Below are 115,343 nucleotides of genomic sequence, written 5' to 3'. Positions count from 1 at the left end.
CCAACAGGCAGAAACCGCTGTAGTCAACACTGCTGGGTTTTTGCTCGTTGGCCGAATCGCCGATGCACAGCCAGCACAGCAACAGGGCCACGGCGCCGATGGGCACGTTGATCAGGAAGATCCAGTGCCATGACAAGGTGTCGATCAGATAGCCACCGACCGTCGGCCCAAGGGTCGGCCCCATCATTACGCCGACGCCGTACAGCGCCATGCCGCTGCTGACCTTTTCCTTGGGGAACACGTCGTAGATGATCGCCTGGGAAATCCCCAGCAAGCCGCCGCCCGCCAACCCCTGCAGCACGCGAAATGCCACCAGTTGCCACAGCTCAGCGGAGAACGCGCAGCCTACCGACGCCAGCACAAACACGGCCGTGGAGACCAGGTAATACCGGCGCCGCCCGAACCAGGCAGACAGCCAGCCGCTGACCGGCAGAATCACCACGTTGGCCACCACGTAGCCGGTGGAGACCCACGAGATTTCGTCGACCGACGCCCCGTAGGTGCCCATCAGGCTGGGAATCGCCACGTTGACGATGGTGACGTCCAGCAACTCCATCATCGACACCAGCGTCACGGTGAACGCAATCAGGTACGGCGACCTCATAGCGTTTGGCTGGCGTTGTGTGGCGTGGCGACTTCGACAAAGGCGCTCATGCCGGGGCTCAACACGGCCTTGTAGTCATCCGGCACGTCTTTGAGCGCGATCCGCACCTGGACGCGCTGCACCACCTTGGTGAAGTTGCCCGTGGCGTTTTCCTGGGGCAGCAGCGAGAACTTCGCCCCGGTCGCCGGTGCCAGGCTTTCGACCACGCCGTCGAAGGCGTGGCCGGGAAACGCATCCACCGTGACCTTGGCGTGTTGGCCGACGCGCACGCGGCCAACCTGGGTTTCCTTGAAGTTGGCGGTGATCCACAGCGGGTCGGTGGCAATCAGGCTCAAGAGCTTCTGGCCGGCAACCACGAACTGGCCGGGTTCGACCTCTTTTTTCGAGACAATACTGCGCACCGGCGCAGTCTGGCGGGCGTCATGCAATTTGATGCGGGCTTGCTCGAGTTCGGCTTGCGCCGCCGCGATCCGATAGTCCTGCACCTTGAGTTCGGCCTTGTTGGCCAGCGTGCTTTGCGCGGCGGCCTGGGCATTGCTGCGGGCCGCTTCCTGGGCATGGCTAAGCGCGTCGAAACGCGCCTTGGCCAGCTCCAGGTCCTGAGTGCTCAGCACCCCCTGGGCGCCCAGGCGCCGGGCACGTTGGTAGTCGTTGCGCGCCTGCTCCAGGTTGGCACTGGACTGCGCCAGCGCCGCTTGCGCGGCCTGGCGCATGGCGACTGCGCCGAGAATCTGACTGTCCAGCGCACCCGGGCTGCCGCTGCGTCCGGCGGCGGCGAGCAAGGCTTGCCACTGTGCTTCGCGCTGCTGCACCTGGTATTGATATTCGCTGTCGCGTATCTGAAACAGCAGGTCGCCGCTTTCCACGGTGACGTTATCCATCACCGGCACGCTCATCACCACACCCGAGAGCTTGGCCCGCACCGGGATGATCACGCCGTCGAGTTCGGCGTTGTCGGTGCTCACGTAGGCGCTGGAATACTGCCAGCGCTGCCAGCCGAGCAGCAGCAACCCACCCACCACGGCGACGCACAGTGTCATTTTTATAAGCTTGCCTTTGGTCATGTCCTACTCCCTGTGTTCATGCGAGGCTCAGACGCTGTGTTCAACCTGACGCACAGGGCGGTCCGTGGCGTGTTGCGCTTTTTCCTGGAGGAAGTGATACACGCCATCCCACAGGTCGATGCGCGAGTTGATCGCGGTCTTGGCGCTTTCGATCATGTGTTGGTGTTGCGCGGGCGTGGTGACGATTTCGGCGATGATGCGCTTGGCCGCCGGGCCGTGATCGTCGCCGTCCATTTCGATGTGGCGCTTGAGGTAATACGTGAGCATCGGCACATCGGTTTCACGCACCGACCATTGCGACAGCAGGCGGCCGAACATGTCGGGGATGATGTCTTCACGGCCAAAGAAGAAGTACGCCAGCACCGCTTCGGTCGAGCCGTGCTGCGCCACATCGAGGGTCTGGCACATGAACACTTTGGCGGCCAGCGGAATGTCGCGGTCGTTGAGGGCCCTGGCCAGCGGCACCTTGGCCTGGATGGCAGCGAGGAAGCGCCGGAACACCGAACTGTCGGCGCCGATTTCATCCATTGCCGTGAGGTACAGGTCCAGGTGGCTGATAAAGCCGCCGTCCGGGTGTTCGTCGGTTTCTTCGCCCACCACAATTTCATTGATCAAGCGCGCGGCGGTGATGTGCACCGGCGGCACCCACGGCAACTCGACGCAGGTCAGATCGCGCTGGATGCGCTTGAGCAAGGTCATGAAATCCCACACGGCGAACACGTGGAATTCCATCAGCGTGCGCACGTCTTCAACCGTGCGGATAGTGGCGAACAGCGGGTGGCTGAATAACTGCTTGCGTTCGGTTTCGATGTGGCTGTCGATATCAAAAGGCATACATGCTCCTGCAGCCTGAGTCTTCAGGCGGGAAATCCATTCGGAATGTTTGGGTGAGTGTTCAGTCGTTTACCGTGTCTCCACGGTAGGGATGGCGGCGGGTGGCGTACTTGAAGGACGCGACGAAGTGCTTTTCCAGTAAGTACTGCCGGTCTGTGTACCAGCCCGCGTCCAGCAGTTGGCGGTGCACTTTTGGCAGGCGCCAGCACGGCACCGCGGGATAAAAGTGATGCTCCAGGTGAAAGTTCGCGCCGGCGTGCAGCCAGGTGCACAGCCGCGAGGTGCGCGAGCGCGCTGGCGGTGCTTCATCGCCTTCGCTGAACGCATGTTCCTGATAGGCATTGAAGGCCGAGACCAGGAACGCCACCGCAAGGCTCGCGCAAAACCCCAGCAGCAACCCGTCGATCTGCCACAGCGCCACGGCGTACACGCACAACCAGCCCACCTGGCAGGCGATGTTGCAGCGCGCCAGCCGTTGCACCTGCGCCGCGCTCAAGGGCAGCAGCGAAGGACTGCTCAGTGGGCCGAACGCCAGGCGCACGGTGGCTTGCAGGTAGTTCGAGGTCGCGAGCAAACGCGACAGCGCGATGCGGCTTGCCAGCGTGCGATAGCGCGAGAAGTGCCGGTAGTCCGGGTCTTTGGCGCTGTTGCTGTAGCGATGATGTTGCCAATGGTCGACGAAGTAACCGGTCACGCAGAACCCCGGCAGCAGCGAACTGGTAAGAATGCCCAGGTAGCAGCTGTGCATCGGGTTACCGCTCAGGTTGAAGTGGAAGCCTTCATGCCCAAGGATCGCTTGCAGAAACAATCCGTACCCGGCCACGACCAGCAAGGGCGAACACAGCAGCACCCACACGGTGGGCGCCGTGTTTGCCACCCACACAAACAGGGCAAGGGGCAGCAGGTACAGGCACACGGCGTAAGCGATGATCAGCAGCGACTCGCCCGTGCGCGCCTTGAACAAGGCGCGGTCGAGACGGACCTGGGGCTTGGGGTGCAGTTGTCTGGCCATTGGCGAGGCGTTACTCGATCAGTTCAGGTTTGAGCGCCAGGTGCCCGCCGCGTGTGAGCGTGCGCAGGCGCAAGGCGATAAAGGCGTCGACCACACTTGGCGCGATGCGCGCGGTGTACATGGCCAGCGTGCCCATTAAGGTCAGCCCGCGATTGCGCAAGCCGTGTGTGCGGCAGGCGCGCACCAGGCCGTCAGAGGCTGCATCCAGCTTTTCTTCCAGAGACAGCAGCGTCTTGTCACCGCGCTTGAAGGTCACCAGGCGCTTGACCGACAGCCCCACCCGCTGGGCCGGCAAGTGGATCGCCGTATCGATGAACCCCGGGTACACCGTGACCACATCCAGCTGCCCGCGATACTGCATGCGCAGCACGTCCGAATAGGCGCTCAGCGCGCGTTTGCTGGCGGCGTACGCGGCCACATAAGGCGCATTCACCAGGGCGAAGAGGGAGGATACGTTGACCACTTTGCCGCGTTTGCGCAGCAGCCCCGGCAAGAACCCGGCCACCAATTGCCATGGTGCAAACAGGTTTACATCCACTGCGCGGATGACTTCGTCGGTGACGCCGGTTTCACCGCGTTCCAGGGTCAGCGTGCCGGCGTTATTGACCAGGATGTCGATGTCGCCGAAATCGGTTGAGATAGCGCCGATCACCGACGCCAGCGCGCTGCGGTCGCACAGGTCGACCTGATAAAACCCATCCAGCAGTTCCGGTTCCTGTGGCGCCAGAATGTCCAGGCCAATCACCGTGGCGCCTTGTTGCTTGAGTGTGCGGGCGGCGGCATGGCCCAGGCCACGCGCGCAGCCGCTGATGACGATGATTTTTCCGAGCAGGTTCATGGGTGCGCTCCGGCGATGCTGAAGGTTGAGTGGGACAAATAGGTGTCGAGGTTGCTCGCCATCGAGATCTTCGCCGGCGGGTGAAATTGCAGGCCGCGGCAGGCCATCAACCCGTTCGAACTCTGGTTGCTGGTGATAAATGCCATGCCGCCGAGCATCGCGTGGGCCTGGTCCGACAGCTCGGTCAGCAGCTGCTCGATGCCATAACGCACCAGCAGCAGACGGGCCAGCACGTTCGGCAGGTCCTGGGGATTGCGCTCGATATCCAGCGCCGCGCCTTCCAGCGCGCTGATTGCCAATTGCAGGTTGGCCGCCAGGTCCACGCGGTGATGCGCGGTCCAGCGGCCTGCGTCGGTCACCGTCTCGATCAGGCCGGCGCAGGCACCCACGTAGGACGCGCAAATCAACAGTTCGAACCAGATGAAACCGACGGTTTGCACGTCGCCCAACAGGTGCTTGTAGCCGGCGGAAAACAGCATGCGTTCGGGCACCAGCACTTCATTGAGGCGTACCTCGATGCTTTCGGCAGCGGCCAGCGCGTTGTTCTGCCAGAACGGCGCGCGGCTGATGCCTGGCGCGTTGGCGGGAATCAACGCCACCATCAGCTCTTCGCCCTGTGGGGTCTGGCGGGTATAGCTGGCGGTGAGCAGGTCCATCGACCGGCCGAGGCAGCAGGGTTTTTTGCTGCCACTGAGCAACACGCCTTCGGGGGTGTGCACGGCCTGCATGTTCGAGTCGAGGATGCCCGCGCCCGAGTTGCCCTCGGCAAACCCCGAGGACAGCAACAACCGATTCTGTGCAACGGCCGCCAGCAACAGACCTTCGGCGCCGCCCCCGTTTTGGGTGAGTGCCAACAGGCTCGCCACCGAAAACTGGTGCATGGTGCTGGCCACCGCCAGCGAGGGCGACCGCGCGCCCAGGGCGATCTGCACATGCACGGCATCGAGGATGCCTGCACCCAGCCCACCGGCGGCGCGGTTGACCAGCAGCCCGACCGGACCGTGTTGTTTGAACAGGGCGATGACGCTGCTCTCGGGGGCTTCGCGTTCGGCGAAGGCGAGGGCGGCCAGGCGCGCGTCAAACTCCGGGGCGTAGCGGTCAAGCAAGGCGCGCGAGCGGTTTAACAATGACAGTGACATGGCTCAGGCCTTCAGGTAGCTCGCCGGGAACAGGCCGGTGATGATCGAGTGGATGTTTTCGCGAATGGCCTTCTGCGCGACGGGGTCGAGCATGTCGGCGAGCATTGGCAGGCCCAGGTCAAAGCGCGAGGTGAAGGTGATAATCGCGTCCTTGCCATCGGGCAGGACTTGCCAGGTGCCCGAGAAGTGATCGACATCGCCGGCCATTTGCTCAAAGTGGATCTCGCGGGTCTGAACGTTGAATGTGTCGCGCTCCTGCCACTTGAGAATGCCGCTGTGAAAGTTGACCTCCCAGGAGGTGAACGACACGTCGTCGCTGACCTTGTTGATGGTGATATTGCGCACCGAGTCGCACAGCTCGACGTAGTGGCTGAAGTCGCTGATCACGGCGAAGACTTCATCAGCGCAGGCATGGGGGATATGTGCCTGGACATTGACTTCCTGCATGGGATAACTCCAAAGATCAAAGGGGTGAGACAGAGGTGGTGAGCGCCTGGGCGAATCCCTCGATCAACCAGTTGCAGTCCTGGGCGGTGAGCAGCGGCGACGGTGTAAGCCGCACGACGCGGTGGTCATTGAGCGAGTGGCACACGATGATGTGCTGCTCGATCAGGGCCATGACCATGTTCGCGGCGATCGAGGCGTCGCTGAACTCAAAGCCCAGCAGCAAGCCGGCACTGCGCAACGTGACGCGCTCGGCCAGGCCCATGCGCTGCAACAGCGCGCTGAAACGTGCGTGCAGGTCCTGGCCCATCAGCCGCGCCCGCGCCACCAGGTCCTCTTGCACCATCACCTGCAGCGTGGCCTGCACGGCCGCCATGGCCAGCGGGTTGGCGCCAAAGGTCGAGGTGTGCACCGTGGGGTTGCGGTTGAACGGCGCATAAATGGCCGCGCTGGCGACCATGGCGCTGACCGGCACGCAGCCGCCGGACAGGCTTTTGCCGACCAGCATGATGTCGGGCACCACCTGTTCCCGATCGCACGCCCACCAATGGCCGGTGCGGCCCAGGCCGGACTGGATTTCGTCGATGATCAGCACGGCGCCGTACTGGTCACACAGCTCGCGTACCCGCGTCAGGTAACCCGGTGGCGGCAGGATCACGCCGGCTTCGGCCTGGATCGGCTCAAGAATCACGCAGGCTTTTTCCGGCGAGGCGAGCAGTTGCTGTTCGAGTGCGGCGCTGTCGCCGAACGGCACGAATGCGCTTTCACTGAGCAGGCCACTGAACGGTTCGCGGTAGCTTTCGCGGCCGGTGACGGCCAGTGCGCCGAGGGTCTTGCCGTGGAAACCGCCGAGCGTCGACAGCGTGCGACGGCAGCCGTTAAGCCGGGCGAGTTTCAGGCCGGCTTCGGTGGCTTCGGCGCCCGAGTTGCAAAAGAACACATAGTCCAGGTTACCCGGGCAGCGTGCTGCCAACGCCTGCGCGGCCAACGCTTGTTGCGGGTTGAGCAACAGCTTGCTGGCCAGCGCGTTTTGCTGCAGTTGGCGGGTTACGGCCTCCACGACAACCGGATGGCCGTGGCCGAGGAAAAACACCCCATAGCCACCGGCATCCAGGTACTGGCGCCCTTGGCTGTCATAGATGTAGACGCCCCGGCTGGCGTGTTCGATCGGCAGGTTCATCAAGGACGCGAGGCGTGCATAGCCCGAGTTCACATGCTGGCGAAAATACTGGTCAATCTGTTCGGCGTCGGCGGCGGGTTCCAGTTCTGTCAGGTGCGAGTTCATGCAACGGATGCCTCTGCAACAGGTGGGACCGGCTGTTTAAGCATCCGCGTCAAGGCACCGAGCTTGGGGGCCAGGTGATTGAGTGACAGCAGCAATTCGCGGCTGACGTCGCGCGCACTGAAGGCCGGCTCGCCGAGCAACTCGGGCAACGAAGTGGGCAGCGGCGTGCGCAGGCAGGCATAGCGGCACAGTTGGTTGGCGCGGCCCAGTGCGGCCTGGACGGCGCCGGTCAGTGCAGGCAGAAACACCGGGCGGATCAGGCGCTCATAGATGTCCGGCGCCATGCAGCGAGGCCGTGTGAAGGGTTGCGCCTGGGCTTGCATGGACTCGCACATCAGGTCCAGCAGGCCGGTGAGGTCCAGCGCCTGTGGGCCACTGGTGAGGAAGTAGTCCGCGCCGATCAAGCGCCGGTGCAAGGCGTTGGCAATCGCCTGCGCCGCCACGTCGCGGGCAATCAGGTCGATGTAGCCGGCAGGCGGGCAGGGCACGATGGGCAGCACGCCGGACATCATCAGCCCCATGGTCATGTGAAAACCCTGGAAGTTGGGCATGTGCCCGGTGTCGGAATTGCCGATGATGATTGACGGGCGAAAAATCGACACGTCGATGCCGGAAGAACGCACCAGCGTCTCGGCCTGGCGCTTGGCGACTTCATACGGCGTCTCGGCCTGCACGCCTTCGTAGTAGTCGCACGGGTGGGTGAAAGCGGTGCTGATGTGGTAGAGCGGCACCTTGGCTTGCTGCACAAAGCGCACGACGTTCTCGGTACCCAGGTAATTGACCGAAAAGATCTGGTCGATGTCGCCATCCATGCGGGTAATCGCTGCGGCGTGAATGACCCAGTCGACGCGCTGCAGCAGCGCTTCATAATCCTCGGCGGCCAGCCCCAGCCGGGGGCGGCAGATATCACCGCTGAGCACTTGCACCTGCGGGTGGCGGATGCGGCTTTTGCGCGCCAGGCAGATCAGGTTGAAGTCCTCTGCCAGGCAGTCGATCAGTGACTCGCCGAGTACGCCCGAGCCTCCTGTGAGAAGGACGGTTAATTTTTGCTGTTCTGACATGTAGGACGCTTCCTGCGGACTCATCGAAAGAATTAACGGTGCGTTCCGCCGAATCCCAGGCACACGGGCCCCTGGCGATCACTCTTGTATTCACTTTCGGTGGCGCTGACGTGCTTTGGGGGAAGGCAGTCAGCGCTTAACGTTTTCGCGAATAAGATGCGATCGATATTGGCCTTTTGATATCACCGCGTCTTGAACGAAACGCTTGTCTTGCGCAAAACCTTGGCCGCCGTGCGCGGGGTCATGCCGATCATGCGGCGCATCATGCGCGCCAGGTGCGCCTGGTCGGAGAACCCGCCATCGGCGGCCGCGTCCGACAAGCTGGCGCCGCCGGCCAGGGATTTGGAGGCGCGCTCAAGTTTGTTCCAGATGATCCACTGGGACAGGGAAACGCCCATCTGATGCGTCGCCACACACCGCAGGCGCGGGCTGGACAGGCCGACCGCATTGGCGGCGCGGCTGACGGAACCGGGACCGTCGCGGTCCAGGCGCAGGATGTTCAAGGCTTTATAGAGGCGTTGGTCGATGGGCGGCGTAATCGCCAGCAAACGCGCGAGCGCGTCGACAAACTGGGGCAGGGACGTGGTACGGCGAAAGCACTCCAGCAGTTCGTCACTGGCCAGGGCGATGCCGTTGTCTTGCAGCAATGCGTTGAGTGCACGGCCCAGTGGTGTGTCCGGATTGACGTACACAAACGCCACCGGATGACTGTCGGCCACGGCGCGGTGTTCGACGTTGGGGCCGATGATCACCCCGGCCGCGCGGATCAACTGGCCGGGCAGTTCCAGGGTGACCGGTTGGTGCACGCCGATGCACAGCTGGATGGCGACATGGGAATGGGCAGAGTTCTGATCCGCGCGACCGATGTAACCGGCCCATGAATCGCCAAAAGTAACGCTGCCGTCCCACATGTAAGGTCTTCCTGACTCGGAGGGTGAGTTTTCCGTGTGCAGGGTAGGCCTGCACAGGTCTTGATTCAAGCACCGGGCGCGCAGTCAGCGCTGCAGCGCCGCACGCATGCCGGCCAGTTTGATGCAGGTTTCGTCGTATTCGCAGGCAGGGTCGGAGTGCGCCACGATCGCGCACTCTGCAAACAGGCGAGCCTGGTTGCCCTTCAACAGGGCGCCGCGCAGGCCGACGATGCCGTTACTGAGCCTGGTGTGCGTCGGCTGGTTGCACGTGGCCCCCGCCAGGGACACACAGCCGGACGTGGCGCATGCTTCGCTGTGGCGGTTTATCAAGCGGCCGAAGGCGCTGGCGCTGCTGGTGGCGTTGAACGTGTCGCGCCAGGGAAGGCGCGAAAGCGTTGCGGGATGAAGCTGTGGGTTGAGTGTTGGTCGCTACCGAATGGCCTGCACCGAAAACCCGAACCGATGCTTGAACCGCATCGAAAACCTCGACAGCGACCGATACCCGCACGCGTCGGCAATCTGCGACACGCCCAGGTGTGTGGTCTGTAACAGCATCATCGCGTGGTGCATGCGGATATCGGTCAGCAAGGTGCTGAAGTTGACGCCCTCATCCGCCAGCCGGCGGCGCAAGGTGGCTTCACTCACCGCCAATTCACGGCCGGCGAGCGCGGCGGTCCAGGCGTGCTCGGGGGCTTTGGTCAGCAGTTGCGTCAACCGTTCGGCCAGCCCGGCAGCCGCGGGGCGCGGGTAGACAATACCGCGCTCGTACAGGGCGAGCAGCAAGCCCAACGCGCGATGGCTTTGCTGCACGCCGCCGACCTGGGGCGACTCGATCCCGCGCAGGCAAAATTGCAGCGAGTCGTTCAGGTGTTCATCCAGCGCGGCCAGCGTGCAACTGCCGACGGTCTGGGTGGCGGCGAGTACGTGCCCATAGCGTTGATGGAATTCGGTGATCAGTGCCGGGCTGAAGGTCAGCAATAGCGCGGTATAAGGCGAGCCGTAGGCGGGCGGCGCCTTGCTGACATTGAGCTGGGTGTTCTTGGCCACGGCCATGAGGCTCGCGCTGTCGTCCAGTGCCCAACGACCGTGGGCATTCTCCATCAGCAGCGTGCCGGCAGTAACCAGCAGCAGCGTCGCTTCGAAAAAGCGAAAGTCGCGCGCATGGTGGCTGCGCGTCAGCTGAGGGCGGGCGACGCTGCAAACGCCTTGGGATGGCAGCCGTTCGCCCGATGGCAACAGCCATTGGGCGGGCAATGCAGTGAGCGGTTCAGTCAACGCGCAGCAGCTCTTTGGGGGCCAGGGTATAAGTGCCGGTCAGGCTGGCTTGGGCAAGGACATGGCCTTGCAGCGCAGCCAGCACAGCGGCGCCGTTCAGTGCACCTTGTACCTGCAGACGCGCAACGTCCAGTGCGTACAGGGTAAAAATGTAGTGGTGCAGGCGTTCATCATTCCACGGTGGGCAAGGGCCGTCATAGCCAAAGTAATCGCCGGCCATTTGTGGGTCGGCGGCGAACCACACGCTGTAGTCATTCAAGCCATGGCGCAGGCCGTCCGCGGCTTGCGGGCCGGTTTTGCCCTTGGCCGTGACGCCGTCACTGTGGCTGCCGGCGCTGATTTGGCGGGTGTCGGCAGGAATGTCGAGCAGCAACCAGTGATAAAAGTCCACGCGGGGCAAGTCCGCCGCCACGCGTTTGCCGGCCTGGTTGACGTCATCGCCGACGCTGGGCACATCCGGGTCGTGGCACACCAGGACGAAGGATTGGGTACCCGCCGGCGCATCCGTCCAGGCCAGGTGCGGGTTGCGGTTGCTGGACAGCGCATAGTGGTGGATCGGCTCGGGAATGGCGAAGGCGTATTCGCCGGGGATGGCGGTGTTGTCAGCGAAGGCATTGCTGGTCAGTTTCATGTTCAAGTCTGCCTGGGAAAGGAGCACTCATTCTAGGCAGACAGCCAGGACCGCTTTTGACCCAGCCGATCAAATAGTCTGCCCAGGCGCTCAATGTGCGCTCACGTCACCGCTTCAGGCTTTGCCTCAGCTGACAGGCGCACGCCTAAACCGTAGAGCACTGCGCCGGCGATGATGAAGAGCGCCAGCATGTAAAACATGTGGTGGGCCGGTTGCGTCGCCAGCATCACGCCACACAGCACCGGGCCTAACGCTGCGCCGATGTTGCTGAGGTTCTGCGCGGCGTAATACATGCCCCGCAGAGGGTCCGGCGCGATGGTGTCGATAAACATGTATTCAGCCGGGAATACGATGATTTCACCCACGGTGAAGATGGCCATGGCGATCACCCACACCGTCAGCGTGGTCGACAGCGCAAAACCGCCCAGCCCGACGATGAACAGGCTAAGCCCAGCGGCGAGCCACAGGTTCAGGTGTTTGTGGGTGATCCGTTTGCCGAGGCTGTATTGCAGGCAGATAACCATCAGGGCGTTGGTCGCGACAACGCTGCTGATAATGCGGTAGGCCGTCTGGGGGTTGCTGGTGACTATCAGGTACTGCGAGAGGTAAGCGGTGAACTGGCCGAACACCACCGCGCTCAGCACCCCGCCCAAGGTAAAGCACACCAGGCGGTAATCGCGCAGCAGCACTTTGCCGACGGCCAAAAATGGCGTGGTTTGCCGGTTTGCCTCGGCTGTTGCCAGGCCTGTGTCGCCCCACACGAAGTAGACAAAAAAATAGCCGGCTCCCAGTCCCGCCGACAGCAGGAACGGCAGGCTGGTGTCCAGCGCGGCCACGCCGGCACCGAGGAACGGCCCGACGGCGTAGCCAATATTGGTCAGCGTGTACTTGATCGAAAACACTTCACTGCGCTGGTCAAGGGGAAGCAGGCTGCCAAACCCGGCTTTCACCGCGATATCGATGACGGCATAGGCCAGGTTGATTGCCACCAGGCACGCATAAAACAGCCCGAGACCAGACGCGATGAAGGCGCCGAGAAAACCTGCCGTGAAGACGGCGCAGGCCGTAAGGATGAGCCGGTAACTGGAGAGGCTATCGACCAGGAAACCGCCATACAGGCTCAGCAGTGAGCCGATGATCAGCGTGCTGCCGATCACCAGGCCGACCTCGGCAATGCTCAAGCCAAAGTGGCCGGATACATAAATCACCAGGTAGGGCAGCGTGATGGCCCGGGCGAGGGTTAGCACCAATGAAGCGCAGAGCAGCAGATTGAGGGTGGCGGGATATTTTTTCAGCGTGGCGAGCATTCGAGCCTCATCGTCCATTTATAAGGTGCAAGCGTCGCAAGTCGCTCGTCCGGATCGACGCAGCTTACTGTTGATCTGAATTCTGATTTAGGATGCTTTTTATCAAAAGCCACGAACTGAATTCATGAATAAGGGCCGCGTATGTTTTCCTCCGAGCGCTTGAAGGGTATCGATGTGTTCGTCTGCGTCGCGCAGTACGGCAGCTTCACGGCGGCCGCCGAGAAAATGAACCTGACGGCGTCTGCCGTGAGTAAAGGCATCGCCAGGCTGGAAAAGCGACTGGGCGCGCGACTGTTCCAACGCACGACGCGCACGTTGGCGTTGACCGATGCCGGTGCCGCGTTTCTGCGTACCTGTACGGGGGTGCTGGCCGATCTGGAAGACGCCGAGCTGTCGCTGCAAGCCGAAAACACCGAGCCTCGCGGGCGCGTGCGCATCGACTTGCCAGGCCCATACGGGCGCGTGCAGGTGCTCCCGATTCTTCTGCCGTGGCTGCAGGCGCACCCGTTGGTGGTGCCGCATATTTCCTTCTCTGACGGCCATATCGACCCGTTCAAGGAGGGCGTGGACATTGCACTGCGCATTGGTGACGGTCACGCCTGGCCGCACACGGTGGAGCATCGGCGGCTGACACGTGAGTGGCATGTGTTTTGTGCATCGCCGGCATACCTGGCTCGCCATGGCACGCCGTTGTCCGACCGCGACCTGGAGCAGCACCAGTGCATTGCCTATGGCTGGGTGGATGGACGCATCAGCCCTTGGCGCTACACCGGCGAGGAGGGCACGACACTGCACAGGCCACTCACGCCGCAACTGGTGGTAGGCAATGGCGAAGGGCTGGTGATGGCCGCACTGGCGGGCTGCGGTATCGTCGAGTTGCCATCCTGGCTGGTCAAGCAACAGTTGCAGGACGGCGCGTTGGTCGAGGTACTGCCGCAACTGGCGACGCCGGGGTTTGAGGTCAACCTGGCCTGGGTCAAAAGCCGGCAAGACCAGCCCAGGGTTCGCGTGGTGCTGGAGGCGCTGATTGCCGGTTTGAGTTCACTCGAATAATCAGTGGCTTTGCGGCTGGCACGAATGCGCGATTGGCTGACACAAGATTGATCCTGATCAGGTGCCCTGCCTGGCAGCGCCTCTAACCTTATGCTTCCATCAAAGGCCAGGGAGGGCTCAATGAGTGCCTCGGGTCGCGTATCTCAAGGAAGAGTCAGCTATGCGGTCATTGAAGATCCTGTTGTTATCGTCGGCGTTCAACGGTTTGACCCAACGCGCCTGGCTGGACTTGCGCCAGGCAGGTCACGCGCCCAGCGTGGTGCTGTTCACCGATGCCGCCACGGTGTGCGAGCAGGTCGAGGCGTCAGGCGCCGATGTGGTGATTTGCCCGTTTCTGAAGGACCGTGTGCCACAGCAGCTGTGGACCAACCCGGAACGCCCGGTCGTGATCATCCATCCGGGAATCGTCGGCGACCGGGGCGCCAGCGCGCTGGACTGGGCCATCACCCGGCAGGTCGACCGCTGGGGCGTGACCGCCCTGCAGGCGGTGGAGGAAATGGACGCCGGGCCGATCTGGTCGACCCGTGAATTCGACATGCCGGCTGATGTGCGCAAATCCGAGCTGTACAACGGGCGGGTGAGTGACGCAGCCATCGATTGCATCCGCGACGTGGTGGCAAAATTCGCCCGGGGCTTCGTCCCGACGCCGCTTGATGACACGCAGCCCGATGTCATCGGGCGATTGCAGCCAAACATGACCCAGGCCGACCGCAGCTTCAGTTGGTTCGATTGCGCACGCTTCATCAAACGCAGCATTGACGCCGCCGATGGCCAGCCCGGTGTGCTGGCGAGCATCAGGGGCGGGCAGTATTACGTGTACGACGCGCACCTGGACTCACGCCACGGCATTCCGGGAGACATTCTTGCGGTACAGGACGACGCGGTGCTGGAGGCGGCCGGTGATCACAGCCTGTGGATCGGCTCGCTCAAGCGCAAAGCCCAGCCTGGGGAGGAGACCTTCAAGTTGCCGGCCCGCCACGTGCTGGCCGAGAAACTCGCAGGCATTCCCGTGCTGGACAGCACCCTCGCCAGCCACACGTGGAATGAACAGGCCTATCAACCGATTCGCTACCGAGAGTCAGGGCCTGTCGGTGAACTGACGTTTGAGTTCTACAACGGCGCCATGAGCACCGAGCAATGCCAGCGTCTGGTGGCTGCACTGCGTTGGGCCAAGGCGCGGGACACCCACGTGTTGTTGATCAAGGGCGGGCGTGGCAGCTTTTCCAACGGCGTGCACCTCAATGTGATCCAAGCCGCCGCGGTGCCTGGGCTGGAAGCCTGGGCCAACATCCAGGCCATCGACGATGTGTGCAAGGAGCTGCTCACGGCCCGGCAGCTGGTGATCAGCGGCCTGACCGGCAGTGCCGGAGCCGGCGGCTTCATGCTGGCGTTGGCGGCCGACATCGTTTTTGCCCGTGAGGGCGTGGTACTCAACCCGCATTACAAAACCATGGGCTTGTATGGCTCCGAATACTGGACCTACAGCCTGCCACGTGCCGTCGGCAGCGAAGTGGCGCACCGGCTCACGCAAGAATGCCTGCCGATCAGTGCCCACCAGGCCCAGCACTACGGCATGGTTCAGGCCATCGGCCCACGGTGCCCACAGGCGTTTGGCCTATGGCTTATGCAACAAGCCACCCGCGCGCTCGACGATGAGCACTACGTGCTGGCGCGCGCACGCAAGGCAACCATGGACCTGGATCAGGTTGAACGCTGTCGCGAACACGAACTGGCACACATGCAGCAAGACATGGTGCACAACCGCCAACAGTTCGCCGAAAAGTGCCGCAACTTCGTGTTCAAACGCAAGACGTGCCAGACCCCGCAACGCCTGATGGCGCCATGGGCTGTGGCGCGCAAGATGGCGTTGGTTGAGTGAGGGGGTTGCAGGTGGTGGTCAGAGGCTGTCGGGATCGCCAAAAAACATTTTGACTTGGCTCTATCGCAGTATTTTCAGGTCGGAAAAACTAAAATATGCCCCCAGTTTTGCCCCCAGTAGCGCGGGATATGCGGGCGATCGAGATTGGCGATCTCTGAGGCGGAGCAGGGTGGTCGTCGATGGCTTTCAGTGTAACTCCTCATCGGATCTGGCGGGGGGGCAGGGCGCATCAAGGACCAGCTAATCCGCTCTCGGTCGAGAACAGCTACTCCGATCGACTGTGTTCAACCTAATATTTGCATCCGCCTAATTGGTTTGCTGGGCTTGGAGGTATCTACGAAACCAAGAGCGATTCATTTTGAGCGCAGTGGTCTTCCTCTTTTGTCCAAGGCTGACGCGAACTTTGAGGGAGCGGATTTACCCGCGAACGCCAACAAAGCAGGTGCCATTAACCTCGGCTGCTTTGGGCTCGCGTTCTAGCAATAATCGACAGCTAATTCCGTCGTCAGCCGACTGTGGTTCTCCATACAAGCGCATCTGCGCACTCACTCCAGCGTGTTTCGCGTCAGGACGTGTGTCGCGCAATGACCCATTGCTTGAACATTCCGAAGGAGTGCTACGAACCTACGCATTGATAACGGTAAGGTTTGTATCGTCATTTCGTAACGAGACCGTCGGCAAAATAGGTTGCCAGTCAATCTCAGATTCCAAAATCTGAGTTTGATTGACAGGCTAGGGCTGAAAGCTCTCTCGATCTTTTTGATATCAAGGATGGATATGGTGAGGCGGTGGTTATCCCTGCTGGCAGTTTTTATGCTGCCACTGCTGTCGATGGTGTGCAGCGGGCAGGTCCGAGAAGTGCAGAGAGACCTCGATGCATTGAATGCTGAGCGTCCGATGCATGTGGCTATTTGGTATCCGGAAGGCGTCTGCACCGCAGGTGCGCAAGAGCTGTGCCTTGATAAGTCAGCGATTACTCATAAAGTCATCGTTGTTTCACATGGCAGCATGGGGGCGTCAGACGATTACGCCTGGGTTGGTAATGGCTTGGCATCCAAGGGGTACATTGTCGTTGGTCTGAATCATTTCGGTGAATCCCGGGTATACGGGAAGCACACACAGAGCTTGCGTGCCACGGGTATGGTGTGGGAGCGGGCGCTGGATGTGTCGCGGGTGCTGGATGCCCTGGCCAAACTGAATCTCTTTAAAAAAAGCGTCGCCTGGGACGACGCCATCGTCATTGGTCACTCCGCCGGCGGCCAGACTGCCGCGCTTCTGGCGGGAGCACGCTTTGATCTTCATGCGTTCGCCAAGTACTGCGAGTCCCTGCCAGACGGTGTTGATCGTTCGTGTTTTTACGCGCTGGATATCAAGCGAGCACCAAGCGCCTATATCGCGTTGTTCAACGGCAGCTACCGCGACCCGCGGGTCAGAAAAATAGTATTGCTTGACCCCGCCCTGGGCCCTGCATTGGTTGAGCAGTCCATGGCGGGTTCGCATATTCCAGCACTGGTGGTGGGGGCGCTGCACGATGACTTCCTGCCGTGGAGCCATCACGGTGCTCGCTATGCGTCGGCCATACCGGATGCAAAAACCCTGTTGCTGGAAGGCAACGAGGGGCACTTTGTGTTTCTTTCCGTTTGCCATTATGACGACAATATCAACGGTATCCCGCTCTGTACCGACAAAGCGGGAGTGGACCGCAAAGTCGTGCATGAGCGTTTGTTGTCTGGGCTGCTTGCTTTTGTTGCACCCGATGACGAGATCCCTCTGTCTGGAAAACGCGTAGTGCCCGCAATTGCCGATGTCCCGGCTGCAAAACTGACCGTGCTGGAAATCCTCAGCTACACCCCGCATTGGGTATTTGGTTTATTGTTCGCTCTTTGCGTATTGGGACTGATGCAGACACGTACGCGACAGGTGCGGTTCAGTCTCGCTTTGCTGCTCCCCATCGGGATGCTGATGTTGTCGGTGGCGGGAGTGTTTCAGTACACCGATTATTGGGGCGCCGGCTTTGGGTTCTGGCTTGCTGGCCTTGTTGCTATCGGTACGATCGCCTCGCGTTTTATGGATGCCAACTTCGTGACAAGGGAAAAGGCTTCGGGTCGACTGGTAATGCGCGGTAGTTGGGTCCCACTACTGGTCATCCTTGGCATTTTCATCACACGCTATCTGCTAGGTGTGGCCCAGGCCCTGCAGTTTCCGGCACTCAATCATTGGTCAGTGCAGATGCTGGTCGCAACTGGGTTGGGGGCGTGGAGCAGCTATTTCGCTTGTCGGGGTTGGAGCTGCTGGAGAGCAGCTCGCCTATAGCCTTGCATCTGAATGGACCCTGCCAGACGACGCCTAAAGACTCTCAGGGTCCCCAAAAAACATTTTGACTTGGCTCTAGAGCACTGCTTTCAAGCAGCAAAATTTCAGATATGCCCCCGGTTTTGCCCCAATTCGTGTGGCGTATATGAGCGTTCACGAATGACGCGCTGACGATATCGAGGCCGTACGGGGTGGTCTTCAATGTACTTTCGCGCGGGGATGGCCGGTAGCCGGACTGCCTCTACGGCAGTTGCCGACAGGGCTACGTTCACCCTCCAGCATGCGGAGTGCTTTTTAGGTCAGTGGCAACGCCGGGTCCACCTTGAGGCGTCACGCGCAACCGGGAATCTTGCCCACTGCTAACCGGTAAATCTGTCAGCAGGGTGGCCATGCGCGTGGCTAATTTGAACGAAAAGCGCCGAAGCTCAGGGACGGCGGTGGCTTCCCAATACTGCGCCTTGAGCATGGGCCCCACATAGCTAAGCCAAGGTATCGGTTGATGCAGCTGATCCAACACGCGCAATTGCTCGTCCACAAGTATCCCGAAGCCACACGGGGCGGCGCTAAGAAGCCCTTGCTCCAGCAAGTTGTTGACCAAGGGGGTATCGACTCGCCGGACGTCAAGGTTGGGGCCGGTGCAATTGATGATGCTGCTGACCTTGAGCGATTCAGTTGCCTGACCGCTGCGCCGTTTAAAGTCCACAATCAAGCTTTTGCCCAGCAGCGCCACATTGCTCAACCTGCCGGCATGAACGGCCAGTTGTCCACTTTCCAGAAGACGTTGAAAATGTTCGAAAGTGGCGGGTGCCAAACGATGACGGTGGACGTCCCACCAAGGTTGGACATGTCGTAGAAATTGTCGCTGCTGCGGGGTATCCATCGCGCACCAGAGTTTTTGTATCCACGGACGCAAGCTGTCGACCACGGCTCGCCAATCGCCTCCTCTGCGCTGGTGTTCCTTGACCCGCTTGCGCAGTGTCGCCATCAGCTGTCGAGGTGAGCCTCGTCCCAGGTGCACAGGGGCGCTAAGGGGGGCAATGGCCTCCGGTGAGTGGCCCAGGGGCAAGAGCCCGCGCCGAGAGAGTAAATGGATTGGGCCGCTATGGCCTTTTTGAACCAGCTGCAGCGCCATGTCGACCGCTGTCAAGCCGGAGCCGATCAACAGCACCGCGGTGTCTGGATCGGACGCCAGACATAGGGGAGGATTCCAGGGATCATGCGCGTAGGTCTGCGGACGTAGGGTCTTGTTCAAGTTGCAGCAGTCGGCGGGAGGGAAGTTGCCAAAGGCGAGGACCACATGATCCGCCTCGAGGGTACACCCATCCGACAGCTTGAGCCGGGCGCCGTCGCCGCAGGGTTGCACCTGTATGACCTCCGCGACAATCCGTGACAACTGCACGCCAGGATTTAATCGTTCAGCGCGGTCGAGGACATCGTTCAAGTAGTTGCCATACAGGCTGCGACTGACGTACGAGGTAGACTCGACGTTGAGATGCCGGCTTTTGCAGAACCTCAAAAAGTCTTCGGAATCATCATCCAGCGCACTCATTTTTCCAACGTTGGCGTTCAATAGGTGGAGAGGGCTGTTGGTGCCGTAGGCCAGCCCTCGCGCCATGGCCCGCGTGCGATTGACCAATATTATGCGCAGTTTGGTACCTGCGCTGCGCAGAATCTGTGCCGCAGTGGCCACACCGCTGAAGCCAGCACCAACGATAACCAGCGTCTTCATAATGGTTGCCCCGTGATGAACGTAACGGTCAATTCCAGAACCGACGGTTGTGCAGGAATGCTTCGATGGTGTGCGCGGCCTGCTCGACAGAGGTCGTTGCGCTATCGATCAAGATGTCGGGGGATAGAGGCCGTTCATAGGGGGAGTCGATACCGGTGAAATTCTTGATCAGGCCCTTACGCGCCTTGGCATACAACCCTTTGGGGTCGCGTCGCTCCAGGACTGCCAGCGGCGCATCAATGAATATTTCGATGAAATCGTCGGGGGCGAAGAGCGCTCTGGCCATGCGACGCTCTTGTTCGAACGGTGAGATCAGGCACACCAAGGTGATCACGCCCCCATCCACCATCAGTCTGCCCACCTCAGCGGTGCGCCTGATGTTTTCCTTGCGATCTTCATCGGCAAAGCCCAGGTCGGCGGTCAGGCCCTGACGAAGCCGGTCACCGTCTAACAGGCACGTATGCAGTTGACGCTCGTGCAGGTTGGCCTGGACCCGGTTTGCGATGCACGACTTGCCTGCGCCGGACATGCCGGTGAACCACAACAGGAGCGAACGGTGGCCCTTCAAATCGGAATGCTCCTGACGCCCGATCTCGAAGGGGTGGGAGACCAGGTCCGAATGCACCGGGACGGTTGGCGGTAGTGCCAGCGAAGAAGGCATGAGGTATCTCCGTGGAGCTTGTGTGGGTCAGAACTCGACGACGGCGCGATAACGCACTTGGTTGTTGCGCAGTGCATCCAGGGCCTGGTTGATTCCTGTCGCCGGGAATGTTTCGACCAGGGGCCAGACACGGTGCACGCTGGCAAACGCCAGCATCTGCAGCATGTCGTGGCGCCCGCCAACGTTGGCGGTGGAGACCGTCAGAGTTTTGTAGGTCATCGCCGCGATATCTAGGGTGACCGGGTTGGGCATGCCTGCAAAGCACAGGGTGCCGCGCGGGCGCAGCAAGGCGATGGCGCTCTCCCAGTCCTGATCGTTGGAAGCCGTCACCAACAGGAAGTCCAAGGTGTTTGCCTGGGCTTTCAGCGTGTCCGGGTCCAGGGTGTAGAAGTGGCTAGCGCCCAATTCCATGGCTTGGGATTTCTTGTCTTCGGAGCTAGACAGCGCGGTCACGGTGCACCCGAACTTGGCGGCGAACTGAATGGCCAGGTGACCCAGCCCCCCGATGCCCAGCACGCCGACCTGCATGTCCGGACGAGTGCCACGCAGCAGTGCGGTGAACACCGTCTGTCCCGCGCAAAACAATGGGGCCGCCATGGCCGAGGGCATGGCATCGGGGATGGGGAATACGAACCGTGCGTCGCAGGTCAAAAAGTCCGCGAAACCTCCTCGGTGCCCATCGCTGCAGGTAGGCACCACCTTTGGGCAATGCTGCTCTTCACCCTTTAGGCACCACTCGCATGCGAGGCATGCCCCCTTGTACCAGCCGACACCAACCCGTTGCCCCGGGACGAGCCCCGTTACCGAGGCCCCGCTGCGGACTACTTTTCCGACCACCTCATGACCACACACCTGCGGGTATTGAGAGGCTTCTCCCCAGTTTCCTTCGATCAAATGCAGGTCGCTCGTGCAGGCGCCGCAATGGGTGACCCGGATCTCGACTTCATTGGGGCCCGGATCCGGGCGGGGGTACGTAAAGGGCTCCAATGGCGAGCCTGGGCTATGGGCCGCCCATCCGGTGGTAGTCTGTGTCATGGGGTCTCTCCTGTGTGCAGGTTGAGTGCCGTGAGGTACTGCTGCGTCCATTCGGCATCGATCACCGGGCATTTCAGCTGCGCGATTTGCAACGGGGCCGGATGACTGAAGTGTTTGAAGTCTTCGATGATCATTGGAAGGATCAGCAACGTGCGTTGCAGCACTGCGTTGCCGGGTGCCTGGGCTTCGAGTCTGACGCGCCATTGTGCGAGGGGGAGTGCGGTGAACCGGTCCGTCCCCAAGAGTGTCTGGACCCAACTGCAGATCTGTTCCCAGCGGGTGCTCTCTGGGTTGTAAAGGTGGTGGATTGACGTCGAGTGGGTCGTCGATTCGCCGAGGGCACAGTGCACGAAGATCCGTGCGACATGATCCACCGGCGTGAGATTCAGCGACCAGTCGCTTTCCGCCGGCCAGGCCTTGAGAGCAAGACAGCTACGAATCATCAGTCCGACATAGTCGTCGGGGTTGATGCGGTCGCAGGCATTGGCCCGGATGGGGGCGCTGATGTCCCCGCATCTCAGGATGTCCAGATCTATGCCGGTCTGCTCACGGAACCTTGTCGCCACGCTTTCGGCAACCAGCTTGGCACGGTTGTAGCCGGTGGTCGGGACCTTTTCAGGCAAGGTCGAGGCGATGACAACGCCAGCACCGCCCATGGCAGCCAGACGCAGCACTTCCAGGACTCCGCCTACGTTAGTCTCGGCCAGGCGTTCATAACGCTTGAGCCAGTTGACCTCGGCACCGCAATGAATGATGCAGTCGACCTCCGAAGACAAGCGACGGTAATCCTCGGGCGACAGGCCTAGCCCGGGCTGGCTCAGGTTCGCAACCACAGCCTCCACTGGTCCAAGATCCGCAACCCGTTGCTGTGCGTGGGCCGTGTCTTCGGCCCGCACCAGGCACAGAATGCGTTCCACCCCCGCGGCCTGTTGCAGCTGACGCACGATCATCCGTCCCAGGTACCCCGTGGCCCCTGTAACCAGTATTGTCCGCCGTGCCTCGCGTGGAGGCACATGCGAAACAGGCGCTTGCAGCCTGGACAGGTAACGCTCGGTTTCGGTTTCGACAGAGAAGGGGACCTCCAGGACGGGCTCGCCTTGAAGTTCAAGCGCGATCAGCTGCGTAATGCCCGCCAGGGTAGCGTCGCGGGTGACATCGGCAACGGATAGCTCGAAACGGAAAGTCCGGTTGATCAGGTTTATCAATTCCAACAGCAACAGGCTGCCGCCCATGTCGAGGAAGTCACTGTCGGGGCCCAGAGTCACACCCTGAAGGTTCAGGCAATCGCCCCATAAGGCTGCGACCCGAGATTGCAGGGGCGTGAGTGGCGGTTCGTCATCCGGCAGAGGAACCAGAGGCAGTTGCAGCAGTATGTTCGCACTCAGGCGCTTCTGACTGGCGCCGGCCGGGATCGATGGGGTCAGGAAATAGGCCACCGGAACGCTGAAGGCCGGCAAGTGCTGACTCGCCCATTGCCGCAGCGTGTTGGCATGGGGTGGGTGCTCGGCATCCGCTGGAGCGACAAAGGCTACCAGTTGCAGGTCCAGCCCGCGGCCGCGCGTGGTGACTAAGGCCGTGTGTACTTCGGGATGAGCAACCAGGATGCGTTCCACATCGGTGCTGAATACCTTGAACCCGCGCAATTTTAGATGCGTGCTGCTGCGGCCCAGCAGGTGGATATTTCCGCTTTCGCTGAGTCGCACCCTATCACCGGTGCGCAGCAGCTGCGGGGCCAGGTCCGACCGGGTCGGCGCCAGCGGGTTGGATACGAAGGCCGCCTGGTCGGCCGTATCGTCCTTCAGATAACCCGGCGTGAGTCCCTGGGTGTACACGTAGAGTTCGCCAGGGCTGCCCAGGCGAACGCACTGTAGTGTCGAGTCCAGCACGAAGGCTTCGGTGCCGGGGGTGAAGTGCAGGCGGCCTTCCGGGCCGACTAGGGCAACGTCCCCGGCTTCGTTTGAGCCATACAGATCGAGCACCTGGCAGTCGGGCAGGCAATGCCTGAGCTGTTCGCGAATTGCGTCAGGTAGCGGCTCGCCGCTCAGCCACAGGGTATGCACGTTCGCAAACGCCTGCTGGAATGCCTGTTCGTTTTGCAGCAGGCCTGCCACCAGACTAGGGGTGATCATCAATTGAGAGAGACGACTGTCCTGGATAAAACTTGTGAGGGCGTGGGGATCCAGCACCATGGCGTCCGGAATCAAGCAGGCCACCGCGCCGCTGAAGATAGGGTAGTAGACATAGCCGGTCATCCAGGCATTGAGGCCGATGCGATCACCGCGGCGGATATGCTGACGCCAGAAGGCGAGTGAATCGAGGCGACCGTGTTCGCCAATTGTGACGACCTTTGCCATACCCGTCGTACCCGAGGTCAGCAAGCCATAGGCCACATCACCGAATGGCTGCGGCCGAAGCTCTGGTACAGCGTCGCAGCGCTCCGGCAGATGGTCCAGCAGCAGCGTGCGATAACGACCTGCCAAGGATTGGAGAGTAAGCGTATCGCCCACCACGACCACTGGATCGAGTTTCGCCAGGACGTTCGCGGTCGCGTCGGTGCCGTACCATTGCGGGATGTCCAGGTAAGGCCAGCGCAGCAGGCTGCAGGCGGTCATGGTCACCAGCGTGCGCAGGTCTTTGTCCAGGCGGATAGCCACCCACCCGCCGTGCGGGCAACTGTGCAAAAGCCGCTCAGCCAGCGTGCACGCCTGGGCATTCAGATCGCGGGCGCTCAGGCTTCGTTGAGGGCTTGCTGCGACCGTGCTGTCCGGGGCATCGCGCAGCAACTGACGCAGCTGCATGTGCCAGGACGGCGTTGTTGTGTGGGCTGGGGCGTCAGGACGCTGGGTCCTGATCTGCAGCTCGCGACTGTATTGAGCTGCCGCCCGCTGGTACTGGGCAATCCGTGGGCCGACTTCATCCATCGCCGGGTTATCTCGATCAACAATGATCAGCTTGACCTCGGTGTGGCGTGCCTGCGGGCTGTCGGGGCAGATCAGGCACAGCTGGCGATGACTCAGACGGCGCACGAACTCAAGCGACACCGGGTCACCAGAGGTCGTCAGCGTCACTAGGGGCAGGTCCTGCAACTGCTCGATTTCGCGGATGATTGCGTCGAAATGGCAGGCTGCGGGGCTGCTCCATAGCCAAACGGCGTAGTCGCCAGGCAATTGCGCTGCCCATTGCAACGCACGCAGGTGCTGCTGCCTAGTCGATGCCAGCAACAGCACGCGCAGATGTGCCTCCGCCGGTTCATGAAGGCAGGCAAGGTGATCCTTCGTGGGGGGCACGCGTTGCCAGGCGGCTGCCAGATGGAAAAAGTTGTAGAGGGGTTGCTTGTCCCGAGCCGTACATTCGACGGCATCCGGAAACGTGATTTCGGGATGCGCGACGTGGGCGAAACCGCAGGAGCGCTCGGCATCGTCATGCCAGCCTTGGAAAAATTGCCATTGTTCGACCTTTTCCGGTGCCCAACTCAACAGGCGAGGCGAAAAGTCGATACCGGCGAAATCACAAAAGCGCGCCAGAGTGCCTCGCGTATCCCCCATCAGGTCCTCATCACTGTCCAGGTAGAGCACCTGACTGGCATCACACTGTTCGAGCACCCGCTCATGGATACGAGCCAGCTCATCGAAGCCGGATTCATCCGCATCGAAATAGGTGGTGCCACCGCTCTGGCTGACGCGATACAGCGAGCGCATCACATCCCGCGGCTGGCGGACCAGGAACACATGCCTGAATTGCGCCAGCCACGTGCTATCAATCGAGTCGAAGTCGACGAAGTAAGCAATTTCCTTGGAGAATTGCAAGCGGTGCGGTCGTGCTGGACGTTCGCCGAGCAACGCCATCGCCTCGGCGTAACCGGGAATGCCGGGCGGCCCGTTATTGATCCGGCGGGTGCGCTCAATCAGCGCATGTTTTTCGGGAAAATGCCTGGCCAGAAAAGGCTCGGAGAGCCTTTCGTGCAACACCCTGACGTCCGGATGCTGCATCACGGCCCGCTCGAAAGCGGTAGAGCGGCTGCGGGAAACCGCCCACAGAATCACATTGGGCAGGGAATCAGATGACGTCAGCATAAACAGCTCCTTGTTAAGGCCTGTGCATGTGAAGCGTTCAGCGCGTGGCGGTGGGCTTTTTCAGCAGGATGAAGCCTGAAATCAGGATAAGGGCCAGACCGGCCGCGGTCCGGCCACTGAGCACTTCATTGAACAGCAACGCCCCCCAGGCAATCGCGAAGATCAGGTAGGTGTAATCGAATGCGCCGATGATCGAGGTCTCGCCGATTTGATAGGCCCGGGCGATGCCGGTACTGACCAATACCATTAGAATCGCCAGCACGACCATCACGCCCCAGTCGCTGATCGCCATTGGCGACCAGCCGCCCACCAGAAATCGCAGGCCCTCGTTGGCCGGCAGGTGAGGGCCAGTCTGTGCGACGACAATGCTGCCGACCAGCCCCATCAACAACAGGACGATGTTCAGCGCCAGGGCCAGGTGCATCGGCACCTCATTGGCGCACTTGCCCTTGGTCACGACCGCGGCGAGGGCATAGAAAATCGCAGCAAGCACGGGCAGCAGCGTCCATAGGTTGAAATCAGCCTGACTGGGCGCGAGCGTGACCAGCACCCCGGCGAACCCCACCAGAATGGCCACCCATTTTCGCGGTGTGACATGCTCGTCCAAGGTGACAGCAGAGAACAAAGCGATAAACAAAGGTGTCGTATAGATTGCCAATGCCGCTATGGTCAGGCTGATGAAGGGCAGGGCACTGTAAAAGGCGATCCACATCAGGGCGAGCAGCAGGCTTCTTGTCCCTATCCACAAGGGGGAAAGCGGCCGTTGCTGCGTTGTGCCGCGGCGGTACATCAACAAGGCGACGAGCATGCCGATGGCCAGGATCGAGCGAATCACGTAGAGCTGCCACATCGATGTCTCGGCGCTGGTGGCCTTGATAAGAGCGTCTGACACTGACAACAGGAACACCGAACCTACGACGATGAGGATGCTTTGTCGGTTTTCAGCGGCGGTAACGGTTGTGGTTGCAGACATGATGGATCCTGATGTGATCGACCTGGAGGATTCTGGTTGAGCTCGTATTGCATTTAAAGTGACTTATGGTTACGCAGGAGGAATGAAAATTATGGATAACTTCAAACGCTCACTGCCCCCACTTTCCAGCCTGGTTCCCTTTGAAGCCGCGGCGCGTCTGGAAAGTTTTTCCAAAGCCTCGGATGAGTTGCATCTCACCCAGGCTGCAATCAGTAAACAGATACGATCCCTGGAAGAATTCCTTGGCGTCGCGTTATTTACGCGTAGAAATCGCGCCGTATTTCTGACCGAGGCGGGCGCCGAGTTTCGCGACGCGGTGCGCACGGCGTTCCTGGGCATTGCTTCACGCGCCGAAGACCTGAAGTCAGGACGAGACAACAGTGAAATTGTCCTGGAGGTTCAATTGTGCGAAGCCTTTTACTGGTTGATGCCCAATATCACGCATTTGCACAGGAAGTACCCTGACCTGGAAGTTCGCCTCAATGCATCCATCCAACCGATTACCGAAACAGCGGAAAAATTCGATATAGCCATCCAAACCTCGGGGCGCCCATCCGGTGATCACACACGGCTGTTGACCTTGAGTGATGACGTGTTTCCTGTGTGCAGTCCCGGCTACCTGGCCTCGTTGGGCGATCACCCACTGACCTTGCAAACCTTGGTGGATCTGCCTTTACTGCATCACGTTGCCACGCCTCAGTACTGGAGCACTTGGAGCGACTGGCTGGGGGAGTTTCACATCAGGCCCGGAGAACTCAAGGGTAAGTTCTATGACAGTTATCCGGTCATGATGCAGGCGTGTGTCGAAGGCCTGGGTTTTGCCCTTGGGTGGCGTCGGACCAGTGAAAAGATGCTCGCCAGTGGTGACCTGGTACGGCCTTTTTCCGAATCGATACACCTCCCTGAAGCCCTGAGCGTGTACAAGTGGCGTGATGAAACCCTCAGCCCGTCAGTTCGCCACGTGCTGGAATGGTTGAATTCATCGTTCGCAGACTGACGCCTCGTCGTCCGTGTACAGCAGTCCCAGTGCGGCCAGGGTCTTTTTCTGAATGTCGTGCACGGCATGTTCGCTGTTGGCCCCTAGTGCCGGGTCAACTATAAAGCGACCTTGTTGGTAGCCGTCGCTGTTCAGGCCGCGCTGCACACTGGCGCACAAGGGGATATCTTCTTCACGGATCACGGCGACGAAGTCGATGACCTCCTGTTCTTCCCGGGAGGGAGTTGCTGCCGTGCAAAACCATTCAACCACCTGCAGTGTCTTGTCCACGCTGACCGGCAGGTGATGCAACACATTCATGTACCCTCCTGGATAGACCTCCAGGCAAAAGTTCGGCCACAGGTACCAGGCGCCGAATTCGCGCGATCGGGCCGAGTCTTGCTTCATCGTATAGCCCTGGTTGACGCCACTATCGCTGCTGATATGTGCGTGATAATGCTCGTGGATCGCTAGCTGATAACTCTTCAGGTCGAGGGTTGCCGTCGAGAGCGTGGGATGGCACATCGGGCAGTGGTAACACTCCGAGTAATTTTCCACAGAGACCTTCCAGTTGGACTGCACGCCGTATTCCTTGGAATAGGCGTGAAACAGCTTTTCCGGGGCTGGCGAGAAGGTTCGGATCGATGCGTCGAGCCCAGGCAGCAGGACCTGCATGGGCTGCGCATTCCAGTCGAAGTTGATGAAGATGAAACCGCAGAACACCTCCAGGCGTACCGGGTTGAGTTGAATCTGATCCGTGCTGAAGTCCTTGATGTGCTCGGATTTACGCGCGCTGATCAACTTTCCTCGGGTGTTGTAGGCCCAGGCATGATACGGGCAGGTCAATAACCCGGGCACATGGCCGCTGCCCTCGACCAGTCGATGCGCACGATGCTGGCAGACATTATGAAAGGCCTGCAGTGTACCGTCCTTGTCACGGACCACCAGCGCACTTCGCCGACCGAGGTCACGCACTCGGTAGTCACCCGCGTTGGGCAGTGCGGATGAGTGGCAGACGTATTGCCAGGTACGTGCAAACACCGCTTCCATTTCCCGATCGAATAACTGGTTGTCGATGTAATGCTCGTTAGGCAAGGTAAAAGAAGCAAAAGGGTCGATGTCGAACCCGCGGGCCAGGTGCAACGCGGAAGGGACGCTGGTCATGGAACCTCCATGGATCAGTTGGAAGGACAGTGAAATTTATCCGTACTGGGCGACGGGGTGCTCGAACTGCCGGGAGTCAAGCGTCAGCCCCAGGCCTGGGCTGTCACGCAGGTAGGCACGGCCTTGGCTGATTTCAAAATCCACCTCGGCCACGTGCATCTCATGGTGTCGGCAGCAATTCCAGCTGGCACGATGTAGGCGGCCAGGGGTCGAAGCTGCCAAATGCATAACGGCGCTGTCACTGACCTGGGTGCCGCCGACGTCTTCAATATTCATCCGTATGCCGTGGTAGATGCAGAAGTCCCGAAGCTGTCGGGCTTTGGTCAGTCCTCCCACGCGGCCAATCTTCAACCCTATCAGTTGGGCGATGTTCTGGCGCTGGCCTTGTACCAGGTCGCCAAGGGTCACAATGGACTCATCCAGAATGATCGGGTTGCGTGTCAGTTCCCGCACCGCTCGGCACTGCTCCAAGGATTCGCAGGGCTGTTCGAAGCACACTGTTGGGTCTTCCACGCTGTTCATTACGGCGACGGCCTCCGAAACCGTCCAGGCACGATTGACATCGAAGGTGATGACCTCTCCGGGCAGGCGCTGTTCGAGCAGGCGCTGGATCTGAGCCACATCCTCCTCCACCCCGATGCCGACCTTGCAGGAGTGGGTGCGATAACCCTCGCTGCGAGCCAAGGCCAGATGGGCCGCCATCTGCTCTGTATCGTCGGTGGGAATGCTGCTTTGCAAGGCTATCGACGCCTGGAACCGGCCGCCAAGCAATGCGTATACCGGCAGTTGGCAGTGTTTGCCGAGGATGTCCCAGCACGCCAGGTCGATTGCAGCTTTCACGTAGGGGTGACCCGGAAGCATCACGTCCATGCGTGCATTGATCTGATCCAGGTGCAGTGGATTTTCACCCAACAGGTGCGGCGCCAATTCCTCTATGCCGGCCCGCACGCCTTTGGCGTAGGCAGGCAAGTAAGTGGCGCCCCAAGGGCAACTCTCGCCGACGCCCACCAGGCCACTGTCCGTGGTGACCAGGACGATGGTGGAGTCGAGTGAGTCATAGTGCAGTCGCCCCCCGCTGAGGCTGTATTTGTTCTTGAGCGGTATATCCAGCTGGTAGACCTTGATGGAGGTGATTTTCATGGTGCGAACGCTCCCTGCCGCACCGCACGCCCGACTGCGCGGGCAGGGGAGGGAAAGCCCAGAATCGACTGGTGAAAAATTTGCTCAATGACGGGCAGTTGCAGTGCCTGCTGGAGTTCGCCAACCGCTGCGATACTGTCCAGGCAAGGTTCATAGCTATCCAGGTGTTCGGCAACCCAACTGGGGCCGCAACTCCAGTTCACCACCTGCTCGATCAGCGTGTCCGAAAGACCCATTGCGCGACCGATTTGCCAGGCCTCGTCGAGGATGACCTTGTTGATGCAGGCCAGGAATTCCACCAGGTGCGAGGCCAGCTTGATCTTGTTGTCGTCGGTGAATACAAGGCCCGAATGAAACGTCTGTGCCAGGGCCGGAGTGATGCGGCCCAGGGGGTCCTCAATCACAACGCCGCTGTGGCGATAGTCGCGGTTGGCGCCATAGGGCGAAGGCGCATGAAAATCGGGCAGGGTGAGGGATAGTCCGTTTTCCCGCTCGCTCATGGCGGCCACCTTTACGTGATTGTCCTGGCTGTCGAACAGCGTCCCAGCCTGGTGGTAGCGCTGCGCGACGATGCGTCCCAGCGGCATGGCCACCCCCAGCTCATCGGCCAATGCCTCGGTGAGGCTGGTGTCCTTGACGGTGATTTCCAACGTGCAGGAATGATCGTAGCTGGCGTCGAATATGAATGGGGTCAGTTGGTTGCTGACAAAGCAGTTTCCCCGCGAGACTTTCACGTAATCCCACAGCCAGTGGAGCGGAATATCGTTGGCTCTGGCCATGACCAGCAGTTCGGCCCATACCACGGTGGCGGTGTAGAACAGCAGGTTGGTGAGCAATTTGACCGATTGGCCGGCACCGATCTCTCCCACGTAGAAAGACTTGCGTCCCATGGTGTCAAGCATGACCCGGCTCAATGGGTAGCCGCGTTCATCTCCGCCGATGTAGAAGCATACGTTGGCAAAATCCACGCCCATATGTGACAGGTTGCTGACGGGCGCTTCCAGGCTGAAGATATTTTTTTGCCTGGCCAATTCAGCGATATGTTGGGTGTTGTGATAGTCGGTGGTGGAGGTGTCGATCCAGACCGTACCTTCGGCCATTCCCGCCAGAGCGCCGTGCTCCCCCGTCATGTTTTCCAGCACGTGGTGCGGTAGCGGCAGGCATGTCACCACAATCTGGCATGTGTGGGCGCACAGGGCAGGGGTGTCTTTCCAGAAAGCGCCCAACTCGATCACCGGTCCAGCATGCGCGGGGTCGATATCATGGACCTGGACGTGATAACCCGCATTCAGCAGACGCTCTATCAATGGACGGCCCATATTGCCGGTACCGATGAAGCCGACTTTCGGCTTGGCAGCTTGCATATCGATTCCTCCTGATGGTGGGGTCAAGCGAGTTCGCGTGCCCTGCCGGCACCCTGGCCGGTTACCCAGATTGAGTTGAAGTTTTCAAGCATGACTTGCTGGCACGACACGACCTGGTCGCTGCCCAGAGGGTTGAACCTGGCGTCCACGTTCGGGTACACAAAAAACGGCAGCGATACCCTGCCACTGTTCGCACGGTGAATGACTTGGTGGGGTGTACTGGTAAAGAGGCCGTTACTCCACTTCATCAGCATGTCCCCCAGGTTGATCACCACTTCGTGCCCGCGAGGCGGCACATCGATCCAGCGTCCTTGGGAAAAAGCGCGTAGCGCGCAGGCATCACCGGCCTCCTGGAACAGCAAGGTGAATATGCCGTTGTCCGTGTGTTTGCCCGCGCCACTGCGCAGTGGTGGGTAGTACAGGGCACGCTGTATCAGCACCGGATCAGAAAAGAAGGGCTCGAAGAACAGCTTGTCCAACCCCAGGGCAAGCGCCAGTCCTTGTAATAATCGAGGCACCACTAGGTGCATGACTTGGTCTTGCAGGGCCAGCATCGCCTTGGCGAAACCGGGAGCTATTTGCTCGTCGGGTAGCAAGTTCGGACCTGTGAAAGGTTTTTCGCACAGGGCGGCCTCTCGTCCCATGTCGAAGTGCTGTTTACAATCGGGACCGGTAGGGGCGTGCAATGTTTCGCCAAAGGTATGTACATAACCCCGGCAAGTTCTGGGGCTGACCTGTTGGTGGTCTTGGGAAAAATGATTCTTGATCTCCAGCGGCAGCGCGAAGAATTGTCGCGCCGCACTAAACGCCTGATCGATAAGCAGCGGACTTATACCGTGTTCGGTTAAATAAAAGAAACCGTCCTTAATACAGGTTTCACGTAGGCGTCGTACTTCGCGCGGCGTATCAATAGATTCAAGCACTTCAAGTGAAATGCGATTCAAGGCCTCCATGCTCGAGCCCCCTTATCGGGTAATTCTAAATGCTAGGTAGTGAGCATGTACCTCGTCTAAATAAGGAGCATTCATAAGTGACGGTAGGGGGGATAGTTTTTTTGTCGCGACTAAACTGCCCAACAGGTCCGCGAAGTTTTCTGCCTCATAGAACGTGCATCGCGTGCTAAACAGTAAAAGTCCGCCGGGGGCAGTCATGCGAATAAGTTCGTGAATGGCTTCTATGGGCAGGTGACCCTCGATGAACGCACCGCAGCACAAGGTTGCGTCATACCCGCTGTCCGCAATTAACGTGTTGTGTTCGGTCAGATCCACTCCGCCGTAGAGCGCCCCATATGCTTGGGTCTGACGCGCCAACTGTGTCATCGCCGGTGACAGATCGCAACCGTCTATAGTGCTAAAACCTCGTTGGGTCAGTTGTTTCCCCACCAACCCGGTCCCGCAGCAGGCATCCATGATGCGTAAAGCACTACGAGGTTTTCTGTTGTTTGTGTCTGCGTTGCCAAGAAGCGATGTCAGCAGGTCGCTGATTACGAGTGGACCGCAATAGTTCTCTTCGGACACATCATTGTCATAATCAGTAGACCATGTTTCATAGTAATCCCTGAGGCGAAAGTAATCGCGATTGAAGTTGAGGGCGCGATTCACCGATGTCGAGGAATAAGCGGTAGAAATTCTCGTGGCGTTATTTTCGCTGGCCATTCTGTATTCTCCGGAAAATTATTTTTCAGGTTGAATGAATCAGGGTGGGGCGTGAGTGGGGGGTTCATTCTTATTCGCCGGTACCGCGCTGTAAAGACCAAATAGATGACTTATCCTTCGGATTTATCCTACATGGATAACCAGGTGTTATACATGCCGTTTTCCTATGGGACGCTAGACAGGACTTATTGGAGTATTCCTATTTCACGGTACAGGTGGTTGATCTGTCCACTATTGCGCTGGAACACTGGGTTGCTCCCACCCTTGGGCGCAGAGGAGCATCTCATCGGCCTACCTTCACTCAGCGGTGTTTGCGCAGAGTAATGGGGCAGTTTTCGAGAGGGGACTGTAGTACGTGAGGCTGGGGGCATCCGCTTCAAACCATCCCAAGCATGCCCTAAAATATACCTTCGAACGTAGCAATTCCCTGGAAGTGCATGGACTTCCATGGTCTATCAAAAAGCAGAAGTGATCAGGATGAACTGGCTTCGTGACGATGCTTAGAGACTCTCAGGGTCGCCAAAAAACATCTGAATCCGCGAGCGCAACCAGCGCTCTCCCGGATCGTTGTCCTGCGAGCCACGCCAGGCCATGTGCAATTCGAACGAGCGTACGGGCAACGGCGGGTCTTCTGCGCGCAAACCGCCCGCTGAGGTCAGCGCCTCGGCGGCGTAGTCCGGCACGGTGGCCAGGATATCGGTGCCGGCCAGCAATGTGCCCAGCCCGTTGAACTGAGGCACGGCTAGGACCACGTGGCGTTTGCGGTCGAGTTTTTCCAGCTCTTCATCGATAAACCCGCTCAGGTCGCCGGCGAACGACACCAGGGCATGGGGGCGGGCGCAGAAATCATCCAGGCTCAGCGAGCCGGGCACGCTGTCGGCGCGCAGCAGTTTCGGCAGGCTGCGGCGCAGGACCTTGCGCTTGGCGTTGGCCGGCAGGTCGGCGGTGTAGCTCACGCCGATGGAAATTTCGCCGGAGGCCAGCAGACCCGGCATCAGGATGTAATTGACCCGGCGCACCACCAGCACGATGCCCGGCGCTTCGGCGCGCAGGCGTTTGAGCAACTGGGGGAGCAGGGCGAATTCGACGTCGTCCGACAAACCGATGCGGAACACGGCCGTACTGGTGGCCGGGTCGAACTCGGCGGCGCGGCTCACGGCGGTGGAAATCGAGTCCAGGGCCGGTGAGAGCAGGGCGAAAATCTCTACAGCGCGGGCGGACGGCTCCATGCTGCGCCCGGTGCGCACAAACAGCGGGTCATCGAACAGTCCACGCAGGCGCGACAACGCCGCACTGATGGCCGGCTGGCCAAGGAACAGCTTCTCGGCAGCACGGGTCACACTGCGCTCATGCATCAAGGTTTCGAATACGATCAAGAGGTTAAGGTCGACACGACGCAGGTCGTTACGGTTCATCTTGTGTCCTGGAAGAGTCAGCGAGCTTGACGAGAGCGGCCACATGTAAACAATGACCGGCATGAATCTTACGGGGAAAGGCTGGTACTCTGCACCGGCTAATTGAGTTTTCCTACAAGATCTGGGGTCCATTCCTCAGTTGCGGAATCAATGACAGGCATGTCGACTATTAACGGCGACCGGTGGTCTTACCTGGAAAGCCCAGATAGAGTTCATGGCATTAGAGGTTACTTTGACGAGGTTTGCGATGTCCCGCACGATCCGTTTTCACAAGTTTGGTCCGGCCGAGGTGCTCAAGTGCGAAGAGCATGTAGCCGCGCTGCCCGCACCGGGCGAAGTGCAGGTGCGTGTCGACGCGATTGGCATCAGTTGGTACGACATTTTGTGGCGCCAGAACCTGGCGTCTTCCCATGCACGTCTGCCATCCGGCCTCGGCCATGAGATGGCCGGGGTGGTTGTAGCCCTCGGCGACGGCGTGGACGACTTGGCGGTGGGCGATAAAGTGGCCAGCTTTCCGGCCGAGAGCCCTAACGATTACCCGGTGTATGGCGAACAGATCGTCCTGCCCCGTTCGGCCCTGACCCGTTACCCGGACGTCTTGAGCCCGATTGAAGCCAGCGTGCACTACACGCCGCTGCTGATTGCCTACTTTGCCTATGTGGACCTGGCGCGGGTCAAACCCGGCCAGTTTGCCCTGGTGACCGACGCCAGCCACTGCGCCGGCCCCTCGTTCGTACAACTGGGCAAAGCCCTGGGTGTGCGGGTGATTGCCGCGACCAAAGACAGCGCAGAGCGTGAGTACCTGCTGTCCCTCGGGGCAGAAAAGGTGATTGTCACCGAAGAACAGGACTTGCTCATGCAGGTCAACAAGTTCACCGACAACCGCGGCGTTGACGTGGTGTTCGATGGCTTGGGCGGCCCGCAGATGTCGTTGCTCGGTGACGTGCTGGCACCGCGTGGCAGCCTGGTGCTTTATGGCCTGCAAGGCGGCAACCAGACACCGTTTCCGGCGTGCGCAGCGTTCCAGAAGAACATTCAGTTCTTTGTGCATTGCATCGGCAACTTCACCGGCAAGCCGGAGCTGGGCATCATTCAGGATCAGGTGGCCTTGCAGCGTGCGCTGCGTGATATCAACCAACTGACGGCCGACCGCGTACTGGTGCCGCTGAAAACGACGGTGTTTCCATTCAATCAGTTCGTGGAAGCGCACCGCTATATGGACGAATGCCCGTGTCGCGAACGCGTTGCGTTGCAGGTTGAAGCTGTTTGAGGTGTAGGAATATTCGCAAATGAGTCATCCGGGCCCTGGGCGCATGAGACAAATGCGCCATTTAGCAGGGCTTAACCCGCGCGTTGGATGAAACGCGCGCGCGTCTTTCGGTCCTGTAAACGATACCTTTGCCCCTGCCGCCGCCCTGATTTTCAGCGCGGCGTCTTTGTGTGCGCGCCATTTACGCCGCAACGGATAATTATCTGAACTGGTTTTCGACCGGCTTCTGTATCTGTTAATCATTATTCCAGTCCTGATAATTGAGTCTTCACGTTCAACTCAAGGACCGAGTAATGATTGATACTCTGATACCCCAACAGGGGCTGCCTGCAACTCCCCGTGATAATGCAGCAACTGCCTGGGCCCGAGGATGCGGGTACTTTCCAGGCGAGCCTCAATCGATAAATCAGCGGAGGTCAAAGTTAGAAGCTTTTTATGTGTCAGATTCATCTTCTAGTTTAAGGATAAATGAGTGTAGGGGGCCGTCAGAGCATTCCTAGGATTGCCGCATTGACGGCCTGGACGCCTCACGCACGGCCTGTTGGCGCAACGGATGCTCCAACTGCGCTCCGGTGCATATTCCATGTCGATTAATTGCACAGTGCTAGTGTTTATTTATCGCGAACACGGTAGCGCGGGCACCCCTTCTTACAGATGCAATAGACCGGACAATACGTCTCGGTAGTTGCTTGAAACTGATATTTCAACTCAGGTAGTAGAGCTATGAGCGCTATTCACGAACAAGCTATGAATTATGTTTACCAGCAAGTACTGCAACGGCTCATTGGGCACTTCAATCGTGCAGAACGTACAGCACTTCAATTGTTGATACAGCGGATTGTGGTTGCCGCTGGCGGTATGGAGCAGGTGGGCGACTACAAGGTGCTGGTGGCCCATGGCGGCGGTGAAGTCAGCAGCTACACCCTGGCGTTGTTGCGTGCCGCGCAATTAAGCATCGCCGGCCGCGCCCCCAGGACGTTCCAACTGCGCGTGGCCACCTTGCGTCACAGCGGCATGACCCAAGGCACGCTTGACACGCTTCACCGCGGCTACAGCCAGTTGTTTTTTCACGACGACCCACGGGTTGAGCTGCTGATGGTGGAAAACCACCAGGTGCTGCCGTTCAACCACCAGCGCCCGGCCTCCGCCACTGGGCGCGAGGTCAGCCAGCGCAACATGCTGATGATGGGGCATCTGTCCTCCGGTGACGTTCGCGCAACACTGTGCAACGAGACCTATCTGGCCTTGGGCGACTTCTACCAGCGCGTCACCGCCTGGGACGGTGGCGTGCATGCATTGGTCAGCGGCGATTGCGCGCGCAAGCAGGGCCAGTTGCTGGCCTGGCTGAAAAAGACCGCCCAGGCCGCAGGCGTCGAGGTTCCTGCGGGCAGGCCTGCCACGCTCAATGGGCTGTTCGCGCGCATGGATCAGTGGAGTGATGACATTTATCGTGACTTGTACGGCGAGCACTATGTGGCGAAGAGCGACACCAGCCCGGGTGGGCACCGCCACCTCGCGTACATCGGTATCGCCGACCTGCTGGACGGCATTGACCGCGCTTGTGCACCGTTGCTCACCGAGTTCATGGCCTATAACCCGGACCCACTGGGCTTTCATCTGAGTCATCCGACCTTTGCCAATCCGATGTTGATGGCGCACCTGCGAGGCCTGCAAGCCGAGAGCCTGAGGGCGCTGGATTACGAAGCGGGCGTCGAAGGGTTCATGCTGCAGGCAGCGAATTACCTGCGTCGTCGGCAAGTGTGCGAAGCGTTGATCACCCAAGCCGTCAGCCGCGAAGGGCGCGCCATATCGGCCCAGCACGCCCAGCAGTTTTTCGGCCTGGATGAGGGCCAGTTGATCTGCCTGCTGTTTTCGCCCTTTATCCACCACGGTGAGCGGCTGGAAGGTTATTTGCGCCAGTGCCACTCGGGCATGCTGGTGGCCCTGCCGGAACTGCACAAAGTGCTGCAGGGCAAGCCCGCTGCCGAGATGCTGCAGCAATGGGTAACCGACGCCAGCGGGCTGCCGCTGCCGTTGCTTCAGCATCTGTACCGCAAGCGGCCAATGCCCGGCGGCCGCGGCAGTACCGCTCGTGGTTGCCGTCAGGAACGGTCGATGGCCAGTGCCGACATGGCCTTGCAGCTGTCCGGGCGATGACGCTGCGTGGTGTGCGGCAGGTGGATTTCGCCTATCAGGCGGTGTATCGCTACATGATCAACCTGATTGACGAGGTCAGCAGCGATAGCCGGGTAAAGCTGCCGTCTCTGCGCCAGTTATCCCAGCGCCTGAACGTGTCCATCTCCACCATCCAGTACGCCTATTCGCTGCTGGAGAAAGAGGGGCGGGTGTATTCAGTGGCCAAGTCAGGCTATTACGCCTGGCCGCTTGCCGGCGGCGCCTCGACGTGGCCAAGCGGGGATTTGCTCGAGCGCCTCTATGTGGCCGCGCGACGCCCGGGCATGGTAGTGCTCAGTGGCGATGAACCTGCCTTGTTGGCATCGCTGGACAGCACGCTGTTGCGCCTGGAGCGGGAGTTGGTGCGCCAATACCCGCACCACTTGCAGCCCTGGTCCCAGCCATGTGGGGTGTGGGAGCTGCGCGCAGCGCTGGCGGCGCGTTACACCTCGTCGCCGACGCGCTGCTGGCACGCCGACGACGTGTATATCGGTGCCGACCTGCGCGGGGTGCTTGATATCCTCATCGAGGTGCTCGGCCTGCCCGGTTCTACGGTGATTATCGAGTCGCCCTGCGACTGGCTGATCCTGCGCCTGCTGCAGGATGCCGGCATCCGCCTGCTCGAATTGCCCTGGGCGCAGGACGGCAGCCTCGACCTGGTGTCGCTCGAAGGCCTGCTGCGCGACGAGCGCGTGAGCCTGGTGCTGCTCTCATCGACGGTCAGCCAGCCTTCCGGCGTGGCGATGGCCCTGCGCGATCGCCTCAAGGTGGCGCAATTGCTCGACCAGCATGGGTGCTGGCTGTTGGAGAACGACACGTGCGGGGAGTTGAGTTTCAAACCGCCCCACACGGCCTTGCGCGATCTGGTGAACCCGGAGCGGCTGATGGTGTTCTCCTCCTTCGAGAAAATTCTCGGCCCAGAAGCGCCGTATGGCTACGCGCTGTCTCGGCACATGAGCAGCCAATTACAGCGCCAGTTTCTGCTGCGCTCGTTCCGGTTGTCGTCAATTCGCCAACGCGCGATTGCCCGCCTGTATCAGAGCGGGCAAATTGATCAGCACCTGCGTACCCTGCGTCAGTTGCTGCGTGAGCAAGCCGGGGCAATGAGCCTGCTGCTCGACCAGCATTTGGGCGATCAAGTGACTTATCGCATGCCTGCCGGCGGCGCTACCTTCTGGTTGGGTTCGACCCAGGCAGTGGACATGCGCCAGGTGTTCCAGTGTTTACTGGCCCGGCAAGTGGTGGTGGCGCCCGGCGAGTTGTTCAGTGTCGGCGGCCTGCACCATCAGCACATGCGTTTGAGCCATACCTTTCATGGGCAGCCCAACCTGGACGTTGCGCTGGCGGCACTGGCTGATGCGCTGCGGCAGGCACAAACGGGCTAGATGCATGAAATTTCTCTGGGTTTTGTAGGATCGATACCGTCGCGTAGTAGTCCAACTCTCAGTAAACTGTCGTTTTTTCCAAATCCTTCTTTTCGAGGTTCATGCATGACTATCAGTCCTTTTGCGGGCAAGCCGGCGCCAGCTCAGTTGCTGGTGGATATCCCGCGACTGGTCACGGCCTACTACACAGGCCAGCCTGATGCAGCGATCTCCACCCAACGTGTGGCTTTTGGTACCTCCGGCCACCGTGGCAGCTCGTTTGAGCTGAGCTTCAACGAGTGGCACGTACTCGCCATCAGCCAGGCCATCTGTTTGTATCGCGAAGCCCAAGGCATCAACGGTCCTTTGTTCGTCGGCCTGGATACTCATGCGCTGTCGACACCGGCCGGTGCCAGCGCGCTGGAAGTCCTGGCGGCCAACGGCGTGCACGTGATGCTGGCCGAGGGCGATGAATACACGCCGACCCCGGCCATTTCCCACGCCATCATCTGCTACAACCGCGGCCGCACCACGGGCCTGGCCGACGGCATCGTCATCACGCCGTCGCACAACCCGCCGCAAAGTGGCGGCTACAAGTACAACCCGCCAAATGGCGGCCCAGCCGATACCCACGTCACCAAGTGGATCGAAGCCAAGGCCAATGAACTGCTGGCCAACAAACTCGCCGGGGTCAAGCGCATCACCCACGCCCAGGCGCTCAAGGCCGATACCACGCACCGCCATGATTACCTCAACAGCTACGTGGCCGACCTGGTCAACGTGATCGACATGGACGCCATCCGCAGCGCCGATTTGCGCCTGGGCGTCGATCCTCTGGGCGGAGCAGGGGTGCGCTACTGGTCGGCGATTGCCGAGCACTACCGCTTGAACCTGGACGTGGTGAACACTGAAGTCGATTCCACCTTCCGCTTCATGAGCGTCGACTGGGACGGCCAGATCCGTATGGACCCGTCCTCAAGCTATGCGATGCAAGGCTTGATCGGCCTCAAGGAGCGGTTCGACGTGGCCTTCGCCTGCGACCCGGACCACGATCGACACGGCATTGTTACGCCGTCCGGCGGCCTGTTGGCACCGAACAATTATCTGGCCGTGTCCATCGATTACCTGTTTCAGAACCGTCCGGACTGGCGCGCCGATGCAGCCGTGGGCAAGACCGTGGTCAGCAGTGGCTTGATCGACCGCGTGGCCGCGCGTATCGGCCGTCGTCTGTACGAAGTGCCCGTAGGCTTCAAATGGTTTGCCGATGGCCTGTTTGAAGGCTCCCTGGGTTTTGGCGGCGAAGAGAGCGCCGGTGCCTCGTTCCTGCGCAAGGATGGCACTGTGTGGAGCACCGATAAGGATGGCTTGATTCCGGCCCTGCTGGCGGCGGAAATGACCTCGCGCAAAGGCCAGGACCCAAGCCAGATCTACCGTGGCCTGACCGATGCGCTGGGCGAGCCCTTCGCGATCCGCGTCGACGCCAAGGCCACCCCGGCGCAGAAAGCCTTGCTGGGCAAGCTGTCGCCGGAACAGGTCACGTCCACGCAATTGGCCGGGGAAAGCATTCAGCAGATCCTCAGCCATGCGCCGGGCAATAACCAGGCGATTGGCGGTTTGAAGGTGATGACCGAAAACGGCTGGTTTGCCGCGCGCCCATCGGGCACCGAGGACATCTACAAGATCTACGCCGAGAGCTTTGTGGGCGAGGATCACCTCAAGCAACTGGTAGAAGAAGCGCAGGTGCTGGTCGACGGCGCAATCAGCCAGTAATCACGCCATATCGGCTGTGGGAGGGAGTTGCTCCCTCCCACATTTTCAGGTTAACGAAAGTCCCTTCAAGCCAGATCGACCAGCACGATCTCGCTGTCCTCGAGCGCCGTCACCCGCAACACTTGCTCATCCTCAACCGCCACGCCGTCTCGCGCTTGCGCACGCAAGCCATTGACTTCAATCACGCCCGTCGCCGGCACCAGGTACGCGCGGCGCCCGCTGTCCAGTCGATACTCGGCACTTTCGCCCGCTTTCAGGTTGGCCGCCACCAGACGTGCATCAGCGCGGATGCGCAGGCTTTCGCTGTCACCGGCCTTGCCGCTGGCCAGGGTCACAAAGCCCCCGCGATCTCCCTGGGGAAAGGGTTTGGCGCCCCATGAAGGCGGCAAGCCAGCTTCGTTTGGAATAATCCAGATCTGGAAAATCTTGGTCGGGGTGGCCTCCAGGTTGTATTCGCTGTGGGCAATCCCGGTGCCGGCGCTCATCACCTGCACATCGCCGGCCTCGGTGCGGCCCTTGTTGCCCAGGTTGTCGGCGTGGCTGATGGCGCCTTCGCGCACGTAGGTGATGATTTCCATGTCGCGGTGCGGGTGCTGCGGGAAACCCGTGCCCGGCGCGATAATGTCGTCGTTCCATACCCGCAGGTTGCCCCAGTGCATGCGCTTGGGGTCGTGGTATTGGGCGAATGAAAAGTGGTGATGGGCGTCAAGCCAGCCATGATGGGCGCCGCCCAGCGTGTTGAAAGGTCGAAGTTCGAGCATGAGAGTCTCCTGTTGATGGGGACCATGATCCAGCAGTGCATGATCGATAAAAAGCGTAAAAATTGCTGGATTCTCATCCAATAATTCGATTGGTTACAGGCGTTTCAACTTTCACTTCATCGCCTAACTGCATGACGTCAAAGCAATTGGCTGGAACTGAGCGCCGATTCCGGCGACCATGGCGCCTTCGCCAAAACCAACCTCATCGCTGGAGTCCGCGTGCCGCAACAAACGCCTGATTTGCCCCCTGAGCTTCGTCCTCTGGCAGAAATGCCGCTGCTGAAACGGCTGGCCGCCCGCTTGTTTGGCCACGGCCTGACGCGTCTACGTGCGCAGCATCGGTTTTCCTGGCTGCACGGCCAGGCTGACGGATTTCGCAGCGGGCACGAAGCCGGTGTGGAATATGGCTATCGCGAAGGCAAGGCTGACGGAATAGAAGAGGGCCGCCAGGTATTGCTGATCCGTGACTTCCGGCCCGAAGAGCACAAGGCGCCAGGCGTGGATGACAGCCTGTTCGACGACTGGCGGCTGCCGCTCAGCGCCGACGTGAAGAAGCGCATGAAGGCGGATGTGGCGCGCTTACTGCCAGCCCATGCACAGCCGAGCAGCGCGCAATGGAAAATGATCTTCAGCGACACGCCTTCGACGTCGGTGATCGCCGGTGCGGGCGCCGGTAAGTCCACCTCCCTGGTGCTGCGGATCCTGTTGCTCACCCATTATCTGGGCTTTGAACTGAGCTCGATGACCGTGGTGACGTTCACCCGCGAGTCGCGCAAGGACTTCATCAACAAGCTCATGGAAATTCTCAGCCTGTGGGGCCAACCCCTTGGCAGCAAAGAAGCCCAGGCCGTGGTGCGTACCTTTCACTCGCGCATCTTGCCGATGGTACGCAGCTTGCCTGGCTTTGAACGGCTGCAGGCGTTCGAAAACCTCAGCAGTGGCGTCGAGGACGCGGACAGCAACCCATTCGACCTGCGCATCGGCGATGCCCAGCGCCAACAGATGAATGCCTGCTACCACCGGCTGCACGGCCGGCACGAGCGTTTCCGTGAACTGATTGCACCCTTGGCCCGTCATGGCCTGCAGCTCAAGGAGCTGGAGCGTGATCATCCGGATGTGCAAAAGCGCATCGCCGTCACCGAGTTGGCCGCCAAGCGTGATGAAGAACTGTGCGATGTCATCGAAGACCTGTGGTTTCGTGCGGGCGCGTGGCCGATCAAGGGCATTGAGCCGAGCCGTCAGACTTTTGAGATCAATGGCGCGCAGTTTCACTGTCACGGCTATATTCCCCAGTTGGACGCCAGGGTGGTGCTGGGCTTCGATTCACGCGAAAACGCCCAGATCAGCCGGCCTAATTCGAAGCTTTCGGTGCGTGCCGAGTGGGCAGTAAAGCGCACCCTGTTTCAAGCTTTCTGTCGTAAGCCTATGATTTGGCTCGATAGTTACGAATCTTCCAAGCGGCTATTAAGCAGCTTGGCCGGCGATGCTACCGCAGGGCCGGGCTTCGATTACAAGGTCAAAGGCGAACTCGCCTCGGCGCCACTGCTGGACAGCTTTGTCATGGCTGCCGGGTTCATCGAGAACCTCGGCCTGGACGTGCCGACTGCCGTGGGCCAGATGAGCTTTGCCAAGGACGATCCCGACCGCTTGTTTTTTGAAGCCCTGAGCATCTTCTGGAAAGCCCTGGAAGATCACCTGCTCGACCAAACGCCGCCGATCATGACCTACAACCGGATGTTTTCGCTGTTCGGCGAAAATACCCCGGAAAATCTCAAGCTGCTCAGCGATCCGTTGCTGCGGCCGATGTCGCACTTGATGATCGACGAGTTTCAGGACGTGTCACCGCAGATCGTGTCGTGGATTCGCGCCAGCCTGCGGGAAATCCGTAGTCGCGGCCCGGCGATGCACGTGGGCCGAGGCGCACAGCGCTCATCCTTGCTGTGTGTCGGTGATGACTGGCAGTCGATTTATGGCTGGCGCGGCAGTTCGCCCCAATACTTCATGGCATTCAACACCGAATTCCCGTCGCCGAGCACCACCCGCGTGATGCTGAGTGAGAACTACCGCAGCCACCAGCACATCATCGACGCCGCCGAGCATATTGTGCGCGCCGCCCCTGCAATCCCCGGCAAGAAAGCCAAGGCCAGTGGGGCGCCCAGGGCATTGGTACCCGTGACGGTGCTTGAGCGCGACGACGCTGCGTTGGGTCGGCAGTTGCTGGCGCACTACCAAAGAGGCGAATCGGTGTTAATGCTTTATCGAAAAAGTAGCGATAAGTTATTGATTCAAGAGCATATTCAGCCTGTAGTTAATGCTGATTCTAGCTTGCCGCTGCCGGCCCGCAGGCTGAGACAGCTGACTTACCACAGCGCCAAAGGACTACAGGCCGATGCGGTATTTCTACTCGGTGATTGTCAGCATGTGACCAGTTCGCCTTACAAGAATCAGGTCTACCGCATGGCTGGCCTGGGCAAGGCTGGTGACAGCGAACCGTATGACTCTGCCCAAAAAGACGAAGTGCTGCGCCTGGCCTATGTCGGGATCACCCGCGCTGTAAGCCATTGCTATTGGTTCGTGGAAAAGCCGGAAGGCCAGGGCGTGAATGTGCCCAGGGCTTCGGAACGGGTAGATGGCAACAAAGCGTTTTTCGACGATCAGCGCGGCCAGTGAGTGCAACGTGATGTGGGAAAGCCGCAGCCGTTCCCACATTAGCTACACGTCGCTTGATAACCTGAGATCAGGCCCGCAAGGACAGCGGCGGCACAAAACACTCCAGCTCATCTTCGACCGCTTCGATGATGCGCTCCACATCGGCGGCATTCATCACGGTGGCACAGGGAATGCCGGCAATCGCGATCAACGTTTCGCCGCTGCTGCGATCAAACAGGCGGGCGACCATGCTGCCGGGGGCGTCCATGCTCCCCTCAAAGCCCATCGGGTGAAAATGCCAGCGCATCAGCTGGCAAGCGTTGGGAAACGTCACTTTATTCATGTTGCCCACCTTCTTCATTGAGCGCTTCCTTTAGCTCGCGGCAGGGGCCATGACCGTCACTGGCCAGGGCATCGAAGACTTTCAAAATAACATCCGTTCGCAAGCGCAAGGTGACTTTTTTAGGCCCGTTGGGCAGTTCTTTTTCAATAACTTGATGTGGGTCATGTCCTACTACAAACTAGGCAAAAGGCCATTATTCGGAAGCGCCAATTGACCATTGAAGGCTGCCCTGAAATTCGGCACTCTCCAGGGTTTACCCGCAACAGAGCCGCCCATGCCGCAGACCGCCCCGGACGATGATTGCCAACACACCCAAGCCACGGGCGATCTGGTGCTGCGTCACCATCTGTGCTGGCGCCATCGTGATCTGGATGGCGTGATGTCCTATTACCACCCGGACATCCAGTACCACGACTTCTTCCAGAACCGCGTCATCGCCTACGCCGAACTGCGTGAATACCTGCAAGCCAGCATGCCGCGTGGCGCCGATGAAGCCATTGAGCACACCGACCGTATTCGTGCCGACGGCGACACCGCGTTCATCCAGTACCGCATCACCTTGCGGGGCGGCCAGGGCCTGGTGTCGTTTCGCACCAGCGAGGCCATCACTGTGCGCGACGGGCTGATCTGGCGGGTCAACGAATACGCGTCACTGGTGCACGAACAGGCGACCCCGGCCATGCGCCCCACGGTCAGCCGCCTGGGCTTGTCGCCCCAGCAATTGGGGCACATGGCCAATGACCTGCAACAGTATTTCGAACTCAAGCAACCCTATCTGGACCCGGAACTGGACCTGCAACGGGTTGCCAAGGAATGCGGCTACAGTCGCAATCAGATTTCCTACCTGTTGAACCAGGTGCTGGGGCAGAGCTTCTATCGCTACGTCAACCAGGCACGGCTTCAACACTTGCTGGCGGCGCTGGATAACGCCGTGCCACCGATCAAAGTCGATGACCTGGCATTCGCCGCCGGTTTCAATTCGCTGTCAGCCTTCTACAGTGCCTTTCGCCAGCACACCGGCCAGTCGCCCAAGGCCTACGTCAAACAAATTTCTCTGCGTGCACGCGCGCAAGACAGCCCATAACAGCGCGCTCTAGGATCCAGCCTATCGAAACGAGGTAGGGGAGCTTGGCATGCCGGCATGGCGCAATATCAGTTTATGGATGGACCAGTTGGACGACCCGCTGCTGGCGCGGCCGGCGCTGGAGCATGACTTGGACGTCAATGTGGCCATCATCGGTGCCGGGTACACGGGCCTGTGGACGGCCTATTACCTGAAACGCCAGGCACCTGAGCTGAAAATTGCAATTATCGAAGCGCAAACCGCAGGTTTTGGCGCCTCTGGCCGCAACGGCGGCTGGCTGATGGGCAATTTGCTCGGCGAAGATCGCCTGCTCGCCGGGCTTGACCCGCAGCAACGCCGCGCCTCCTTTGACCTGCTGCACGGGATTCCCGATGAAGTGGCGCGAGTGCTGGCCCGTGAGGGCATCGACTGCGACTACCGCAAGGGCGGCGCGCTGTACTGTGCTGCGCGCTACCCCGAGCAGGAAGGCAGCCTGCGCCGCTACCTCGAAAAACTCTACGCCCAAGGCCTGACGGCGGACGATTACCGCTGGCTGAGCCCGCAACAACTGGCCGAACAGGTCCGTATCGCCAAACCCTATGGCGGCATCTACGCGCCGCATGTGGCGACGATCAACCCGGCCAAACTGGTGCGTGGCCTGGCGCGCGTCGTGGAGAGCATGGGCGTCACCCTCTACGAAAACAGCCCGGTCACCCATTGGCAGTCCGGCAGCCTGCGCACCGCCAAGGCGGGTGTGCGGGCCGCCTGGGTGGTGCCGGCTGTCGAGGGGTATGCCACCACGCTGCCGCCGCTGGGTCGCTATCAACTGCCGGTACAAAGCCTGATTGTCGCCACCGAGCCACTGCCCGCCAGCGCCTGGGATGAAATCGGCTTGAGCCACGGCCAGGCATTCGGCGAAAGCAGCCGCCAGGTCACTTACGGCCAGCGTTCGGCCGACAACCGCCTGGTGTTCGGCGCGCGTGGCGGTTACCAGTTCGCCGGTAAATTGCGCCACAACTTTGACCTGACCGACAGCGAAGTGGAACTGCGTCGCTACCTGTTCGGCGAACTTTTCCCACAGTTGAAGAAGGTTCGGATTACCCATTCGTGGGGCGGCAACCTCGGCATGTCGCGTAACTTTCGACCGCACATGCTGTGTGACCACAAGACCGGCATCGCGCTGTCCGGTGGGTACGGCGGAGAGGGCGTAGGCGCCAGCAACCTGGGTGGCCGCACCCTGGCCGACTTGATCCTGGGCCTCGACACGCCGCTGACCACCCAGCCCTGGGTGATTCGCGAACGTGGCCTGGACGCGCTCAAGGCCTGGGAGCCCGAGCCGTGCCGCTGGCTGGGCTACAACGCGATCATTCGCAGTTTCGTCCATGAGGACCAGGTATTGGCCAACCCCAATACCGCGCCCTGGCGCCGCAAGTTGGCGACCGGCGTGGCCGGGTTCATGGAAGGTTTCATGCACTAAGACGTTTCACTCACACGGGAAAACCCATGAGCATCACTCAATTCAAAGACACGCTGAATGCCCACTTGCCGGACTCGTCACCGGTGGCCGTGCCCTTGGGCGAACCCGTCGCCGTGGCCTCGACCTTAAGTGTTGAGCGCGGCGACGGCGTCGAAACCGGCATCTGGGCGTGCACGCCGGGGCGCTGGCGTCGGCAGATCAAATCCCAGGAGTTTTGCCACTTTATCCAGGGCCGCTGCACCTTCACGCCCGATAACGGTGAAATCGTCCACATACAAGCCGGTGATGCACTGATGTTGCCGGCCAACAGCACCGGAATCTGGGATATCCAGGAAACCGTGCGCAAGACCTATGTATTGATTCTGTAACGCTTTGATCCTTGATCGCCTGCCATAAAAACAGCCCTAAAACCGCCAGGAAATCGAACCATGAAAGCCATTGCCCTGTTGCCCTTGATGTTGGTGGCCGCTATCAGCCAGGCCGCCGAGACGGTGAAGATCTATAACTGGTCGGACTACATTGCGCCGGACACCACCAAGAACTTCCAGCAAGAAACCGGCATCGGTTTCACTTACGACGTGTACGACAGCAACGAAACCCTCGACGGCAAGTTGATGACCGGCAAATCCGGGTATGACGTGGTGTTTCCGTCCAACCACTTCATGGCCCGGCAAATCCAGGGCGGCGCCCTGAAAAAGCTCGACAAGAGCCAGTTGCCGAACTGGAAAAACCTCAACCCGGTATTGCTCAAGGCCCTGGAAAACAACGACCCGGGCAACCAGCACGGCTTCCCGTACCTGTGGGGCAGCACGGGCATCGGCTACAACATCGACAAGGTCAAGGCCGTGCTGGGCGACAACGCCCCGGTGGATTCCTGGGACCTGATCTTCAAGCCGGAAAATATGGCCAAGCTGCAAAAATGCGGCGTGGCGATCCTCGACAACGGCCCGGAACTGCTGCCGGCGGCGCTTAACTACCTGGGCCTGCCGCACCACAGCAAAAAGCCCGAAGACTACAAGAAGGCTGAAGACCTGCTGATGAAAGTGCGGCCGTACGTGGCGTATTTCCACTCTTCGAAGTACACCGCTGACCTGGCCAATGGCGACATCTGCGTGGCCGTCGGCTTTTCCGGCGACATCCTGCAGGCCGAGAGCCGTGCCAAGGAAGCCAAGAACGGCGTAAACATCGGCTACAACATTCCCAAGGAAGGCGCCGCCATCTGGTTCGACATGGTCGCCATGCCGGCCGACGCGCCTGACGAAAAAGCCGGCTATGCGTTCATGAACTATCTGCTGCGCCCGGAAGTGATGGCCAGCATCACCAACTACGTGCACTACGCCAACGGCAACGCCGCAGCCGACAGCCTGGTAGACCCGGCGATCAAAGCCGACACCAAGGTGTACCCGAGCCCGGAAATGATGGGCAAGCTGTTTGCACTCGAAGCGATGCCGCTGAACATCGACCGGGTTCGTACGCGGGTGTGGAACACCATTCGTACCGGGCGATAGGCTTAGCCGCTGTGGCGAGCAGGCTTGCCGTGACAAGGCCCTGTTGTGGCAGGGCGCTGTTGTGGCAAAGACCTGCTGTGAGAAGCGGGCTTCCTGTGGCGAGCGGGCTTGCCCCGCGTTGGGCTGCGAAGCGGCCCCAAAACCTGCCGCTGAAGACTGTCTGATACACCGCATTCATGCCAACTGGGGCCGCTTCGCGCCCCAACACGGGGCAAGCCCGCTCGCCACAGTAACCCAGCTCGGCACGGTAGCCTTGCGCGCCACAATAAGCCTGCCAGCTGGAACGCGCCGGCTCGGCACAACCGTGCATGCCGTCAGGGGTTTTCCAGATCATGGCCCAAAGACTGGATAAACAACGAAAACAGCTCCGGCTGTGACGAGATATCCAGCTTTGCGTACAGGTGCCGCCGGTGCACCTTCACCGTGTCCGGCGAGATCTTCAGGCGCTCGGCCATGGCCTTGGACGAGAAGCCGCGCAGCACCAGGCGGGCCACTTCCAGCTCACGCTCCGAGAGCACGCCAGTGCCGAATTGGTTCAGCGCATCCCTGACCTGGCTGTGCATCGTCGGCGCGCGTTGGGCGCTTTGCTGCCAATGTTGCTGCATCAGGGGCAACACCCAGGCCGCCAGCAGGGTCATCAGCCCGGTCTCCTCGAGGCTGAAGCGCCGTTGCATGCCCAGCGACAGCGACAATGTCCCTGTACCCGGCACCTGCAGGATGAACTGCACCTCGTCTTCCAGCACGTTGTCGTGGAAGTAGTTGAGGAAGTAATCGCTCTGGCGAAAATGGTCCGGCGCGACTTCCTCCAGCCGGTACACGCCACTGGCATAACCCTCGCGACAGGCCTGGTAGAACGGGTCGAGCACATACAGGCCGTTGAGGTAGGCCAGCATCGACGCCGGCTTGCTGCTCGGCAGGGCGTCGTATTCCTCTAGGGCCTGGGGCGGCCCCGCCAGTGGATAAACAATGGCCAGGGCGTTATCGAAGGGCAGGCACTGCTGCAGCAACAGCACCAGTTGCTTCCAGAACCGCTCGGTGCCGATGTGAGCGACGGTGCGGCCAAGGCCTGCGTGCAGGCCGACCTCTTTGAACAGGCTCATGTCACAGGCTCCCGCCCTCAAAAGATTGGCCAAGGGTTCGGCTTTTGGCGAATACCGTCAAGGGGAGTACGCCAATAGGGGCATTGGCTGACAGGCCGGCAGGCGCTACCGTCAGCCTCATTTCGCGCAATTACAGGTAAGGAGTGGCTATGCGTGCACGTCAAATCGGCATCACGTTGGGGCTGGGCACGCCCGGCGAATTGAACGCCATCACCGATGTGCCGGGCGTTCGGGTCGGTCACAGTACGCTCAAGGCGTGTATCGACGGCAAACAAGTGCGGACCGGCGTCACCGTGATCCAGCCGCGCGACGGCGAGGCGCGCCAGCAACCGTGTTTTGCCGGGTACCACGTACTCAACGGCAATGGCGATGCCACCGGCCTTGAATGGATCAGCGAAGCGGGGTTGCTGACCACGCCAGTGGCCATCACCAACACTCACAGCATCGGCGTGGTGCGTGACACCTTGATCGCTCTGGAGCGTGAACGCCTGGCGGACCCGGCGGTGTATTGGTGCATGCCGGTGGTGATGGAAACCTACGACGGGCTGCTCAATGACATCTGGGGCCAGCACGTCAAGCCTGAGCATGTGCGCCAGGCGCTGGATAGCGCCCAAGGCGGCGCGGTGCAGGAAGGAGCGGTGGGCGGTGGCACCGGGATGATCTGCCATGAGTTCAAGGGCGGCATCGGCACCGCCTCGCGGCGATTGCCGGCCGAGCAGGGCGGCTGGACCGTCGGCGCGCTGGTGCAGGCCAACCACGGCAAGCGCCAGGAGCTGCGGGTGGAGGGTTACCCGGTTGGTCGTCACTTGATGGGCATTGCATCCCCCTTCGCCACGCGTGGCACGCCAGGCATGGGCTCCATCGTGGTGATCATCGCCACCGACGCACTGTTGTTGCCACATCAGTGTCGGCGTCTGGCGCAACGCGCCTCGATCGGCATCGCGCGCACCGGCGGCGGCACCGAGGACTCCAGCGGCGACCTGTTCCTGGCCTTCGCCACCGGCAACCGCGATCTGCCGCCAGCCGATTACGGGCGCAAAGGCTCGCCACTGAGCACCGCGTTGCAGATGGTCAACAACGATCACATCTCACCGCTGTTCACGGCCGCGGCAGAAGCCGTGGAGGAGGCGATCATCAATGCCCTGCTGGCCGGTGAGGACATGACCACGGAGCAGGGGGTCACGGTGCCAGGGTTGGCGGGTGAAACGTTGCTCGAGGCATTGGCGAGGTCCGGCTGGAGTGTGTCCCGGTAATAGGGGGCAACTAATAATTAATAGTGTAAGTAGTGGCTCTTTAATGTCGCCAATGACACCGTGACAATATATTGGATCCATTATCCAAGTGCGCCGCTCAACTTGAGCGGCTTTACTTCTATTTAATATTTAAATAACACAGGGTCTGCGCCCGTTGGGCAAATGCAATGGCCCCCAATAAACATTGCCCGCGACTTCCTTAAGTTGAATCCACGTCACATTTTCGCTGCGGAAATATTTGTAGACGAAAGATTTCAAGTTGTGTCAGTTTCGATACGCCTTCAAAAGAGGCGAGTGATAGGACGATCTCGCCCGCGGGGTTCCTATCGACCAAAGACTGATGCACTTGCAAACAAGGAAGTACGTTTATGTCAAAAGTAAAAGACAAAGCTATTGTTTCTGCCGCGCAAGCCAGCACTGCTTACTCGCAAATCGATAGCTTCAGCCATCTGTATGACCGTGGCGGCAACCTCACGGTGAATGGCAAACCGTCCTTTTCCGTGGACCAGGCAGCGGACCACCTGCTGCGCGATGGCGCCTCGTACAAGGATGTGAATCACAACGGCAAGATCGATCTGACCTACACCTTCCTCACCTCGGCTTCCTCGGCCACCCTGAACAAACATGGTATCTCCGGGTTCAGCCAGTTCAACGCCCAGCAGAAAGCACAGGCCGTACTGGCCATGCAATCCTGGTCGGATGTCGCCAACGTGAGCTTTACCGAAAGCGCCTCGGGCGGTGACACGCACATGACCTTCGGCAACTACAGCGGTGGCCAGGATGGCGCGGCTGCCTTCGCTTACCTGCCCGGCACCGGCGCAGGCTACGACGGCACTTCGTGGTACCTGACCAACAGCAGCTACACGCCGAACAAGACCCCGGACGTGAACAACTACGGCCGGCAGACCCTGACCCACGAAATCGGCCATACCCTGGGCCTGGCTCACCCTGGCGACTACAACGCCGGGACCGGCAACCCTTCGTACAAAGACGCGGACTATGGACAGGACACGCGTGGCTACAGCGTCATGAGTTACTGGAGCGAAAGCAACACCAACCAGAACTTCACCAAAGGCGGCGTCGAAGCTTACGCGTCGGGCCCGCTGATCGACGACATCGCCGCAATCCAGAAGCTCTACGGTGCCAACTACAGCACCCGCGCCGGCGACACCACCTACGGTTTCAACTCCAACACCGGGCGTGATTTCTACAGCGCTACGTCCAATGCCGACAAGCTGGTGTTCTCGGTATGGGACGGTGGTGGCAACGACACCCTGGACTTCTCCGGTTTTACCCAAAACCAGAAGATCAACCTCAATGAGGCCTCGTTCTCCGACGTTGGCGGCCTGGTGGGCAACGTGTCCATCGCCAAGGGCGTCACTGTCGAGAACGCCTTCGGCGGCTCGGGCAACGACCTGATCATTGGTAACAATGCAGCCAACCTCATCAAAGGCGGTGCCGGCAACGACATCATCTACGGCGGTGGCGGTGCGGACCAACTGTGGGGCGGCGCCGGCAACGATACCTTCGTGTACGGTGCCACTTCCGATTCCAAGCCGGGTGCTGCTGACAAGATCTTCGACTTCACCTCGGGTTCGGACAAGATCGACCTGTCCGGTATCACCAAAGGTGCAGGCTTGAGCTTCGTCAACGCATTTACCGGGCATGCCGGCGATGCTGTACTCAGCTATGCCTCGGGTACCAACCTGGGCACCTTGGCCGTGGACTTCTCCGGGCACGGCGTGGCGGATTTCCTCGTCACCACCGTTGGCCAGGCTGCGGTCAGCGACATCGTAGCGTGATGTAAAGCGCGCGGCGCTCCGGCGCCGCGCTCTATGATGGAGCAGAACATGCCGCGTTTTTCTCATTTGATCGCCTGTGCTTCACAGGTGTTGTTCGTGTCGGCAGGAGCCCACGCAATGGCTAGCAGTCTCGTTTTACCCACCACCGCCCAGTTGGCCGGCCACTGGCAGTTGCACCAGCAGGATCAAGTGTGCGCGTTGGACCTGTTGGACCAGCCGAACGCGCTGGCCGGTGACGTGGCGTGCGCCGCGCAATGGCTGGGCGATAAACCGCTGACCTGGTTGCCGACCCCGGATGGCATCTGGCTGATGAACGCCCAGGGCACCGGCATTATTCATTTGAACCGTGAAAAAGACGGCGAATATAAAGGGCAGACGCCTTCAATCCCCGAAGTTGTCCTGCAACGAACACCTTAATTAAAAGTTATAAGCATATAACCCGATTTTAATAGTTGGCCGCCCTACTGTGGGGCCTGGGCAACTAGTGCGCGTAATTCGCTTCAGGGAAGATCAGAAGATATGGCGAAGTCCCATGCGGTTGCGCCCTTATTCAGGGCGTTGGGTGAATACAAGAGTATTTTGATCAGCATCGGCTGTTTTACCGCATTGATTAACCTGTTGATGCTGGTGCCGTCGATTTACATGCTGCAAGTGTACGACCGTGTGTTGTCCTCCCAGAATGAAACCACCCTGGTGATGTTGACGTTGATGGTCGTCGGCTTCTTTGCGTTTATCGGCACGCTGGAAGTCATTCGCAGTTTTATCGTGATCCGTATCGGCAGTCAGTTAGAGCGACGCTTCAACTTGCGCGTCTACAAAGCCGCCTTTGAACGCAACCTGCAACGCGGTGAGGGGCACGCCGGGCAATCCCTTGGCGACCTGACCGTGATCCGCCAATTCATCACGGGGCCTGCGCTGTTCGCGTTCTTTGATGCACCGTGGTTTCCCATCTACCTGTTCGTGATTTTCCTCTTCAACGTGTGGCTCGGCGTGCTGGCAACGGCGGGCGCGGTACTGCTGATCGCGCTGGCGTGCCTGAATGAATACCTGACCAAAAAACCGCTGGGCGAGGCGGGCGCGTTTTCCCAGCAATCGACCCAGTTGGCCACCAGCCATTTGCACAACGCCGAGACGATCCAGGCCATGGGCATGCTCGGCGCGTTGCGCAAGCGCTGGTTCGCGGTGCATTCGCAATTTCTCGGCTATCAGAACAAGGCCAGCGACACCGGCTCGGTGATCACCTCGCTGAGCAAGTCCTTTCGCCTGTGCCTGCAATCACTGGTGCTGGGCTTGGGCGCCTTTCTGGTGATCAAAGGCGAGATGACGGCCGGGATGATGATCGCCGGTTCCATCCTCATGGGCCGCGTGCTCAGCCCCATCGACCAACTGATTGCGGTGTGGAAGCAGTGGAGCTCGGCCAAGTTGGCTTACCAGCGGCTTGACCAATTGCTGCGCGAATTCCCGCCGGAAGTCGAACACATGGCGCTGCCGGCGCCCAACGGTCAGGTCAGTTTCGAGCAAGTCAGCGCGGGCCCGCCCGGGCGGCGCGTGCCGACCTTGCATCAGGTCAGCTTCAACCTCGGTGCGGGCGAAGTGCTGGGCGTGCTCGGCGCGTCGGGTTCGGGCAAATCCACCCTGGCCCGCGTGCTGGTGGGTGTGTGGCCAACCCTGGCCGGCACGGTGCGCCTGGACGGCGCCGATATCCATCGCTGGGACCGTGACGACCTTGGCCCTCATATCGGTTATTTGCCCCAGGACATCGAACTGTTCAGCGGCAGCATCGCCGACAACATTGCGCGGTTTCGCGACGCCGACCCGGAACGCGTGGTGCAGGCCGCGCAACAAGCCGGTGTGCATGAGCTGATCCTGCGCCTGCCGCAGGGTTACGACACGGTGCTGGGCGACAACGGCGGTGGCCTGTCCGGTGGCCAGAAACAACGCGTGGCCCTGGCCCGCGCGCTCTACGGCGGGCCGCGCTTGATCGTGCTGGATGAACCCAACTCCAACCTCGACACCGTCGGCGAGGCCGCGCTGGCCAGTGCCATCGTGCAGATGAAAGCCCAGGGCAGCAGCGTGGTGCTGGTGACGCACCGGTCCTCGGCGCTGGCCCAGGCCGATAAATTGCTGGTGCTGAACGAAGGCCGTTTGCAGGCCTTCGGCCCCAGCCAGCAAGTGCTGCGCGCCTTGTCGGGCCAGCAGCAGGAAGCACCACGAGAAAAGGCCGGCGTGAGCCTCAGCCGTCAGTACCAAGCCGGAAGGAATCCAGGCGCATGAGCAGCCTTACATTTGAGCAACGTGATGCCGGTTTTTTCGTAAAAATGGGTTGGCTGCTGACCATCGTCGGCGCCGGCGGCTTCTTTCTCTGGGCCAGCCTGGCGCCTCTGGACCAAGGCATCCCGGTGCAAGGCACGGTGGTGGTGTCGGGCAAGCGCAAAGCCGTGCAAACCTTCAGCCCCGGCGTGGTCAGCCGGATTCTGGTGAAGGAGGGCGAGGTGGTCAAACAAGGCCAGCCGCTGTTTCGCCTTGACCAGACCCAGAACCAGGCCGACGTGCAATCCCTGCAAGCCCAGTACCGCATGGCCTGGGCCAGCGTGGCGCGCTGGCAGAGCGAGCGCGATAACCGCTCCAGCATCACCTTTCCGGCCGAGCTGAGCGCCAATCCCGATCCGGCCCTGGCCCTGGTGCTGGAAGGCCAGCGCCAACTGTTCAGCAGCCGCCGCGAGGCGTTTTCCCGTGAGCAGGGCGGGATTCGCGCGAATATCGACGGTGCCACCTCGCAACTCAATGGCATGCGCCGTGCTCGCAGCGACTTGTCCGCCCAGGCCCAATCCCTGCGTGACCAACTGGCCAACCTGCAACCCTTGGCCGACAACGGCTATATCCCGCGCAATCGCTTGCTCGATTACCAGCGCCAACTGTCCCAGGTGCAACAGGACCTGGCGCAGAACGCCGGCGAAAGCGGCCGCGTAGAGCAGGGCATTCTTGAATCACGGCTCAAGTTGCAGCAGCACAGCGAGGAATATCAAAAGGAGGTGCGCAGCCAACTGGCCGACGCGCAGCTGCGCAGCCTGACCCTGGAGCAGCAGCTCACCTCGGCCGGCTTCGACCTGCAGCATAGTGAGATCAACGCCCCGGCCGATGGCATTGCGGTCAACCTCAGCGTGCACACCGAGGGCGCCGTGGTGCGTGCCGGTGAAACCCTGTTGGAAATCGTGCCACAGGGCACACGCCTGGAAGTCGAAGGGCGTTTGCCGGTGAACCTGGTGGACAAGGTCGGCACGCACTTGCCGGTGGATATCCTGTTCACGGCCTTCAACCAGAGCCGCACCCCGCGCGTGCCGGGCGAAGTCAGCCTGATTTCTGCCGACCAGATGCTTGATGAAAAAACCGGCCAGCCGTACTACGTGCTGCGCACCACGGTGAGCGAGGCCGCACTGGAGAAACTCCATGGCCTGGTGATCAAGCCGGGCATGCCTGCCGAGATGTTCGTGCGCACCGGCGAGCGCTCGTTGCTCAATTACCTGTTCAAGCCGTTGCTGGATCGCGCCGGCTCCGCGTTGACCGAGGAATGAGCATGAAACCTGTGTTCATTTCACTGCTGTTGATGTGTGGCTCTGCCCAGGCTGCCATGGGCCCGTTTGATGTGTATGAGCAAGCCTTGCGCAACGATCCGGTGTTTCTCGGCGCGATCAAGGAGCGCGACGCCGGCCTGGAAAACCGCACCATCGGCCGCGCCGGGCTGCTGCCCAAGCTGTCGTACAACTACAACAAGGGCCGCAACAACTCTGAGGCGCACCTGCCGGACGGGCGCGGTGGCAACTACCGCGACGACCGCAACTACAACAGTTATGGCTCCACCTTCAGCCTGCAACAGCCGCTGTTCGACTACGAAGCCTATGCCAACTACCGCAAGGGCGTGGCCCAGTCGTTGTTCGCCGATGAAAGCTTTCGCGACAAGAGCCAGGCGCTGCTGGTGCGGGTGCTGAGCTATTACACCCAGGCCTTGTTTGCCCAGGACCAGATCGACATCGCCCGCGCCAAAAAGAAGGCCTTCGAGCAGCAGTTCCAGCAAAACCAGCACCTGTTCCAGCAGGGCGAAGGCACGCGCACCGACATCCTCGAAGCCGAATCGCGTTATGAACTGGCCACTGCCGAAGAGATCCAGGCGCTGGATGAGCAGGACGCGTCGCTGAGGGAGTTGGGCGCGTTGATCGGTGTGCAGAGCGTCAACATCCAGGATTTGGCGCCACTGAACCAAAGCTTCGCCGCCTTCACCCTGACGCCGGCCAACTACGACACCTGGCATGAACTGGCGATCACCAATAACCCAACCCTCGCATCCCAACGCCAGGCCGTCGAAGTGGCGCGCTATGAAGTTGAGCGCAACCGCGCCGGGCACCTGCCGAAGATCACCGCGTATGCCAGCTCGCGCAAACAGGAGTCCGACAGCGGCAACACCTACAACCAGCGCTACGACACCAACACCATCGGCATTGAAGTCAGCGTGCCGCTGTATGCCGGTGGCGGTATCTCGGCCTCCACCCGCCAAGCCAGCCGCGGCATGGAGCAGGCCGAGTACGAGCTGGAAGGCAAGACGCGCGAAACCCTGATCGAGTTGCGCCGCCAGTTCAGCGCGTGCCTGTCCGGGGTGAGCAAATTGCGCGCGTATCAAAAAGCCCTGACCTCGGCCGAGGCGCTGGTGGTATCGACCAAGCAGAGCATCCTTGGCGGCGAGCGGGTCAACCTGGATGCGTTGAACGCCGAGCAGCAGCTGTACAGCACCCGTCGCGACCTGGCCCAGGCGCGTTATGACTATTTGATGGCCTGGACCAAATTGCACTACTACGCGGGCAACTTGCGCGACACCGACCTGGCGAAAGTCGACGAGGCGTTCGGCCCGGTGAAATGAGCAGTTATAAAAACAATAAGGATGGTTTAGATGATCACCGATTCATCACGCTTCAAACCCTTTACCGCAGGTTCCTTGCTGCTGTTGTCCGTTGCGGCACAGGCGCAATACACCGAGACCGGTTTACTGGGTAACCCCGCCAGCTGGCGTTCGGCCGAGTTCCAGAGTGACTGGGGCCTGGACCGCATGAAGGCGAATGAGGCCTACGCCGCCGGGATCAGCGGCAGCGGGGTAAAAGTCGGCGCGCTGGACTCCGGGTTCGATACCGATCACCCGGAAGCCTCCAAAGACCGCTTCCACCCGGTTACGGCCACCGGCACTTACGTCAATGGCGGCGCGTTCAGCACCACCGGCGCGCTCAACCCCAACAACGACTCCCACGGCACCCACGTCACCGGCACCATGGGCGCGGCGCGCGATGGCGTGGGCATGCATGGCGTGGCGTACAACGCGCAAGTCTATGTGGGCAATACCAACGCCAACGACAGCTTCCTGTTTGGCCCGACCCCGGACCCCAAATACTTCAAGGCGGTGTACACCGCATTGGTGGATTCCGGCGTGCGCGCCATCAATAACAGCTGGGGCAGCCAGCCGCCGGACGTCAGCTACCAGACCCTCGACGGCCTGCACGCCGCCTACGCCCAGCATTACAACCAGGGCACCTGGCTGGATGCGGCAGCGGATGTGGCCAAGGCCGGCGTGATCAATGTGTTCAGCGCCGGCAACAGTGGTTACGCGAATGCCAGCGTGCGTTCGGCGCTGCCCTATTTCCAGCCGGAGCTGGAAGGCCACTGGCTGGCCGTTTCGGGCCTGGACAAGGCGAATAACCAGAAATACAACAAGTGCGGCATCGCCAAATACTGGTGTATTTCCACCCCGGGCGCGCTGATCAACAGCACCGTGCCCGGCGGCGGTTATGGGGTCAAGTCCGGCACATCGATGTCGGCGCCGCACGCCACCGGCGCCTTGGCGCTGGTGATGGAACGCTACCCGTACCTGAACAATGAGCAGGCGTTGCAGGTGCTGTTGACCACCGCCACGCAACTCGACGGCTCGATCACTCAGGCACCCAATACCACCGTGGGCTGGGGCGTGCCGGACCTGGGCCGGGCGATGCACGGGCCGGGGCAATTGCTCGGCTCGATGAACGTCAACCTGGCGGCCGGGCAGGGCGATGTGTGGAGCAACGGCATCACCGACCAGGCGTTGCTCCAGCGCCAGGCCGAAGACCGCGCCGAGCACACGGCCTGGCAGCAAACCCTGATCGACAAGGGCTGGCAAAACGGCGTGGGCGCAACTGCCAGCCAGCAGGACCAGACTGACTACGCGATCGGCACCGCCCGTGATCAAGCCGCCGCGAACCGCGTGTATGAAGGCAGCCTGATCAAATCCGGCGCCGGCAGTTTGCTGCTCAGCGGCGACAGCACCTACCGCGGCGCGACCAGCGTCAATGGCGGCCTGCTGGCGGTAAACGGCTCGCTGACCTCGGCAGTGACGGTGAACGACAGCGGCACCCTCGGCGGCTCCGGGCGAATCGGCGCCTTGGCGGTGAACAGCGGCGGCACCGTGGCGCCGGGCAATTCGGTCGGCACCTTGCAGGTGGCGGGCGATGTGAACCTGGGCGCGGGCTCCACCTATGCGGTGGAACTGACCCCGACCAGCAGCGACCGCATTGTCGCCGGTGGCAAAGCCGTACTGGGCGGCGGCACCGTCACCCTGGCGCTGGAAAACAGCCCCACATTGCTGAGCCAGAGCCAGGTGCAAAGCCTGATCGGCCGCCAATACACCATCCTGCAGGCGGCGGGCGGCATCCAGGGGCAGTTTGGCCAAGTGCTGCCCAACTACCTGTTCCTCGGCGGCACCCTCGACTATGCGGCCAACGGCGTGCAACTGGACGTGGGGCGCAACGGTGCGACCTTTGCCAGCGTTGCCGCCACCCGTAACCAGCGCGCTGTCGCCGCCGCTGCCGAGCAACTGGGCGCGGGCAACCCGGTGTATGAAAGCCTGTTGCAGTCCGATTCCGTGGCAACCGCTCGGCAAGGCTTGCAGCAACTGTCCGGCGAGGTCTACCCAGCGATTGGCGCGATGCTGATCAACGACAGCCTGCAGCTGCGTGATGCTGTGGGTGAGCGGCTGCGCCATGTACCGGTGAGCGGCGAAAGTAACCTGTGGCTCAAAGCCCTCGGCGCTTGGGGCAAGGCTGACAGCCGCAGCGAAACCGCAGGCTCGACCACCTCGATCGGTGGCTTGCTGGCCGGTGTGGACGGTGCGTTGGACGAGCAGACCCGCGTGGGTGTGGTGGCTGGCTACAGCGACAGCTCCTTGAACCTGGGCAGTGGCACGCACTCATCGGCGTCCATCGACAGTTACCACTTCGGTGCGTATGCCGGGCGGGAACTGGGTGACTGGCGCGTGAGCGTCGGCGGCGCCTACAGCTGGCATCGCGGTGATGTGAAACGCGACCTGCAATACGGCGACGTCAGCGGCAAGCAAAAGACCAAGCTGGATGCACGCACGGCGCAGCTGTTTACCGAGGCGGCGTACCGCATTCACCTGCAACCGCTGGCGCTGGAGCCGTTCGCCAACCTGGCCTACGTGCACCTGGACAGTGACTCATTCCACGAAAAAGGCGACGCCGCAGCCCTGGAGCGTGGCAGTGACCGGCGTGATGCGGTGCTCAGCACCCTGGGCCTTCGCGCGTTGAAAACCTTGCCTTTGAATGACCATCAGCGGCTGGAACTGTCCGGCTCGCTGGGCTGGCAGCACAGCCTCACGGCGGTGGAATCCGAAGAACACTTGGCGTTTGTTGCCGGCGGGCCGTCATTTGCCGTGCGCAGTTCGCCGTTGCTACGTGACGCGGCGCTGGTTGGCGTGCAGGCCAGCCTGGCGTTGAGCCCGACCACACGGGTCAACCTGGATTACAACGGCCAGTTGGGTGGCCGCGAGAAAACCCAGGGCGTGGGGCTGAGCCTCAACTGGCAGTTCTAGAGAGCAACGCAGGTCAAGAACTGTGGGCGCTGGCACGCCAGCGCCCACGTTAGACAGGCGACGCTGCAGAAAAGTGATTCACATACCGGCAATAAGAAAACTAAGGAAGGTCACCGTGAACAAACGCAAGTCAGGGTTAATCACCGCCACTCACACCGGCCCGGGCTACCCGCTCAAGGCCTTGAGCTGCGTGCCATACGGCGCGTTGCTGTGCTGCCTGGCAAGCCTGGGAACCGCCCAGGCCGCACCCTATGTGGAAGCGGGCAAGCTGGGCGACGCGGCCAGTTGGCGCAGCAATGAATTCAAGGCCGACTGGGGCCTGGGCGCGGTGCACGCAGATGCCGCCTACGCCGCGGGCTACACCGGCAAGGGCGTCAAGCTGGGGATCTTCGACCAGCCGGTGTACGCGCAGCACCCGGAATTCGACAGCCCCGGCAAGGTGGTGACCATTGTCACCGAAGGCATTCGCCAATACACCGACCCCTACATTCCGGTGAAGGCGGGCGATGCGTTCCGTTATGACGGCACGCCATCCAAAGACTCCAACGGCAAGCTGGGTAACCACGGCACCCACGTCGGCGGCATTGCCGCAGGTAATCGCGATGGTGGGCCAATGCACGGCGTGGCGTTCAATGCGCAAATCCTCAGCGCCGAAAACGGCGACCCGGGCCCGGAAGACGGGATCATCCTCGGCAACGACGGCGCGGTGTACAAAGCCGGTTGGGATGGGCTGGTCGCCAATGGCGCGCGCATCATCAACAACAGCTGGGGCATCGGTATCGGTGACCAGTACGCCAAGGGCGGCCGCGATCCGGCATTCCCCAATTTCACGGTCAATGAAGCGCAGGCGCAGTTCAACGTTATCCGGCCGATCCTCGGCACGCTTGCCGGCGGGGCTTATCAAGGCGCAATCGACGCGGCCCGCAGCGGCGTGCTGACCATCTTTGCCGCCGGTAACGACTACAACCGCAACAACCCGGATGCGATGTCGGGCCTGGCCTACTTCGTGCCGGACATTGCGCCAAACTGGCTGTCGGTGGCGGCCTTGCAGCAAAACCCGGACACCGCCAGCGCTGATCCTTATGTGATCAGTACGTTCTCGTCGCGCTGCGGGTACGCGGCAAGCTTTTGCGTGTCGGCGCCGGGCACCAAGATCTTCAGCTCGATCATCAACGGCACCGATCTGTCAAACCTCACCACCGACTGGGCCAATAAAAATGGCACTTCCATGGCCGCACCCCACGTGGCCGGCGCTGCGGCGGTGTTGATGGAACGCTTCCCGTACATGAGCGGCGATCAGGTCTCCACCGTGCTCAAAACCACCGCCACCGACCTCGGCGCGCCAGGCATCGACGCGCTGTACGGCTGGGGCATGATCAACCTGGGCAAGGCGGTCAACGGCCCGGGAATGTTCATTACCGGCGCTGATATCCCGGCCGAGTTTCGCATCGACGGTGCGTATGGCAACGGGCAGTTCGTGGCGAATTTGCCAGGGATCGGCGCCGTGGTGGATGCCGGCAAACCGACCCAGCGTCTGTGCACCGACGTGCACTGCGGGCTGGACGTGTGGAGCAACAACATCTCCGGCCACGGCGGCCTGACCAAGCAGGGCATCGGTGCACTGGTGCTGACCGGCAACAACACCTACAGCGGCCCGACCCTGGTCAATCAGGGCTTGCTGGCGATCAATGGCTCGGTCACCTCCGACGTCACCGTCAGCCAGAGCGGCGTGGTCGGTGGCTCGGGGCGTATTGGCTCGCTGTCCGCGAAAAGCGGCGGCACCGTGGCGCCGGGTAATTCCATCGGCACGCTGAATGTGGCTGGCAATGTCACCTTCGACGCGGGCTCGACCTATGCGGTCGAGTTGTCGCCGACCAGCAGCGATCGCATCGTCGCCGGTGGCACGGCCACACTCAATGGCGGCACCGTGACCCTGGCCCTGGAAAACAGCCCGACACTGCTGACAAACGCGCAGGCCCAGAGCCTGATCGGTCGCCAGTACAACATCCTGCAAGCCGCAGGTGGGGTTACCGGTAGCTTCGGTGCGGTACTGCCCAACTACCTGTTTATCGGTGGCACGTTGAACTATGCCGCCAACGGTGTGCAGTTGGATGTGGCGCGTACCAACAGCTTCGCCAGTGTGGCCGTCACGCCCAACCAACGTGCGGTCGCCGCGGCGGCAGACCAGTTGGGCGCGGGCAACGCGGTATACGAAAGCCTGTTGCTGGCGCCGACGGCGGCCTCGGCGCAGGGCGCGTTCCAGCAATTGTCCGGCGAAATCTACCCGGCGTTGCAGAGCGCGCTGGTCAACGACAGCCGCTACGTGCGTGAAGCCGTGGGCGAGCGCTTGCGCAATGGCGAGATGGGCGCTACCAGCGAAACCCTCGACAGCCGTGGCAACGTGTGGGTCAAGGCCCTGGGCGCCTGGGGCAAAACCGACAGCCGCAGCGACACGGCGGGCTACACCACGTCGCTGGGCGGCATGCTTGTGGGCGTTGACGGTGCGTTGGACGAGGCGACCCGGATCGGTCTGGTCGCCGGCTACAGCGACACCTCGTTGAACATGGGCAACGACACCCACTCACGTGCCTCGGTCGACAGCTACCACTTTGGCGCCTACGCCGGGCATGAGATCGGTGCCTTGCGTTTGAGCGGGGGAGCGACCTACAGCTGGCATCGCGCCGATGTGAAGCGCGACCTGCAGTACGGTGATGTGGCCGGCAAGCAGAAAGTCAAAGTGGACGCGAGCAGCACGCAGGTGTTTGGCGAAGCGGCTTACCGCGTCAATCTGCAACCGCTGGCCCTTGAGCCTTTCGCCAACCTGGCTTACGTGCACCTGGACACCGATGGCTTTACCGAAAAAGGCGACGCCGCCGCGCTCAAAGGCCACGACGACAGCCGCGATGTGGTGTTGAGCACCCTGGGCATGCGTGCATTGAAGACCTTCAATGTGAACGATCACCAGCAACTGGAGGTGTCCGGCACCCTGGGCTGGCAGCACAACCTGAGCAGCACTGATTCCGAGCAGCACCTGGCGTTCGCGTCGGGCAGCCCGTCGTTCGCGGTTGAAAGCGCGCCGATGGTGCGCGATGCCGCACTGGTGGGCGCGCGGGTGAGCCTTGCCTTGAGCAAAGAGGCGCGGGTGAACTTTGACTACAACGGCCTGCTGGCCAGCAAGGACAAAGTGCACGGTGTGGGGGTGAGCCTCGACTGGGCGTTCTAAAGGTTTCATAACCTTCGCATGCGGGCCAGGTGTCCGGTGGGTGCATGCCAGCTCCCACCGGACACCTGGCCCGTCGCTGAAACGTGTTTTCGCTTTCTCTACAAATCCAACAACAGAGAGGCACTACCATGGGTATCTTTGACTATAAAAACCTTGGCACCGAGGGTTCCAAAACGTTGTTCGCCGATGCCATGGCGATCACGTTGTATTCCTATCACAACCTGGATAACGGCTTTGCCGTGGGCTACCAGCACAACGGGTTGGGCTTGGGGCTACCGGCCACGCTGGTCGGTGCGCTGCTCGGCAGCACGGATTCCCAGGGCGTGATCCCTGGCATCCCGTGGAACCCGGATTCAGAAAAAGCCGCCCTTGAGGCGGTGCAGAAAGCCGGTTGGACACCGATCAGCGCCAGTGCCCTGGGCTACGCCGGCAAGGTCGATGCACGTGGCACCTTCTTTGGGGAAAAAGCCGGCTACACCACGGCCCAGGTCGAGGTACTCGGCAAATACGATGACGCCGGCAAGCTGCTCGAAATCGGCATCGGTTTTCGTGGCACTTCGGGGCCACGGGAAACCTTGATCAGCGACTCGATCGGCGACTTGATCAGCGATCTGCTCGCGGCCCTGGGGCCCAAGGATTACGCGAAAAACTACGCCGGCGAAGCCTTCGGCGGCTTGCTCAAGAATGTTGCCGACTACGCCGGTGCCCATGGCCTGACCGGCAAGGACGTGGTGGTCAGCGGCCACAGCCTGGGCGGGCTGGCGGTCAACAGCATGGCGGACTTGAGCAACCACAAATGGGCGGGGTTCTACAAGGACGCCAACTATGTTGCCTATGCCTCGCCGACCCAGAGTGCCGGCGACAAGGTGCTCAATATCGGTTACGAAAACGACCCGGTGTTCCGCGCGCTGGACGGCTCGTCGTTTAACCTGTCGTCGCTGGGCGTGCACGACAAACCCCACGAGTCCACCACCGATAACATCGTCAGCTTCAACGACCACTACGCCTCGACGCTGTGGAATGTGCTGCCGTTTTCCATCGTCAACCTGCCCACCTGGGTCTCGCATTTGCCGACGGCGTACGGCGATGGCATGACGCGCATCCTCGAGTCCGGCTTCTACGACCAGATGACCCGTGACTCCACGGTGATTGTTGCCAACCTGTCCGATCCGGCGCGGGCCAACACCTGGGTGCAGGACCTCAACCGCAATGCCGAGCCCCACAAGGGCAACACGTTCATCATCGGCAGCGACGGCAACGACCTGATCCAGGGCGGCAACGGTGCGGACTTTATCGAGGGTGGCAAAGGCAACGACACGATCCGCGACAACAGCGGGCACAACACCTTTTTGTTCAGCGGCCACTTTGGCAATGATCGCGTGATTGGCTACCAGCCCACCGACAAACTGGTGTTCAAGGACGTGCAAGGAAGCACCGACCTGCGTGACCACGCGAAGGTGGTCGGCGCCGATACGGTGCTTACGTTTGGGGCCGACTCGGTGACGCTGGTCGGCGTGGGGCATGGCGGGCTGTGGACGGAGGGCGTGGTGATCGGCTGATTACTCACGCAACCGATCAGTGCCAGTGCTGCCCCCGCCAGCCACCGCCCCAATTGGGCCGGTGGGGGTAGCCATAGCCATAACCGTAATAGTGATGTGGGTAGTAGTAAGGGCGTGGCGCGTAGCCCCAATGCCCGTAATAAACCGGTGGCGGTGGTTGCACCACGATCACCCGCGGTGGCTGGCGAATGATGAGGGTGTCGGCGAATGCTGGCGCGCAGGCCAGGGCCGCCAGGGTCAGGGGAATCAGTAAAAGAGCGCGTACCGTGCGGGACATGAGTGCCATGGCCGTCGTTCCTCCGTTGTGCCGCGTTCGAAAATAAAAGCGGCTTATCGGTTAAACGCCCAGGCGGGAAAAATCCTTCGGTAAATAAATCTTCATTGATCAGCGGCGCAGCCTTGCGACGGATTACGTGCGCCTGACGCGTTTAATCAGCACCTGCGAGATGTTTCGCGCGTCATGTGAGGAGCTGAGCATGTCCCGACTTCGATTGCTGCTGTGCGCCCTGGTACTGCTGGGGTTGGGCGGGTGTGCGGTGTACCCGGCCTATCCGGGCCCATGCTGCTACCGGCCGTACTACCACTCGTACTATTACCATCCCTACTATCACCCGTATTACCACCCGTACTACCGGTACTGAACCTGCAACAAAAAGCCCCGCATCTGCGGGGCTTTTTTTATCAGTTTTCCTTGCGTACCGTCGCTACGTCATCGGCCTTGACGCGCACATGCTTGCCAGCGATGTCGGTGAACTCGTAGAAGCCGTCGGCCGTCTTGGTTTTAGGGGTGTCCTTGGTCAGATACTGCGTACCATTTTGCAATGTCACCACGGTTTGCGTTGAGCAACCGGCCAAAAGCAGAAAAGTGAGTGCAACCAGCGGCAGACCCAAATTCTTCATGTTCATAACCCTTACCTTTAACCCTGAAAAGTCCCGCAGCCTATGGGTGCGGGCCGTAAATGTTACGCCATCAACTGAGCTATCTGATCCTTTTTATTAGAAAAGTTGCGTGCGCCATTTATCTATTACCGATTGCAACAACGGGTGCGCGACGGCACTCTGTATGCATAACCAGTATTTGATCAGCGCGCGACATGGCCAACCCCCTCGAAAATCCCTTGTATTACCTGCACAACTTCCGCCAAGTCCTGCACTGGCTGGTGCAGCGCTATGCAGATTTGCTTGATGCGGACGAACAGCATTTCATTCAGCAATTTGACAGGTTGCCGCAAGCGTCACAGGCGCTGTTGGTGCGCATGGTCATGCGCAAGGGCGTGCATTTTCGCGCAAGCAAGCTCAATTACCTCGAGATTGGTTGCACACGCTCGGCCGCCCTGGCGCTGATTGAGCAGGGTTGGGTCGATGATCAAGGCGCGCTGTGCGTTGAAGAGCTGTTCGCCGTGCTGCAAAAAGGCGAAGTCCTTGCTGCCTTCAAACCCTGGATTGATCAACCCAAAGCCAAGAAAGCCGACTGGCTGGCGCCATTGACGCAGCATTTTACGCAGCAGCGCAGCTTTGCCCAGTGGTGCCCGGACCTGAGCGATGCACTGTACAGCCTCACTGTGATGGACCTGTGCGACCGCTTGCGCCTGATGTTCTTTGGCAATCTGCACCAGGACTGGTCAGAGTTCGTGCTGGCCGACCTTGGCATCTACACCTACGAAAAAGTCGAGTTCTGCGCCGAGTCCCGCGGCCTGCGCACCCGTGACGACGTCGTCGGTTTTCTGTTTCTGCATCAATGCCAGCAGGCCTTTGAAGCGGGGGAAGCACTGGACGGCGTACTCGCGCAAATCGCTACGCTGTGCACCGATAACCCGTGGCTGGAAAAGCGTCGCGCCAAGCTGTTGTTCCAGATCGGCCAGTACTGCGAACGCAGCGCCGAACTGGACCTGGCGCAACGGATTTACCGCCAATGCGCCTATCCCGGCGCCCGCTCACGCCTGATTCGCGTGCTGGAGCGCCAGGAGGACTACCCGCAAGCGATGGCCCTGGCGTGCGCCGCGCAACAGGCTCCGGAAAGCGCCGCCGAACAGCAACACCTGCTGCGCGTGCTGCCACGCCTGCGGCGCAAGCTGGGGGAGCCGGCGTTGCCCAAGGCCAAGCCGCGGCCCGTCACGCGTCTGGATCTGGCGCTGGAGGTGCCGCAGCCGCTGATGTCAGTGGAGTACTGCGTGCAGGCGCACCTCAGTGAACCCGATGCGCCAGTGCATTACGTCGAGAATGGCCTGATCAACTCCCTGTTCGGTCTGTTGTGCTGGGAGGCGATTTTTGCACCGTTGCCCGGCTCGTTTTTCCACCCGTTCCAGCGCGGGCCGGTGGACTTGCACAGTGAGGATTTCCATCAGCGCCGCGCGCCGTTGTTCGCGGCATGTTTCGAGCAGCTTGGCGATGAGCGTTACAAGGCCACCATCCGCCAGCGTTACGTCGACAAATGGGGCATCCAGTCGCCTTTTGTGTTCTGGAACCTGCTCAGTGAAGACCTGCTGCAGCAAGCATTGGACTGCTTGCCCGCCGAACACCTGCGCTACTGGTTTGAACGCTTGCTGCTGGACATCCGCGCCAACCGCGCCGGCATGCCGGACCTGATCCAGTTCTGGCCCGCCCAAAAGACTTACCGCATGATCGAGGTCAAGGGCCCCGGCGACCGCCTGCAGGACAACCAGCTGCGCTGGCTGGAGTTCTGTGGCGAGTACCAGATGCCGGTCACCGTCTGTTATGTGCGCTGGGCGCAGTCAGCTTGAGCTACAGCGTTGCGGTGCGCGCGCTGTGTGAATTCACGGCCAAGGTCGGCGACCTCGACCTGCGCTTCACGCCGTCGCCCAGCGCGCAGGAAGGTATCGTCGGCCACCGCACCGTGGCGTCGCGGCGCAGCGCGCACTACCAGAACGAAGTCGCGCTGGAAGGCCAATACCAACAGCTCAAAGTACGGGGCAGGGCGGACGGCTACGACCCGGACAGCAATCGCCTGGAAGAAGTGAAAACCTATCGCGGCGACCTCGACGCCCAGCCCACCAACCACCGTCAACTGCATTGGGCGCAGGTCAAGGTATACGGCTGGTTGATGTGCCAGAAGCTTGGCCTTGGTGAAATCGACCTGGCACTGGTGTACTTCGACATCGTCGGCGAGGGCGAAACCCTGCTCAACCAGCGCTTTGAAGCGGCCGACCTTGAACGGTTCTTCAACCAGCAGTGCGCGTTGTTCCTGGGCTGGGCCCAACTGGAAATGCAGCACCGCGACGCGCGCAACAGCGCCGCCCAGCGCCTGGCGTTCCCCCACGCCGACTTTCGCCCCGGCCAGCGCGCCCTGGCAGAGTCGGTCTACAAAGCCGTCAGTACCGGCCGTTGCCTGATGGCGCAGGCGCCCACTGGCATCGGCAAAACCGTCGGCACGATCTTTCCGCTGCTCAAGGCCCTGGCGCCGCAGCAGCTGGACAAGGTGTTTTTTCTTACCGCCAAGACGCCGGGCCGCAAGCTGGCCCTGGACGCCGCCCAAGTCCTTTACGACAGCAGCCCCGATTTGCCCCTGCGCGTGCTCGAACTGGTGGCGCGGGACAAGGCCTGCGAACACCTGGACAAAGCCTGCCATGGCGATTCCTGCCCGTTGGCCAAAGGCTTTTACGATCGTCTGCCGGCCGCGCGCACGGCCGCGTCCAAGGTGCGCCTGCTGGACCAGCGCAACCTGCGCGACGTGGCGCTGGCCCATGACGTTTGCCCGTATTACCTGAGCCAGGAAATGGCGCGCTGGACCGACCTGGTGGTGGCGGACTACAACTACTATTTCGACTTTGGCGCCATGCTGTTCGGCCTGGCCCAGTTGAACCAATGGCGCGCCGCCGTGCTGGTGGACGAAGCCCACAACCTGGTAGAGCGCGCGCGTTCGATGTACAGCGCCAGCCTCGACCAATACAGCCTCAAGACCCTGCGCGACAGCGCACCCGAGCCGCTGAAGAAACCCTTGCAACGCCTGAACCGCGAATGGAACGCCCTGCACAAGGACCAGCTCGCGCCGTACCAGGCCTACGCCAACAAACCCGAAAAACTGCTGCAGGCGCTGAGCCTCTGCGCCAGCGCCCTGGGCGACTACTTCAACGATCACCCCGAAGCCCTCAGCGGCGACCTGCAGGCGTTTTATTTCGAAGCGCTGCAATTTGCCAAAGTCGCCGAACTGTTCAACGAACACTTCATCTTTGATATCAGCAAGCGCCAGTTCGGTGGCAAGCGCAGTGCTTCAACCCTGTGCCTGCGCAATGTGGTGCCGGCCGAATTCATTCGGCCCAGGCTGACCGCCGCGCGCAGCAGCGTGCTGTTTTCCGCGACCCTGAGCCCACGCCACTATTACGCCGACTTGCTCGGCCTGCCAGCGGATACTGCGTGGATCGACGTGGAATCGCCGTTCAAGGCCGAGCAATTGCAGGTGCGTATCGTCGACGCGATCTCCACACGGTTTGTGCACCGCCAAGCTTCGCTGGAACCCATCGTGGAGCTCATCGCCGGGCAATTCGAGCAACGGCCCGGCAACTACCTGGCGTTTTTCTCGAGCTTCGATTACCTGCAGCAGGTGGCGCAGTTAATGGCCGAGCGCCACCCGCAGGTGGCGCTGTGGTTGCAGTCACGCGGCATGGCCGAGGTCGAGCGGCAGGGTTTTCTCAACCAGTTTACCCAGCACAGCCAAGGCATCGGCTTTGCCGTGCTGGGCGGTGCGTTTGGCGAAGGCATTGATTTGCCCGGCGCACGCTTGATTGGCGCCTTCATCGCCACCCTGGGTTTGCCGCAACTGAACCCGATCAACGAACAGATGAAAGCGCGCATGGCGTCGATCTTCGGGTCCGGTTACGACTACACCTACCTGTACCCCGGCATTCAGAAAGTGGTGCAGGCGGCGGGGCGCGTGATTCGCAGCCAGCAGGATGAGGGCGTGGTGATGTTGATTGACGACCGCTTTGGCGAAGCGCGCGTTCGTCAATTGTTGCCGCGCTGGTGGGCGCCCGTCACTCAAGCGTGATGCCGCTCAGTTGTTCGCTCAGCGCCCAGAGTTTTTCGGCTTGCTCCGGATCGATGGCCCAGGCGTGAACGCCGCTGCGCTGGGTGTGATCTTGAGTGGGCGTGGCGACTTCACAGTCCTCGCAGTACAGGCCGCCCATGCCTTCAAGTTGCGGGCTGACGCCACACCACACCAGCGTCGCGGCGCCTTGTGCGGGGCTTTTGTAATGGCTGGCCGCACGCACAGTGCCGTGTTCATCCAGCGCGCCGACGAACGCCAAGTCCTTTTTGTCCAGATAGCGAACCAGGTCAGTAAGAATTTCGCCGGGGTGCACTGAAAAGGCACGCACGTGGTGGGCCTCGCCACGTGTGTCCAGCGCCACCGCAAACAGTGCGTTGGCGGTTTTTGATTGCCCGTAGGCCAGCCATTTGTCATAAGCGCGCCGTTCAAACTGCGGGTCTTCGAAATGAAGGGGGCTCAGGCGATGACCCAGAGACGACACCGACACTACGCGCGCACCGTTAGCCTTGCACAAGGACGGCCACAGCCGGGCGGTCAGTTGAAAGTGGCCGAGGTGGTTGGTGGCGAACTGTGCTTCCAGGCCGGCGGCGCTTCTGTGCAACGGCGTGGCCATGATCCCGGCGCTATTGATCAGCAGGTCCAATGGCCGCCCGGACGCAATAAACCCTTGGGCAAAGCGCTCAATTGACGCCGCGTCGATCAGGTCCAGGCGGGCGTGTTCAACGCCCTGTATGCCGTGCAGATTGCGCTGCGCCTTTTGCACATCACGCGCCGGGACGATCACCTGTGCCCCGGCACTTGCAAGTGCGCGAGTGGCCTCCAGGCCAATTCCGGAGTAACCACCGGTGACGATGGCTGTAATTCCGCGCAAGTCTTTAGCGGCCAGTGCTTGCAGCGCGGTGGTACTGGCATCAAAACCACTGTTGAGGGGGGCTTGTTTGCGCGTCATGGCGGTTCTCCGTTTGGGGTAGGGCTATGTTCTTCGTTGAAGGTCGGACGCGGAATACCCTAAAGTCCGTGTTTCTATCGCGATCGTCCGGAGCTTTTTAGTATGGATACGCTCTCCGAGGTATTGGCCCTCTTGAAAAGCCACCGCACGTTGTTCGCGGGCTTGAAGGCCGGCGGCACGTGGGCGGTGAATTTTCCGGCGCCGCAGGGCATCAAGTTCAATGCCGTGGTGGAGGGAAATTGTTGGCTGGAAGTGAAGGGCGAGCCGGTGCCCATCGCCTTGAGCGAGGGCGATTGTTTTTTACTGACACACAACCGCCCATGGAGATTGTCCAGCAACCTTGCACCGGAGGGCGTTGACGCGCGTGACGTTTACCGCGAGGCGGTGGGCGGCATCGCCCGCGTGGGCGACGCGCAGGATTTGTTTCTGATTGGCGGGCTGTTCACCTACGGCGATGAGGCGCGTTTGTTGCTCGATGGGTTGCCGCCGGTGGTGCGTATCAGCGCCAGGTCCGAACAGGCCGGTGTGTTGCGCTGGTGTCTGGAGCGGCTGGCCCTCGAATATGCCGGCCCAAGACTCGGCGCGGCATTGATGACCGAGCATTTGGCGCAAATGATGCTGGTGCAAATCCTGCGGCTCTATCAATCTTCCCTGGGTGCCAGCACTCGAGGCTGGTTGGCAGCCTTGACCGACCCACGGTTGGCACCGGTACTTGCGCAAGTGCACGCCGAACCGGCGCGGCGTTGGACCTTGAGTGACATGGCCGGTATTGCCAATCAGTCCCGTTCGACGTTTGCCTTGCGCTTCAAGCAGCAGGTCGGGATGGCCCCTCAGGAGTACCTGACCCGCTGGCGCATGCACTTGGCGATAAAGGCCTTGAACACCTCCGGCAGCAGTGTGTCCAGCATCGGCCAGGCGTTGGGGTACCAGTCGGACAGCGCCTTCAGCAGCGCATTCAAGCGTCAGATGAAGTGCACCCCACGCGAATACCGCGAGCGCTCCCTGCATAACCTTCACACCAACGATCACAAGGAAGCCCGTGATGAGCGATATCCAGCATGACAAGGTTCAGGTCAACGGTATTGAGTTGAGCGTCCACATCGCCGGGCCCGAGCAAGGCCAGCCGATTTGGCTGCTGCACGGGTTTCCCGAGTGCTGGCACTCGTGGCGAGAGCAGATTCCCGCGCTGGCCGGCGCCGGGTATCGGGTGTTCGCGCCCGAAATGCGCGGCTACGGCGAATCGAGTTCGCCTGCCGAGGTCGCCGATTACGAGTTACTGACCTTGTGCGCCGATATTCAGCAGGCCATGGACCATTTCGGTCATCACCAGGTGGTGATGGTCGGCCACGACTGGGGCGCCGTGGTGGCCTGGCATCTGGCGTTACTGGAGCCTGCGCGGGTCAGCCGCTTGATCACGATGTCGGTGCCGTTTGCCGGACGTGCGCGGCGCCCGGTGATCGAGATCATGCGCGAGCTCTACGTCGATCGCTTCAACTACATCCTGTATTTCCAGGCACCGGGCGTAGCCGAGCGGGAGCTGGATGCCGACATCGAACGCACGTTGCGGCTGTTCATGCAGGATCAGGACGTGTTCCTGCAGAAAAAGCCCGCCAACGCCACTTTGTTCGACGGCGTCTCGGCCCCCGGTGCATTGCCAACGTGGTGTACTCAAGCGGACATGGGCGTTTACGTGCACACCTTCAGCAAGTGCGGTTTTCGTGGCCCGCTGAACTGGTATCGCAACTTTGAGCGCAATTGGCAGCGCACCGAGTTCCTCGCCGGCCAGCGCGTGCTGCAACCCACATTATTCTTGATTGGCGACCGTGATCCGGTCGGCGTGTTTGAAGCTCACACCCTCAAGCGCATGCCCGACGCAGTGCCCAACCTGCAACAGCAGGTATTGGCCAACTGCGGTCACTGGATCCAGAACGAACAGGCCGAGCGGGTCAACGCGCTGATGCTCGCGTTTCTAGCGAGAACCTGAAGGTCGCACCATGGCCTGGGCGCTCCACCAATTGGATGTCGCGCCCATGCAATTGCAGGATACGGTGCACGATGCGCAGGCCCAGGCCGCCATCGCGGCGCGCGCCGCCGATGGTGAAAGCGCGCAGGAACAAGCCTTCGCGTAGCGGCACGTCGATGCCCGGGCCGCTGTCGCTGACGGTGACCGTCACACAAGTAGCCTCGGGTGCCAGGATCACTTCGACTTCGCCGTTTACCGGTGTATGCCGCAAGGCGTTGTCGAGCAGGTTGGTCAATACACGTTCGATCAGGCCCAGGTCGGCCAGCACGGTCGGCACCTGTGGCGGCAGCGTGGCGGTGAGCGTAATGGCGCGGGCTTCGGCGGTGAGTTCGAATTTCTGGAAGATGTCTTGCACCAGGTCGGGCAGGGAAAAGCCTTCGATCACGGGCTGCACAAAACCATGTTCCAGGCGCACCAGCTCCAGCAGTGACTGGGCCAACCCGCCCACCTTGCGGCTTTGGTCGAGGGCGATGCCCAGGTAGCGGCGGCGCTCGTCGGGGCTGAGGCTGGCGTCCTTGAGGGACAGGGTTTCCAGGTAGCCGTGCAGCGACGCCAACGGCGTGCGCAGGTCATGGGAAATATTCGCGACCATTTCCCGGCGTTCCTGGTCCTGATGGGTGATGGCGCGCCATTGTTCGCCCAGGCGGTTTTCCATTTGTACGAAGGCATGGTCGAGCACCGCGATTTCATCGCCGCTGTCGAGTTCGGGGGTATTGATTTGCGTGGGTTTGGGTGCGCCGTTGATGTCGAACCGGCCCACCTTGTCGGTGAGCTGGCGCAGCGGTCGGGTGATCCAGGCAAAGGCGATTAAACCGGCCAACAGGCAGAGCAGGGCGACCAACCCGATGGACCACAAGGCAATCTTCAGCGCCATGCCCGTCGCGTCTTTGGCGTCGTACACATCATGGGCTTCGCCCAGCAGCACTACGTACAGGAAGCCAGTTTGCTGGCCGTTGGCCTTGAGCGGCGCCGCGCTGAATACCTTGTGCCCATCGACGCTGCGCGGGTCATCGCCGAGGATCGGCAGCATCGCGCCGCTGAGGAATCGGCGCACCGGTGCGAGGTCGACCTTGTCGCGCAGCAAGTGCCCGCTGGGCGCGGCATTCCCGACCACACGTCCGTCAATATCGAGCAAGTACACCTCGACACTCGGGTTGACCAGCATCAACTGGCTGAACAGGTTGCGTACCGCCTCGGGCTTGAGGCCGTCGGCGTCCATCAGTTGAGTGTCGCGAGCAATATGCGCCGCCAGGTCGCGGGACAGGCCTTGCACCACTTCCAGTTCATGCATGCGGTTGGAGCGCACCTGCAGCCATGCCGAGGTGCCGCTGCAGATCACCAGCAGCACGGCGAACACCACCGACAGGCGCTGGGTCAGGGTCAGTTTCATGATGCACTCTCGGCAAACTTGTAGCCCCGGCCCCACACCGTGAGGATGAGCACCGGGTTGGCCGGGTCGGCTTCGACTTTGGCGCGCAGCCGGTTGATATGCGTGTTCACGGTGTGTTCATAGCCTTCGTGGCTGTAGCCCCACACCGCGTTGAGCAGGTCCATGCGCGAAAACACCTTGCCCGGCTGGCGGGCGAAGAAATACAGCAGGTCGAACTCGCGCGGCGTGAGGTCCAGGCGCTGGCCTTGCAGGGTCGCGTCGCGGGTCAGCGGGTTGATGAACAGCTGGCCAAGGTCGAGGCTGCCGGCGTCCATCTTCAGGTTGCGCGCCATTGCATCCACGCGGCGCAGCAGCGCCTTGACCCGTGCGACCAGCTCGGGCATCGAAAACGGCTTGGCCAGGTAATCGTCGGCGCCGAGCTCCAGCCCAAGGATGCGGTGCAACTCGCTGGAGCGCGCGCTGGTGATGATGATCGGGGTGTAGCGTGTCATGGCGCGGGCGCGCCGGCAGATCTCCAGGCCATCGACGCCGGGCAGCATCAAGTCGAGGATCAGCGCATCCCAGCCGCCCTGTTCGAGCAGGTGCAGGCCTTCATTGCCGTCGGCGCTGTGCACCACCTCAAACTGCTCGTCGCGCAGGTGCAGGCAAATCAAGTCGGCAATATGGGCATCGTCCTCGACCACCAGGACACGTTTGGGCTGATCCATGCTGAAAACCTTCGCTTGTAGTTCGCGCATTGTGCGGGTTTTGCAACAGTGTAGTTATCACGAATTGTTTAACTCTGCGTGAGGATTTCGCGACCGCCCAGGGCCCAGGATGACCTCAATGCAGGGGCGCTGGTTATGACACGACAGGTTTTTGTGGCGAGCCCGCTCGCCACACCAGCCCTCCAGCCAGACGATCAGCGCCCGTCATCCATGAGGAAAATCCCATGTATTCACGCCGACAAATACTGCTAGCCACAGGCGGCCTGGGTGTCGCCGTCCTGGCCGGCGGCCTGCTCAAACAGCTCAACCTGGTCACCGACGCCGAAGCCGCGGAAACCTTCGAGGTCAACCACACCGAGGCCCAGTGGCGCAGCCTGCTCAGTGCCGAGCAATTCGACATTCTGCGCGAGGAGGGCACCGAACGGCCTTACACCAGCCCGCTCAACGATGAGCACCGCACAGGCACTTTCGCCTGCGCCGGCTGTGCGCTGCCTTTGTTCTCCTCGGCCACCAAGTTCGACAGCCACACCGGTTGGCCAAGCTTCTGGCAGCCACTGGACAACGCGGTCGCCAGCCACGTCGACACCTCCTTTGGCGTGGTGCGCAAGGAAATTCACTGCCGCCGCTGTGGTGGCCACCAAGGGCACGTCTTCGACGATGGCCCTGCACCCACCGGCCTACGCTATTGCATGAACGGCGCGGCCATGACGTTCACGGCGGCTTAAGCCGATGTTTATCAATACTTATAAGGGACGATCCCATGTGGCTTCTGGTTCTCGCGTATCTGGGCGGCGTGCTGACAATTGTCAGCCCGTGCATCCTGCCTGTTCTGCCTTTTGTCTTCGCTCGCACCGGGCAGCCGTTTATGCGCAGTGGCTTGCCGCTGTTGGCGGGGATGGCGGTGACGTTCGCCCTGGTGGCCTCGCTGGCGGCAGTGGGCGGCGGTTGGGTGGTGCAAGTCAATCAATACGGGCGCTGGCTCGCGTTGCTGTGCGTTGCCCTGTTCGGACTCACGCTGTTGCTGCCGCAATTGTCGGAGCGCCTGACGCGGCCCTTGGTGGCCGCCGGCAGTCGCCTGTCCGAAGCCGCTGGAGCCGACGCCAGACCGCGTCCGGGCGCCTCGTTCCTGATCGGCGTGGCCACCGGTTTGCTCTGGGCTCCCTGCGCCGGGCCCATCCTCGGGTTGGTACTGACCGGCGCGGCACTGCAGGGCGCCAGCATCGGCACGACCTTGCTGTTGCTGGCCTACGCCGCCGGTGCTGCGACGTCACTGGCGCTGGCGCTGCTGGTCGGCGGTAAAGTATTTGGCTTGATGAAAAAGTCGCTCGGCGCCGGCGAATGGCTGCGCCGCGGTCTGGGTGCACTGATGTTGGCCGGCGTGGCCGCCATCGCGCTGGGCCTGGACACCGGGGTGCTGTCGCGCTTGTCGACAGCCTCCACCGGCGGCCTGGAACAAAGCCTGGTGGACACACTCAGCGCCAAGCCCGAACAGAAGAGCGGCGCGATGATGGCGGGCGGAGCCATGATGGCGGCGGCCAACCACAGCGATTCGCTGCCCATCGAAGGGTCTTTGCCGACGCTGGACGGCGCAGTGCAGTGGCTCAACAGCCCGCCACTGAGCGCCGAAGCGCTTAAAGGCAAAGTGGTGCTGGTGGATTTCTGGACCTACTCCTGCATCAACTGCCTGCGCAGCTTGCCCTATGTCAAAGCCTGGGCCGAGAAATACCACGACCAGGGCCTGGTGGTGATTGGCGTACACGCCCCGGAATTCGCCTTTGAACGCGACGTGAGCAACGTCACCAAGGCCATGAAGGATCTGGGCATCACCTACCCGGTGGCGATCGACAACAACTATAAAATCTGGCGCGCCTTCAACAACCAGTACTGGCCGGCGCACTACTTTGCCGATGCCAAGGGCCAGATTCGCTATCACCACTTTGGTGAGGGCGATTACGCCGAGTCCGAACGCGTCATTCAACAACTGCTGCGTGAGGCTGGCGCGACCAACGTCGCCGGTGGCTTGATCGAAGCCGACGCCAAGGGCGTGCAGCAAGCGCCGGACATGAACGAGGTGCAATCGCCGGAAACCTACCTGGGCTTCCAGCGTGCGGAAAACTTCGTCACCACCGGTACCCTGGGCACCGACACCGTGGTGAATTACCCGGCAGCCGGCACCCTGGCGCTGAACAACTGGACCCTGGAAGGCCCATGGAATGTCGGCGGCCAGCAAGCCACCCTCGACCGGGCTGGCGGGCGCATCGTCTACCGCTTCCATGCCCGTGACCTGCACCTGGTGCTGGGCCCGGGTGCCGATGGCAAGCCGGTGCGTTTCAAGGTGACGATTGACGGCCAAGCGCCGGGCAATGCCCACGGCACGGATGTGGCGCCCGATGGCAGCGGCACGGTGACCGAGCAACGCCTGTATCAGCTCGTGCGCCAGCCTGCCGGGGTCAAGGACCGCACCTTCAGCATCGAATTTCTCGACCCGCACGTGGCGGCTTATGCCTTCACCTTCGGCTGACCCATCAATCCTGAAGTGAAAACCCAATCAATGTGGGAGCAGGCAAGCCAGCTTCCACACTCGACCGCGCTCTGGAGTGAGTTTTATGAGGCTTCTCAAAATTTTACCCGCATTGGCCTTCGCCACCTTCGTCGGTCAAAGCTCGGCCTTTTCTTTCGGCGCCTCCGATGACGCGGTGATGATCGCGCCGCCCGCGCTGGACCTGCCGGCCGAGTCCGGCAACCTGCAAACCGCGGTGTTTGCCGGTGGCTGTTTCTGGGGCGTGCAAGGGGTGTTCCAGCATGTACAGGGCGTGAAGAACGCCGTGTCCGGCTACGACGGCGGTGCGGCCAACACGGCGCAGTACGAGTCGGTCAGCGAGGGCGACACCGGCCACGCCGAGTCGGTGTCGGTGACCTACGATCCGAGCAAGGTCAGCTACGGCAAGCTGCTGCAGATCTACTTCTCGGTGGCCCACAACCCCACCGAACTCAACCGCCAGGGCCCGGACAGTGGCACCCAGTACCGCTCGGAGATTTTCGCGCAAAATGCCGAGCAGCAAAAAGTCGCCCAGGCCTACATCGTGCAGCTCGACGCTGCCAAGGCCTTCGCCAAGCCGATCGTGACCAAAGTGGAGATGGGCAAGGCGTTTTACCCGGCCGAGTCCTATCATCAGGACTTCCTCACCGAGAACCCGTCCTACCCCTACATCGTGATCAATGACCTACCGAAAGTGGCGCAGCTGAAAAAGCTGTTCCCGGACCAATACCGCGCAGAACCCGTACTGGTAAAAAACCAATAACCGACGCAAAACCAATGTGGGAGCGGGCCGGCCCGCGATGGAGGTGGTTCAGTCACCATCGATGCAACTGAACCACCACTGTCGCGGGCCAGCCCGCTCCCACGTTTTTAACCTTTGGTTTTTGCCAGATAAGGCGCCAACCGCCGCCCCATCTCTTCCCCCAACGCCTGCAACCCGCTCAGCGGCCGCACCATCACTTCAAACTCGACGATTTGCCCCAATTCATTGAAACGAATCAGGTCAATCCCCTTGAGCTGCTTGTCGCCCACCCGCGCGCTGAACTCCAGCACCACACTGAGCCCGTCGGCCGTGGCCAGTTCACGGTGGTACTTGAAGTCTTCAAACACCGTGATCACGGTGTTCAGAATCATCGACACCACGGGCGCGCCAGGGTAGGGCGTGTGGGCCATGGGTGAGCGGAAGACGGCATCAGGCGCCAGCAGTTCGGGCAGCGATTGCAGATCGCGCCCGGCCAGCATCGCGTGCCAGCGTTGCAACGTCTGAGCGGCGGCGGGGGTCAGTGTCAGTTCGGACATGCGCTGTACCTGTTCTTGGGATGGGAAGGCCTTTCACCTGCCCAACATAAGAGCGGCACCTGAGCAGGGTCAATCACCCGAACTGACAGTTAAGTGACTGCAACTCACACCACCTCCAGGTACGAGCTATGAATCGCCCGTGCCAGCTCACGCACCGTGTCGATAAAGTCCGTCAGGCGGCTGTGCAAGCCGTCCTCCAGAATCTCGTCGATCCCGGTATAGCGCAGGCGCGCCTCGAATTCCGCCGCCAGGCGCTGCGCCGTGCGCCCATAGCTGCCGGGCAAGCCCGCGAGGATATGGCTCAGCTCCTCGATACACGCATGCAACGAACGCGGCACGTCACTGCGCAGCAGCAGCAACTCCGATACCGAGCGCGCATTCAAGGCATTCGGGTACAGCTCGGTGTAGGCCTCAAACGACGACAACGCCCGCAGCAGGGCGCTCCACTGGTAATAGCCGCGTGCCGACAAGTCGCTGACTTCTTCCGACTCCTCGCCAAACATTTCATAGCGCGCGTCCAGCAAGCGCAAGGTGTTGTCCGCGCGCTCGACGAAGGTGCCCAGGCGTATAAACCGGTATGCGTCATTGCGCATGATGGTGCCGGACGTCGCGCCGCGGAACAGGTGAGAGCGCTGCTTGACCCAGTCACAGAAGTGGCTGATGCCGTGCCGCGCCAGGCCACCGGCGGCGATGCTGCGCATTTCCAGCCAGGTGGCGTTAAGGTTTTCCCACATGTCGGCGGTAATGCGTCCGCGTACCGCGTGGGCATTGCCCCGCGCGGCACGCAGGCAGTTGTAGATGCTGGCGGGGTTTTCTTCATCGAGGGCGAAGAAGTGCAGCATGAGCGTCGCGTCCAGCTCTTTGTGACGCTCCAGGTAATTCTCCAGGGTGCCGCTGCTGAGCAACGCCATCGCCAGTTCGTCCAGCCCATCGCTGTGCCCGGCCTGGGGCATCAGCGACAGCGAGTAACTGACTTCAAGCATGCGCGCCAGGTTTTCGGCGCGTTCCAGGTAACGCGACATCCAGTACAGATCTGCGGCGGTTCTACTCAACATACTCAGCCCTCCACCACCCAGGTGTCCTTGGTTCCGCCGCCTTGCGACGAGTTGACGATCAGCGAGCCTTCCTTCAATGCCACGCGGGTCAGGCCGCCGGGCACCAGGCGGGTTTCCTTGCCCGAGAGCACGAACGGGCGCAGGTCGATATGCCGCGGCGCAATGCCGTTTTCGACGAAAGTGGGGCACGTGGACAGGCTCAGGGTCGGTTGGGCGATGTAGGCGTGGGGACGTGCCTTGATGCGTTGGCGGAAGTCCTCGATTTCGGCGGCGGTGGAGGCCGGGCCGACCAGCATGCCGTAGCCGCCCGAGCCCTGGGTTTCCTTGACCACCAATTCCGGCAAGTGGGCGAGCACGTGGGACAGTTCATCCGGCTTGCGGCACTGGAAGGTCGGCACGTTTTGCAGAATCGGCTCTTCGTCCAGGTAGAAACGGATCATCTGCGGCACGTACGGGTAAATCGACTTGTCATCGGCCACGCCGGTGCCAATTGCATTGGCCAGCACCACATTGCCGGCGCAATAGGCGGCAACCAGCCCCGGCACGCCGAGCATCGAATCGGGATTGAAGGCCTTGGGGTCGAGGAAGGCGTCGTCGATTCGCCGGTAAATCACATCCACCGGCTTGGGCCCGTCGGTGGTGCGCATGAACACCTTGAGGTCGTGCACGAACAGGTCGGCGCCTTCGACCAGTTCCACGCCCATTTCTCGGGCGAGGAAGGCGTGTTCGAAGAAGGCGCTGTTGAAGCGGCCCGGGGTCAGCACCACCACGTTGGGGTTGTCGAGGCGGCTGGAACTTTTCAGGGTCTTGAGCAGCAGGTTGGGGTAGTGGTCCACCGGCGCGATGCGCTGCTTGGCGAACACTTCCGGGAACAGGCGCATCATCATCTTGCGGTCTTCGAGCATGTAGCTCACGCCGCTGGGGGTGCGCAGGTTGTCTTCGAGCACGTAGTAGGTGCCGTCGCCGTCGCGCACCAGGTCAACCCCGGAAATGTGCGAATAGATGTCGCGGTGCAGGTCCAGCCCGACCATCGCCTTCTGATAACCCTCGTTGCCCAGCACCTGTTCGGCGGGAATGATCCCGGCCTTGATGATGCGTTGGTCGTGATAGATGTCGGCCAGGAACATGTTCAGCGCATTGACGCGCTGGATACAGCCGCGTTCGATCACGCTCCATTCAGTGGCGGGGATGCTGCGGGGAATGATGTCGAAGGGGATCAGGCGCTCGGTGTCCTGCTCGTCGCCGTAGAGGGTGAAGGTGATCCCGGCGCGGTGGAACAGCAAATCGGCTTCGCGGCGCCTTTGCGCCAGCAGTTCCGGAGGCGTGTTGGCCAGCCAGCGGGAGAAATCCTGATAATGCGCACGGCACACGCCATGTGCGTCATTCATTTCATCAAAGAAAGATCGAGCCATTCCAGTACCTTGTCAGTGCCCAGGGGTGCTTGGGTGGCACTGCCGCTTTAAAAAACGCATTTTTTTATGAGCCCGTGGCTGATCGTGCCAACAGGCCTGGTCCTTACTTTCTTATGGGGTCGGCTCTGGGTCGGGGGGTAACGAATGCTCCTGAATCCGGGCAGATGAATGGATAAAGCAATGCGTGTGCCGGAACCGGGGATTGTGTTGATTTAATCCTGCGGCGAGCGGGCTGATGGTGGCAGCGGGGCGTGCTGTGGCCAGCCACCTCGCCCCGCGTTGGGCTGCGCCGTGGCCCCCAGGGAAAGCAGGCGCGCTGCGCACGCCAACGCGGGGCAAGCCCGCTCACTACAAGGGTGCAGGGCCTGTTCCACAATGGTGCATGAACAAACTTGAACTTCACCGCTGCCTGATTCTTCTAATGAGACTCGCAATCTTGTGGAGCACCGTCGTGCCCAGAATCATCTCCCCGAACACCCCCGAAGCAGCGCTGGACGATCACAGTGAACACAACGCCAAGATTTTTGGTTCGCCCAAGGACCGACTTGACTTCTATCGCCGCGAAATCCAGTACGAAACCTCCATCCTGGCCAACCGCACCGACGCCTACCTGACGGCGCAGTCGTTTCTGGTCATCGCCTTTGTCTCCGGCATGGGCAACCTGAACCCGGAATGGGGCAAGTTTTTCACCCTGATCGTGCCGGTGTTCCTGGCCTCCCTGGGAGTGCTCAGTTCCCTGAATGCCTGGCCGGGGATCCGCGCCGCGTACGAAATCATCGACCACTGGCACTACAAACAAAGCGAATTGCTGCGCAGCGAGCCGGTCATGGGCATGGCCTATGACGATTCGCCGCTGTTTTGCGAAACCGAGTCGTCGCACAAGGGCTATCGCAAGTCGCTGCTATTTTCCATGCGCGCGCCGTGGCTGTTCATGGTGTTTTGGCTGTTGCTGGGCGTCTACGCGTTCTACATCCAGATCGATAACCCTGTGTCTTGAGCACTGCTGCTTAAATCGGCGGAACTTCATCGTCCTGCGCGGGACCTTACCTTTACGCAGGATGTGTTTTCCGAAACTGCGAAGAGGTGACCCCCATGAACACAAGCAACGATCCGCAAGTCAGCAACCGCAACGACCCGGCCATCGATGGTGGAGAGCCGGCGCCGGGCACTGGCGCCGACGCGCCTAAAGACCCCAAGCCTGCCAGCGATCCAAAAGCCAAGGAAAACGACTACAGCCCCGACTTCAAGCCTGAGCCCGAAGCCAAGCCTGAGACGGATGCCGATATCGATACCCAAGGCGGTTAGAGGAGACGGTCATGTCAGAACAAGACGACGAAGAACTCAACGACCCGGGCAACGAAGACCCGGGCTCATTGATGGATGATGCAGAAGTGCCGCTGAACGATCTGGATGACGCGGCCGATGTAGGTCATACCGAAAATCAGGACTGAGCTGCAATCTTTTGAGCTTTCACCTTGGCACGTCGTTCATACCAGACCAGCATCGGCTGGGTACTCAGGCCATGAACGACGATGCTCAAGGCGATCACCGACACCGTAAGGTTCACCGCCACCGCACTGCTGGTGCCGATCAACCCATGGTTGAGCGCGTAGAACAGGTAGTAGATGCTGCCGATCCCGCGAATGCCGAACCAGCCCATCAAGCCACGCTGCCGATAGTCGATCAGGCTGCCCCAGGGCACCGCCAGCACACTCGCCGGCCGAATCACGCAAAATAACAGCGCCGCCACCGGCAGCGCGCGCCAGTCCCAATGACTGACCAGAATGATCCCCAGCAGCGTCACCAGGAAAACCTCCATCGAGCGCTCCACCAGGCTGCCGAATGAAAGCATGTCGCCCATCATCACACCGGCGGCGATCTGCGTGTCTTGCAGTTCACTGACATCACCTTGGAGCGCGCGCGCAGGTTCCACCTCCAGATGGCCCACCACCGGCAATGCCAAGTGCTCGGAGGGTGTCTGCGAATTGCCCGTGGACCTGAACTCTGCCTGGCGCAAGCCGAGCCCGGCGGCGAACACCGACAAAAAGCCGTAGCCGCCCACCGCCTCGGCCGCCACGTAGGCCAGGGCGATCAACGCCAGCGTCAGGTAATCGTTGGGTGACAAGGTGCTGTCTTCATTGGTGATGCGCATCCACAGGGTCACGCGGCCGATGCCCCGGCCCATCCAGTAGCCGATCAGCAACCCGGCCGGTACGGCCCACAGCAGGTTTTTCAGGGCCCAGCCGCCCAGCCAGTCACCGTCAAAGCCGCCGTGCTGCATGAATAACAGCGCAAAGATCACAAACGGAAACGCCGTGCCATCGTTCAAGCCGGCCTCGCCCGACAGGCCAAAACGCAGCGCGTCGTAGTCCTGCGCATTGTTGACCTGAACCAGGCCGGCCAGCACCGGGTCGGTCGGCGCAAGAATGGCACCGACCAGCAGCGAAACGCCCCAGGAAAGCCCGAACAGGTAATGCAGCGCGAGGCCACTGCCCAGGATAGTCAGCAACATCACCGGGCCTGCCATGCCAAACGCAATGCGCCAGGTGCGATGCCGCAATGGCAGGCGCAGCTTCAAGCCGCTGACGAACAGCGAAAACAGCACCGCCACTTCCGTCAAGTGCTCCATCCAGCGTGCGGAAGCCTTGATGTCCATCTGCAGCAGGTCCATGCCCAGCGGGCCGATGGCGATGCCCAGCAACAGGCAGACTGCCGAGGTCGTCACCGGCATCCAGCGCAGGTAGGAGGAGGTGAGGGCGAGGGTCAGCAATACCGCGCCGAGTACGGCCAACCAAAGAATAAAAGTCATCGAACGTGCACCGTGGCCGTGGTTTGTAGCCGTTGGAGGACCACGACCCGGTACTGGTTCAAAGTTGTTGGATCAGGTGTTGATCCACGAATGATCGGCGCCGATCCTGATGTTGAACCGGTAGCGAAGCGGGTAGTAGTGGTGTTTGATTTTTTGTATCTGCTCACGCAGATGATCCGGTGGCGCAAGCCCTTTGCTGGCGTAGACGCCAAGCACGTCGTTTTCAATGTCGACGATAGGGCCGGACGAGACGAGGCTGCCGTCGACCAGCTTGGACTCTTTGGCTAATCCATCCAAACCCAGGTCGTACAGGTCGGGCCGTTTCGACTTGAGGATGTCATTGAACAGATTCGGGCCTGCGGTCTCGAATATCTTGCGTTCATATGCGCTGAATTCGGGTGTGTAGTGCACCCGGCCATTGGCGGATTTCGTGGCAGTGGGGCGGTTGGCCGCGAAGTACACCTTGTTGGCTTTAAAACGTTGGTTCATCTGCGTGATCATCGCCTCGAGGACCGGGTTGCCAGGGCGTGTCGCGAAGTTACTGGTGTTATAGAACGGCGTGTAGTCGGTCAGGCTATGCACGACCGGCGCGCCGAGCAGAACATCGTCAGCGCCGGCGAGCAATGCGTCGGTGCCGATGTTTTTTTGAATGACGTCATCGGTGTCCAGGTACACACCGCCGTGCTTGTTCATGATGGGATAACGGGCAACGTCCGAGGCGGCCGCCAGGTTTTTGCCTTGCCCCTGCCGAAAGTAGTCGTACATTTCGCCGCGCCTGAGCTGCTTGAAGACTTCGTCCTCATGCAGGTTCACGATCTTCACGCCGGGCACCTTGCTCTCCAGCGTGTTTTTTATGCGTTGAAACACCGCCGGGCTGTCGGCATCGACGTGAAGGATGGAGGTATAACCGGGCGCCTGAGTGGCGTTCCTGGCGATGTTGTCGGCCAGGTGCGACGGTATTTCCTGGCCGGCCCAAAAGTAGTGCAGCGCCTTGGGCAGCGGTTTCACCTCGTTTGGCAGCTTCAGCACCGACGGCGGTGAGACATCAATAAAGGTGTACTGATGCGCGTCGGCCTTTTTAGCTTTGCTGAACTCATCAAGCGTTCCCCGTTGCCACTTGCCCTTGGCACTTCGCCAGAAATACTTCGCGGGCGTGTCATCGATACCGGTGGCGAGCGGGGTCAGTTTCCACGCGCCGGCCGAACTGTCGAAGATGACGCTGTGTTCGGCGCCTTTGTGATTGAGCCTGAACGGCGTGGCTGCATGTTCGACGACGTCGATGTCATCCATCGGGACCACGTAAGTGCTGTCGCCAAACTTCCAGGGCGTGGGGGTGTCATGAGCGCCACCCAGCAGCCGGGCGGACCTGGAGGTGGGTTCCCAGCCGGACACACCGAGGTCCCTGATGGCGATGTCTGGCCCCGTGCCATTGGGGTGCCGGATGACTCGCTGGCCATCCTTCAAGCGTGACTCATAAAGTGTTCCGTCGACCTTTACATATTCTTTTTTACTGCGGCCTACGTACACGTTGCCCTGCAAGCCCTTGGTCGACAGCGCGTGCGGGGCGATGTGTCTGGCTTCATAACCGCGCAGGTTGGCGTCCAGTGTCCGGGTCTCGCCACTGGCCGCCAGGCGCTTGGGCGTGAAGTCTTTGAGCGGGGGGCCAAAGGGGTATTTTTTTACCGCGTCGTATTGGTGCCAGTGACCCTGGAACAGCACGGCATGACCTTCAACAGTGTGTTGCCCGACCTTGAACGTGCCGTTTGCCGCCAGACCCTGCTGCCGATCGGCGATCTTTACCAGGTCATCGCCGCCGAGGGCGTGCAGGCTGCTGGCGTCGTTTGAGTTGGGGCTGTCGACGACAAAGTTTTCCAGCGGTTTGCCGTACGCCTGTTGGGTGCGCGGATTAACGGCATACCACTGTTGGGTCGCCTCATCGAATGTGGCCAGCGCTGGGGTGCTCTGCGCGCGGTGGGAGGCCCTGAAGGTGCCTTGCGCGATATCGGGCTTTTTCGCCAACTCAAGCAGGTTGACACTGCGATAAGACCCGCGCAGGTGCTTGAGGCCCTTATAGCTGGCGCCGGCTAAGCTGCGGACGCCGTTGGCGACTCCGCGCGCCAGGTCATCCACCCCGCTCAGGGGGTTGAGCGAGCCGACCGCCGCACGCCCGACAATCTTGAACGTCTGGCCGAGCCTGGAGATGGCCGACGCGCCGGCAAATGCGCCTTTCGCGCCCTTGGCCGCAGCCCCCAGGCCCACCGCGAAACCAAAGATATCGAAGGCCAGATCGACGATACCGTCCTTCGCGTTGCCGTCGATGAAATGCTTGATGGCTGACCTGAACGGGATCAGATTCAGCGCTACGTCCTCAACCACCTTATAGGTCGGTACTTCAGTGTCGAACGTCGTCACGCCTCTGGCGCTGCGGTGCACTGCGGGCAGGTTGATGTCTTCGATCAGCGCATCGGCCATGTACCGGGTTCGGTCACTGGCGAAGCTATCAGGCACGGTGTGCGCACCTTTGCGCTCATCCAGCAGGGCCGATGAGTATTCACCCGCAGGCTTTACGGCATCGTAGCGTTTGCCGGGTGACGGATACCAACCGCCGGCGGGTGGGTACGCTTTGTAGGTCTGGCCCGGCCGCCGGGTCACCGTGCCCTTGAGGCGGTCGACTGCATAGGTCATGGCCTTGCCATTGCGCTGGGTCTCGACCAGTAGAACGCCTTCTGCAACGCGGCGATCGTCTCGGCTGTATTCAATTTCCTTGCGCACGCTTATTTTGCCGAATTCCAGGTTTTGCCGGTCTTCCAGCGGCAGCTTGGCGATCAAGTGCTTGAGTTGCGCAGTGGTGGTCTTTTTTACCCGGCTGGCGTAAGCCCCAAACGCTTCATCAAACGCATCCTGCGGACGCGGCAGGTCTTTAAGCGTCGCCAGAGCGGCGTTGATGTTGATCGCATGCGAGGACGCTACCCAAGCCCCCGGCGCGCCATCCGTGGGCAAAGTGACGTTGCCCAACGTCACCGCATTGGCAGCCGCGCGACCGGCCCGGCCCCAATCATCGGACGAGTCGGGCGCGCCGAGCAGGGCTCTGCCATCGATAAACAGATCCAGCAGCGAGTAAGGCCCCGGGAAGTGCCTGCTGGCGGGCTGCGAGGTGATGCATTTTTCTTCGAACAGGTTCGGGTCCATCGCCGGCAAAGCGAGTTTCAGCTGTGCCAGCGCCAGCGCTTTTGTGGTCGGCATCTCGCCGATCTGCGTTTGGGCAGCCTCTCTCAACTCATTGACCTGGGCACTGAATCGCTGACGCACCAGGGCCATGGCTGCATCGGTGGTCGGGTAGTGCAGGCCATTGCCAACGGCCCAGTCCTTGATCGCTTCATGCTGGGCGGCGTATTCAATGCGGCGCTCGTCATCGGTCACGGGTGCAATGCTGCCCTCCAGCATGACGCGCGCATAGCTCATCGCTGCCGTTGCCCCTGGCGATTTTGCCTCGATGCGCGCGACCGCCGTGGCAAAGCTGACCCAGCTGTGGGTGCCCACGGCCACCTGATCGGGGATGTCCTTGACCAGAAGCGCCGGCGCCCGGCTGGCAAGCAAAAGGTGAGTCAGCACGCAAGCGGTGGCCGGGGAGGACGCTCGCCCGGTGGCCACCAGGTGTTCTTCCATCTCGCTGATGATCGTAGACGCGGATTTGCCGGCGTTTTCGGCGCAGAACAGCGTGTAACCTTCAATGCTCAGTGGCGTGTCTGGCCGCGCAACGCCAAACGGATCGGTCAGGCTGACACGCTCCACGTTCAATGCCGCCAGTAGCCAATCGGTGGCACTGCCCTTGATTGACCGTGCCTCGAAGCTGGCCTGAATGGCCTCGCCCAGTGCCTTGCCTCCGGGCGTGTTGAGCAACTCGTCGAGTAAGCGTCGCGGCTGGCTCAGCGCTGAGGGCGTGAGAGGCCTGTTGTCGAGCAAGTACTCCAGGACATTGTTAAACGGGCGCACATCAATGTCGCCAAAGCCGCCTGCGTACAGGCCGCTGCTCAACAGCCGCTGGTTGCGCTGATCCAGGGGTTGCGGCCAGCTCAGCGCACCGCCAAGGTTCCCGTGGGTGGGGGTATTGGGCGGTGGCGTGGTGATTGCTTGGGCAAGGTTGTCCATGGCTTCGCGGCTGGTCGGCACATCCCAGCCGTTATCTTCCAGGAACCGCTTGAGGCTGACCTCGGCCCACGCCTGCGTGTGATCGCTGCGGTACGTGCTGTGGGTGCCCAGCTGAATGGTGTTTTGCTGTAACTCATCGGCGATGTCGGCATGTGATCGCGTGCCGTCTTTCAACTGCGCTGACAAGTACCGTAACGACGCTGCGGCCTGGTGCTGCGCGTGCGTATCGTCGACGACGGATTTCTGGCTTTGCAGGGCACCTTCGCTGCGCGATTCCACCACGTCGGAAAAAACCACCGGGTCGAGCCTGGCGAAGCGGCGCTCGCGGCTGAGTACGTCGGCGCGCTGTGTTAGCGCCGAGCCCGAAAGGTGGGGCGGCTCTTTATAAAAGTTGCCCACCAGCGCCAAGGGCGCGATGTGCTCGTTTGTAGCGCCCGGCAGGGTGAAGGTCGCATCTGCCTGGCCGGCGGCGATGACGCGTGCCGCCTGGAGCACCGGGCCGCTGATGGCGCCCCAGTCTCTGTCGTCCAGCCCCAGCGTGTGCAGCGTCTGGGCGGGATCCAGGTAGCGCTTGAGCGTGAAGTGAATCCGCCCCGACGCCGGGTTGAGGCTGATCGAGTGGCTGTCTATGCCCTTGTCATGGATCCACTGGGCCACGTCCGGTGATCGCAAGGCGTTTGCCAGCTGCGCCCACCACTGGCCGAAGGTTGAATGCGCGGGAATGGGCCAGATTTTCTGGTCAGCATCGCGGGCGGTCACGCCGGTTGCGCCGCGCAGTGCAGCGCCGTATTGAGCCGCCAGCTCGCGATCACCGTGGGCCCGGGTGCCTTCGATGTCTGGCTGAATGGGCGCGCCGGGCTCAGAGGTGAGCCTGGGCGGCGCAACGCTGCTGTCAGGAACCTGCGTTGGCTGCACGTGCGCAGCGTGAGGGTTGGAAATACGGGTCATAAAGTCTGTCACCTGGGCAGGGAATACGCCACGGCACAGTGGCGTGGCCTCCCCTTGTGGCAGTAGTGCGTGCAGCGATTCCGTCGCCTGGCGGCGATAATCTTTACCCCTGATGTCAGCCTTCATGCTCGGATGCCAGGGGTGTCGGTTCGGCTACATCAACGGCTGACACCCCTTACAGGCTTAAGGCCTTTGCATTAATTGCGAGCCGATGGTGTTGAGCCGAATCATGTCCATCAACTGGCGCAACCCTGGCTGCGATTGCCGGCGGCTGGCGTAGTACATGCACAACGGTTCGCCCAGGCAGGCCCAGTCGGGCATCACTTCCACCAGACGGCCGTCGGCGAGTTCCTGTTGCACGCGGTTGGACAGGCAGTAGGCAATGCCCACACCTTGCAGCGCGGCATTGACGATGGTTTCAGTGTCGGCTGCGCTGAAATGGCCAGGCACGTCGATGCGCTGTTGACGCGGGCCGTTGCCCAGTTCCCATTTGTAAGTGGTCTTGTCTCCCAGGTACATGCGGATGCACGCGTGTTGCAGCAGGTCTTTGGGAACCTGTGGCGTCCCGTGACGTGCGAGGTAGGCAGGGGAGGCGACCACGATCCAGCGCAACGGGCCGGTCAGCGGCACCGCGACCATGTCTTGTGGCACGGTCGCGCCATACCGGATACCGGCGTCGTAGCCTTCGGCAATGATGTCGATCATCGCGTCCTGCACGATCAGGTCCAGGCGCAGTTGCGGGTAGGCGGTGGCGAAGTCGCCGAGGATCGGCGCCAACAGCAGCACCGCGGCATCCCTGGGCACATTGAGACGCAGGCGGCCAATCGGCGCTTCACGGTACAGCTCGAGGGTGTCGAGGCCGTCCTGGATCGTGGCAAAACCCAGGCTGAGCTTTTCGGCGAGCAGGGTGCCGGCGTCGGTGGGCTCCACGGCGCGGCTGGTGCGGTACAGCAACTTGACCCCAAGGCGGGTTTCCAGGTTGCGCATGGTGTGGCTCAACGCCGACGTGGTCACCCCCAGTTCGTGGGCGGCATGGCGGAAACTGCGACGGCGGATGATCGCCATGAACACATTCAGGTCGGCCAGTTCGGAACGATTGAAAGCAGCCATTTCAAGCCTCTTTTATGGGAGTTCGGTTGCATGCGGCGTTGAGCCCTATTCAACCTCGGATGATCTAGAGTAATTGCTTTTCTAAGCAATGTTGTGGGCAGGGGTATTTTTTTATGCGCATCGAGACCATCCGGATTTCTGGCATAGACAAGCCGGTCTCGCGGATTGCCCTTGGCACCTGGTCCATGGGCGGACACTTGTGGGGCGGCGCGGATGACGAACAGTCGATCAGGACCCTGCGCCATGCCTTGAACTGCGGCATCAACCTGATCGACACCGCCCCGGTGTATGGCTTTGGGCTGTCCGAGGAGCTGATCGGCAAAGCCTTGCGCGGCGTACGTCACTCGGCGGTCATCGCTACCAAAGCCGGGCTGCAGTGGGAAGACGGCACCCCGCGCCGCAATGCCACGGCCGAGCGCATTCGCAAAGAGGTCGAGGATTCATTGCGACGCCTGGAGACCGACTACATCGACCTGTATCAGGTGCACTGGCCCGACCCGCTGGTGGCCCAGCAGGAAACCGCCGAGGCGCTGGAGCGCCTGCGCCGTGAAGGCAAGATACTGGCGGTGGGCGTGAGCAACTACTCGAGTGCGCAGTTGGACGAGTTCAGTCGTCACACGGCCCTGGCCACGGTGCAACCGCCGTACAACGTGTTCGAGCGCGCCATTGACAGCGACATCCTGCCGTATGCCAAGCGACACTCGCTGGTGGTGTTGGCTTATGGCCCGCTGTGCCGAGGGTTGCTGGCCGGCAATATGCATTCGGCCACCCGCTTTGCGGGCGACGACGTACGCAATCTCGACCCCAAGTTCAGGGCGCCGCGTTTCGAGCAGTACCTGGCGGCGGTGGCGGCACTGGACGTGTATGCCCGCGAATGCCATGGCAAATCCGTACTGGCCCTGGCACTGCGTTGGGTATTGGACCAGGGCCCAACCATCGCGCTGTGGGGTGCCCGTCGGCCGGAGCAGTTGAAGGGCTTCGACGAGGCATTCGGCTGGCACCTGAGCGCCGGCGACTTGACACATATCGACCGTATTCTCGCCAGCACGATAAAAGATCCGATTGGCCCGGAATTTATGGCCCCAGCTAAACGTTAGCCCTAGCGACAGGGAGGTCAGCGAGAAAAATAACTGACATCCCCGTACGTTGAGGTTTTTTGCATGAAGCGCGGTACCGTATTCAAGATCGCTGGTGGTTTGCTGTGTGTGCTTGCGCTGGTCGGCGCCTGGCAGTGGCGGGGCAACCCCGATGCTTTATGGCATATCGTCAGCCAGCAATGCGTGCCCCATCAGCAACAGCAGCAAAACCCCAGCCCGTGCCTGGCGGTGGACCTGGACCGTGGCTACACGCTGTTCAAAGACCGCAATGGCCCGCTGCATGATGTGTTGATTCCGGTCGATAAGGTCACCGGCATTGAAGACCCTGCGCTGGGTCGACAGTTGCTGCCGCATTACTTTGCCCAGGCCTGGCGGCATCGCAGTGTGTTGTCCGACGGCTTGCAACAGCCGATTCCGGACGCGTTTCTCTCGGTGGCGATCAACTCACGTTACGGCCGCTCGCAAAACCAGTTGCACGTGCACATCGCCTGCCTGCGCCCGGAGGTGTTTGCCGCGCTGAACCGGCACAGTAACGACCTCACCGCGCAGTGGCAGGTGCTGCCGACGCGCCTGAAGGGGCACACCTACAGCGCCCGCACGCTGACGGCGGCGGACGCCGATACGCTGGACCCGCTGGCCCTGCTGCGTGAGTATGTCGAGGCCCAAGGCGACGCCATGAGCCAGTACAGCCTGCTGATGACACCGCGCGCCGATGGCAGCCTGGTATTGCTGACCACGCACCTGGCGTTGACCGAACTCAACCTGGGGTCGGCCGGTGAGCTGCAGGACTATCGCTGTGACTTGATGAATGCACATTGACCCCTTTCGGACCTGCCTGCCTGCGCTTGACGGTGTTGCCCTCGCTGTTCCTGCTCGTCGCTGTCGCCCCTGCGGCGATCCCATACGGCAGCGGTGTGCGCCTGGGCAACGCCAGTACCCGCATGGGTTTGAACACGCGCTGAGCTGCATTTGAACCGGCCTAATACTGGGCGACCTACACCCGGTCACTTCATTCGCGACCTCTTTAACCGATAAACGACACCCGCCTGAACCTACCCATTGAACGACTGTTCAGTTTGCACTATGTTGACCGCATCCACCCGTTTGCACCTGCACGGGTTCGCGCTTTCTTCTTGAACGAGAGGCTCTGGCATGCGGTTTTCCCCCTTCGTTGAACGAATTGCAGGGCAGGGCGTAGCCGCCTGGGACATCCATCACGCCGCGTTCAACGCCGCAAGCCAGGGCGAAGACGTCATCATTCTCAGCGTCGGCGACCCTGACTTCGCCACCCCGTCATTCATCACCGACGCCGCCGTCAGCGCCTTGCGCGAGGGCGACACTCACTACACCGAAATCCCCGGCCGTACAGCGCTGCGCAACGCGATTGCCGCGCGCTACAGCAAGACCTTGTCCCGCCCGTTGAGCGCCGAAAACGTCATCATCGTGCCCGGCGCGCAGAACGCGTTGTTCATCAGTTCGCTGTGCCTGCTGCAAGCCGGTGATGAAGTGCTGGTGCTCGACCCGATGTACGTCACCTACGAAGCCACGCTCAAGGCCAGCGGCGCCACGCTTACACGCGTGCCGTGTTCGCCGGAGTCCGGGTTTCGCCTGGATGCGCAACGGCTCGGCGCTGCGATCACGCCTCGGACCCGGGCGCTGTTTTTCTCCAACCCGAACAACCCCACGGGTGTGGTGCTGAACCCGCAAGAGCTGCAAGCCATTGCCGATCTGGCCATCGCCCACGACCTGTGGGTGGTGGTCGATGAGGTCTACGAAAGCCTGGTGTTCGACGGCGAGTACCACAGCCTTGCCGCGTTGCCGGGCATGGCCGAGCGCTGCATCGTGATCGGCAGTTTGTCCAAATCCCACGCCATGACCGGCTGGCGGATCGGTTGGATCATCGCCGCCCCGCAGATGATCGTGCACGCCGAAACCCTGGTGCTGAGCATGCTCTATGGCTTGCCGGGCTTTGTGATGGAAGCCGCCACGGCGGCGGTGTTGGCCCATGACGAGGTGACGGTGGGCATGCGCGAAATCTACCGTCGCCGCCGCGATCTGGTGGTGGCAGGCCTCAGTGCCTGCCCGGGCATCAAGGTGCAGGCACCGCAAGCCGGCATGTTTGTGCTGGTGGACGTGCGCGGCACGGGCTTGGGGTCATTGGATTTTGCCTGGCGGCTGTTCCGCGAGGCGGGCGTGTCGGTGCTCGATGCCGCCGCCTTTGGTGAGCCGGCCCAAGGGTTTGTGCGCTTGTCCTTCACCCTGGGTGAAGAACGCCTTGCCGAGGCCTGCCGACGCATCGCCGGGTTTGTCGCCAGGCGGGTCGCTGAACCGCGTATCGCCGCCGCACCGACCCCCGAAGTGGCGCAGCCGGCGCAAGCCAGAACGATGATCGAAGTCGTCGACCTGCATAAGCGCTTCGGCAATATCGAGGTGCTCAAAGGTATTTCCCTCACGGCCCACGAAGGCGAGGTGATCTCGCTGATCGGCGCCAGCGGCTCGGGCAAAAGCACCTTGCTGCGCTGCATCAACATGCTCGAGGTGCCCGACCAGGGCAGCATTCATGTCGATGGCGAAAGCATCAAATTGAATTACGGTCTTCCCGGCGCGCCACTGGTGGCCGATGCCAAGCAGTTGGTGCGCATCCGCTCGACCTTGGGCATGGTGTTCCAGAACTTCAACCTGTGGCCCCATCGCACAGTGCTGGAAAACCTCATCGAGGCGCCCATCCAGGTGCTGCGCGAAAGCCGCGCGGAGGCCATCGAGCGCGCCGAAGCCTTGCTCGACCGCGTCGGCCTTGCCGCCAAGCGCAACGAATACCCGGCGTTTCTCTCGGGTGGCCAGCAACAACGCGTGGCGATTGCCCGCGCGTTGGCCATGCGCCCCAAAGTCATGCTGTTTGACGAACCCACCTCGGCCCTCGACCCGGAACTGGTGGGCGAAGTGCTGCGCGTTATCCGCTCGCTGGCCGAAGAAGGCCGCACCATGATCCTGGTCACCCATGAAATGGCCTTCGCCCGGGATGTGTCCTCCAAAGTGGCTTTTTTGCACCAAGGCATGATCGAGGAAACCGGCTCGCCGGACTCGGTGTTTATCGACCCACGCAGTGAACGTTGTCGACAGTTCGTCAACGCGCATCAAACTCGCTAACGCCAAAAAAGACGGGGCAAATCATGAAATCCAGACGCATGGCAACGTGGTTGAGCAGTGCAGTGTTGATGGTGGCCGCCGGGTTTATCCAGGCCGCAGAGAAACCCATCGTGTTCGCGGTGGCGGCAGAACCCTATCCACCGTTTACCGTCAAAGGCGGCAACGGGGAGTGGTCCGGCTTTGAAGTGGACCTGATCCACAAACTCTGTGAAGGCATGAAAGCCGAGTGCCAGATCAAGGAAGTGGCCTGGGATGGCATCATCCCGTCGCTGCTGGCGAAGAAAATCGACGTGATTTTCTCCTCGATGTCGGTTACCGACGAGCGTGAAAAACAGATCGCCTTCAGCCGTGCCTACTACGATTCGCTGCTGGGCGTGGCAGGGCCCAAGGGCGCGACGGTGGATATCACGCCTGAAGGCCTCAAGGGCAAGCTGATCGGCGTGCAGATCTCCACCGTCAGCGCCAATTATTTGAAAAAGTACTACGAGAACATCGCCGACCTTAAGTACTACGACACTCAGGAATCGGCCAACGCCGACCTGATCGCCGGGCGCATCGACTACATGATGGCCGACGACACGGCCATCGCGATGATGGTCAAGACCCCCGAAGCCAGCGGCCTGGCGCATATCGCCAGCGTGCCCTACGACCCGATCATCGGCCGTGGCGTGGGTGCGGGCTTGCGCAAGGAAGACACCGCGCTCAAGGCCCGTCTCGACAAGGCGATCGGCGAGCTGCTGGTGAGCAAGGACTATGACGACCTGGCCCAGCATTACTTCGGCCTGTCGGTCAGCCCGTGCAAACGCGGCGAGACTCCGGCGTTTGTGAGCAAGACCTGCGACAGCCCGTACCCGCCCATCGCGCAGAAGACCGAATAAGATGCTCGACCTTCTCAGCTTTGGCGAACAAGGGTGGGGCAACGCGCTGCTCAAAGGGTTATGGATGACCCTGCAAATCTCCGCCGGCGCCTTCGCGGTGGGGTTGCTGATCGGCCTGGTGGTGGCCTGCGCCAAGCTCAGCGCGCCACGCCCGGTTGCACAGCTGATGCGCGGTTACACCACCGTGTTTCGTGCGGTGCCGGAACTGCTGCTGATTCTGCTGCTGTACTACGCAGGTTCCATGGGCCTGAACGCGCTGATGCTATGGCTGGGTTTCGAACAGGTAAACATCAGCGGCGCGCTGGTGGCGATCCTGGTGCTGGGGCTGGTGCAGGGCGCCTATGCCTCAGAGATATTCCGCGCGGCCATCCTGGCCATTCCCCACGGCCAGATCGAGGCGGCGCGGGCGTTTGGCCTGAGCGGGTTTGGCCTGTTCCGCCGGGTGACCTTGCCGATCATGGCGCCGTACGCCTTGGCCGGCATGTCCAACCTGTGGATCAACCTGATCAAGGACAGCGCCTTGATCAGCGTGGTCGGCACCAACGAGCTGCTGTACACGGCCAAGCAGGCGGCCGGTTCCACCCGTCAGTATTTGCTGTTCTACCTCACGGCCGCCGCCTTGTATTACCTGGTGACGCTGGCTTCCAACTACCTGTCCGGGCGCCTGGAGCGACGTATTCGTCGCTGGATGCCGGTTGTCGAGTGAGTCGCCATGCCTGAGTGGATAAGCTATTACGCGGGGCTGATCGCCAAGGGGTTGCAGACGACTTTGTCGCTGCTGGCGATCTCGGCAGTGCTCGGCTTCGCCCTGGCGGTGCTGGTGGCGTTGGCGCGCTTGTCCAAGCGCAAGTGGCTGGCCCGGGGTGCGCTGGCGTACACCAGCGTGCTGCGGGGCACACCGCTGTTGATCCAGATCTACATTTTTTACTACGGGCTGGGCAGCCTGTTTGCGCAGTTCCCGATGGTGCGCAGCAGTTTCCTGTGGCCGTTTCTGCGCGACGGCTATTGGTACATCGTGTTCGCCCTGGTGCTGTCGATGGGCGCTTATGTGGGCGAAGTGATCCGCGGCGGCCTGCTGGCCGTGCCCAAGGGCGAGATGGAGGCCGCGTCTGCCTTTGGCATGACCACACGCCAGGCGTTGCTGCGGGTGCGGTTGCCACGCGCGATGCGGCTGCTGCTGCCGACCCTGGCCGGGGAGACGGTGATGTTGCTCAAGTCCACTGCGCTTGCTTCGACGATTGCCGTGGTCGACCTGCTGGGCGCGGCCAACGTGGTACGCGCGCAGACCTTGCAGATTTATCAACCGCTGCTGCTGGTGGCCGGTGTCTACCTGTGCCTGACCTTCCTCATCGAAGGCGTCTACGCCATCGCCGAACGGCGCGGCACGCCGCTGCGCAGGTCGGCAGGATGAAGCAGAACCGCGCGCTGCAAGGCATTGCCTTGTGCTCATTGGCCTACGCGTTCCTGGCGTTGCAGGACGCCGTGATCAAATGGCTGGTGGCTGATTATTCGGTATTCAGCATTCTGTTCTGGCGCAGCCTGGTGGTGGTGGGGGCGTGTGTGATCGCCGGGCGCATGGGCCTGTTGCGCCGGGCGTGGACTTCGGCCAGTCGCCAGCTGCTGATCATTCGCGGCCTGTTGTCATTGCTGGCGTGGGTGCTGTATTACACCGCCGCCAAAGACCTGACCCTGGCGGAAATGACCACCCTGTATTTCTCCGCTCCGATCATGGTCACGCTGCTCGCAGCGCTGATCCTCAAGGAGCGCGCCAGCCGTGGCCAATGGGTTTCGCTGCTCATCGGCTTCGTCGGCGTGGTGATTGCCTGTCGTCCCAGCCACATGGTTGACCCGCTGCCCATCGCGCTGACCCTGGCGGCCGCCTTGTGCTGGGCGTTCACTTATATCCAGCTGCGCCAGGTCGACCCGACTACCTCGGTACTCGAGCAGATGCTGATCACCAATGCGGTGTTCGTGGTGTGCATGGGCGTGACCTTGCCGTGGACCCACACCCCGGCGCCGACACCCGCGTGGCTGGGCATGCTGGCGGCAGGGCTGGTCGGCGGCGTTGGCCAATTCCTGCTGTTTGCGAGTTTCCGCCGCGCCACCGCGACCTTGCTCGCGCCGTTCGAGTACACCGGGTTGATCTGGGCGTTTGTGTTGTCGAGCCTGATCTGGGGCACCTCGATGGATGTGTCGCTGATCATCGGTGCGGTGCTGATTGCGCTCAGCGGCACCTTGGCGATGCTCAGCGCGCGCCACCCTGAATCACAGGACGTGGTCGGCGCCGAATGCGCCGTGACGCAACCCCTGTACCCAGCAGCGGCAGATGTGCAAGCCGTTGGCGGGGCTGAACGTGCCGGGGTTGAGGCACCCCTCGAGCCAGAGCCCGTCAAGCATCGCCGATAGGCCGATGGCAGCCAGGTGGCTGTCGTGGATCACCAGGTTTTCGCTGCGGGCCAGGTCGTTGAGCAGTTGCTGGATCAGCGCCAGGTAGGCGCGGTAGCTGTTTTCGTGGGACTGGTTCACATGGGGCGAGTGGCGGATCAGGCTCCAGAACACCACCCACACGCCGAGCAGGTCGGGGTCCATCACCCGTGGCGAAAAGGACGCGCTGAGAAACGCATCCAGCCGTGCGGCGGCGCCTTCGGCCTGCTCGACTTGCGCCCATAGGGCACTGGTCAGCTCACTGGCCAGCTTGTGGTAGGTCTCGGCGATCAGCGCATCGATGCTGCCGAAATGGTGGTTGAGCAGGCCCACGGATACCCCGGCCTGGGCCGCGATCCGGCGCACGGAAATGCCTGCGTGACCGTCGCGTGCGAGGCTGGTGAGTGTGGCGGCGATCAGCAAGTCCCGGCGTTCGTCGGGGTCGGCACGGCGCAGTTTGGGAGGGTCGACAGTCACGGGAGTGCCTTGGGTTGATGACCAGAGCGCTCAGGTTAGTTGAACACGTGTTCAATCTCTAGCGATCAAATGATGAGAGGAGGGCAAGGCATGGCAAATGACCTTTCGTGGCAGGTTCAGGGCGATGCAGGCAACCCGCTGCACATCGGCGCCTGGCGTTTCGAAGGCGACGGCAGCGGGCCCAGGGTGCACTTGCAGGCGGGCGTGCACGCCGATGAAATGTGCTGCACCAGTTGCTCCCGCGTTTGCAGGCCTGCCAGGCTCAAGGGCGGCTGCGCGGCACTGTTACTGTTGTGCCCCAGGCGAACCCGTTCGGCATCGGCCAATTTCGTCAGGGCCGGCTGCTGGGGCGCTTTCACGACGCCACCGGGCAGAACTTCAACCGCGCTTTCGACCACTCATTGGCCATGGAGCGTCCGGCGACCAACCTGGCGCAGTGGCAAAAGAGCCTGGTGCAGTTAGCCGCCGACGCCGACCTGGTGCTGGACCTGCACACCGATGATGAGGCGCTGCCTTACCTCTACATCCATCGGCGTTTCTGGCCGGAGCAAGGCCTGGCGCTGGCGGCGGCGTTGCAGGTGGACGTGGTGATCGTCTGGGATGACGGCGGGGATGGCTCCTTTGAAGAAACCCTCATCAACCACGCGGCGCCACAGTTGGCGGCGACTGTCGAATTGCGCGGCCAGGCTGATGTCAGCGATGCGCTGGCGCGGCAGGACGCCGATGGCTTATGGGCGTGGCTGTGCATCAATGGCGTGATCGATGAAGTGGCGGCCATCAACGAATGGCAGGGAGAAGTGGTGGACATGGGCTGCATGGAGACCCTTCTGGCGCCCTGTGCCGGTGTACTGGTGTTCGAAAAAGCACTCGGCGATGAGGTCGAGGAAGGCCAGCGTTTCGCTCGGATCATCGCAAGGCCCGGTGAGCCGACGTCGGAGGTAATACTGCACGCCGCGCAAGCCGGGCGCATGGTGACCCGCCACCGCGAGCGCCTGGTGGCGCAAGGTTCGGTCGTCGCCAAATTTACGGGCACGCGTCTATCCGACAGCTACAGCGGCGGGGTGCTGGACCCATAAAGTGCTGCCTGTACACGCCCCCAATGTGGCAGCAGGCTTGCTCGCGAAGAAGGCGTATCAGCTGACCGATTCAGTGAATGACACTGCGCCTTCGCGGGCAAGCCCGCTCCCACCGTTGGATCGTGGCGCGTCGGGTGATTTCGATAGGCCTCACCACCCCACGGACGTGAACAGCTCAGGCACGCGGTCAAGCGTCGGCAAAATCGCATCAGGCGTGTAGTCCCGCAGCAACTGGCGGCCGGTGCCACGGTCGATCCATACACACCGAAAGCCGATATCCCGCGCGGCCGCGTGGTCCAGGTGCGGGCTGGCGCAGATATGCACGACCTGGTCGAGGTTCACGCCCAACTGCTCGTGGGCGTAGTCGAACAGACGGCGATCGGGCTTGTAGGCGCCTGCCTGCTGCGCAGTGATCACTCGATCAATCGCGCCGCCCAACTGCGCAACATTGCCGGCAATCACGTCATCGTCGGTATTGGAGACAATGCACAACTTGAACCCCATCGCTTTAAGCTGCTGGAGCGTCCCCACAACCTCAGGAAATGGCGGCATCGCGCTGATGCTGTCGGTGAGGAGGGTGCCGTCGTGCTCATTGGCCGGCAATCCCAGCGCGTTCAGCGCCAACTGCATGCTCAAGCCTGCCAGCGTGCGAAAGCTGCGATGCGGTGGCGTCTGTTCCAGGGTGTGTTCGTGATGGTCGTAGGCGCTGAGCAAGGTATCCCGGTCGACCTGATGATCACCTTTTTCGTCGAGGATTTTATCGATCGCGGCGCGCAGGCCTTCATCCCACTGGATCAGCGTGCCGTAGCAGTCAAAGGTCAACCAGAGCGGGCGAGGGGTATTCTCAAGGGGCATGGGGCACCTGTGCGGAAAGTGAGTGACCCTGGCAGCTTAGGAAACGTGGCGGTCAGTTGGAAATTAAATTAACCTCTGCTACACAGTTGAATATCCGATATGAAGGTCGCCGCCATGTTTGATCTCGAGCTGCTGCACACCCTGGTCTGCGTGGTGGACGAAGGCAGTTTTACCCGCGCCGCGGAGCGCGTGCACCGCACTCAATCCACGGTCAGTCAGCAGATTCGCAAGCTTGAAGAAAGCGCCGGCCAGGTGCTGTTGGTGCGTGACCGCTCCGGCCAGCAGGTCAGCCCCACCGAGCATGGCGAGTTGCTGACCCACTACGCGCGCCGGCTGCTGAATTTGTCGCGCGAAGCCCGCGAGGCGCTGAGTACCGAGGCCAGCGTGGTGCCGGTGCGCCTGGGTGTACCCGAAGATTTTGACGCCACGCGCATGGCCTCGATGCTCTCGGGGTTTGTGCGCACTTACCCTGAAGCGCGGCTGCAAACGGTCAGCGGCATGAGCACCGACTTGCGTCGCCAGTTGGAAAACGGCGAGATCGACATCGCCCTGATCAAGCGCGAGCCCGGCAGCGGCGAGTGCCATGCCAGTTGGCCGGAGCCGCTGGTGTGGGTGTGCGGCGCGGGCCAGGACCTGCAGGCCGAGACCTTGCCGCTGGCATTATTCCCCCAAGGCTGTATCTACCGCCAACGCGCCATCCGCACCCTGGACAAGGCTCGACGCAGTTGGCGCGTGGCGTTCGGCAGCCATAGCCTGACTGGCATCCAGGCGGCGGTGACGTCCGAGCTGGGCGTCAGCATCCTGCCCAACAGCGCCGTGCTGGCCAGCCATCGAATCTGCACGCAACTGCCGCCCGTGGCGCCTTCGGAGCTGGCGCTGGTCAGTGGCGCGGGGCGATTGAGTGCGACACACCGCGGGCTGATCGAGTGTTTGCGTGAAGAGATTTCAGAGCCTCGGCAGTCGCTCCAGTAGCAGGCGTTCCAGCGTGATGGCGGGCAATGGCCGGCTGAACAAGTACCCTTGAATCTGATCACAGCCGGCGGCTTTCAAAAATGCCAGCTGATCCTGGGTTTCGACACCTTCGGCGACCACTTGCAGGCTCAGGCTATGGGCCAGTTCAATGATCGTGCGGGTGATGGCCGCGTCTTGCGGGTTGGTGGTGACTTCGCGAATAAACGCGATGTCGATCTTCAACGTGTCGATGGGAAACCGGCGCAGATACGCCAGGCTTGAATAGCCGGTGCCGAAGTCATCGATGGAGATTTTCACGCCCATCGTGCGCAGCCGTTGCAGGCTGGCAATGGTGTGCTGGGTGTTTTCCATCAATGAGCCTTCGGTCAGTTCAACCTCCAGCCAGTGCGGCGCCACCCCGTTTTGCCTCAGGGTGCGCTCGATATCGGCAATCAGGTCGCCCTCGATCAACTGATGACCGGAGACGTTGACTGAAACCTCTACGGCGCCAATCAGGCCGCGTTGCCACACGGCGATTTGCTGGCAAACCGTGTCAATCACCCAGCGCCCCACCGGCACGATCAAGCCCAGGCTCTCAAGTATGGGCACAAATATCGCCGGTGAAACCGCGCCATAGCCTGGGCGCTCCCAGCGCAGCAGGGCTTCGAGTGCGCATATCTGGCCGCCGGCCAGCTCGACCTTGGGTTGGTAATGCACGCTGAACGCATTGGTTTCGACCGCCCGGCGCAGGGCGTTTTCCAGGTCCTGGCGCGCCAGGTCGTGCACGCTCATGCCCGCCGGCTCTCCCGTTTGCCGCTGCAGTTGCTGTTCGAGCATCAGGTTGTGGACTTTCAAATGATCGCCGCGCTCCTTGAGCCGCAGCAGGTTGCGCACCCGCAGCCACAACTCGACACGCTCCACCGGTTTGCTGATGAACTCTTCGGCGCCGGTTTGCAGCCCGCTGACGCGCGCGCTGGGCTCGCTGAGGGCCGACAACATGATGATCGGGATACTCGCCGTGGCTTCGTCGCCCTTCAAGTGGCTGGCCACCTCGTAACCGTCCATGCCCGGCATCATGATGTCCAGCAGGATCAGGTCGGGCGGTTGCTGCGCCACCAACTGCAAGGCTTCCTCACCGCTGCTGGCACTCAGGGTCTGGTAGCCCTCGTGTTGCAGCAGGGTTTCCAGCAGCTTGCGAACCTGGGGTTCATCATCAACGATCAGTAGCGTTGCGGGTTGGCTGGCCATGGAGAGGACTCACAGGAGAGGGCTGATGTGTGGTTGCAGCAAAGTGTCGATGGTCTGGTACAGCTCTTTGTAGCGCAGCGGCTTGATGATGTAGGCGTCGCAGCCGGCCAGTCGGGTCTTTTCGCGGTCTTCCTTCATGGCCATGGCGGTCAGGGCGATCACCGGAATATGCGCGGTGCCGGGGTCTTGCTTGAGCAGTCGGGTGGCGGCGAGGCCGTCCATGCCCGGCAACTGGATATCCATCAGGATCAGCGCCGGCTGTTTTTCCCGCGCCAGCGTCAAGCCGGTTTCTGCATCCGCCGCCCACAACACGCTGTGACCGGCATTGACCAGCAACAACCGAGCCAGGCGCATGTTCGCCTCGTTGTCTTCGACGATCAGGATTTCGGCCATGCAGCCTCCGGGGCGCGATGCAGAGGCAGCCACACCACAAAGCGGGTGCCAAGGCCCACGCGGCTGGCGACGGCGACGCTGCCGCCATGCAGGTCGGTCAATTGCTTGACCATCGCCAGCCCCAAACCCGTGCCTTCAAATTTACGCGCCAGGCTGCTGTCGATCTGGCTGAACGCCTTGAAGAGCTTGCTCATGTCGTCCTTGGCAATGCCGATGCCGGTGTCGCTGACGCTCAGTTCGAGGAACTGCGCGTGAGGGCTGGGCTGCAGGGCGAAGCCATGGGTCGGCCAGTCGCCAGGGATCTGTCCGACCTGGGCGCGACTGACCTCGCGCACCGCCAGGGTCACGGAGGCGCCGTGTTCGCTGAACTTCACCGCATTGGCCAGCAGGTTGTAGATGATCTGCTTGGTCTTGCGCAGGTCCAGTTCCAGGGTGCCGAAATCGCCCTCGCTTTCCAGCTTCAACTGGATGCGTTGCAGGGCGGCTTTTTCGCGCACGATCAACAGACTGTTGGCCAGCAAGCCGGCGAGCTCCACGGCCTCAAGCTCCAGGTCCATCATCCCGGCCTCGACCTTGGACAGGTCGAGAATGTCGTTGATCAGCGACAGCAAGTGCTGGCCGCTGGTGAAGATATCGCCAATGTATTCACGCTGCACCTCGCTCATGTCGCCGACCAGGCCATCCTTGAGCGCCTCGGAGAAGCCGATCACCGCGTTCAGCGGCGTGCGCAATTCGTGGGACATGGTGGCGAGAAACTCGGACTTCATGTGGTTGGCGTGTTCCAGTTCCAGGTTCTTTTCTTCCAGGGCGCGTTCGAAACCTTTGCGCTCGGCTTCTTCCTGCTTGCGCGCGGTGTTGTCGGTGCCGATCAGCAAGTAGCCGATGATGGTGTCGTGGCGGTTGCGCAGGGCCGTCACCGAGACCATGGCCGACAGGCGACTGCCGTCCTTGCGGATGTAGGTCAACTCGTAAATGTCTTCGATGCCGCGCGAGGCTTTGAACACCAGGGCTTCGAAGCCTGGCGTGATCGGTGTGTCGAGCTCCAGGCTGAGGGCGGCGGCGCGGGTGATGAGTTCGGCGGGGTCGGAAATGTCGGCGGGGGTAATGCGGTTCAGTACGTCGTCGGCGGCGTAACCGAGCATGCGTTCGGCGCCGACGTTGAAGATCTGGATCACGCCTTTTTCGTCGGTGGCGATGCTTGAAAAATACGCGCTGTTGAAGATCGCGTCTTGCAGGGCGCCGGTCTTGAGCAGGGTTTTCTGGCGTTTGAATTCGACGATTTTTTCGGCCCGCGATTGCGGTTCGAGGGGTCGTTCGGTCGGGTTTTTATCCATCGCGGTGGCGTTCCATGAACTTCAGGCCCGCCAACGTTGATAGCCGATGGCGCAGAGCATGCTCACTGAAGATCGCACGAGGGCGACGAGGAGGAGATGAGGTCTTTGGACGATAGCAGAGATTATGGCGTTTTGATGGTTGGCGGCTTTGGCGTGGTGGGTTTTGGCACTCAAATGGATGGATTAATGTTGGCTGTGCGTTGGGTGTAGTGATGAGTTAGGTTGTGGGTATCGGCACTGTTGGCTGGTGTTTGCAGGGGGATGGGGTAGATGGGTGGGGTTTTGCGGAAGTTCAGGGGGGATGGCCTTTGCCACCGAAATGGGTGGGGGCAGGGGGTTTGGTCGTCCTCTTGAATAGCGTCGGTGGAGGTTCTGTATTTATGGGGAGCGGTTGGTTGAGCGGGGGGGCATATCCGTTGCTGCGGTCACGGCCACTTAGGGTTCCGCTCTTACAGCGGGTCACTTTTGGCAAACGCCCCAAAAGTAACCAAAAGGTCTTTGCCCCACCACTCGGCCCCTCGCTTGGGCTCGGTGTGCCCTCACTCCGGCTTGAATCCGTGGGCCGCCGCGACGGGCCATCCATGGCCCAACGCGGCTAACCCGGCGTCCTGCCGGGTTACCCACGGATTCAAGCCTGCGTTCGGCCAGCGTGGTTAACGGGGCCTGTCAGATCAAGATCAAAAGCAAAGCACGGCGGCCTAGTAGCCGACCTGAGTGGTAGAAGCAAAAGCAGATCAAGAGCACAGCAACGCACCTCTATCTGATGCACTGCGATCCAAATGTGGGAGCGGGCTTGCTCGCGAAGGCGGCGTGTCAGCTACACATGAGTTGACTGACCCACCGCCTTCGCGAGCAAGCCCGCTCCCACAAGTTGACCGAGTTCAACTGCCAACACCGCAGTGCTTTTGCTTGTCTGTGGGAGCTGGCTTGCCTGCGATGCAGGCGCCTCGGTCCATCAGGCACAGCCAGTTGACGCCATCGCAGGCAAGCCAGCTCCCACAGACAAGCGGGTCAGGCGCCGGCACCAGGAAACCTACCGAAGCCCGAACATGAACGAGCCTTTTTCCGGGCAGTTCTGGCTTTTAGCTTTGGTCGCCAGCCCTGCGTCGCGCAGTTCATTACAGATTTGCGCGACGTTTTTCGGCGTAACGTAGAGGTTGTTGGAAAACCACGCGCGTTTGGCTGCCGACAGCGTGTTCAGCGCGCCACCGGCCTTGAGCACTCGCAGTACCACGGTGGAGCAGCTCTTGCGCAGCATCTGGTAATGCGCGTTGGGCTTGTTGCGAATGTTGAACCACTCGGCCTGCATGGCCTGCAGGTTCAGACCGCAAACGGTATAGACCACATGCGGTCGGCAGCCTTCGGCGCTGATGTCGGACTCCAGGAACAGGTTGCGCTCCTGGCGCTGCTTGCCGGTCAAGGCGGCTCTGCCTTCGGGCCACCAGCTGACGTAGCTGGTGTTGAATTGCTCGATAAAGGCGCGGTCGCGATCACGTTCGCCGTCGTTGCGGTAACGGTCGTATCGCACTTCGATCATCTTGCCGATCACCGGGTCGCCGATGTACATCGCGGCATGGCCAACATCAGCCCCGTGGGGATACCAGATGTAAACGACAACGCTTGCGTTGGAGGTCATGACGCATCCTGATTTCTTCCAATGACTGCTGGCAGAACGGACGGGCGCGGGGTTTTATTCCGCTGGCGTATAAATTTCATTTCATGCATCGCGCCGGCATGCGCAATTCGCGCTTGTGCACTTGGTGAAACGTTTAATCAATCGATAAACGGCGCACGCAAGCGCTTGCGTAAGGAAATGTAACTGGACTAGAGTCGGCAGCACTCGACTACAAAAATAATAATGCCAGGAGCTCATCCATGAGCCTTGAACCCTTGCTTGAGATGCAGGGCATCAGCAAAACCTTCAACGGTTTGCGCGTGCTCAAGAATGTCGGCCTGAAGGTCTACCCCGGTGAAATCCACGCGTTGATGGGGGAGAACGGGGCCGGCAAATCCACCCTGATGAAAATCCTCTCCGGCGCCTACCAGGCCGATCCCGGCGGTGAAATCCGCATCGACGGCCAGCCCGTCGCCACCTTCGACCCCGCCACCGCCAAGACCCTCGGCATCGCCGTGATCTACCAGGAACTGAGCCTGTGCCCCAACCTGAGCGTGGCCGAGAACATCTACCTGGGCCGCGAACTGCGGCGCGGCTGGACCATCGACCGCAAGGGCATGCAAGCCGGCTGCGTCGAGGTGCTGCAACGCCTGGGCGCCGAGTTCAAACCCACCACACCGGTGAGCAGCCTGTCGATTGCCGAGCGCCAACTGGTGGAAATCGCCCGCGCCCTGCATGCCCACGCCAGGATCCTGGTGATGGACGAGCCGACCACGCCGCTGTCATCGCGTGAGACCGACCGCCTGTTTGCCTTGATCAAACAGCTGCGCAGCCAGGGCCTGGCGATTATCTACATCAGCCACCGCATGGCCGAGATCTACGAGTTGTCGGACCGGGTTTCGGTGCTGCGCGACGGCCAGTACATCGGCGAGCTGACGCGCGAAGCGTTGTCGGCCGAGGTGCTGGTAAAAATGATGGTCGGCCGCGATCTTTCCGGGTTCTACAAGAAGGAACACGCCGCCTATAACCCCGGCAACGTGGTGATGCGCGTGCGTGACATGGCCGACGGCAAGCGCGTGCGCACCTGCAGTTTCGACCTGCATGCCGGTGAGGTATTGGGCATTGCCGGGCTGGTCGGGGCAGGGCGCACCGAACTGGCGCGGCTGATCTTTGCTGCCGACCCGCGCACCAGCGGCACACTTGAAGTGGTGGGCAAGACCGTGACCCAACTGCGCAACCCGGCTGATGCGATCCGCGCCGGCGTGGTGTACCTCACCGAAGACCGCAAGGCCCAGGGCCTGTTCCTCGACATGAGCGTGGCCGACAACATCAACGTCTGCGCCTGTGTGCCGGACGCGCACACAGGCGGCGTGCTGGACCGCGGCCACGGCTGGCAGCGCGCCAATGATGCGATCAAATCGCTGTCGATCCGGGTGGCGTCGGGCAAGGTCAATGTCGGCGCCTTGAGCGGCGGCAACCAGCAGAAAGTGCTGTTGGCGCGGCTGCTGGAGGTCAAGCCGCATGTGCTGATCCTCGACGAACCAACGCGGGGCGTGGACATCGGCTCCAAGTCCGAGATCTACCGCATCATCAATCAACTGGCGCTGGCCGGCGTTGGCATTGTGGTGATCTCCAGTGAGTTGCCGGAAATCATCGGCACGTGCGACCGCGTGTTGATCATGCGCGAAGGCCAGTTGGTGGCCGAAGTCGGCGGGGCATCCGGCCACGTCATTTCCCAGGAACGTATTATTGACCTCGCCACCGGTGGCGATCAGGTGGCTGCCCATGGCTGATTCAAACAACAACACATTGACCCTCGCACCTATCGGCAAGGCCGAGCGCGTTCGCGAGCTGATGCGCACGGTCGGCATGCTGCCGGTGTTGATATTGCTGTTGGTGGGGTTTGCCCTGGCCAGTGAAAACTTCCTCACCGTGCAGAACCTGTCGATCATCACCCAGCAGGCTTCGGTAAATGTGGTGCTGGCGGCAGGCATGACCTTTGTGATTCTGACGGCGGGCATCGACTTGTCCGTCGGCGCGATTCTCGCGGCGTCCGCCGTGGTCGCGTTGCAGGCCTCGATGTCGCCACAGTTCGGCATGTTCGGGATCGCTGCCGGCATCGGTTTCGGTCTGTTGCTGGGGCTGGTCAATGGCGGGCTGATCGCCTTCATGCGCCTGCCGCCGTTTATCGTCACCCTGGGCGCACTGACCGCCATGCGCGGCCTGGCGCGGTTGCTGGCGGATGACAAAACCGTGTTCAACCCCGACCTGCCGTTTGCATTTATCGGCAATGACTCGGTGCTGGGCGTGCCGTGGCTGGTGATCATTGCCGTCGCGGTGGTGGCGCTGTCGTGGTTCATTCTGCGCCGCACCGTCATGGGCGTGCAGATCTACTCGGTGGGCGGCAACCCCGAGGCAGCACGGCTGTCGGGGATCAAGGTGTGGAAAGTGTTGCTGTTCGTCTACGCCATGTCCGGCGCACTGGCCGGGCTGGGCGCGGTAATGAGCGCCTCGCGCCTGTTCGCCGCCAATGGCCTGCAACTGGGGCAATCCTATGAGTTGGACGCGATTGCTGCAGTGATTCTTGGCGGCACCAGTTTTACCGGCGGCGTCGGCACCATCGGCGGCACGCTGATCGGAGCGCTGATTATCGCGGTGCTCACCAACGGCCTGGTGCTGCTGGGTGTATCGGATATCTGGCAGTACATCATCAAGGGGATTGTGATCATCGGCGCGGTGGCGCTGGATCGCTATCGCCAGTCCGGTGCACGGACCTGATTTCACTCCAACAACAATCACAAGAGAGTCCCGCATGAACTTCAAACGCCTCTTTCCTGTTATGGCCTTGGCTGCCCTGATCTCCCACACCGTGGAAGCCCGCGAACTCAAGGCCCTCGGCATCAGCATGGGCTCGCTCGGCAACCCGTATTTTGTGACCCTGGCCGATGGCGCCACGGCGCGGGCCAAAGAGCTGAACCCCAATGTCAAAGTGACGTCGGTGTCGGCCGACTATGACCTGAGCAAGCAGTTCTCGCAGATCGACAACTTCATTTCGTCCAAGGTCGACCTGATCCTGCTCAACGCCGTTGACCCATCGGCCATGGCCTCGGCCATCAAGAAAGCCCGGGATGCCGGTATTGTCGTGGTGGCTGTGGATGTGGACGCCAAGGGCGTGAACGCCACCGTGCAAACCGACAACGTCGAAGCCGGCAAACTGGCGTGCCAGTTCCTGGTGGACAAGCTTGGCGCCAAGGGCAATGTGATCATCCAGAATGGCCCGCAAGTCACCGCCGTGACCGACCGCGTCAAAGGCTGCAAGGCCGCCTTCGCCGGTGCGCCAAACATCAAGGTGCTGTCCGATGACCAGGACGGCAAGGGCTCGCGCGAAGGTGGCCTGAACGTGATGCAGGGTTACCTCACGCGTTTCCCGAAAATCGACGGCCTGTTCGCAATCAACGACCCGCAAGCCATCGGCAGCGACCTGGCGGCCAAGCAGCTTAAACGCAGCGGCATCCTCATCACCTCGGTGGACGGCGCGCCAGACATCGAAAACGCGCTGAAGACCGACACGCAAATCCAGGCCTCGGCCAGCCAGGACCCTTGGGCCATGGCCCAGACCGCCGTGAACGTGGGCAACGACATTCTCAATGACAAGGCCCCGGCCGAAGCGGTTACCCTGCTCACGCCAAAACTGATCACCCGCGACAACGTGGCTACGTACAGCGGTTGGTCGAGTAAACATTGAGTCATTGAGCAAAGGGGAAAGCGTCGTGGTCACCATGGATGACGTGGCAAGCAGGGCGGGGGTGTCGACGTCGACCGTGTCCCACGTGTTGAACGGCACCCGCAAGGTCAGCGAGGCCACGGTGCAAGCGGTGCAGCGCGCGATTCAGGATTTGGGCTACATCCCCAATACCCTGGCGCGCTCGCTGGCCCGTTCCAGCACCAGCACGATTGGCGTGGCGATCTCGGCGCTGTCCAACCATTACTTCAGCGAAACCGTGCACGCGATTGAAACCGAGTGCGCCAAGCACGGCTACATGATGCTGTTTGTCGACCCCCACGACGACCCGGAGCAGGAGCTGCGAGTGGTCACGGCGTTGCATCATCGACGGGTCGATGGGATTTTGCTCGCTCCGTCCACCGACTCCAGAGCCCTGGAGTATTTGCAGGCGAATGAAATGCCCACGGTGCTGGTGGACCGCATGATGAGCACGCAGTTTGACCAGATCGGGGTGGAGAATACCCAGTCCACCCAGGCCCTGGTCGCGCACTTGATTGAACATGGGCACCGCCGGATCGGCTTTATTGCCGGGCGCGCGGGGCTGGGCACTACCGATGAGCGCGTGGCAGGTTACCGGGCCGCATTGCAGGCGGCAGGCGTGGCGTTTGACCCGCAGTTACTGGTCAACGGTGGCTCGAACAGCCAGCCGGCGCGCGTCGCGACCGCGCAGTTGCTGGCCCTGAGTGCGCCGCCTACGGCGATCATGGCGGGCAATAACCTGATGACGCTGGGCGCCATGCACGCGCTGCGAGACGCGCGGGTCGATGTGCCGGGGCAGATCGCGCTGGTGGGTTTTGATGATTTTGACTGGGCGGATTTTTTCGTGCCGCGCCTGACCTTGATTGCCCAGCCGGTCCAGGAGCTGGGCGCGCGCGCGGTGCAGATGCTGCTGCAACGCATGGCCTCGCCGGCCGCGCCGGTGCAAAGTGTGCGCCTGGCGCCGAGCCTGCAATACCGTAATTCATGTGGCTGTATTGGATTGGAATGACCCACGTATGAGCAGTCCTGTTTCCCTCGGTATTGATTTGGGCACCTCTGAACTCAAGGCGATCCTGATGGACGTCGACGGCGCCGTGCTGGCCCACGCCGGTGTGCGCTTGAGTGTCTCGCGACGCCACAGCGGCTGGTCCGAACAGGCCCCGCAAGACTGGTGGCAGGCCTGTTTGCAGGCGCTTGAGCAGTTGCGTGCGCATGCGGCGTTCAGTCGTGTGGTGTGCATCGGGTTGTCCGGGCAGATGCACGGCGCTGTGTTGCTCGGGGATGACGACCGAGTGTTGTACCCGGCGATCCTGTGGGACGACTCGCGTGCTGTCGCCCAAGCTGAGCAGCTCGGGCCCGGCTTCGCCGAAGTCACCGGCAGCCTGCCCATGGCCGGGCTGACCGCGCCGAAACTGCTGTGGTTGCAGCAGCATGAACCCGAGGTGTTCAAGGCCATTGACTGCGTGCTCTCGCCCAAGGACTACCTGCGTTTACGCCTGAGTGGCGAGCGCATCAGCGAGATGTCCGATGCGGCCGGCACACTGTGGCTGGACGTGGCGCAGCGCGAATGGTTCGCGCCGATGCTGCGTGCCACGGGGCTTGCGCCTGCGCAGATGCCCAGGCTGGTGGAAGGCGGTGCGCCGGCGGGTTGCGTGACGGCGAGCGGGCTGGGTTTGTCGCCCGGCGTGGTGATTGCCGGTGGCGGCGGCGATAACCCGGTGGCGGCCGTCGGCATCGGCGCAATCAATGCTGGTGACGGTTTCATCACCCTGGGCACCAGCGCGGCCATCGTCGCCATTACCGATCATGCCGCCGGCAACCCGGCCAGCGCCGTGCACAGCTTCTGCCACGCGCTGCCTGATCGCTGGTACACCATGGGCGCCATGCTGGCCGGGGCCAGTTGCCTGCGCTGGGTGACACGCTTGACCGGTATGCCGGACGAACAAACGCTACTGGACCAGGTGCAGGCGCAGTTGCCGATGGGGCTGCCGGTACCGTTGGACACACCTCTGTTTTTGCCCTATCTGGCCGGTGAACGCACGCCGCACAACGACCCATTGCTGCGCGGCGGTTTCATGAGCCTGGGTCACGATTGCACCCCGGCGATGCTCGGTTACGCCGTGATGGAAGGCGTGGGGTTTGGCTTGCTCGATGCCTTGCACGCCGTGCAATCGGCCGGCGCCAGCGTCGGCGCCTGCGCTTTGGTGGGCGGCGGCGCGCGCAGCGAGTACTGGGCGCAGTTGTTGGCGAACATCCTCCAGCGCGAGATATTTACCTTGCAGGGCAGCGAATTGAGCGCGTGTATTGGGGCGGCGAAGCTGGGGTTTGTAGCGATCGGGCAGGGCGCGTCGCTGTTGCACGCGGGCATGCCGGTCAAGGCGCGGTATTGGCCTGATGCGACGCAACAGCCGGTGTTGGAGGCGCGCTATCGCAAGTTCCAAGGGTTACTGGTTGCGGCGAAGGCGCTGCACGACTGATCAGGCGTCGCGTGGTGAGCGAGCTTGCTGTGGCGAGCAGCCTGGCTGTGGCGAGCGGGCTTGCCCCGCGTTGGGCTGCGAAGCAGCCCCGGGACAGTCACCGCGTTTCTTCCAATGAATTGAGTCGTCAGATTTCAGGGCCGCTTCGCGCCCCAACGCGGGGCAAGCCCGCTCGCCACAGCAAGCCCGTCCACCTCAGGATGCCCGTACATCACAGGAAGCCCGTCCACCACAGAAATCCCATCTACCCCAGGAGGCTCGCTTGCCACGTGAGTCTGCAGCGTTACAACCAGGCCGCGTCCCACAACGGATAATCACCAATGTGCTCGACCAGCCCGGCTCGTAGAGGGTTGGCGATCACGTAGCGAGCTATTTTCCTTGTGTCTTCCTCGGCCCGCACAGCACGGTCGTGATAGCCGCGCTGCCAGAATCTTTGCCGGCTGCCTCGGGCCCGATTGATACTCAGCGTACTGCGCGACTTGGTCTGGCGCATCACATCGGGCAGGGTCGAGTTATGCAGCTCGAACAACCAATGAAAGTGATCCGGCATGATCACCCACGCCAGTGAGTTGACTTGGCCCGCGTCGTGGGTTCGTTTGAATTCTGCTACCAATAATCGTCCCAGCTCAAAACTGTTGAACAAGGGTTGGCGCTGATGCACGACGACGGTAACCAAATAAGCACGCCCTGATTCTGAGTAACGACCGCGGCGTAATCGGTGAGCGTTGGGCTGACGAGACAATCCGTTGCTCCTTGCATGGATAAGAAGCTGTGACGCTAGCAGCGCAGCCGGAACACCCGCGTTGACTTCCGTGTCCCCATATTTCCACGGGCCTTTTGTGGCAAGCGGGCTTGTGGTGAGCGGGCTTACTGTGGCGAGCGTGCGGGCTGTGGCGAGCGGGCTTGCCCCGCGTTGGGCTGCGAAGCAGCCCCGGGACAGTCACCGCGTTTCTCCCGATGAATTGAGTCGTCAGGTTTCAGGGCCGCTTCGCGCCCCAACGCGGGGCAAGCCCGCTAGCCACAACCCGCCCGCTCGCCACAGGAAGCCCACTGACTACAGCTAGCCCACCAGCCACTCAATCGGCTTACAGCGCATCCCACTGCGGTGCAAACGGCGGCTGCACAAAGCGTTGGTCTTTGGGCAACCGCGCGATGGCTTGCATATCCTGCTCATCGAGTGTGACGTGCAGCGAATCGAGGTTGGCTTGCTGGCTTTGCGGGCGCTGGGCTTTGGGAATCGCCGCCACGCCTTGTTGGCGTAACCAGGCCAGGGCGACTTGCGCCGCGCTGGCGCCGTGCTTGGCGCCGATCTGTGTGAGTACCGGGTCAGTGGCCGCGCGACCCTGTGCCAACGGCGCATACGCGACCACCGGGATGCGTTTGCCGCGCAGGTAATTGAGCAGGCGGCTCTGGTCGAGGAACGGGTGGTATTCCACCTGTACCGCGGCAATCGGCGTGCCCAGCACATCGATCGCCTCGCGCAGCATCGGCATGTTGAAGTTGCACACACCGATGTGTTTCACGCGGCCACTGTCGCGCAGAGCCAACAAAGCGTTCATCACGCCGGGCAGGTCCATGTCGACAGCCGGCCAATGCACCATGAACAGATCGACGTAGTCCACCGCCAGCTTGCCGAGGCTCAGCTCAAAGGCTTTTTGCAGCGCGGCCGGCGCCAACTGGTCATGCCAGACCTTGGTGGTCAGGAACACCTCGTCGCGGGGGATGCCCGAGTGTCTGATGGCCTGGCCAACGGCGGCTTCGTTGTCGTACAGGGCGGCGGTGTCGATATGCCGGTAACCCAGCGCCAGGGCACTTTCGACCACCGCCCGGCAGTCATCGCCGGGCATACGGAAGGTACCGAAACCCAATTCAGGCAGGTTCATCAGGCATTCGACTCCGCGGTTTTACCTGCCAGCTCGCGCAATACCGTGAGCAGGGAGGTTGTGCCCTTGAGCACCTGATCGTGCTCGAAACAGATCCAGCCTTCGTTGAAACCATCGACCATGCGCATGCGCGGCAGTGGGTTGTGTGCACCTTGGCCACGCAGCAACGGCTCCCAGGTATCGCGCTCAACCACGTCGGCACGCACGTCACGGCCGAGCACTTGTGCCAGCGTCTGGGCGATGTCGTTCGGGCTGACCCATTGGCTTTCCAGTTCGACTACGCGGTGGCCGGCCCAGTCTTGCTGCAACAACTGCGCGGCGAGTGTGCCGATGTCGGCCGTGGCAACCATTGGTATGCGCTTGTCCAGCGGTTGCAGGAAGCTGTGGATCACGCCGGTGTCACGCGCACTGCTGACGTCGTAGGCGGCGTTTTCCATGAACCAGCCCGGGCGCAGGAAGGTTACGGGGATGTCCAGGGCGCTCAGCGCCTGCTCCATCAGCGTGCGCTGGGTCAGCAGGTTGAGCTCTTTGGCCTGCGCGCCGATGGTCGACAGGCACAAGACTCGTTGTGGCGCGGCGGCCTTGAGCGCTTGGCTGACAGCCGCTATCACCACACGCGCTTCAGGAAACCCAGGCTGCGGATCGAAGCCCGGCGGCGGCAGGATGAACACGGCGGTCGCGCCCTTGAACGCTTCGGTCAACGCCTGTGCATCTTCCATCGCGGCGAACGCGATTTCGCAGCCCTGGTCGGCCCAATATGCCGCTTTGCCGGCGTCGCGAATGACGGCGCGAACCGGCAAACCTGCCTTGAGGAGGTTATGCGCCAGGGCGCCGCCGACTTTGCCTGTGATGCCAGTGATTACGTACATGCGCTTTACCCCTGTGGGTTCCAATGTGTGGAGCCCAGCATAAAGTTCGGCCGACGATGACAGAATAGCGATTACGTCACTGCGTTAGTGACGTGCAATCACGAATCGGCCAGGGGTGGCAAACGCCGTTTGACCGGGGTTTTCTTGACAATGGCGGTGTTGGTTTCGGCATAGGCGTTGATCCGGTCCAGCAGGGTGTCGAGGTGGTCCATGGTGCGCACGTGCAGGCGCGCGATAAAGCAGTCTTCACCCGTGACCTTGTCGCACTCGGTGAACTCGGGAATCGCCTGGATCTGACGCTCCACCTCCTGCAATTTGCCGGGCAATGGGCGGATACGCACGATGGCTTGCAGCAAATAGCCGAAGTGTTTGGGGTCGATGTCGACGGTGTAATGGGTCAGCACGCCGCGCTCCT

At 61.4% G+C, this 115,343-nt stretch carries 95 protein-coding genes and 3 pseudogenes (2 of these 98 only partly in view); 48 read left to right on the top strand and 50 right to left on the bottom strand.

The window, feature by feature from the left end; all coding sequences use genetic code 11:
* The 14 genes from AACV02_RS14870 to AACV02_RS14805 form a co-directional block, all read right to left on the bottom strand.
* On the bottom strand, window positions 1-604 hold the start of the coding sequence (locus AACV02_RS14870) for a DHA2 family efflux MFS transporter permease subunit (protein WP_119740653.1). Its footprint begins 914 nt before the window's first position; only the first 604 of its 1,518 coding nucleotides appear in the window; its start codon is at window positions 602-604; its stop codon lies beyond the left edge, outside the window.
* On the bottom strand, window positions 601-1,668 hold the full coding sequence (locus AACV02_RS14865) for an HlyD family secretion protein (RefSeq protein ID WP_106578077.1): 1,068 nt from the start codon (window positions 1,666-1,668) through the stop codon (window positions 601-603). The genes AACV02_RS14870 and AACV02_RS14865 overlap by 4 nt, the downstream gene beginning before the upstream one ends.
* A gap of 27 nt (window positions 1,669-1,695) precedes the next feature.
* Window positions 1,696-2,502 carry a DUF3050 domain-containing protein gene (locus AACV02_RS14860; RefSeq protein ID WP_119740651.1) on the bottom strand — a complete coding sequence of 269 codons (807 nt, stop codon included), beginning with the start codon at window positions 2,500-2,502 and terminating at the stop codon, window positions 1,696-1,698.
* 61 nt (window positions 2,503-2,563) lie between these two features.
* A complete protein-coding gene (locus tag AACV02_RS14855; protein WP_119740648.1) occupies window positions 2,564-3,514 on the bottom strand; it encodes a fatty acid desaturase family protein in 951 nt (316 codons plus the stop codon).
* 10 nt (window positions 3,515-3,524) lie between these two features.
* Window positions 3,525-4,352 (bottom strand): SDR family NAD(P)-dependent oxidoreductase, encoded by an 828-nt coding sequence (locus AACV02_RS14850; protein ID WP_119740646.1) that lies wholly within the window; start codon window positions 4,350-4,352, stop codon window positions 3,525-3,527.
* Window positions 4,349-5,491, bottom strand: coding sequence for an acyl-CoA dehydrogenase family protein (locus AACV02_RS14845; RefSeq protein ID WP_119740644.1), 1,143 nt, complete (start codon window positions 5,489-5,491; stop codon window positions 4,349-4,351). Before AACV02_RS14845 ends, AACV02_RS14850 begins: the two co-directional genes overlap by 4 nt.
* Window positions 5,492-5,494: 3 nt before the next feature.
* A complete protein-coding gene (locus AACV02_RS14840; protein ID WP_106578082.1) occupies window positions 5,495-5,938 on the bottom strand; it encodes a type II toxin-antitoxin system RatA family toxin in 444 nt (147 codons plus the stop codon).
* Window positions 5,939-5,954: 16 nt separating this feature from the next.
* Window positions 5,955-7,220 carry an aspartate aminotransferase family protein gene (locus tag AACV02_RS14835; protein WP_119740642.1) on the bottom strand — a complete coding sequence of 422 codons (1,266 nt, stop codon included), beginning with the start codon at window positions 7,218-7,220 and terminating at the stop codon, window positions 5,955-5,957.
* Entirely contained in the window at window positions 7,217-8,281 is a 1,065-nt protein-coding gene (locus AACV02_RS14830) for an SDR family oxidoreductase (protein WP_119740640.1), read from the bottom strand. Before AACV02_RS14830 ends, AACV02_RS14835 begins: the two co-directional genes overlap by 4 nt.
* Before the next feature lie 182 nt (window positions 8,282-8,463).
* Window positions 8,464-9,192 carry a helix-turn-helix domain-containing protein gene (locus AACV02_RS14825; protein WP_106578085.1) on the bottom strand — a complete coding sequence of 243 codons (729 nt, stop codon included), beginning with the start codon at window positions 9,190-9,192 and terminating at the stop codon, window positions 8,464-8,466.
* Window positions 9,193-9,276: 84 nt separating this feature from the next.
* The gene (locus AACV02_RS14820; RefSeq protein WP_256680510.1) at window positions 9,277-9,480 is read right to left on the bottom strand and encodes a chorismate-binding protein; all 204 of its coding nucleotides are present in this window, start codon (window positions 9,478-9,480) and stop codon (window positions 9,277-9,279) included.
* 141 nt (window positions 9,481-9,621) lie between these two features.
* A complete protein-coding gene (locus AACV02_RS14815; protein WP_119740636.1) occupies window positions 9,622-10,467 on the bottom strand; it encodes a helix-turn-helix transcriptional regulator in 846 nt (281 codons plus the stop codon).
* Entirely contained in the window at window positions 10,460-11,098 is a 639-nt protein-coding gene (locus AACV02_RS14810; protein WP_119740634.1) for a YbhB/YbcL family Raf kinase inhibitor-like protein, read from the bottom strand. Before AACV02_RS14810 ends, AACV02_RS14815 begins: the two co-directional genes overlap by 8 nt.
* A gap of 101 nt (window positions 11,099-11,199) precedes the next feature.
* A complete protein-coding gene (locus AACV02_RS14805) occupies window positions 11,200-12,405 on the bottom strand; it encodes an MFS transporter (RefSeq protein WP_119740632.1) in 1,206 nt (401 codons plus the stop codon).
* A gap of 141 nt (window positions 12,406-12,546) precedes the next feature.
* Here AACV02_RS14805 and AACV02_RS14800 point away from each other — a divergent pair, with 141 nt between their 5' ends.
* The 3 genes from AACV02_RS14800 (at window position 12,547) to AACV02_RS14790 (ending at window position 17,650) form a co-directional block, all read left to right on the top strand.
* On the top strand, window positions 12,547-13,458 hold the full coding sequence (locus AACV02_RS14800; protein ID WP_119740630.1) for a LysR family transcriptional regulator: 912 nt from the start codon (window positions 12,547-12,549) through the stop codon (window positions 13,456-13,458).
* A 160-nt stretch (window positions 13,459-13,618) separates the two neighbouring features.
* Window positions 13,619-15,337, top strand: a complete 1,719-nt coding sequence (locus tag AACV02_RS14795; protein ID WP_119740628.1) for a hydrogenase maturation protein — start codon at window positions 13,619-13,621, stop codon at window positions 15,335-15,337.
* An 813-nt stretch (window positions 15,338-16,150) separates the two neighbouring features.
* Window positions 16,151-17,650 (top strand): DUF6622 family protein, encoded by a 1,500-nt coding sequence (locus AACV02_RS14790; RefSeq protein WP_157986841.1) that lies wholly within the window; start codon window positions 16,151-16,153, stop codon window positions 17,648-17,650.
* Between the two features lie 268 nt (window positions 17,651-17,918).
* On the opposite strand, the gene AACV02_RS14785 is transcribed toward AACV02_RS14790, so the two are convergent.
* From AACV02_RS14785 to AACV02_RS14765, 6 genes and pseudogenes are all read right to left on the bottom strand, one after another.
* Window positions 17,919-19,379, bottom strand: coding sequence for an FAD/NAD(P)-binding protein (locus AACV02_RS14785; protein WP_119740623.1), 1,461 nt, complete (start codon window positions 19,377-19,379; stop codon window positions 17,919-17,921).
* A 28-nt stretch (window positions 19,380-19,407) separates the two neighbouring features.
* A complete protein-coding gene (gene cysC, locus AACV02_RS14780; protein ID WP_256680509.1) occupies window positions 19,408-20,040 on the bottom strand; it encodes an adenylyl-sulfate kinase in 633 nt (210 codons plus the stop codon).
* Window positions 20,041-20,067: 27 nt separating this feature from the next.
* Entirely contained in the window at window positions 20,068-20,604 is a 537-nt protein-coding gene (locus AACV02_RS14775; protein WP_237266721.1) for a zinc-binding dehydrogenase, read from the bottom strand.
* 60 nt (window positions 20,605-20,664) lie between these two features.
* A pseudogene (locus AACV02_RS30965) lies at window positions 20,665-21,075 on the bottom strand (alcohol dehydrogenase catalytic domain-containing protein); the annotation flags it as partial.
* Window positions 21,072-25,148 carry an SDR family oxidoreductase gene (locus AACV02_RS14770; protein WP_119740619.1) on the bottom strand — a complete coding sequence of 1,359 codons (4,077 nt, stop codon included), beginning with the start codon at window positions 25,146-25,148 and terminating at the stop codon, window positions 21,072-21,074. The gene AACV02_RS14770 and the pseudogene AACV02_RS30965, both read right to left, overlap by 4 nt.
* A 37-nt stretch (window positions 25,149-25,185) precedes the next feature.
* Window positions 25,186-26,121, bottom strand: coding sequence for a DMT family transporter (locus AACV02_RS14765; protein ID WP_119740617.1), 936 nt, complete (start codon window positions 26,119-26,121; stop codon window positions 25,186-25,188).
* A 91-nt stretch (window positions 26,122-26,212) separates the two neighbouring features.
* On the opposite strand from AACV02_RS14765, the gene AACV02_RS14760 reads away from it, so the two are divergent.
* On the top strand, window positions 26,213-27,118 hold the full coding sequence (locus AACV02_RS14760) for a LysR substrate-binding domain-containing protein (RefSeq protein ID WP_119740615.1): 906 nt from the start codon (window positions 26,213-26,215) through the stop codon (window positions 27,116-27,118).
* Here AACV02_RS14760 and AACV02_RS14755 read toward each other — a convergent pair.
* The 6 genes from AACV02_RS14755 to AACV02_RS14730 form a co-directional block, all read right to left on the bottom strand.
* Window positions 27,101-28,261, bottom strand: a complete 1,161-nt coding sequence (locus AACV02_RS14755) for an aromatic ring-hydroxylating oxygenase subunit alpha (RefSeq protein ID WP_119740613.1) — start codon at window positions 28,259-28,261, stop codon at window positions 27,101-27,103. The genes AACV02_RS14760 and AACV02_RS14755 overlap by 18 nt on opposite strands.
* Before the next feature lie 36 nt (window positions 28,262-28,297).
* Window positions 28,298-29,401, bottom strand: a complete 1,104-nt coding sequence (locus AACV02_RS14750; RefSeq protein ID WP_119740610.1) for a mandelate racemase/muconate lactonizing enzyme family protein — start codon at window positions 29,399-29,401, stop codon at window positions 28,298-28,300.
* Window positions 29,398-30,765 carry an NAD(P)-dependent oxidoreductase gene (locus AACV02_RS14745; RefSeq protein WP_119740608.1) on the bottom strand — a complete coding sequence of 456 codons (1,368 nt, stop codon included), beginning with the start codon at window positions 30,763-30,765 and terminating at the stop codon, window positions 29,398-29,400. The genes AACV02_RS14750 and AACV02_RS14745 overlap by 4 nt, the downstream gene beginning before the upstream one ends.
* A 23-nt stretch (window positions 30,766-30,788) precedes the next feature.
* Complete coding sequence (locus AACV02_RS14740; protein ID WP_119740606.1) at window positions 30,789-31,718, bottom strand: 2-oxoglutarate and iron-dependent oxygenase domain-containing protein; 930 nt, start codon at window positions 31,716-31,718, stop codon at window positions 30,789-30,791.
* 12 nt (window positions 31,719-31,730) lie between these two features.
* Entirely contained in the window at window positions 31,731-32,420 is a 690-nt protein-coding gene (locus AACV02_RS14735) for a class I SAM-dependent DNA methyltransferase (protein WP_119740604.1), read from the bottom strand.
* A gap of 500 nt (window positions 32,421-32,920) precedes the next feature.
* Window positions 32,921-33,835, bottom strand: a complete 915-nt coding sequence (locus AACV02_RS14730) for a LysR substrate-binding domain-containing protein (protein WP_010210548.1) — start codon at window positions 33,833-33,835, stop codon at window positions 32,921-32,923.
* Window positions 33,836-34,082: 247 nt separating this feature from the next.
* Here AACV02_RS14730 and AACV02_RS14725 point away from each other — a divergent pair, with 247 nt between their 5' ends.
* The 4 genes from AACV02_RS14725 (at window position 34,083) to pgm (ending at window position 40,414) form a co-directional block, all read left to right on the top strand.
* Complete coding sequence (locus tag AACV02_RS14725) at window positions 34,083-35,105, top strand: zinc-dependent alcohol dehydrogenase family protein (protein ID WP_106578091.1); 1,023 nt, start codon at window positions 34,083-34,085, stop codon at window positions 35,103-35,105.
* A gap of 723 nt (window positions 35,106-35,828) precedes the next feature.
* Window positions 35,829-37,262 carry a hypothetical protein gene (locus AACV02_RS14720; RefSeq protein ID WP_106578092.1) on the top strand — a complete coding sequence of 478 codons (1,434 nt, stop codon included), beginning with the start codon at window positions 35,829-35,831 and terminating at the stop codon, window positions 37,260-37,262.
* Complete coding sequence (locus AACV02_RS14715; protein ID WP_119740602.1) at window positions 37,259-38,665, top strand: aminotransferase-like domain-containing protein; 1,407 nt, start codon at window positions 37,259-37,261, stop codon at window positions 38,663-38,665. The genes AACV02_RS14720 and AACV02_RS14715 overlap by 4 nt, the downstream gene beginning before the upstream one ends.
* Before the next feature lie 105 nt (window positions 38,666-38,770).
* Window positions 38,771-40,414, top strand: a complete 1,644-nt coding sequence (gene pgm / locus AACV02_RS14710) for a phosphoglucomutase (alpha-D-glucose-1,6-bisphosphate-dependent) (RefSeq protein ID WP_106578094.1) — start codon at window positions 38,771-38,773, stop codon at window positions 40,412-40,414.
* A gap of 65 nt (window positions 40,415-40,479) precedes the next feature.
* On the opposite strand, the gene AACV02_RS14705 is transcribed toward pgm, so the two are convergent.
* Window positions 40,480-41,175, bottom strand: coding sequence for a pirin family protein (locus AACV02_RS14705; RefSeq protein ID WP_119740600.1), 696 nt, complete (start codon window positions 41,173-41,175; stop codon window positions 40,480-40,482).
* Between the two features lie 219 nt (window positions 41,176-41,394).
* Between AACV02_RS14705 and AACV02_RS14700 the strand changes: the two genes are divergently transcribed.
* Window positions 41,395-43,845, top strand: coding sequence for a UvrD-helicase domain-containing protein (locus AACV02_RS14700; RefSeq protein WP_119740598.1), 2,451 nt, complete (start codon window positions 41,395-41,397; stop codon window positions 43,843-43,845).
* A 67-nt stretch (window positions 43,846-43,912) separates the two neighbouring features.
* Here the strand turns inward: AACV02_RS14700 and AACV02_RS14695 are convergent, their stop codons facing one another.
* The gene (locus AACV02_RS14695) at window positions 43,913-44,185 is read right to left on the bottom strand and encodes a DUF1652 domain-containing protein (RefSeq protein ID WP_106578097.1); all 273 of its coding nucleotides are present in this window, start codon (window positions 44,183-44,185) and stop codon (window positions 43,913-43,915) included.
* 256 nt (window positions 44,186-44,441) lie between these two features.
* Between AACV02_RS14695 and AACV02_RS14690 the strand changes: the two genes are divergently transcribed.
* The 4 genes from AACV02_RS14690 to AACV02_RS14675 are packed head-to-tail and all read left to right on the top strand — an operon-like array spanning window position 44,442 to window position 48,215.
* The gene (locus tag AACV02_RS14690) at window positions 44,442-45,251 is read left to right on the top strand and encodes a helix-turn-helix transcriptional regulator (protein WP_119740596.1); all 810 of its coding nucleotides are present in this window, start codon (window positions 44,442-44,444) and stop codon (window positions 45,249-45,251) included.
* A 49-nt stretch (window positions 45,252-45,300) separates the two neighbouring features.
* A complete protein-coding gene (locus tag AACV02_RS14685) occupies window positions 45,301-46,707 on the top strand; it encodes an NAD(P)/FAD-dependent oxidoreductase (RefSeq protein ID WP_106578099.1) in 1,407 nt (468 codons plus the stop codon).
* Between the two features lie 26 nt (window positions 46,708-46,733).
* Window positions 46,734-47,075, top strand: a complete 342-nt coding sequence (locus tag AACV02_RS14680) for a cupin domain-containing protein (RefSeq protein WP_106578100.1) — start codon at window positions 46,734-46,736, stop codon at window positions 47,073-47,075.
* 60 nt (window positions 47,076-47,135) lie between these two features.
* Window positions 47,136-48,215 (top strand): polyamine ABC transporter substrate-binding protein, encoded by a 1,080-nt coding sequence (locus AACV02_RS14675; RefSeq protein ID WP_119740593.1) that lies wholly within the window; start codon window positions 47,136-47,138, stop codon window positions 48,213-48,215.
* A gap of 314 nt (window positions 48,216-48,529) precedes the next feature.
* Here the strand turns inward: AACV02_RS14675 and AACV02_RS14670 are convergent, their stop codons facing one another.
* Window positions 48,530-49,315, bottom strand: coding sequence for a helix-turn-helix transcriptional regulator (locus AACV02_RS14670; RefSeq protein WP_119740591.1), 786 nt, complete (start codon window positions 49,313-49,315; stop codon window positions 48,530-48,532).
* 149 nt (window positions 49,316-49,464) lie between these two features.
* Here AACV02_RS14670 and AACV02_RS14665 point away from each other — a divergent pair, with 149 nt between their 5' ends.
* The 9 genes from AACV02_RS14665 (at window position 49,465) to AACV02_RS14625 (ending at window position 65,049) form a co-directional block, all read left to right on the top strand.
* Entirely contained in the window at window positions 49,465-50,568 is a 1,104-nt protein-coding gene (locus AACV02_RS14665; RefSeq protein WP_119740589.1) for a DmpA family aminopeptidase, read from the top strand.
* A gap of 368 nt (window positions 50,569-50,936) precedes the next feature.
* Window positions 50,937-52,370: a serralysin family metalloprotease gene (locus AACV02_RS14660; protein ID WP_119740587.1), complete on the top strand. Its 1,434-nt coding sequence runs from the start codon at window positions 50,937-50,939 to the stop codon at window positions 52,368-52,370.
* A gap of 48 nt (window positions 52,371-52,418) precedes the next feature.
* On the top strand, window positions 52,419-52,787 hold the full coding sequence (locus tag AACV02_RS14655; protein WP_106578105.1) for a protease inhibitor Inh/omp19 family protein: 369 nt from the start codon (window positions 52,419-52,421) through the stop codon (window positions 52,785-52,787).
* 102 nt (window positions 52,788-52,889) lie between these two features.
* On the top strand, window positions 52,890-54,644 hold the full coding sequence (locus AACV02_RS14650) for a type I secretion system permease/ATPase (RefSeq protein WP_119740585.1): 1,755 nt from the start codon (window positions 52,890-52,892) through the stop codon (window positions 54,642-54,644).
* Complete coding sequence (locus AACV02_RS14645) at window positions 54,641-55,942, top strand: HlyD family type I secretion periplasmic adaptor subunit (RefSeq protein WP_119740583.1); 1,302 nt, start codon at window positions 54,641-54,643, stop codon at window positions 55,940-55,942. The genes AACV02_RS14650 and AACV02_RS14645 overlap by 4 nt, the downstream gene beginning before the upstream one ends.
* 2 nt (window positions 55,943-55,944) lie before the next feature.
* On the top strand, window positions 55,945-57,279 hold the full coding sequence (locus tag AACV02_RS14640; RefSeq protein ID WP_106578108.1) for a TolC family outer membrane protein: 1,335 nt from the start codon (window positions 55,945-55,947) through the stop codon (window positions 57,277-57,279).
* Between the two features lie 30 nt (window positions 57,280-57,309).
* Entirely contained in the window at window positions 57,310-60,267 is a 2,958-nt protein-coding gene (gene eprS, locus AACV02_RS14635) for an autotransporter serine peptidase EprS (RefSeq protein ID WP_119740581.1), read from the top strand.
* A gap of 115 nt (window positions 60,268-60,382) precedes the next feature.
* Window positions 60,383-63,490: an autotransporter outer membrane beta-barrel domain-containing protein gene (locus AACV02_RS14630; RefSeq protein WP_119740579.1), complete on the top strand. Its 3,108-nt coding sequence runs from the start codon at window positions 60,383-60,385 to the stop codon at window positions 63,488-63,490.
* Window positions 63,491-63,618: 128 nt separating this feature from the next.
* Window positions 63,619-65,049: a polyurethane esterase gene (locus tag AACV02_RS14625; RefSeq protein ID WP_119740577.1), complete on the top strand. Its 1,431-nt coding sequence runs from the start codon at window positions 63,619-63,621 to the stop codon at window positions 65,047-65,049.
* Window positions 65,050-65,065: 16 nt separating this feature from the next.
* On the opposite strand, the gene AACV02_RS14620 is transcribed toward AACV02_RS14625, so the two are convergent.
* On the bottom strand, window positions 65,066-65,335 hold the full coding sequence (locus AACV02_RS14620) for a hypothetical protein (RefSeq protein ID WP_119740575.1): 270 nt from the start codon (window positions 65,333-65,335) through the stop codon (window positions 65,066-65,068).
* A 190-nt stretch (window positions 65,336-65,525) separates the two neighbouring features.
* On the opposite strand from AACV02_RS14620, the gene AACV02_RS14615 reads away from it, so the two are divergent.
* Window positions 65,526-65,690, top strand: coding sequence for a hypothetical protein (locus tag AACV02_RS14615; protein ID WP_164487936.1), 165 nt, complete (start codon window positions 65,526-65,528; stop codon window positions 65,688-65,690).
* Window positions 65,691-65,730: 40 nt separating this feature from the next.
* Here AACV02_RS14615 and AACV02_RS14610 read toward each other — a convergent pair whose 3' ends face one another.
* Window positions 65,731-65,955, bottom strand: coding sequence for a YgdI/YgdR family lipoprotein (locus AACV02_RS14610; protein WP_106578113.1), 225 nt, complete (start codon window positions 65,953-65,955; stop codon window positions 65,731-65,733).
* A gap of 188 nt (window positions 65,956-66,143) precedes the next feature.
* Here AACV02_RS14610 and AACV02_RS14605 point away from each other — a divergent pair, with 188 nt between their 5' ends.
* A complete protein-coding gene (locus tag AACV02_RS14605) occupies window positions 66,144-67,790 on the top strand; it encodes a VRR-NUC domain-containing protein (RefSeq protein ID WP_106578114.1) in 1,647 nt (548 codons plus the stop codon).
* On the top strand, window positions 67,787-70,051 hold the full coding sequence (locus AACV02_RS14600; protein WP_119740573.1) for an ATP-dependent DNA helicase: 2,265 nt from the start codon (window positions 67,787-67,789) through the stop codon (window positions 70,049-70,051). Before AACV02_RS14605 ends, AACV02_RS14600 begins: the two co-directional genes overlap by 4 nt.
* Here the strand turns inward: AACV02_RS14600 and AACV02_RS14595 are convergent.
* Window positions 70,038-71,000, bottom strand: a complete 963-nt coding sequence (locus AACV02_RS14595) for an oxidoreductase (RefSeq protein WP_119740571.1) — start codon at window positions 70,998-71,000, stop codon at window positions 70,038-70,040. The two genes, AACV02_RS14600 and AACV02_RS14595, sit on opposite strands and share 14 nt — an antisense overlap.
* A 102-nt stretch (window positions 71,001-71,102) precedes the next feature.
* Between AACV02_RS14595 and AACV02_RS14590 the strand changes: the two genes are divergently transcribed.
* Together AACV02_RS14590 and AACV02_RS14585 are read left to right on the top strand one after the other, a co-directional pair.
* Window positions 71,103-72,062, top strand: coding sequence for an AraC family transcriptional regulator (locus AACV02_RS14590; RefSeq protein ID WP_119740569.1), 960 nt, complete (start codon window positions 71,103-71,105; stop codon window positions 72,060-72,062).
* On the top strand, window positions 72,043-72,984 hold the full coding sequence (locus AACV02_RS14585) for an alpha/beta fold hydrolase (RefSeq protein ID WP_119740567.1): 942 nt from the start codon (window positions 72,043-72,045) through the stop codon (window positions 72,982-72,984). Before AACV02_RS14590 ends, AACV02_RS14585 begins: the two co-directional genes overlap by 20 nt.
* Here AACV02_RS14585 and AACV02_RS14580 read toward each other — a convergent pair.
* Both AACV02_RS14580 and AACV02_RS14575 read right to left on the bottom strand, forming a co-directional pair.
* Window positions 72,947-74,413 (bottom strand): sensor histidine kinase, encoded by a 1,467-nt coding sequence (locus AACV02_RS14580; RefSeq protein WP_119740564.1) that lies wholly within the window; start codon window positions 74,411-74,413, stop codon window positions 72,947-72,949. The two genes, AACV02_RS14585 and AACV02_RS14580, sit on opposite strands and share 38 nt — an antisense overlap.
* Window positions 74,410-75,120: a response regulator transcription factor gene (locus AACV02_RS14575; protein ID WP_119740562.1), complete on the bottom strand. Its 711-nt coding sequence runs from the start codon at window positions 75,118-75,120 to the stop codon at window positions 74,410-74,412. Before AACV02_RS14575 ends, AACV02_RS14580 begins: the two co-directional genes overlap by 4 nt.
* Before the next feature lie 224 nt (window positions 75,121-75,344).
* Between AACV02_RS14575 and msrB the strand changes: the two genes are divergently transcribed.
* The 3 genes from msrB (at window position 75,345) to msrA (ending at window position 78,422) form a co-directional block, all read left to right on the top strand.
* The gene (gene msrB, locus AACV02_RS14570; protein ID WP_119740560.1) at window positions 75,345-75,845 is read left to right on the top strand and encodes a peptide-methionine (R)-S-oxide reductase MsrB; all 501 of its coding nucleotides are present in this window, start codon (window positions 75,345-75,347) and stop codon (window positions 75,843-75,845) included.
* A 35-nt stretch (window positions 75,846-75,880) separates the two neighbouring features.
* On the top strand, window positions 75,881-77,641 hold the full coding sequence (locus AACV02_RS14565) for a cytochrome c biogenesis protein DipZ (RefSeq protein ID WP_119740558.1): 1,761 nt from the start codon (window positions 75,881-75,883) through the stop codon (window positions 77,639-77,641).
* A gap of 85 nt (window positions 77,642-77,726) precedes the next feature.
* Window positions 77,727-78,422 carry a peptide-methionine (S)-S-oxide reductase MsrA gene (msrA, locus tag AACV02_RS14560; RefSeq protein WP_119740556.1) on the top strand — a complete coding sequence of 232 codons (696 nt, stop codon included), beginning with the start codon at window positions 77,727-77,729 and terminating at the stop codon, window positions 78,420-78,422.
* A gap of 107 nt (window positions 78,423-78,529) precedes the next feature.
* Here the strand turns inward: msrA and AACV02_RS14555 are convergent, their stop codons facing one another.
* From AACV02_RS14555 to AACV02_RS14545, 3 genes are all read right to left on the bottom strand, one after another.
* Complete coding sequence (locus AACV02_RS14555; RefSeq protein WP_119740554.1) at window positions 78,530-78,958, bottom strand: nuclear transport factor 2 family protein; 429 nt, start codon at window positions 78,956-78,958, stop codon at window positions 78,530-78,532.
* 104 nt (window positions 78,959-79,062) lie between these two features.
* Complete coding sequence (locus AACV02_RS14550; RefSeq protein WP_106578124.1) at window positions 79,063-80,013, bottom strand: alpha-E domain-containing protein; 951 nt, start codon at window positions 80,011-80,013, stop codon at window positions 79,063-79,065.
* Window positions 80,014-80,015: 2 nt separating this feature from the next.
* On the bottom strand, window positions 80,016-81,425 hold the full coding sequence (locus AACV02_RS14545) for a circularly permuted type 2 ATP-grasp protein (protein ID WP_106578125.1): 1,410 nt from the start codon (window positions 81,423-81,425) through the stop codon (window positions 80,016-80,018).
* 451 nt (window positions 81,426-81,876) lie between these two features.
* Here AACV02_RS14545 and AACV02_RS14540 point away from each other — a divergent pair, with 451 nt between their 5' ends.
* The 3 genes from AACV02_RS14540 to AACV02_RS14530 all read left to right on the top strand — a co-directional run bounded on the left by AACV02_RS14540 (window position 81,877) and on the right by AACV02_RS14530 (window position 82,876).
* A complete protein-coding gene (locus AACV02_RS14540) occupies window positions 81,877-82,422 on the top strand; it encodes a hypothetical protein (RefSeq protein ID WP_106578126.1) in 546 nt (181 codons plus the stop codon).
* 95 nt (window positions 82,423-82,517) lie between these two features.
* Window positions 82,518-82,730 (top strand): hypothetical protein, encoded by a 213-nt coding sequence (locus AACV02_RS14535; protein ID WP_119740552.1) that lies wholly within the window; start codon window positions 82,518-82,520, stop codon window positions 82,728-82,730.
* An 11-nt stretch (window positions 82,731-82,741) separates the two neighbouring features.
* Complete coding sequence (locus tag AACV02_RS14530) at window positions 82,742-82,876, top strand: hypothetical protein (protein WP_256586972.1); 135 nt, start codon at window positions 82,742-82,744, stop codon at window positions 82,874-82,876.
* Here AACV02_RS14530 and AACV02_RS14525 read toward each other — a convergent pair.
* The 3 genes from AACV02_RS14525 to AACV02_RS14515 all read right to left on the bottom strand — a co-directional run bounded on the left by AACV02_RS14525 (window position 82,867) and on the right by AACV02_RS14515 (window position 90,441).
* Window positions 82,867-84,234, bottom strand: a complete 1,368-nt coding sequence (locus AACV02_RS14525) for a cation:proton antiporter (protein WP_119740550.1) — start codon at window positions 84,232-84,234, stop codon at window positions 82,867-82,869. The two genes, AACV02_RS14530 and AACV02_RS14525, sit on opposite strands and share 10 nt — an antisense overlap.
* A gap of 72 nt (window positions 84,235-84,306) precedes the next feature.
* Window positions 84,307-89,331 carry a glycosyltransferase family 32 protein gene (locus tag AACV02_RS14520; RefSeq protein ID WP_119740548.1) on the bottom strand — a complete coding sequence of 1,675 codons (5,025 nt, stop codon included), beginning with the start codon at window positions 89,329-89,331 and terminating at the stop codon, window positions 84,307-84,309.
* Window positions 89,332-89,514: 183 nt separating this feature from the next.
* Window positions 89,515-90,441, bottom strand: a complete 927-nt coding sequence (locus tag AACV02_RS14515) for a LysR family transcriptional regulator (RefSeq protein WP_119740546.1) — start codon at window positions 90,439-90,441, stop codon at window positions 89,515-89,517.
* A 113-nt stretch (window positions 90,442-90,554) separates the two neighbouring features.
* Between AACV02_RS14515 and AACV02_RS14510 the strand changes: the two genes are divergently transcribed.
* From AACV02_RS14510 to AACV02_RS14475, 8 genes are all read left to right on the top strand, one after another.
* Window positions 90,555-91,538, top strand: a complete 984-nt coding sequence (locus AACV02_RS14510; protein WP_119740544.1) for an aldo/keto reductase — start codon at window positions 90,555-90,557, stop codon at window positions 91,536-91,538.
* 63 nt (window positions 91,539-91,601) lie between these two features.
* On the top strand, window positions 91,602-92,357 hold the full coding sequence (locus AACV02_RS14505) for a CDP-diacylglycerol diphosphatase (RefSeq protein WP_119740542.1): 756 nt from the start codon (window positions 91,602-91,604) through the stop codon (window positions 92,355-92,357).
* Window positions 92,354-92,500 (top strand): hypothetical protein, encoded by a 147-nt coding sequence (locus AACV02_RS14500; protein ID WP_157986840.1) that lies wholly within the window; start codon window positions 92,354-92,356, stop codon window positions 92,498-92,500. Before AACV02_RS14505 ends, AACV02_RS14500 begins: the two co-directional genes overlap by 4 nt.
* A 190-nt stretch (window positions 92,501-92,690) precedes the next feature.
* Window positions 92,691-94,685, top strand: a complete 1,995-nt coding sequence (locus AACV02_RS14495) for an aminotransferase class I/II-fold pyridoxal phosphate-dependent enzyme (RefSeq protein ID WP_119740540.1) — start codon at window positions 92,691-92,693, stop codon at window positions 94,683-94,685.
* Between the two features lie 23 nt (window positions 94,686-94,708).
* Window positions 94,709-95,563, top strand: a complete 855-nt coding sequence (locus AACV02_RS14490; protein WP_164487937.1) for a transporter substrate-binding domain-containing protein — start codon at window positions 94,709-94,711, stop codon at window positions 95,561-95,563.
* Between the two features lies 1 nt (window position 95,564).
* Complete coding sequence (locus AACV02_RS14485) at window positions 95,565-96,269, top strand: ABC transporter permease (protein ID WP_119740538.1); 705 nt, start codon at window positions 95,565-95,567, stop codon at window positions 96,267-96,269.
* 6 nt (window positions 96,270-96,275) lie between these two features.
* Complete coding sequence (locus AACV02_RS14480) at window positions 96,276-96,974, top strand: ABC transporter permease (RefSeq protein ID WP_119740536.1); 699 nt, start codon at window positions 96,276-96,278, stop codon at window positions 96,972-96,974.
* Window positions 96,971-97,969, top strand: a complete 999-nt coding sequence (locus AACV02_RS14475) for a DMT family transporter (protein ID WP_119740534.1) — start codon at window positions 96,971-96,973, stop codon at window positions 97,967-97,969. The genes AACV02_RS14480 and AACV02_RS14475 overlap by 4 nt, the downstream gene beginning before the upstream one ends.
* Here the strand turns inward: AACV02_RS14475 and AACV02_RS14470 are convergent.
* Window positions 97,925-98,353: pseudogene (locus tag AACV02_RS14470) on the bottom strand (TetR family transcriptional regulator C-terminal domain-containing protein); the annotation flags it as partial. The gene AACV02_RS14475 and the pseudogene AACV02_RS14470 overlap by 45 nt on opposite strands.
* Before the next feature lie 201 nt (window positions 98,354-98,554).
* On the opposite strand from AACV02_RS14470, the pseudogene AACV02_RS14465 reads away from it, so the two are divergent.
* Window positions 98,555-99,540: pseudogene (locus AACV02_RS14465) on the top strand (succinylglutamate desuccinylase).
* Window positions 99,541-99,690: 150 nt separating this feature from the next.
* Here AACV02_RS14465 and AACV02_RS14460 read toward each other — a convergent pair.
* Complete coding sequence (locus AACV02_RS14460; RefSeq protein ID WP_119740530.1) at window positions 99,691-100,395, bottom strand: haloacid dehalogenase type II; 705 nt, start codon at window positions 100,393-100,395, stop codon at window positions 99,691-99,693.
* Window positions 100,396-100,509: 114 nt separating this feature from the next.
* Between AACV02_RS14460 and AACV02_RS14455 the strand changes: the two genes are divergently transcribed.
* On the top strand, window positions 100,510-101,367 hold the full coding sequence (locus tag AACV02_RS14455; protein WP_119740840.1) for a LysR family transcriptional regulator: 858 nt from the start codon (window positions 100,510-100,512) through the stop codon (window positions 101,365-101,367).
* Here the strand turns inward: AACV02_RS14455 and AACV02_RS14450 are convergent.
* The 4 genes from AACV02_RS14450 to AACV02_RS14435 form a co-directional block, all read right to left on the bottom strand.
* The gene (locus AACV02_RS14450) at window positions 101,341-102,594 is read right to left on the bottom strand and encodes an EAL domain-containing response regulator (RefSeq protein WP_119740528.1); all 1,254 of its coding nucleotides are present in this window, start codon (window positions 102,592-102,594) and stop codon (window positions 101,341-101,343) included. The genes AACV02_RS14455 and AACV02_RS14450 overlap by 27 nt on opposite strands.
* Window positions 102,595-102,603: 9 nt before the next feature.
* The gene (locus tag AACV02_RS14445) at window positions 102,604-102,987 is read right to left on the bottom strand and encodes a response regulator (protein WP_106578142.1); all 384 of its coding nucleotides are present in this window, start codon (window positions 102,985-102,987) and stop codon (window positions 102,604-102,606) included.
* Window positions 102,972-104,321, bottom strand: coding sequence for a sensor histidine kinase (locus tag AACV02_RS14440; RefSeq protein ID WP_106578143.1), 1,350 nt, complete (start codon window positions 104,319-104,321; stop codon window positions 102,972-102,974). Before AACV02_RS14440 ends, AACV02_RS14445 begins: the two co-directional genes overlap by 16 nt.
* 1,033 nt (window positions 104,322-105,354) lie before the next feature.
* The gene (locus tag AACV02_RS14435) at window positions 105,355-105,957 is read right to left on the bottom strand and encodes a hypothetical protein (protein WP_256680507.1); all 603 of its coding nucleotides are present in this window, start codon (window positions 105,955-105,957) and stop codon (window positions 105,355-105,357) included.
* Between the two features lie 239 nt (window positions 105,958-106,196).
* On the opposite strand from AACV02_RS14435, the gene AACV02_RS14430 reads away from it, so the two are divergent.
* The 5 genes from AACV02_RS14430 to xylB are packed head-to-tail and all read left to right on the top strand — an operon-like array spanning window position 106,197 to window position 112,176.
* Window positions 106,197-107,729, top strand: coding sequence for a sugar ABC transporter ATP-binding protein (locus tag AACV02_RS14430; RefSeq protein ID WP_119740526.1), 1,533 nt, complete (start codon window positions 106,197-106,199; stop codon window positions 107,727-107,729).
* On the top strand, window positions 107,722-108,714 hold the full coding sequence (locus AACV02_RS14425) for an ABC transporter permease subunit (RefSeq protein WP_106580384.1): 993 nt from the start codon (window positions 107,722-107,724) through the stop codon (window positions 108,712-108,714). Before AACV02_RS14430 ends, AACV02_RS14425 begins: the two co-directional genes overlap by 8 nt.
* Window positions 108,715-108,748: 34 nt before the next feature.
* Window positions 108,749-109,681 carry an ABC transporter substrate-binding protein gene (locus tag AACV02_RS14420; protein WP_119740523.1) on the top strand — a complete coding sequence of 311 codons (933 nt, stop codon included), beginning with the start codon at window positions 108,749-108,751 and terminating at the stop codon, window positions 109,679-109,681.
* 25 nt (window positions 109,682-109,706) lie between these two features.
* Window positions 109,707-110,708, top strand: a complete 1,002-nt coding sequence (locus AACV02_RS14415; protein WP_119740836.1) for a LacI family DNA-binding transcriptional regulator — start codon at window positions 109,707-109,709, stop codon at window positions 110,706-110,708.
* Window positions 110,709-110,715: 7 nt separating this feature from the next.
* A complete protein-coding gene (gene xylB / locus AACV02_RS14410; protein ID WP_119740521.1) occupies window positions 110,716-112,176 on the top strand; it encodes a xylulokinase in 1,461 nt (486 codons plus the stop codon).
* A gap of 283 nt (window positions 112,177-112,459) precedes the next feature.
* Here the strand turns inward: xylB and AACV02_RS14405 are convergent, their stop codons facing one another.
* The 4 genes from AACV02_RS14405 to AACV02_RS14390 form a co-directional block, all read right to left on the bottom strand.
* The gene (locus AACV02_RS14405) at window positions 112,460-112,918 is read right to left on the bottom strand and encodes an REP-associated tyrosine transposase (RefSeq protein WP_119740519.1); all 459 of its coding nucleotides are present in this window, start codon (window positions 112,916-112,918) and stop codon (window positions 112,460-112,462) included.
* 343 nt (window positions 112,919-113,261) lie between these two features.
* Window positions 113,262-114,059 (bottom strand): aldo/keto reductase, encoded by a 798-nt coding sequence (locus AACV02_RS14400; RefSeq protein ID WP_119740517.1) that lies wholly within the window; start codon window positions 114,057-114,059, stop codon window positions 113,262-113,264.
* Window positions 114,059-114,928, bottom strand: coding sequence for an NmrA family NAD(P)-binding protein (locus AACV02_RS14395; protein WP_119740515.1), 870 nt, complete (start codon window positions 114,926-114,928; stop codon window positions 114,059-114,061). Before AACV02_RS14395 ends, AACV02_RS14400 begins: the two co-directional genes overlap by 1 nt.
* A 98-nt stretch (window positions 114,929-115,026) precedes the next feature.
* A protein-coding gene (locus AACV02_RS14390; RefSeq protein ID WP_119740513.1) for an Lrp/AsnC family transcriptional regulator crosses the window boundary here: on the bottom strand, window positions 115,027-115,343 show its 3' portion. The gene runs 127 nt beyond the window's last position; only the last 317 of its 444 coding nucleotides appear in the window; the start codon falls outside the window, past its right edge; it ends in the stop codon at window positions 115,027-115,029.

The organism is Pseudomonas sp. Larv2_ips (assembly GCF_963879675.1).
GTDB lineage: Bacteria > Pseudomonadota > Gammaproteobacteria > Pseudomonadales > Pseudomonadaceae > Aquipseudomonas.
The sequence above is the reverse complement of the archived record's forward strand: the minus strand, read 5'-3'. Positions and strand labels throughout refer to the sequence as shown.

What these genes read in the sequence shown, in the direction of transcription:
- AACV02_RS14865 (WP_106578077.1), bottom strand. Translation starts at nt 1,668, where the DNA reads ATGACCAAAGGCAAGCTTATAAAAATGACACTGTGCGTCGCCGTGGTG.
- AACV02_RS14860 (WP_119740651.1), bottom strand. Translation starts at nt 2,502, where the DNA reads ATGCCTTTTGATATCGACAGCCACATCGAAACCGAACGCAAGCAGTTA.
- AACV02_RS14855 (WP_119740648.1), bottom strand. Translation starts at nt 3,514, where the DNA reads ATGGCCAGACAACTGCACCCCAAGCCCCAGGTCCGTCTCGACCGCGCC.
- AACV02_RS14850 (WP_119740646.1), bottom strand. Translation starts at nt 4,352, where the DNA reads ATGAACCTGCTCGGAAAAATCATCGTCATCAGCGGCTGCGCGCGTGGC.
- AACV02_RS14845 (WP_119740644.1), bottom strand. Translation starts at nt 5,491, where the DNA reads ATGTCACTGTCATTGTTAAACCGCTCGCGCGCCTTGCTTGACCGCTAC.
- AACV02_RS14840 (WP_106578082.1), bottom strand. Translation starts at nt 5,938, where the DNA reads ATGCAGGAAGTCAATGTCCAGGCACATATCCCCCATGCCTGCGCTGAT.
- AACV02_RS14835 (WP_119740642.1), bottom strand. Translation starts at nt 7,220, where the DNA reads ATGAACTCGCACCTGACAGAACTGGAACCCGCCGCCGACGCCGAACAG.
- AACV02_RS14830 (WP_119740640.1), bottom strand. Translation starts at nt 8,281, where the DNA reads ATGTCAGAACAGCAAAAATTAACCGTCCTTCTCACAGGAGGCTCGGGC.
- AACV02_RS14825 (WP_106578085.1), bottom strand. Translation starts at nt 9,192, where the DNA reads ATGTGGGACGGCAGCGTTACTTTTGGCGATTCATGGGCCGGTTACATC.
- AACV02_RS14810 (WP_119740634.1), bottom strand. Translation starts at nt 11,098, where the DNA reads ATGAAACTGACCAGCAATGCCTTCGCTGACAACACCGCCATCCCCGGC.
- AACV02_RS14805 (WP_119740632.1), bottom strand. Translation starts at nt 12,405, where the DNA reads ATGCTCGCCACGCTGAAAAAATATCCCGCCACCCTCAATCTGCTGCTC.
- AACV02_RS14800 (WP_119740630.1), top strand. Translation starts at nt 12,547, where the DNA reads ATGTTTTCCTCCGAGCGCTTGAAGGGTATCGATGTGTTCGTCTGCGTC.
- AACV02_RS14795 (WP_119740628.1), top strand. Translation starts at nt 13,619, where the DNA reads ATGCGGTCATTGAAGATCCTGTTGTTATCGTCGGCGTTCAACGGTTTG.
- AACV02_RS14790 (WP_157986841.1), top strand. Translation starts at nt 16,151, where the DNA reads ATGCTGCCACTGCTGTCGATGGTGTGCAGCGGGCAGGTCCGAGAAGTG.
- AACV02_RS14785 (WP_119740623.1), bottom strand. Translation starts at nt 19,379, where the DNA reads ATGAAGACGCTGGTTATCGTTGGTGCTGGCTTCAGCGGTGTGGCCACT.
- cysC (WP_256680509.1), bottom strand. Translation starts at nt 20,040, where the DNA reads ATGCCTTCTTCGCTGGCACTACCGCCAACCGTCCCGGTGCATTCGGAC.
- AACV02_RS14770 (WP_119740619.1), bottom strand. Translation starts at nt 25,148, where the DNA reads ATGCTGACGTCATCTGATTCCCTGCCCAATGTGATTCTGTGGGCGGTT.
- AACV02_RS14765 (WP_119740617.1), bottom strand. Translation starts at nt 26,121, where the DNA reads ATGTCTGCAACCACAACCGTTACCGCCGCTGAAAACCGACAAAGCATC.
- AACV02_RS14760 (WP_119740615.1), top strand. Translation starts at nt 26,213, where the DNA reads ATGGATAACTTCAAACGCTCACTGCCCCCACTTTCCAGCCTGGTTCCC.
- AACV02_RS14755 (WP_119740613.1), bottom strand. Translation starts at nt 28,261, where the DNA reads ATGACCAGCGTCCCTTCCGCGTTGCACCTGGCCCGCGGGTTCGACATC.
- AACV02_RS14750 (WP_119740610.1), bottom strand. Translation starts at nt 29,401, where the DNA reads ATGAAAATCACCTCCATCAAGGTCTACCAGCTGGATATACCGCTCAAG.
- AACV02_RS14745 (WP_119740608.1), bottom strand. Translation starts at nt 30,765, where the DNA reads ATGCAAGCTGCCAAGCCGAAAGTCGGCTTCATCGGTACCGGCAATATG.
- AACV02_RS14740 (WP_119740606.1), bottom strand. Translation starts at nt 31,718, where the DNA reads ATGGAGGCCTTGAATCGCATTTCACTTGAAGTGCTTGAATCTATTGAT.
- AACV02_RS14735 (WP_119740604.1), bottom strand. Translation starts at nt 32,420, where the DNA reads ATGGCCAGCGAAAATAACGCCACGAGAATTTCTACCGCTTATTCCTCG.
- AACV02_RS14730 (WP_010210548.1), bottom strand. Translation starts at nt 33,835, where the DNA reads ATGAACCGTAACGACCTGCGTCGTGTCGACCTTAACCTCTTGATCGTA.
- AACV02_RS14725 (WP_106578091.1), top strand. Translation starts at nt 34,083, where the DNA reads ATGTCCCGCACGATCCGTTTTCACAAGTTTGGTCCGGCCGAGGTGCTC.
- AACV02_RS14720 (WP_106578092.1), top strand. Translation starts at nt 35,829, where the DNA reads ATGAGCGCTATTCACGAACAAGCTATGAATTATGTTTACCAGCAAGTA.
- AACV02_RS14715 (WP_119740602.1), top strand. Translation starts at nt 37,259, where the DNA reads ATGACGCTGCGTGGTGTGCGGCAGGTGGATTTCGCCTATCAGGCGGTG.
- pgm (WP_106578094.1), top strand. Translation starts at nt 38,771, where the DNA reads ATGACTATCAGTCCTTTTGCGGGCAAGCCGGCGCCAGCTCAGTTGCTG.
- AACV02_RS14705 (WP_119740600.1), bottom strand. Translation starts at nt 41,175, where the DNA reads ATGCTCGAACTTCGACCTTTCAACACGCTGGGCGGCGCCCATCATGGC.
- AACV02_RS14695 (WP_106578097.1), bottom strand. Translation starts at nt 44,185, where the DNA reads ATGAAGAAGGTGGGCAACATGAATAAAGTGACGTTTCCCAACGCTTGC.
- AACV02_RS14690 (WP_119740596.1), top strand. Translation starts at nt 44,442, where the DNA reads ATGCCGCAGACCGCCCCGGACGATGATTGCCAACACACCCAAGCCACG.
- AACV02_RS14685 (WP_106578099.1), top strand. Translation starts at nt 45,301, where the DNA reads ATGCCGGCATGGCGCAATATCAGTTTATGGATGGACCAGTTGGACGAC.
- AACV02_RS14680 (WP_106578100.1), top strand. Translation starts at nt 46,734, where the DNA reads ATGAGCATCACTCAATTCAAAGACACGCTGAATGCCCACTTGCCGGAC.
- AACV02_RS14675 (WP_119740593.1), top strand. Translation starts at nt 47,136, where the DNA reads ATGAAAGCCATTGCCCTGTTGCCCTTGATGTTGGTGGCCGCTATCAGC.
- AACV02_RS14670 (WP_119740591.1), bottom strand. Translation starts at nt 49,315, where the DNA reads ATGAGCCTGTTCAAAGAGGTCGGCCTGCACGCAGGCCTTGGCCGCACC.
- AACV02_RS14665 (WP_119740589.1), top strand. Translation starts at nt 49,465, where the DNA reads ATGCGTGCACGTCAAATCGGCATCACGTTGGGGCTGGGCACGCCCGGC.
- AACV02_RS14660 (WP_119740587.1), top strand. Translation starts at nt 50,937, where the DNA reads ATGTCAAAAGTAAAAGACAAAGCTATTGTTTCTGCCGCGCAAGCCAGC.
- AACV02_RS14655 (WP_106578105.1), top strand. Translation starts at nt 52,419, where the DNA reads ATGCCGCGTTTTTCTCATTTGATCGCCTGTGCTTCACAGGTGTTGTTC.
- AACV02_RS14650 (WP_119740585.1), top strand. Translation starts at nt 52,890, where the DNA reads ATGGCGAAGTCCCATGCGGTTGCGCCCTTATTCAGGGCGTTGGGTGAA.
- AACV02_RS14645 (WP_119740583.1), top strand. Translation starts at nt 54,641, where the DNA reads ATGAGCAGCCTTACATTTGAGCAACGTGATGCCGGTTTTTTCGTAAAA.
- AACV02_RS14640 (WP_106578108.1), top strand. Translation starts at nt 55,945, where the DNA reads ATGAAACCTGTGTTCATTTCACTGCTGTTGATGTGTGGCTCTGCCCAG.
- eprS (WP_119740581.1), top strand. Translation starts at nt 57,310, where the DNA reads ATGATCACCGATTCATCACGCTTCAAACCCTTTACCGCAGGTTCCTTG.
- AACV02_RS14625 (WP_119740577.1), top strand. Translation starts at nt 63,619, where the DNA reads ATGGGTATCTTTGACTATAAAAACCTTGGCACCGAGGGTTCCAAAACG.
- AACV02_RS14620 (WP_119740575.1), bottom strand. Translation starts at nt 65,335, where the DNA reads ATGGCACTCATGTCCCGCACGGTACGCGCTCTTTTACTGATTCCCCTG.
- AACV02_RS14615 (WP_164487936.1), top strand. Translation starts at nt 65,526, where the DNA reads ATGTCCCGACTTCGATTGCTGCTGTGCGCCCTGGTACTGCTGGGGTTG.
- AACV02_RS14610 (WP_106578113.1), bottom strand. Translation starts at nt 65,955, where the DNA reads ATGAACATGAAGAATTTGGGTCTGCCGCTGGTTGCACTCACTTTTCTG.
- AACV02_RS14605 (WP_106578114.1), top strand. Translation starts at nt 66,144, where the DNA reads ATGGCCAACCCCCTCGAAAATCCCTTGTATTACCTGCACAACTTCCGC.
- AACV02_RS14595 (WP_119740571.1), bottom strand. Translation starts at nt 71,000, where the DNA reads ATGACGCGCAAACAAGCCCCCCTCAACAGTGGTTTTGATGCCAGTACC.
- AACV02_RS14590 (WP_119740569.1), top strand. Translation starts at nt 71,103, where the DNA reads ATGGATACGCTCTCCGAGGTATTGGCCCTCTTGAAAAGCCACCGCACG.
- AACV02_RS14585 (WP_119740567.1), top strand. Translation starts at nt 72,043, where the DNA reads ATGAGCGATATCCAGCATGACAAGGTTCAGGTCAACGGTATTGAGTTG.
- AACV02_RS14580 (WP_119740564.1), bottom strand. Translation starts at nt 74,413, where the DNA reads ATGAAACTGACCCTGACCCAGCGCCTGTCGGTGGTGTTCGCCGTGCTG.
- AACV02_RS14575 (WP_119740562.1), bottom strand. Translation starts at nt 75,120, where the DNA reads ATGGATCAGCCCAAACGTGTCCTGGTGGTCGAGGACGATGCCCATATT.
- msrB (WP_119740560.1), top strand. Translation starts at nt 75,345, where the DNA reads ATGTATTCACGCCGACAAATACTGCTAGCCACAGGCGGCCTGGGTGTC.
- AACV02_RS14565 (WP_119740558.1), top strand. Translation starts at nt 75,881, where the DNA reads ATGTGGCTTCTGGTTCTCGCGTATCTGGGCGGCGTGCTGACAATTGTC.
- msrA (WP_119740556.1), top strand. Translation starts at nt 77,727, where the DNA reads ATGAGGCTTCTCAAAATTTTACCCGCATTGGCCTTCGCCACCTTCGTC.
- AACV02_RS14555 (WP_119740554.1), bottom strand. Translation starts at nt 78,958, where the DNA reads ATGTCCGAACTGACACTGACCCCCGCCGCCGCTCAGACGTTGCAACGC.
- AACV02_RS14550 (WP_106578124.1), bottom strand. Translation starts at nt 80,013, where the DNA reads ATGTTGAGTAGAACCGCCGCAGATCTGTACTGGATGTCGCGTTACCTG.
- AACV02_RS14545 (WP_106578125.1), bottom strand. Translation starts at nt 81,425, where the DNA reads ATGGCTCGATCTTTCTTTGATGAAATGAATGACGCACATGGCGTGTGC.
- AACV02_RS14535 (WP_119740552.1), top strand. Translation starts at nt 82,518, where the DNA reads ATGAACACAAGCAACGATCCGCAAGTCAGCAACCGCAACGACCCGGCC.
- AACV02_RS14530 (WP_256586972.1), top strand. Translation starts at nt 82,742, where the DNA reads ATGTCAGAACAAGACGACGAAGAACTCAACGACCCGGGCAACGAAGAC.
- AACV02_RS14525 (WP_119740550.1), bottom strand. Translation starts at nt 84,234, where the DNA reads ATGACTTTTATTCTTTGGTTGGCCGTACTCGGCGCGGTATTGCTGACC.
- AACV02_RS14520 (WP_119740548.1), bottom strand. Translation starts at nt 89,331, where the DNA reads ATGACCCGTATTTCCAACCCTCACGCTGCGCACGTGCAGCCAACGCAG.
- AACV02_RS14515 (WP_119740546.1), bottom strand. Translation starts at nt 90,441, where the DNA reads ATGGCTGCTTTCAATCGTTCCGAACTGGCCGACCTGAATGTGTTCATG.
- AACV02_RS14510 (WP_119740544.1), top strand. Translation starts at nt 90,555, where the DNA reads ATGCGCATCGAGACCATCCGGATTTCTGGCATAGACAAGCCGGTCTCG.
- AACV02_RS14505 (WP_119740542.1), top strand. Translation starts at nt 91,602, where the DNA reads ATGAAGCGCGGTACCGTATTCAAGATCGCTGGTGGTTTGCTGTGTGTG.
- AACV02_RS14495 (WP_119740540.1), top strand. Translation starts at nt 92,691, where the DNA reads ATGCGGTTTTCCCCCTTCGTTGAACGAATTGCAGGGCAGGGCGTAGCC.
- AACV02_RS14490 (WP_164487937.1), top strand. Translation starts at nt 94,709, where the DNA reads ATGAAATCCAGACGCATGGCAACGTGGTTGAGCAGTGCAGTGTTGATG.
- AACV02_RS14485 (WP_119740538.1), top strand. Translation starts at nt 95,565, where the DNA reads ATGCTCGACCTTCTCAGCTTTGGCGAACAAGGGTGGGGCAACGCGCTG.
- AACV02_RS14480 (WP_119740536.1), top strand. Translation starts at nt 96,276, where the DNA reads ATGCCTGAGTGGATAAGCTATTACGCGGGGCTGATCGCCAAGGGGTTG.
- AACV02_RS14475 (WP_119740534.1), top strand. Translation starts at nt 96,971, where the DNA reads ATGAAGCAGAACCGCGCGCTGCAAGGCATTGCCTTGTGCTCATTGGCC.
- AACV02_RS14460 (WP_119740530.1), bottom strand. Translation starts at nt 100,395, where the DNA reads ATGCCCCTTGAGAATACCCCTCGCCCGCTCTGGTTGACCTTTGACTGC.
- AACV02_RS14455 (WP_119740840.1), top strand. Translation starts at nt 100,510, where the DNA reads ATGTTTGATCTCGAGCTGCTGCACACCCTGGTCTGCGTGGTGGACGAA.
- AACV02_RS14450 (WP_119740528.1), bottom strand. Translation starts at nt 102,594, where the DNA reads ATGGCCAGCCAACCCGCAACGCTACTGATCGTTGATGATGAACCCCAG.
- AACV02_RS14445 (WP_106578142.1), bottom strand. Translation starts at nt 102,987, where the DNA reads ATGGCCGAAATCCTGATCGTCGAAGACAACGAGGCGAACATGCGCCTG.
- AACV02_RS14440 (WP_106578143.1), bottom strand. Translation starts at nt 104,321, where the DNA reads ATGGATAAAAACCCGACCGAACGACCCCTCGAACCGCAATCGCGGGCC.
- AACV02_RS14435 (WP_256680507.1), bottom strand. Translation starts at nt 105,957, where the DNA reads ATGACCTCCAACGCAAGCGTTGTCGTTTACATCTGGTATCCCCACGGG.
- AACV02_RS14430 (WP_119740526.1), top strand. Translation starts at nt 106,197, where the DNA reads ATGAGCCTTGAACCCTTGCTTGAGATGCAGGGCATCAGCAAAACCTTC.
- AACV02_RS14425 (WP_106580384.1), top strand. Translation starts at nt 107,722, where the DNA reads ATGGCTGATTCAAACAACAACACATTGACCCTCGCACCTATCGGCAAG.
- AACV02_RS14420 (WP_119740523.1), top strand. Translation starts at nt 108,749, where the DNA reads ATGAACTTCAAACGCCTCTTTCCTGTTATGGCCTTGGCTGCCCTGATC.
- xylB (WP_119740521.1), top strand. Translation starts at nt 110,716, where the DNA reads ATGAGCAGTCCTGTTTCCCTCGGTATTGATTTGGGCACCTCTGAACTC.
- AACV02_RS14400 (WP_119740517.1), bottom strand. Translation starts at nt 114,059, where the DNA reads ATGAACCTGCCTGAATTGGGTTTCGGTACCTTCCGTATGCCCGGCGAT.
- AACV02_RS14395 (WP_119740515.1), bottom strand. Translation starts at nt 114,928, where the DNA reads ATGTACGTAATCACTGGCATCACAGGCAAAGTCGGCGGCGCCCTGGCG.